Below are 114254 nucleotides of genomic sequence, written 5' to 3'. Positions count from 1 at the left end.
GCCGGCCGCCAGCTTCGACTTCAGCGCGGCGACTTCCTTTTCCAGGACCTTGACCTGATCCTGGACCTGGGCGATGCGGGCCGTCAGCTCGTCCGGGCTGGTCTTGAGCGCGCCGGCCGCTTCGACCAGCTTGCGGTTGATCGACTGCACCAGGGCCAGGGCGCCCTCGCCCGTCACCGCTTCGACGCGGCGGATGCCGGCGGCAACGCCGCCTTCCGACACGATCTTGAACAGGCCGATGTCGCCGGTGCGGGTCACGTGCACGCCGCCGCACAGCTCTTTCGACGAACCGATGTCCAGCACGCGCACGGTGTCGCCGTACTTCTCGCCGAACAGCGCCATCGCGCCATGCTTGACGGCGTCGTCGAACGACATGTGGTGTGACTGGGTCGGATGGTTCTCCAGGATCTCGCGGTTGACGATGGCTTCGACCTTGGCGATCTCGTCGGCGGTCAAGGCTTGCGGGTGGCTGAAGTCGAAGCGGGTCTTGTCCGGATCGACCAGCGAACCCTTCTGCTGCACGTGGCTGCCCAGCACTTCGCGCAAGGCCTTGTGCATCAGGTGGGTGGCCGAGTGGTTGCGGATGGTGCGTGCGCGCTTGACGGTATCGACTTGCGCATCGACGGTATCGCCCACTTTCAGGGAACCTTCGCGCAGCACGCCGTGGTGGCCGAACACGTCGGCCTGGATCTTGAGCGTATCTTCCACGTCGAACTGCACGCCGGCAGTACCGATGACACCCTGGTCGCCGACCTGGCCACCGGATTCGGCATAGAACGGGGTCGTGTCGAGCACCACGATGCCGGCCTGGCCGGCCTTCAGCTCGTCGACCTTCACGCCGTCGGCGTACAGCGCCAGCACGTGGGTGTTGTGGGCCAGCGATTCGTAGCCGACGAACTTGGTCTTCTCGCCCGCATACTCGACGTTGGCGGCCATCTTGAACTTGCCGGCGGCGCGCGCGGTCTTCTTCTGCTGTTCCATGGCGGCGGCGAAGCCGGCCTCGTCGAGCGTGATGTTGCGTTCGCGGCAGATGTCGGCGGTCAGGTCGAGCGGGAAACCGTAGGTGTCGTACAGGGTGAAGGCGGTGGCGCCGTCGAGGTTCTTCGGATCCTTGGCCAGCTGGGCTTCCAGGATCTTCATGCCGTTTTCCAGCGTCTCGCCGAAACGCTCTTCCTCGGCCTTCAACACCTGCGCCACGCGGTCTTTCGCGTCGCGCAGTTCCGGATAGGCTTCGCCCATCTCGAGGTCGAGGTCGGCCACCAGCTTGTAGAAGAACGGTTTCGTCTGGCCCAGCTTGTGCCCGTGGCGCAGCGCGCGGCGGATGATGCGGCGCAGGACGTAGCCGTGGCCTTCGCTGCTCGGGATGATGCCGTCGACGATCATGAACGAGGCCGAGCGGATGTGGTCGGCGATGACCTTGAGCGAGTTGTTGCCCAGCTCGTCGATGCCGGTCTCGCGCGCGGCGGCGCGGATCAAATTCTGGAACAGGTCGATCTCGTAGTTGCTGTGCACGTGCTGCAGCACGGCGGCCAGACGCTCCATGCCCATGCCGGTGTCGATCGACGGCTTCGGCAGCGGGGTCAACTTGCCCGCCTCGTCGCGGTTGAACTGCATGAACACCAGGTTCCAGATCTCGATGAAGCGGTCGCCGTCTTCTTCGGGCGAGCCCGGAGGACCGCCCCAGATGTCGGCGCCGTGGTCATAGAAGATCTCGGTGCACGGGCCGCATGGGCCGGTGTCGGCCATCTGCCAGAAGTTGTCCGAGGCGTAGCGCGCGCCCTTGTTGTCGCCGATGCGGATGATGCGCTCTTTCGGCACCCCGATCTCGTTGGCCCAGATATCGTAGGCTTCGTCGTCCTCGAAATAGACGGTGACCGTCAGCTTCTCGGCCGGCAGGCCATAGACCTTCGTCAGCAGTTCCCAGGCATACTGGATCGCATCGCGCTTGAAATAGTCGCCGAAGCTGAAGTTGCCCAGCATTTCAAAGAAGGTGTGGTGGCGCGCGGTGTAGCCGACGTTTTCCAGGTCGTTGTGCTTGCCGCCGGCGCGCACGCAGCGCTGGACCGAGGTCGCGCGCGAATACGGGCGCGAATCCAGGCCCAGGAACACATCCTTGAACTGCACCATTCCGCTATTGGTCAACAGCATGGTCGGGTCATTGCCAGGCACCAGCGGGCTGGAACGCACGATGGAATGGCCTTTGGATTCAAAGAACTTCAGGAACTTTTCGCGAATGTCTGAGGATTTCATGTCTGTTGGAGGGCGGAATGAGGCAGCGTGCCGTATAAAGGAACGATTATAGCCTAGCCGCCGCCGTCAATATCAGTCCCACTAATATTGACAACTTGCCAGCAACAACGGATTCAGCGCAGCAGGTTCGAGATCGCGCGCGTCCTGGGCTCGACCGGGGCCAGCATCGTCATTGCGGCTTGCCGCAGGATGCGGGAGCGCGCCTCGCCATCCGCCTCGATGGCGGACCGGCGCACGCCGGCCATCGCGACCTGGCCGAGCCAGTGGCTGACGGCGGCCTGGGTGTCTTCGCCATGCGAAGTGAACGGGATAATGGTGGTCGAGGGTGCCATGCTAGCTGCTTCAAAGAGATCGTCTGTACTTAACGTCTCCCCGGCCTCCATTCTTGAGGCCGCCTCACAAATATATTGCTGAGCCGAAAGTATCTCAGGCGAAGTCCGGCCCGATCAGGTCGATGCGGTCGGTGCAGAAGGCGTCCACGCCCCAGTCCAGCAAGGTGCGTGCACGGCCGGGATCGTTGACCGTATAGCAGAACAGGCCCAAACCCGTTTCCTTCACCGCCCGCGCCATCTGCGGCCCCAGGTGCTGGTGATTGGTGTGGATGGCAACCGCGTCCAGCGCCCGGGCGCGCAGCTCCCAATCCGGCCCCAGCGCGCTGATCAGGCAGGCGCGTGGGAGTTGCGGCGCGGCCAGGCGCGCGCTGGCCAGCGCCACGTCGCTGAACGAGGACAGCAGCGGAACCCGGGCCATGTCTCCGGCCGCGAGTTCGGCGGCGAACAGGTCGGCGGCAAGCGCGGCCACGACCGCGCCGGTTTCCGCTTCGAACCCGGGCGCCGGCTTGATCTCGATATTCATCCACACGCCCTGCTCCCTGCAGCGGCGCGCGAACTCGGTAAACAGCGGCACCGGTTCACCGACGAACGCCGGGCCGAACCAGGCGCCGGCATCCATCGCCACGAGATCGCCGGCATCGTGCTCGAACACGCTGCCGCTGCCCTTCACCGTGCGGCCCAGGCCGGGATCGTGCATCAACACCGGCACGCCGTCGCGCGCCAGCATGACGTCGAACTCGATCGCGCGAAAGCCGGCCTGCATCCCGCAGCGCAGTCCGGCATAGGTATTCTCGGGCGCCAGGGTGCCGCCGCCGCGGTGGGCCAGGATACGGGGGTAAGGCCACATGCGATCCTCCTTTCGACGATCAGGCCGGCACGCCGAAGCGCCAGGCCAGCCAGGCGAAGGCGCCCAGGTTCAGCGCCACCGTCAGCTGGAACTTGCGCTGGAACGATGGCTTGCTGCTTTTGTGGCGCAACCATTGTTGGGCCAGCAAGGCGCCGGGCCAGCCGCCGACCAGGCCCAGGATCAGCAAGGTGCTTTCCGGCGTGCGCCAGGACTGCGCACGCGCCGCCGACTTGTCGATGGCGTAGGCGACGAAGCAGGTCAGGCTGGTCGTCAGGTAGGCCGCGCCGACCAGCTGGGACATATCCCAGGCCAGGCTGGCGAACAGGTAGACGGCGAGGAAGATGACGAGCGGCAGGTAGGGCATGGCGACAGCTTACCGCTCCCGGCTTGCAAATGTCCACTGGGCAAATATGGGCCGATCGTCGATGAATACCCTTCCTGGGTTCGTCATCGAACAGAGCCGGCGATACCAAACGCCTACGCTGAGCAATCACAGGTATCACATCACGTAGGAGATGACATGGCTTTCGATTTAGGAAACTTATTGCAGCAGTATATTGGCGGCGCCGTCGCCAATAATGGCAAGGCTGCCGACGACTTCGACCAGGTGGCGCAAAACGCGCCCCGCGCCAGCATCGCCCAGGGCATCGCCAGCGCCTTGCGCTCGGACCAGACCCCGCCCTTCCCCCAGATGGTCAGCCAGCTGTTCGGCCAGAGCAATCCCGACCAGCGCGCCGGCATGCTCAACAACCTGATCGGCGGCGCCGGCGGCGGCCTGCTGTCCTCGGTGGCTGGCGGTGCGCTCGGCAAGATCTTCGGTGGCAACACCTCCCAGGTGACACCGGAACAGGCGGCCCAGGTCTCGCCTGAGCAAGTGCAAGAACTGGCTGAAAAGGCGCAACAACAGAACCCTGGCATTGTCGATCGCATGAGCGACTTCTATGCCGAGCATCCGACCTTGATCAAGGCTGCCGGCGGCGCCGCGCTGGCGGTCGCGCTCGGCTATATGGCAAACAATATCCGTAAACAATCACCAGAAAAGGAGGGTCCCGTGGGTATCCTGAGCAATATTTTCCACAAAATTTTCCCAGGTAAGAAAGATGCGGCGCCTGCCGCAACGACCGCCGCGCCAGCGGCCGCACCGGCAGCCCCGAGCGCCGCGCCGCAGCCGCAAGCCGCGCCCGCGCCAGGCGCACCGGCTGCCGCTCCCGCCGCTTCCGCCGCTCCGGCCGCCGCCCCGATGCAGCAAGTCGACGTCGAGCAGATCCTGAACGATATGCAGAAGTCGTCCGGCCAGCAGCTGAACTGGCGCACCTCGATCGTCGACCTGCTCAAGCTGCTCGGCCTGGACAGCAGCCTGCAGTCGCGCAAGGAACTGGCCGCCGAGCTGAACTACACCGGCGACACGGGCGACTCGGCCAAGATGAACATCTGGCTGCACCGCCAGGTGATGAACAAGCTGGCCGCCAACGGCGGCAAGGTGCCGGCCGACCTGCGCGACTGACCCTGTCGCACGGCGCTGGCCGCCTAATCGGCCAGCGTGGTGTTGGCCGCCGTCCCGCAGGCGAAGCAAAAGCGCGCGAACGCATTCTTGCGGGTCGTGCAAGCGCCGCATCGGTTGAACAGGCCGATGCCGCAGTGCGGGCAGAAGTCGGTCTTGCCATCCTTGAGGTCGACGGCGCGCTCGCAACCGGGGCACACGCTTTTCGTCAGGCGCGCCTGGACGAGGTCGTAACGCATCCCCTGGCGCCGCTCGGCGTCGGGCAATGCCTCGGCCAGCTTCTGGCGCGCCAAGTAGCCCTGCAGCCATGCGACGGCGTAGCGCCCCGCGACCACGGTGAGGATGATGCCGACGATGTAGCGCACATAGCCGCCATAGCTCGGCAGGTAGGGCACCAGCTCGAAGAAAAAGGTGAACAGGGCAAAGATGATGAAGCCCCAGGCGAACGGCCAGTCCGGCGTCTTGCGCTTGTGCCGGAACAGCCAGCCGGCCGCCAGCAGCAGCGGCAAGGTCAACGCCAGGCGATACAGAAAGACGCGCAGCTCGCGCGCCTCGACTTCGTCGGCGAAGGCCTGCTGCGCCGGTTCCTGCAGGGCGTTCCAGCGCAGGTTGGCGCGCTCGTAGGCCTGGGTGGCGTCCAGCATCGTCTGCTGTTCGCCTTCCACCGCCGCCAGGGCGGCGCGTTCAGCGCGCTCCAGGGCCTCCAGGCCCTGGGTACGCTTGATCAGTTCGGGGTCTTGCTCGGGCCGCGCGGTGGCCTGCCGGGTCGCGAGCCAGTTGTCGAAGGTCGAGCGCGCCGAGCGCGTGTTCGACTGCGCCACGGCATGCTTCTGGCTGGCCTGCTCGAGGCGCGTGCGTGCGCCTTCGATGCGCGCGCGCTCGCTGTCCATCTCGGCGCGCAGCTTGCCGACCAGGGCCGGGTTCATGAACTGCTCGACCGTCAGCGGCTCTTCGACGTCGCGCAGCTGCTGCACGACCAGGCCGCCCAGGCCGATCAGGAAGCCGGCGAAGACGAAGGCGACGAGCCACAAGGCCCGCTGCATCCATTGTTCGGTCAGGCGCAAGCCTTTGCTCATGAAGCGCTCCTCGGCGATGGACAAGCCCGCAGCTTGCCATCGTCGCCGGCTCCGTGCTACTGATAGTTATCAGAGGCACGGGTTGCGCTACCGCAGGTATCGCGCAGCGATACCCGTGCCCTCATCAGAAGTAGGACAGGCCCAGCGCCTTCTTGACCTCGTCGGTGGTCGCGGCCGCCACTTCGCGCGCCTTGAGGGTGCCTTCCTGCAGCATCTTCATCACCTGGGCCGGATCCTTGGCGAACTCTTCGCGGCGAGCGCGGATCGGCGCCAGCAGGTCTTGCAGGATGCCTTCGAGGCGCTTCTTGACGATGCTGTCGCCCAGGCCGCCGCGCTGGTAGTGCGCCTTCATCTCGGCCAGGCCTTCCTTGTCGGTGTCGAAAGCGTCCAGGTAGCTGAAGGCGACGTTGCCCTCGATATGCCCTGGATCCGACACCTTCAGGTGCAGCGGGTCGGTGTACACGTTCTTGACCGCGGCGCGGATCTCGTCGGCGCTGGCGCCCAGGTTGATGGTGTTGCCGAGCGACTTGCTCATCTTGGCCTTGCCGTCGATACCCGGCAGGCGGCCGACTTCCGGCACGAAGGCCTTGGCCTCGACCAGGATGTCGCGGCCGACGATGCGGTTGAAGCGGCGCACGATCTCGTTGCACTGCTCGATCATCGGGATCTGGTCTTCGCCCACCGGCACCACGCCGGCCTTGAAGGCGGTGATGTCGGCGGCCTGGCTGGCCGGATAGGTCAGGAAGCCGGCCGGGATGTCGCGCTCGAAGCCGCGCAGGACGATTTCCGCCTTCACGGTCGGGTTGCGCTCGAGGCGCGCGACGGTCACCAGGTTCAGGTAATAGAAGGTCAGCTCGGTCAGTTCCGGAATCTGCGACTGGATGAAGATCGTGGTCTTGGCCGGGTCGATCCCTACGGCAAGGTAATCGAGCGCCACCTCCAGCACGTTCCGGTGTACCTTACTCAGGTCATCCATATTGTCGGTCAGGGCCTGCGAATCGGCCAGCATGACGAATTGGCGGTACTGGTGCTGGTAGGTCACGCGATCGCGCAGGCTGCCCACGAAGTGGCCGAGGTGCAGCGGACCGGTCGGACGGTCGCCGGTCAGGATGATCTGGCTTCCAGGAGCGGAAGCAGAAGCAGGAGCGGTAGTTTGTTGCAGGGTCATCGAGATTCCTTGGTAGATGCCTCGATTGTCCTGCGTCAAAGAAAAAACGCCACCCAAATCGAGGCGGCGTTAGCTGAAATGCACATCATTTCCGGGGCCGCGCGCTAGGAGCGGCGCCACCAGGCAAGAATGAGATGTGCTTTCGGAAAGATCATGGACCGCATGGTTGCAGGTTGGCGCTCCGCTGTCAACCGCTACCCGCACCGTGACTCGGCAGGCAGGGCTCTCCCCACGCAGTTTGAACGTCGGTAGCGCCGCATTGTCGAAACTTTGTTGTCATAAAATTAAGGATTCAAGACCACCATGAACAAGAGCACGAACAGCCCAGCACACCCCCTCGAACTCTGGGGCGGCCTCGAATGCACGGTCAACCGCGTGCAGGACACCTACTTCAGCCAGCTGGACCGCAACGGCCATAGCGGACGCGCCTGCGACATCGAGCGCTTCGCCGCGCTCGGCATCCGCGCCATCCGCTACCCCATCCTGTGGGAACGCACCGCCCCCGACGGCGTCGACGGCGCCGACTGGCGCTGGCCGGACGAGCGCCTGGCCGCCCTGCGAGAGGCTGGCGTCACCCCGATCGCCGGACTGATCCACCATGGCAGCGGCCCGCGCCACACGAGCCTGGTCGATCCCGGTTTCGCGCAAGAGCTGGCCGACTACGCCGGCGCCGTCGCCGCGCGCTACCCCTGGCTCGAGTTCTATACCCCGGTCAACGAGATCTGCACCACGGCGCGCTTCGCCGGCCTGTATGGCGTGTGGTATCCGCACGGCCGCGACGACCGCACCTTCATCGACGCCCTGCTCAACCAGTGCCGCGCCACCGTGCTGTCGATGCGCGCCATCCGCGCCGTCAACCCGAACGCGAAACTGGTGCAGACCGACGACCTCGGCAAGACCTACAGCACGCCGGAGCTCAGCCACGTGGCCGAGTTCTACAACGAGCGCCGCTGGCTGGGCTGGGACCTGCTGTGCGGCATGGTCGGGCCCGAGCACAAGCTGTGGAACTACCTGCTCAAGAGCGGCGCCAGGCCAGAGGACATCCTGTGGTTCCGCGACAACCCCTGCCCGCCCGACCTCATCGGCGTCAATTACTATGTCACCAGCGAGCGCTGGCTGGACCACCGCCCCGAGCGCTATCCGGCGCACCACCGCGGCGTGGCCGACGGCATTCCCTGCGCCGACATCGAAGCCTCGCGCGTGCTGGCCACGCCGACGCCCGGCATCGCCCCGCTGCTGTCCGAGATCTGGGAGCGCTATCGCATCCCGCTGGCCATCACCGAAGCCCACATCGACGCCAACCGCGAAGACCAGATGCGCTGGCTGCTCGAGATCTGGGAAGCGGCCCAGCAGTCGCGCGACAACGGCGTCGACGTGCGCGCCGTCACGGTGTGGGCCCTGCTCGGCTCCTTCGACTGGAACAGCCTGGTGACGGTCGACCGCGGCTACTACGAACCGGGCCCGCTCGACGTGCGCTCGCCGCTGCCGCGGCCGACCGCGCTGGCGAACATGATGCGCGAACTGTCGAGCGGCGCGCCGCTGTCGCACCCGGTGCTGCGCGCCCAGGGCTGGTGGCGCCGGCCGGGCCGCTTCCTGTGCCAGCAGCCGGTGGCCACGCCGGCCGCCCTCACCTCGATCGCGGCCGACGGCCACCGCCTGGTGGGCAGCGACGCCGCGCCGATCCTGATCCTGGGCGCGACCGGCACCCTGGGCCGCGCCTTCGCCCGCATCTGCGACAAGCGCAACCTGGCCTACAAGCTGCTGTCGCGCCAGGACATGGACATCGCCGACGCCGACTCGGTCGAGCGCGCGCTGGCGCGGCACAAGCCGTGGGCGGTGGTCAATACCTGCGGCTATGTGCGGGTCGACGACGCCGAGCACGACATGGAACGCTGCCAGCGCGAGAACACGCACGGCGCCGCCATCCTGGCCGCCGCCTGCGCGCGCCACGCCATCCACCTGACCACCTTCTCGAGCGACCTGGTGTTCGACGGGCGCAACGAGCGTCCCTACGTCGAATCGGATACGCCGAATCCCCTCAACGTCTACGGCCGCAGCAAGCTCGACGCCGAACGCGCGGTGCTGGCCAATCACCCGGGCGCGCTGGTGGTGCGCACCAGCGCCTTCTTCGGGCCGTGGGACCAGCACAACTTCGTGACCCAGGCGCTCGATGCCCTGGAGCGCGGCGACGCCTTCGTGGCGGCCGGCGACATGACCATCACGCCGACCTATGTGCCCGACCTGGTGCACGCCTGCCTGGACCTGGCCGTGGACCGCGAAGCCGGCATCTGGCACCTCGCCAACAAGGGAGAATTGACCTGGGCCGAGCTGGCGCGGCGCGCGGCCGGGCTGGCCGGCGTCGATGCATCGACGCTGGAAGCGAAGCCGGCGGAGGAATTCGGCTTCACTGCGGCGCGGCCGGCCTACTCGTCGCTGCACAGCGAACGCGGCGCGCTGTTGCCAGCGCTGGACGATGCGCTGCGGCGTTATGTCGAGTTGCGCAATGCCGAGAAGGCCGAGCGCTGCGCGCTGCTGGCCGAGGCCGAAGGGCGCCAGGCGGTGGCGGGTGGCGATAGCCAGGGGGAGGCCGATTCGGTTGCGGTAGTGCGAGCCTGTCAGAATTTCTGTGTGGAACGGGGTCATGAAATAATCCCGAAAGGACTGTTCCATGACCGAAGTGATGACCACCAAGAAGCCCAAAAAACAGAAAGCAGCGTACCCGTTTCCCGTTGAGCTGATCGACCAGTTGCTGGCCCAGGTTGAGAACAAGGACGCCGAGTCGATCCTTGGCGAATCGGGCCTCGCCGGGCAGCTCAAAAAAATGCTGGCCGAGCGTATGTTGTCGGCCGAGTTGAACCACCACCTGGCCAACGAGGAAGACGGCAGCAGAAACCACCGCAACGGTAGCAGCCCGAAGAAGGTCTTGACGCCAGGCGGGGAGCTCCACCTGGACATTCCGCGCGATCGTCTGTCGAGCTTCGAGCCCAAACTGGTGGCCAAACATCAGCGCCGGATGTCGGGCTTCGACGATCACGTTATCAGCATGTACGCTCGTGGTATGAGCGTGCGCGAGATTCAGGCGCATTTGCTGGAGTTGTACGGCGCCGAGGTGTCGCCAGACCTGATTTCGACCATCACCGACGAAGTGCTCGAGGAGGTCGCGCAGTGGCAGCAGCGGCCGCTCGAGGCGATGTATCCGATCGTGTATTTCGACGCGTTGCGCCTGAAGATCCGGGACGAAGGCACGGTCAAGAACAAGGCCGTATATCTGGCCTTGGGCATTCGTGCCGACGGCCGCAAGGAAGTGCTGGGTCTGTGGATCGAACAGACCGAAGGCGCCAAATTCTGGCTGAAGGTTTTCAACGAACTCAAGAACCGCGGACTGGACGATATCCTGATCGCCGTCGTCGATGGCCTGCGCGGCTTCCCGGAGGCCATCGAGGCCGTTTATCCGCAAGCGCAGATCCAGACGTGCATCGTGCACCTGATCCGCAATTCGACGACGCTTGCGGCCTGGAAGGACCGGAAGGAACTGGCAGCGGCGCTCAAGCCGATCTACCACGCTGCCAACGCCGAGCTGGCCGAAGCGGCGCTGGATGCCTTTGCAGAAGGCCCATGGGGCACCAAGTTTCCGACCGTGGCCGCGATGTGGCGGCGCCAGTGGCAGCAGGTGATTCCGTTCTTTGCCTACCCACCTGAAGTGCGCACGATCATCTACACGACCAACGCTATTGAAAGCCTGCATATGCGTCTGCGGAAGATCGTCAAGAACCGTGGTCACTTCCCCAGCGACGAAGCCGCGACCAAGTTATTGTTCCTGGCCTTGCGCAATATCGAGAAAGATTGGAAGATGCCACAGCGTACCTGGAAGCAGGCTGCCAACCAGTTCGCCATCATGTTCGGCGAGCGCTTCACGAACGCGATTATCTAACTACGAATTCTGGCCCCGCACACAGAATTTCTGACAGGTCCGGTAGTGCAGTCCGGGACGTAAGCAACTGCAATTAACGGAGAGCGCTACGGCGCTTTCTCCTAAGAAGGGCCTATTTCATTATTAGCAAAAAAGCCACGAAGATCGTGGCTTTTTATCAATGCTCAGCAGTACGAGGCTTGGAGAAGGTGACAATTGTCCCAGCTCGCCGTCTGCGGTAAACATCTGCCTGAAAGGCAACTGCTCCATGCTGGGGAGTATCACGCTCCCTACGCTGTGCACGTACCTCTTCAAGCGAAGTCGATTTGAGCTGCGATAGCGCTTGCAAAAATTTTCTTGTCATATTGAAATCCCCCTCGCCTTGGCGTACTCATGCAGAAGTTTCCAACTCACACTATCATCGTCAAGTTCGAACGTCAATTCGAGTCCTACCCCGTTATAGTACCACCAATCAGGCCCTCCATCTGCCTGCATCAAATCAGATACCCGCGCGCACCACTGAAGCTCGTCAGGAAGCTTGCTCAATATCACGCTTGGCAAATCTGCATCGAAACCCAAAGATGGCCAGACGTGATAACCGAAAAACATGCTTCGATTGCTTGCACTGCCGGCAGCTTCCAAGCCAACTGAATGAAAACCCAATTCTTTTGCCTGGTCGATACTGATCATTACCGACCTGACGCCAATGCCTTTGTCCTGATCTTCTTTACGAACATAGATTGAATCGACGATCAGCTGAAACCTGAGTTCTCCACCGTTGTTAATGATGAAATATTCTGACGGATACTGAAACACCTCATTGTGCACTTTGAGGTTGAGCGTATCAACTGCCCCTATACCCCGCGAAACAAGGATGGTGCTTCGATCGGGTGCACCAGTGAGACGAGCAAGTAAATCCACATTGTTAAATGTATCAAACTCGTCGTCAGTAATTGACGATCCGATCTCCAACGTGATGCAATGCTGATTGAAGTACTTTTGAGAGGTAATATCGCGAACCATCCAGCATCTTAGCACTCACCAATCCTCCCCGTCCCTTGAGCTCTCAAAAGGTGACGAACGATGAAGGCAGGTCTGAATCATCAGTGAAGCGATACAGACTGCGCCTACGAGCCAAGCGCTCGTCCACTCACAATGCCGTTTCGTTCCTGCCAGCTATAATCAGCCTTCCTTGTTGCCGCGCAAAGAACGTCATGACGCTATCCACCTCTCCCCCCTCAGCGCTGCCGAAAGCCCTCGGCCACATCCGCGTGCTCGACCTGTCGCGCGTGCTGGCCGGCCCCTGGTGCTCGCAGAACCTGGCCGACCTCGGCGCCGACGTGATCAAGATCGAGCGCCCCGGCGCCGGCGACGACACCCGCGCCTGGGGTCCGCCATATGCCAGGGATGCGCAGGGCAACGATACGCAGGAAGCGGCCTATTACCTGTCGGCCAACCGCGGCAAGCGCTCGCTCACGGTCGACATCGCGAGCAGCGAAGGCCAGGCCCTGCTGCGCGAGCTGGTGCTGCATTGCGACGTGGTGCTCGAGAACTTCAAGGTCGGCCACCTGAAGCGCTATGGCCTCGACTATGACTCACTCAAGGCAATCAAGCCCGACCTGGTGTACTGCTCGATCACCGGCTTCGGCCAGGACGGTCCCTACGCCCACCGCGCGGGTTACGACTTCCTGATCCAGGGCATGGGCGGCCTGATGTCGGTCACCGGCGAGCGCGACGACCTGCCCGGCGGCGGTCCGCAAAAGGCCGGCGTCGCGCTGACCGACCTCATGACCGGCATGTACGCGACGGTGGCCGTGCTGGCCGCCCTCACCCACCGCGACCGCACGGGCGAGGGCCAGCACATCGACATGGCGCTGTTAGACACGCAGGTGGCGATGCTGGCCAATGTCGGCAGCAATTACCTCAACAGCGGCAAGCCGCCCAAGCGCTGGGGCAATGCCCACGCCAACATCGTGCCCTACCAGACCTTTGCCTGCGCGGATGGCCACATCATCGTCGCCACCGGCAACGACGGCCAGTACCAGAAGTTCGTCGAGGCCGGCGGCCGGCCCGAGCTGGCCGGCGATCCGCGCTTCGCCACCAATCCGCTGCGCGTACAGAACCGCGATGTGCTGGTGCCGCTGCTGGCCGAGATGGTCAGGACGAAACCGCGCGACGCATGGATCGCCCTGCTGGAAGAAAAAGGCGTGCCCTGCGGGCCGATCAACGACGTCGGCGAAGTGTTCGCCAACGAGCAGGTGCAGGCGCGTGCGATGGCGATCGACCTGCCGCATCCGAGCGCGGGTCAGGTCAAGCTGGTGCGCAATCCGATCCGGATGTCGGCCACTCCTGCGACCAGCGGGATGGCCCCGCCCCTGCTGGGCCAGCACACGACGGAAGTATTGCGCGAGATGCTGGGCAGGAGCGAGGAAGAGATCGCGGCCTTGCGCGAGCGGGGTGTGGTTTAAAGGCTCAGTGCAGCTGGTGCTTCAGGTTCGACAGCTCGTCGTGCACGCGCACGACGACGGATTGCACTTGCGGTGAAGGCCTGGTCGAGGTGCAGACGCGCTTGGCCTCGTCGCCCATGGCTTCCAGGTCGTCGATGCACTGGATCATGCTCGACTGGTCGTTCGACTGCATGACGCTTTGCGCGCGCCCGGCTTCCTCGGCGATCTTGTGGATGCAGTCGCGGATTTCGCTGGGGACGCTCTGGTCGCTCTGGCAGACTTGCTCGGCCTGGTTCACGACCTGCTGGACGTTCATGAAACGTTGCTGGATTTCGGCGGTTTGCAGCATGATGTTCTCCTGAAAAAGATGTGGAAAAAACCACTGGAGCCTTCCAGCTTAGGATGGATTCGTGGTTTATCAAGCATCGATTTCGCCCGTTCCGCGGGACAATCGCGGTGCACTCCAGATGGCAGTGTTACGCCGCCGGCTCCGACAGCGCCGCGCGCAAGACGTCGACCAGCTCGCGCACGCGCGGCACGTCCTGTTTCGCCTTCGGCCACACCACGTGCATTGTCAGGCCGGGCGTCGCATAGTCCGGCAGCACCTCGACCAGGCTGCCGTCCGCCAGGTGGCGCTCGATCAGCCAGGTCGACAGCTGGGCGATGCCGAGCCCCGCCACGGTCAGCTCGGCCTGGGCTTCGGCGTCGCCGGCGACGATCCGCGCATCGAAAGCGCGCTGCTCGACCAGGGCGTTGCCGCGCCGGATCAGCAAGGGACTGACGCGGCTGTCGGCCTTGCCGTACATGATCACCGCGTGTTCCACCAGGTCTTCGACCGAGGCCGGTGCGCCGTGCGCCGCGAGGTAGGAAGGCGCCGCGCAGAACACCTTGCGGTCCTGGCCCAGCAGGCAGTGGCCGAGCGCGGGCGACCAGGCTTCCGGACTGCCGATGCGCACCGTCACGTCAATGCCTTCGTCCTCGAGGTCGACATAGCGGTCGGTGAAGGACAGCACCGGCTTGATACGCGGATAACGCTGCAGGAAAGCCGTCAGCACCGGCAATACGATCAGGCGTCCATAGGTGGCCGGCAGGTCGACCCGCAGCCGCCCGGCCAGCAGGTCGCCCTCGGCGTGCAATGCATGCTCGGCTTCCTCGAGTTCGCCGAGCACCCGGGTGCAGGCGGCCAGGAAACGGGCGCCGGCGTCGGTCAGCGCCAGCCGGCGCGTGCTGCGCTCGAACAGGCGCGCGTTCAGGCGCGCCTCGAGGCGGGCGATGGCCTTGCCGACGGCCGATCCGGTCAGGTGCAGGCGCTGGGCCGCGCGGACGAAGCTGCCGGCCTGGGCCACGGCCACGAAGACATCGACCCCCTTCAGGCGTTCACTGGTTTGCATAGGCTATTGCGGAAAAATATTCCGCCAAGTATAGAAAAAATGCCCGAGATAGGAAATGGTATTTCAAATAGGATGGCGACCCTGCTTAATCCTTATAAGAAATCCATGTCCCGTTCAAGCTCTGCGCTCGCACAGGCGGCCCCGGCGTCATCGTCGTCCGGCGCGCTGCCCATCCTGATCCTGGCGGTCGCCGCCTTCATCATCGTCACCACCGAATTCCTGATCGTCGGCCTGCTGCCGGCCTTGTCGCGCGACCTCGGCATCTCGATCTCGCTCGCCGGGCAGCTGGTGACCCTGTTCGCCTTCACCGTGATGTTGTTCGGTCCGCCGCTGACGGCCTGGCTGTCGCACCTGGACCGCAAGGCGCTGTTCATCGGCGTGCTGGTCGTGTTCGCGCTGTCCAATGCCCTGGCCGCGCTGGCGCCGAACGTCTGGGTGCTGGCGCTGGCGCGCTTCATTCCTGCGCTGGCGCTGCCGGTGTTCTGGGGCACCGCGAGCGAGACCGCGGCCGAACTGGCCGGTCCCGACAAGGCCGGGCAAGGCGTGGCGCGGGTCTACCTCGGCATCTCGGCCGCCCTGCTGTTCGGCATCCCGCTCGGCACCATCGCCGCCAACAGCATCGGCTGGCGCAATGCATTCTGGATCCTCGCCGCCCTGTCGCTGGCGATGGCGCTCGCGCTGCTGTTCCTGATGCCGGCCGTGGCGCGCGCCAAGCGTGTGGACTTCCGTTCCCAGGCGCGCCTGTTCCGTGAGCCCTACTTCCTGGCCAACGTCGGCCTGTCGATCCTGGTGTTCACCGCCATGTTCACCGCCTACACCTACCTGGCCGACATCCTCGAGCGGGTGGCCGGCGTGGCGCCGCTGGACGTCGGCTGGTGGCTGATGGGCTTCGGCGCGATCGGCCTGATCGGCAACTGGGTCGGCGGCAAGGTGGTCGACCGCGCGCCACTGAAAGCCACGGCGCTGTTCTCGGGCCTCTTGGCGCTGGCGATGGCGCTGGCGGCGCCCAGCGCCGGCTCGACGATCCTGTTCTGCGCGGTGCTGGCGCTGTGGGGCATCGCGTACACGGCGCTGTTCCCTATCTGCCAGGTGCGGGTGATGAAATCGGTCACCCACTCGCAGGCGCTGGCCGGCACCACCAATGTATCGGCCGCGAATGCCGGCATCGGCATCGGCGCCATGCTGGGCGGCGCGGCAATCCCGCTGGTCGGCCTGGACAAGATCGGCTACTTCGCGGCCGGCTTCGCAGTGCTGGCCGTGCTGCTGGCGCCCCTGGTGGCGCGCTTGCGCCAGGGCGAGTGACGCCCCGGCGGCCACCGTCGCCATCACTATTCTCTGCACCTTGTGAAAATATTTTTTCACAAGGTGCATCCATTCCTGCATCTGGCGCGTAGTACCAACGCCAACATTGCAGCCGACCCGGCCGCGATGCGCCCCCAATGAATTCAAGCAAGCAATTCTTACTGAGGACACATCATGACCCAACCGCAATTCACCAAGCTCGCTCTCGTCTCGTCGATCGCCCTTGCCCTGGCCGCCTGCGGCAGCAGCAGCGACGACGATCACGCCTCGCCGCCGACCACCACGCCGCCGCCCGCCGCCACCGTCGGCGACGTGGTCGCCCTGACCACCAGCAACCGCCTGGTGTCGTTCGACCGCGCCACGCCGGGCGCCATTCGCACCAACGTGCTGGTGACGGGCCTGCAGAGCGGCGAGAACCTGGTCGGCATCGACGTGCGGCCGGCCGACGGCATGCTGTACGGCGTCGGCTCGACCGGCCGCCTGTACACGCTGGACGCCGCCACCGGCGCCGCCACCAACAAATCGCGCCTTGTCGCCGATGCCGCCGACACCACGGAACCGTTCACCGCATTGGCCGGCACGAGTTTTGGCGTCGACTTCAACCCGATGGCCGACCGCCTGCGCATCGTCGGCAATACCGGCCAGAACCTGCGCATCAACGTCGACACCGGCGCCACCACCACCGACGGCGGCATCAATGGCGGCGCGGCCGGCGCCGCGATCTCGGCCTCGGCCTACACCAACTCGTTCGCCGGCACCGGCTCGACCACGCTGTACGGCATCGATGGCGCCAACTCGACCTTGTACACGCAGAATCCGCCGAACAGCGGCGCCCTGGCCACGCCGGTGCCGCTGGGCGTGACCATCGGCGCCGCCAACGGCTTCGACATCGATGCGCGCACGAATATGGGATACATGGTCGCCACCGTCGGCGGCGCGCGTAACCTGTATGGCGTGAACCTGGCCGCCACCAGCGCCCCCACGACGCTCATCGGCGCGCTCGGCGTCACCGAAGACATCCGCGGCATCGCGCTGCGCGGCGCCGCGGCGCCGGTCGTGCTGGGTCTCTCGAACGACAACCGGCTGATGGGCTTCAAGGTCGGTTCGCCGAATACCATCGACACCAACGTCGCCATCACCGGCCTGGCCGGCGGCGAAACCCTGGTCGGCATCGACGTGCGGCCGAAAGACAGCAGGCTGTACGGCCTGACGAGCAACGCGCGCCTGGTCACCATCGACCCGGCCACCGGCGCCGCCAGCGTCAAGGCGACGCTCGCCGCCGACGGCGCCGACACGAGCGCGCCCTACACCGCCATGCAGGGAACCGCATTTGCGGTCGACTTCAACCCGGTCGCCGACCGCCTGCGCGTGATCAGCGACAGCGGCCAGAGCCTGCGCATCAACGTCGACACCGGCGCCACCACCACCGACGGCAACATCAACCGCGCCGGCGTGGCCCCACGCGTGGTGGCCGCGGCCTACACCAACAGCATCCCGACCCCGGCCTCGACCCAGCTGTTCGACGTCGACGGCGCCAGTTCGGTGCTGGCGCTGCAGAATCCGCCGAACGACGGCACGCTGGTCGACGTCGGACCGCTGGGCGTGACGGTGGCGGGCGCAGGCGCCATGGACATCGGCGGCGGCGAGAACGGCCTGGTGCTGGCGGCGCTGCGCACCACGGCCGGCGGCCCCAGCTCGCTGTACCGGGTGAACCTGAGCAGCGGCGCGGCAACCCTGGTCAATGGCGCGGCGACGCCGGCGACGTCGGTGATCGGCGGCAGTAGTGGCAACAGCGGGCCAGGCGTGCGCGATATCGCGATCTGGCTACGCTGATGATCCGGGCGGCGGCATGCGGGCTGCCGCCTAGGGAAGCACTGATTTATTCTGGCGGGCTGCGATCGGTCACGAAAAATGTGCCCGGCAAGGCCTCGCCGGCCGCGCACAAACCGCAGCGATACCGCGTGGTATCGCGAGGATTTGCAACGCCGCAGGGCGCATTTTCTCGTGGACGAGCGCGCCGCCATGAATAAATCAGTGCTTCCCTATATCCTGACCGCGCGCCCGATGTAGAGAATGGGGCCGGTCGGACGGCCGATCGGTGAGCCGGCGGCCGGTTCCAATGTAATCTCGAACAGCTGGTTCGGCACCACCTTCGGCAGCTTGGCGAGCTTGACCTCGACCGCCTCGCCCGGCTTGACCAGCCCCAGCGAGACCGGACCTTCCCAGTCGTCGGCCTTGGTCCACAGCTGCAGCGCGCGATCGGCCGGGACCTCGGTCGTGACCAGCGGCTCGAGGCGCAGCGTGTCGTCGGCCACCAGCTCCAGCACCCAGCCCGGCCCCGCGTTCTGCGGCGCCGCCAGCACCACCATGTAGCGCGGCTGCGCGACCTCGAACTGGCGCACGCCGACCACGGCCGCCATGATCGCGGCGGCGGCGAAGCCGCCGGCGGCCAGCGCGCGCCACAGGCCCAGGCGTTCCCACCAGCCCGGACGGGCGACGGCGGACACGGACGCCGGCCCGAGGCTGCGCTCGATGCGCGTCCACAGCGCGGGGGGCGGCGCCACCGGCTCGACCAGCGCGCTCAGGGGCAGCAACCGCTCTTCCCAATAGGCGACGGCGGCGCGCAGCGTGGCGTCGTTCGGCAACATGGCGTCGACTTCGCGGCGGCGCTCGCGCGACAGGGTGCCGAGCACGTATTCGCCGGCCAGCTCATAGGGATCGAACCGTTCGCTCATACCATGCACTCCCGCAGCGCGCTCAGGCCGCGCTTGATCCAGGCCTTCACCGTTCCCAGCGGCGACTTGAGGCGATCGGCGATCTCGCTGTGCGACAGCCCATCGACATAGGCGTGCAGGATGCTGTTGCGCTTGGCGACGTCGAGCCGGTTCAGGCAGTCGTGCAGGCGTCCCATGTCCTGGCGCAGTTCGAACGCGTCCTGCATGCCGGGATCGAAGGCATCGGTGCTCAAGGCATCGAAGGCTTCCTCGCCAACGTTGATTTCGCGGGCGCCGTCGCGCACCGCATCGAGCGCCGCGTGGCGCACCACGGTGTACATCCAGCCGCGGCCCGAGCCTCGGGTCGGCTCGAAGCTCGCGGCGCGGGTCCAGATGGCGACGAAAGCGTCATGCAATACGTCCTCGGCCGCCTGGCGCTCGCGCACGATGCGCAGGGCCACGGACAGCAGGCGCGGACTTTCCTGGTCATACAGGCGGCGCAGCGCATGGCGGTCGCCGCGCGCGCAGGCCGCGAGCGCGGCTTCATAGTCGAACGGCGCGGTGGAGTCGCTCATCTTTCTCCTTCGGTCGGTGGAACCATGGCTGGCCGCTGTGATTCGTCGCCGGCGCGCTGGCGCTGCAGCGCCTGACCGACGCTGATCGCCAGCTCGGCCAGCTGGAAGGGCTTGCGCAGCACCGCGCCATCGCCGATCACCTGCTCGATCGCCTTCATGTCGGCGTAGCCGGTGGCGATGATCGTCGGCAGGCCGGGGAACATCGCGCGCGTGCGCTGCACCAGTTCGGCGCCGGTCATGCCCGGCATCAGGTAATCGGTGATGAGCAGGTCGGGCCGCTCGTCGTGCAGCGCGCAGAGGCCGGCCTCGCCGTCGGGCGCCTGGCGCACCGTGTGGCCGAGGGCTTCGAGCGAAGACACCATCGAGGCGCGCACGAAGTCGTCGTCCTCGACGACCAGGATGCGCGCCGCCTGGATGGCGGCCGGGATGCGCGCCAGGGGCGCCGGCTCGGCGTCTTCCGTGCCGCGGGCCGTGCGCAGCCAGATTTCCACCGTGGTGCCGGCGCCCGGCTCGCTCAGGATGCGCGCGGCGCCGCCCGACTGCTGCGCCATGCCGTACACCTGGCTCAGGCCCAGGCCGGTGCCTCCCACGCCCTTGGTCGTGAAGAAGGGCTCGAACACCTTGGCCACCAGCTCCGGCGTCATGCCTTCGCCGCTGTCGGTGACGGCGATGCGCACGTACTCGCCCGGCGGCAGGAAATCGGGCGGTGGTTCGTCGCAGGCGGCGACGAAGACCAGTTCGCCGCCGTCCTGCATCGCGTCGCGCGCATTGATGGCCAGGTTCAGGAGCGCCATCTCCATCTGGTTGGCGTCGGCCAGCACCGGCGGGCAGTCCATGGCGGCGTCGAAGCGCAGCCGGATGCGCGAACCGAGCGAGGTGGCGACCAGTTCGCGCACGCCGTCGAACAGAAAGCCGATATCGGTCTCGCGCAGGTCCAGGCTCTGGTTACGGGCAAAGGCCAGCAACTGGCGGGTCAGCTTGCCGCCGCGCTGGCAGGCCTTGCGCGCGATCTCGGCGCGGCCCTTCGCCACTTCGTCCTTCGACATCAGCAGGATCAGGTCCATGCTGCCCTGGACCACGTTGAGCAGGTTGTTGAAGTCGTGGGCGATGCCGCCGGTCAGGCGCCCCACCGCTTCCATCTTCTGGTACTGCGCCATGGCCTGCTGCACCCGTTCGCGCTCGATAATCTCGCTCATCAGGCGGTCGTTGGCCTGGGCCAGGGCGCGGGTGCGCTCGTCGATGCGCGACTCGAGCGTTTCGTTCAGCGCCACCAGCTGCTGGCGGCTGTGATGCAGGCTGGCGGCGGTGCGCTCGCGGTCGGCCAGCACGTCGCGCGCCTGGTACTGGCGGCGCCGCGCGCGCAGCGCCGACACGCTGGCGCTGCGCAGGGTCTGGACGTTGAGCGGACGCTCGAGCAGGATCACGTTGCCCAGGTCGCCCAGGCGCTCGCGCGCCGCGCCCTGCTGCAGGCCGATCGTCTTGCCAAGCAATACGACGAAGGGAAAGTCGGACCACGGCTTCTGGCGCCCCAGCCAGGCATGCAGCGCCGCGACATCGACGCCGTGCAGGGCCTCCTCGGCCACGATGGCGGCGCCCGCCCCCGCGCCGATGGCGCTCACCAGGGCGCCGAAACCGGCGGCGACCTCGCATCCGAGGCCGTCGCGCGCCAGCATCGAGGCCATGACCTCGGCATCGCGCCCGAGTGGCGCGAAGATCAGTATCCGCTCTTCGTGCAGGCTATTCCGGTGCATGCCCGGCCGGCGCCATCAGCGGCGTTTCTCCGCGGTAGGTTGGCATCCCCGACAGGACGCCCTCGAATCCCACCAAAGGCGCGCCGATGCGCACCCCGCCCTCGCCCAGCAACAGCTCGTGGATGGTGGTGGCATGCTCGGTGGTGCGGCTCTTGATCACGCTGATCGCGCGCCGCACCTTGCCGCCCGCCTCGAAGAAGCGCAGCAGCACCGTGCTGTCGCTCAGGTAGCTCAGGTCGACGTCGGTGCGCGCATCGGCCATCAGGCCATGCTGGCCGAGGATCATCACCGTGGTCACGCCCTGCTGGTTCAGGTAGGACAGCAGTTCGTGCATCTGCAGGATCAGGAAGTGCTCGCCCGGCATCGCCTGCAGATAGGCGTTCAGGCTGTCGATGACGATGAAGCGGCTGCGGCGCTGGTCGACCGCGTCGCGCAGCTTCTGGGCGAATTCGCCGGGCGACAGCTCGGCCGGATCGAAGTGGTCGATGGTCAGCTGGCCATTGTCGAGATAGGGACGCAGGTCGAGACCGAGCTGGATGCTGCGGGCGAAGAAGGTGCCGAGCCCCTCGTCGAACAGGTAGTACGAGGCCTGCTCGCCGCGCTGCAGCGCCGACAGCAGGCAGCGCGTCGACAGCGTCGTCTTGCCGATGCCGGACGGGCCCACCAGCAGGGTGTTCGTGCCGCGCACCAGCCCGCCGCCGAGCAGCGCGTCGAGGCCGTCGGAACCGCTCGAGCCGACCTGCGGCGCGAAGTCGCGCACGTGTTCGGCGGCCACCAGGCGCGGATACATGACGATGCCGCCGGTGTCGAGCGTGTAGTCGTGGAAGCCGCCCCGGAAACGGATGCCGCGCATCTTGAGGATGTTGACCCGGCGCCGCTCCTTGCCGTATTCCCTGGTGATCTGCTCCAGGCTGATGACGCCGTGGGCCAGGCTGTGCAGGTGCTGGTCGGATTCCGCGGTCTTGTCGTCGAGCAGCAGCACGGTGCAGTCGCGCGCCGAGAAGAACTGCTTGAGCGCCAGGATCTGGCGCCGGTAGCGCAGCGGGTTCTGGGCCAGCAGGCGCACCTCGGACAGGCTGTCGAACACGATGCGCATCGGCCGCAGCGCGTCGACCCGGTCCATTACCTTGCGCGTCGTTTCACCCAGCTCGACTTCGGAAGGATGGAACACCGATTGCTGCGAGTGGGGGTCGAGGTCGTCGTCGCCGGCCAGCTCGACGATCGCCAGGGCGCCCAGGTCCCATCCATGGCTGTGACCCACCGCGACCAGCTCGTCGGTGGTCTCGGACAGCGTGATGTACATACCGCTCTCCCCCCGGGCGACGCCGTCGAGCAGGAATTGCAGGCCGAGGGTGGTCTTGCCGGCGCCGGGAGAACCCTCGACCAGGTACAGGCGTTTTGGCGTCAGGCCGCCACCCAGGATGTCGTCGAGACCGGGAATGCCGGTCGAAGTGCGGTCGTTCATGCAATGCAGCCCTGGCTGTAGGCCGGTTCACGCGCGTCCGCGCCTGCGCACGAGGGACGGAACGGGGGATGGCCCGGGATCGGGAGGCGTCGCGCGCGGTACAAGCGCAACGTAACGAATATTGCTGGGATTATATCCTCATCAAGGCCGACCCGGGACAGCAAGGCGCCAACCGTGCTACACTATCGGTTCTGCGGCATCGACCGCCCCTCGCGCGCGTTGCGCGTCATGCAGTGCTGGGGCTGGCGACACGAGATTGCCTCTGGAAATTCCTGATTCCGTCCCCATATCGTGTTCCTGCGGACGAATACTGCGCCAGCAGCGCAGCCCTGAAGCGCGACGCGGAACGCGGGCCGTCGCACCCAACGAAGTAACCGTCATACCTGACATCGAATCGAGGCCTGCAGCATGTGCGGGCTTTTTCATTCCCCGGCACGGCGCCTGCGCCGCGCCGCCACGGTCACCTACACTGCCCGCTTGCGCGGGCCGCTTCACCGCCCGCCCGTGCGCCTTCGCGCCAGGCTGGCCTGATATCGTATTTGCAACTAACAGGAGCCCATCTTGGCAAAAGAAGAACTCATCGAAATGAATGGCGTCGTCGCTGAAGTGCTGCCCGATTCGCGTTATCGCGTCGATTGCGAAAACGGCCACAAGCTGATCGCCTACACCTCCGGCAAAATGCGCAAGAACCACATCCGCATCATCGCCGGCGACCAGGTCAGCCTGGAGCTGTCGCCTTACGACCTGAGCAAGGGCCGGATCACCTTCCGCCACCTCGGCAAGACCGGCAGCGGTCCGCGTCCGCCGGTGAACCGCGCGGCGCGTCGCTGATCGGGGCGCCGCTCATCGGCAAGCAACGCCACGCCCAGCGTGGCGTTTTTCATTGGCGCACACTTTTCGGACCAGGCTGGCAGATCGTCTTCGTCACGGGGTATCATCCCCGGACGCGCGGATGCATACCGAACCATCCGCACTCGACAGTAAATGATGCAAAGGTGTTGTGAGATGCAAATGCGGCAACGACGCAGCGATGAAACCACCGCGAACGCCGTGGCGCGCGGCCTGAACATCCTGGCCGTGCGCGATGCCACCCAGGCGCGGCGCTATATGGAATACAAGAATGTCCCTGCAACCGTGATCGAGCGCGTCCTGCAAAGTCCGCACGCGTGCCGCCGGCTGACGCCCGAACAGGCGGTGTCCGAGGCGATCCTGCCGCTGCCGCGCAACGGCCGCTTTCCGAACTGAGCCGCTCAGCTCAGCAGCGGCACCGGCGCCAGCCTGCGCAGGCGCAGCGCGATCAGCAGGCCGACGCCGAGGATCGCGCCCAGCAGCGCCACCACTCCGGGCCAGGCCCAGTGCTCGTAGACATAGCCGGTAAACCACCCCACCACGCTCGAGCCGAGATAATAGAAGAACAGGTAGATGCCCGAGGCCAGCGCCTGCGGCGGCTGCGCACGCCGTCCGACCCAGCTGCTGGCCACCGAATGGGCGGCGAAGAAGCCGAAGGTGGCCACGCCCACGCCCAGCACCACGGCGACCACCGAATCGACCAGGGTCACCAGCAAGCCCGCGATCATCACCCCCATCAGCAGCCACAGCACGTTGCGCCGGCCCAGGCGGTCGCCCAGCTTGCCGGCCCACATCGAGCTGAAAATGCCCAGCAGGTAGAGCAGCGACAACAGCCCGACCGCGCTCTGGCGCAGCCCGAACGGCGGCGCCAGGAGGCGGTAGCCGATGTAGTTGTACAGGCTGACGAACGCCCCCATCAGCAGGAACGGCAGCGCGAACAGCCACGGCAGGCCCGGGTCGCGCAAATGGATGCGCAGGCCGTCGACGAAGCCGGGGCCGCGCGCCGGCAGCGCGCCGCCATGGCGCGACGGCGGCAGGCTGCGCGAGAATTCCCAGGCCGCGTACAGCCCGGCCGCGCCGAGCAGCCCGACCGCCACGCGCCACGACGCGACGTCGCTGATGAAGGCCGAGATCACCCGCCCGCTCATGCCGCCGAAGGCGCTGCCGCTGATGTACATGCCCATCGACAGGCCGAGCGAGGTCGGCTCGATCTCGTCGCTCAGGTAGGCCATGGCCACGGCCGGCAAGCCGCCCAGCATCAGGCCCATCAGGCCGCGCACGGCGACCAGTTGCGTGTAATTGGCGGCGAAGGCGCAGGCCAGGGTCAGCACCGCCCCGCTGATCATCGAGGCCACCATCACTGTCTTGCGGCCGAAGCGCTCGGCCACGCTGGAAGAGCCCAGCAGCGCCAGCGCCAGGGTGGCGGTGGACACCGACAGCACCAGGCTGCTCTGGGCCGGCGACAGCCGGAAGTCATGGCCCAGGAGCGGCATCAAAGGCTGGACGCAGTACAGCAGGGCGAAGATGGAAAAGCCCCCGAACGCCATCGCGCGGTTGATGCGCCGGAACTCCGGGCTGCCGGAGGCGATGCGCGCGCCGGGGGCGGTCATGCTCAAGGGTATTCCGGATCCAGTTCGGAACCGGCGTAGTTCTCCAGCTCGGCCATCAGCTGGCCCATGGTCGCATTCGTCCCGATCTGCTCCAGCACCGTGCAGTGCTTGCGGTAGATGTCGATGCGCTCGGCCACGACGGCCTGGTGGGCCGGCGGGATGCGCGCCATGAACTCGGCCCAGCCCTGCTCGAAATCGGGCCGGTGCTTGCGCACCGCCTTCACGAAGCGCTCGAACTCCGCCTGGCCGGTGCGCGCCGTGATGCGCGCGCCGCCTTCCGCCGCGAAGATGATCGCCATGGCGATCACGCCCTCGGCGTTCAGGTCCGGGTCCTTGACCGGGCCTTCGTAGTGGTTCTTGCGCAGCCATTCGGCGGCCTTGACGATCGCCTGGACCTGCTGGCGCTGCTGGACCTGGCCCAGGAAGCGCTCGTAGCCCGACCACGATTCGCCCGGGTCGGCGGTGCAGATGTCCACGAACAGCTCCTTCAGGCGCCGCTGGGCATAGACCGGATCGTTGTCGTACTCGCTCACCAGGCTGTCCTCGGGCAGCGCGGCCAGCTCGCGGATCATGCGGAAACCCGCCTGGAAGGCGTGCTCGGCGCCCTCGCCCACCAGGATGTCGAGCGCGTCGAGGTCGCCCTCGTCCTCGCTCTGGATGAGGTGTTCGAGACCCAGCGAAACACAGCCAATGCTCAAGAGCAGCGCGCGCTGGATCCCTTCGGCGGTGCGGTCGTTGGTGAACTTCTCGGCCACCATGGCGGTGATCCCGGACAGCTCGTCGGCCAGGATCGCCGCTTCGTCGGGCGTGGCTTCGCCCGGCAGCAGCTTGATGGCGCGGATCAGGCGCGGCGGTTGTTCGATGACGATGGCTGGCAACATATCAGCGGCGGCTCCCGTCACGAGAAGATGTCCGTGCCCATGCTGCGGCGCGGGCTGCGGCGCGGCATGCTGCGCACCGACGGTACTTGCTTGCGCAGGCGCAGCAGGAGGTCGCGGGTCGAACGCTGCATGAACTCGGACTCTTCGTCCGGATCGTCGGGGAGCTCGATCTCGGCCATCTCGGCGCTGTGGCGGAATTCCGGGAACAGCTCGAGCAGCGAACGCTCCCAGCCGTCCTCGGTGGCCTTGGCCAGGTCGACCGCCAGCGGCACGACGTCGCTGTCGGCGCTGGTCTGGCCGCTGACGTAGCGGCCTTTCGACAGGATCTCGCCCGCCACTTCCAGGATTTCCTTCGGCGCCAGCGACCACAGGATCGCGAACACGGTCGCGCCATGGTCGGTGGCGGACGCCGCCTCGAGCAGCTCGTTGCGGCGTTCCTCGTCGTCCTGGGCGTAGACCACGCCGTGCACGTGGTTGAACAGGTTCTCGGCGATGCGCTCGGGATCGTCTTCGATCAGGTTGTCGGGCCAGGTGGCGGCGATGAAGGCCAGGCTGTCGGCCCAGGCCTTGGGCGGCACCAGCATGGTCGCCAGCGAGGTCTTGGCGCCGTCGAAGCCCGACAGGTGCAGGGCCGTCACTTGCGGCGGCAGCTCGGTCAGGACCTGGGCCACGGCGTAGTCGCCGTGCTCGTCGGCGGCCCTGGAGAACACCTCTTCGGCGTGCTCCAGCGAGCCGGCCAGCACCAGTTCGCCGACCTGGCTGACCAGGGCCGGCAGGTTCGATTTGGTGTCATCGCTCATCGCGCTCTCCTTCGTCGAACAGCTGGGTGAAGTCGTCGGTGGCGGCGCTGTCTTCGTCGTCGTCGTCGTCGCCATCGTCGTCGCGGCCGAGTTGCTCGAGCGACTGGTCTTCGTCGTCCCAGCGGTTCTGGTTCTTGAACAGGAAGGCGGTGATGATGGCCTGGCGCGCCAGTTCCGGATAGTTGGCGGTCATGCCCTCGTACATGGCCTTGCCGTCGTCGCCGCTGCACTCGGCCATCGCGAACACGCGCGCCGGATCGCCGTCGGCGTAGTCGGCCGCTTCGCGCATCAAGCCCTTCGGATCCAGGAAGCGGATCTTGTCGACCAGGGCGAACGCCATCATGTTGACGTCGTCGATGCCGCCGCCGTCGGCGTATTCGGCCACCAGCGCGCCGACCATCATGTCGTAGTTCTTGCGGTTGGGCGGGTCGCCCAGGGTGCCCTCGATCTGGCCTTCCAGTTCACGCGACTGGAAAGAGAATTCGGGATGTACGTTCTTCATGTTCTATCCTGTTGATGGGACGCGGCGCTTCTGGCCGCATCCGTTGCGTTGCCGTCGGATGACGTGCAAGGCCGGGTCAGTTCGCCGGCAGGTTCACGCCGTTGAGCGCGAACAGCGAACGCCACAGCTCGAAAGCCTCGGCCTCGGCGTCCAGCACGATGCGGTGGTTCACGCTCTGGTTGTATTCCTCGCGTTTGGCGCGGTCGGAGAGGATCTCGTAGGCCTTGGTGACTGCCTTGAAACGCGCTTCCGCGCCTGGCGCCTGGTTGCGGTCCGGGTGGTAGCGCATCGCCAGCGAGCGGTAAACTTTCTTGATCTCGTCGTCGCTGGCATTCGGCGCGACGCCGAGGATCGCATATAAATTTTCCAACAGAAATTCTCCGGCAACTATCTTAAAAATGCGGTGGATTGAGACCAAACAGAGATTATCCTATAGAAAACGCCAGACGTGGCGCGAACGCCGATGTCCGCCTTGCGACGCGGGCAACCTCAGGCGCGTCCGGGTACGGTAAAATGCCCCCCAACTTACCCTTCCAGAACTTTTTCATGAGCAACGACAAGAATACCCCGGCGCCGGGCAATGCACCGTCGTCGAACTTCGTCCGTGCGATCGTCGAATCCGACCTGGCCGCCGGCACCCACCAACGGGACGGCCTGCCGCCGGTCATCACGCGCTTCCCGCCGGAGCCGAACGGCTACCTGCACATCGGCCATGCGAAATCGATCTGCCTGAACTTCGGCCTGGCGCGCGACTACGCCGGCCTGTGCCACCTGCGCTTCGACGACACCAATCCGGAGAAGGAAGACCAGGAATACGTCGACACCATCATGGACAGCGTCAAGTGGCTCGGTTTCTCGTGGGAGCGCGAGGGCCAGGAACACCTGTACTACGCCAGCGACTACTTCGAGCAGCTGTACAAGATGGCCGAGTACCTGATCGAGAAGGGTCACGCCTACGTCGACAGCCAGAGCGCCGAAGACATGGCGAAGAACCGCGGCAACTTCGGCACGCCGGGCACCAACTCGCCGTTCCGCGACCGTCCGGCCGCGGAATCGCTGCAACTGTTCCGCGACATGCGGGCCGGCAAGTACAAGGATGGCGAACACATCCTGCGCGCCAAGATGAGCGAGGATGCGATGGCGTCCCCGGTCATGACCAACCGCGACCCGGCCCTGTACCGCATCCGCCATGCGCACCACCACCGCACCGGCGACGCCTGGTGCATCTACCCGATGTACGACTACACGCACCCGATCTCGGATGCGATCGAGAACATCACCCACTCGCTGTGCACCCTGGAATTCCAGGACCACCGCCCGTTCTACGACTGGCTAGTCGAGACGCTGGCCGAAGGCGGCTTCTTCAACAAGCCGGTGCCGCGCCAGTACGAATTCGCGCGGCTGAACCTGACGTACGTTGTCACCTCCAAGCGTAAACTCCGCGCGCTGGTCGACGACGGCACCGTGACCGGCTGGGACGACCCGCGCATGCCGACCATCGTCGGCCTGCGCCGCCGCGGCTACACGCCGGAATCGATCCAGCTGTTCTGCGAGCGCATCGGCGTGTCGAAGGCCGACGGCTGGATCGACATGAGCACCCTCGAAGGCGCGCTGCGCGACGACCTGGACCCGAAGGCGCCGCGCGCCATCGCCGTGCTGCGTCCTTTAAAACTGATCGTCGACAACTTCCCCGAAGGCGAGTCGGTGGAATGCTCGTCGCCGGTCCACCCGCACCACCCGGAACTGGGCAAGCGCACCTTCCCGTTCACGCGCGAGCTGTGGATCGAGCAGGAAGACTTCATGGAAACCCCGACCAAGGGTTACTTCCGCTTCACCCCGCCCGTCGGCGACCAGCCGGGCAGCCGCGTGCGCCTGAAATACGGCTATGTGGTCGAGTGCACCGGCTACGACAAGGATGCCGACGGTAACGTTATCGCCGTGCACGTGAAGTACTTCGAGGATTCGAAGTCGGGCACGCCGGGCGCCGACAACTACAAGGTCAAGGGCAATATCACCTGGGTCAGCGCGGCCAGCGCGCTCGAAGCCGAGGTGCGCCTGTACGACCGCCTGTTCCTCGACCCGCAGCCGGACGCCGGCGGCAAGGACTTCAAGTCGGTGCTCAATCCGAACGCCCTGGAAACCGTGACCGCCTACCTCGAGCCGGGCATGAAGGACGCCGTGGCCGACCAGCGCTTCCAGTTCGAGCGCCATGGCTACTTCGTGGCGGACCGCGTCGATTCGCAACCGGGCAAGCCGGTGTTCAATCGCGTGACCACGCTGAAGGATAGCTGGGGCAAGTAAGCAGCCACCTGCTACCGTCTCCAGGAATCCCGCTACGGCAATGTCGTTGCGGGATTTTTTTGCGCCCAGCCTGGATCGCGCACAAGCGGGGTCACATCTGACATTCGGACACAGCCTCAACAATGGCATGGTTGATACGGCTGAGCTTGTGTGCGAATGACAGACGTGACCCCGTGTTTGCTTTGACGTCTCCGCCCCGCTCTTGTAACAAAGCGGTCATGCAAGAATGTAATCATGCCGGCCATCTTTCTGACCGGAGCCTGCATGACCCGCTTATCCTTGCCCCGCTTGCGCCTGACCGGCGCTGCTCCCTGCGCCGCCGCCCTTTCCCTGGCCCTGCTGGCCGGCTGCAGCCCCAGCGATCCATCCGATCCCGTTGCGATTACGCCGCCTCCAGTACAGACGCCGGACCCGACGCCAACGCCTGCGGCGCCGACGCCGGTCGCCTTCATGAGCGACGTGCACTTCCAGAACGTCTATGGCGACTTCAAGAACAGCCAGTTCGCCGGCATCCCGACCAGGGACGGCAAGCACGCGACCATCCGCACCATGTACGCGCAGCTGACCTCGACCCGCCTGTTCAACGAGAACTACTTCGCCTTCTTTGCCGCGCTCGACGACGCCTACGCCAGGGGCATCCGCGTCGTGGCCCTGCCGGGCGACTACACCGACGACGCCCAGCCGATGAACGTCGACGGCATCGCCGCCATCATGCGCGAATACCAGGCCAAGGGCATGCGCTTCTTCCTGGCGCCGGGCAACCACGATCCGGTCGAGCCCTACGACGACAACGAAGCCGGCAAGAACGACTTCCTGACCAAGGAAGGCAAGGAACAGAAGATCTTCGCCACCGGCAATCCGGCCTGCATCGCCAAGGACCCGACCGTGATCTGCACCGACCAGATCATGGAGCAAGGCACCGAACGCCTGATGACCAGGATGGCCGAATTCGGCTTCATGCCGAACAAGGCCGACCTGCTGTGGGAAACGCCGTTCAGCAAGTACAGCGGCGGCAAGTACAGCTATGACGAAGCGCTGGCCCAGGCCGCGGTGAAGAACCGCCAGTTCGAGATCTGCCTCGAGGGTTCGGGCGGCGCCTACAAGGCGGCCGGCGAAGCCAAGCTTGGCAAGCCGTTCACCAAGTGCACCGAAATGATCGACAGCACCTATCTGGTGGAACCGGTCAAGGGCTTGTGGCTGCTCTCGATCGACGCCAACGTCTTCGTACCGAACGCGAAGTTCGATCCGGCCAAGCCGCACGACTTCAAGGGCTACGACGGCGCCGGCAACGCCGGCTGGAACAAGGTGATCACCCACAAGATGTTCCTGATGGACTACATCAAGTCGGTGGCGGCGCGCGCCAAGGCCGAAGGCAAGCAGTTGATGGCCTTCTCGCACTACCCGACCATGGACTTCTACGCCAACCAGACCGCGGCCATGAAGGCGGTGTTCAAGTCGGGCGCCTTCCAGACCGCGCGCGTGCCGGACCAGACGGTGGCCAACGCGGTGGCCGCGACCGGCCTGCGCCTGCACGTCGGCGGCCACATGCACTTCAACGGCACCAACGACCACCAGGATGCCGGCGGCAACTACCTGGTCAACGTCCAGTCGCCATCGCTGGCGGTGTACGGCGCCGCCTACAAGATCGTCACCTATAAAGACCAGGACACGATCGACGTCCAGACCATGCCCCTGAACACGGTGCCGCGCTTTGCCGAGCTGTTCCCGCACTACGTGGTCGAGAACGACTACCTGAAGGGCAGCTCGGTCCCTGGCGACGCCAGCAAGCGCTGGGACCGCAGCATCCTCGAGACCCGTTCCTACGGCGAGTACACCCATCAGTACTTCGGCGAACTGTCGCGCCTGCGCTTCATGGACGAATACTGGCCATGCGAGATGAAGGAAGCGGCGATGGCCCTGGACGGCAAGCAGATGCTGATCCTGTCGCAGCTGCAGACGAAGGTGACGCTGGCCCAGCTGAAGGATGTGCCCGGCGTCGTGCCCCTCACCGCCTCCTGCGCAGCGGCCGGCACCGCCGCCGGCGCCGCAGTCGCCGCCTCGACCCTGGCCACCGACTGGCTTGACGCCACTGCGCGCGCCGACAAGCTGGCCAGCGCCGCCGGCCTGCGCCTGGACGACTTCGCCACCATCTCTGCCTACGATTTCTACGGCGACTTCCACCGCACCGTGTATGCGGGCGAACTGGCCCTGCGCGACATGGGCCAGCAGCGCGTGAACCAGTACAAGGTCTTGATGGCCGCCTTCCCGGCGACGCCGGCGGCGATCGTCAAGGTCGGCGACAAGCCGTCCGACCAGAACCCGGTGCACGTGCCGTTCCAGAACCAGTTCAAGCAGGTGTTCGCCATCCTCAAGGGCCTGGGCTCGGCCAAGCCGAGCGACCATTTCACGGTCGACCTGAAGGGCAAGAAGGTCAGCAATGCCAGCAATAATGGGCTGAGCTTCAACTAACTGCCGCTCTCACTCACCCGAAGGCGCTGCGCCCCATGGCCGCAGCGCTTTTTTTTCGGGAACAGCGATGCGCACGCCGTCCGACCTGTTTCGCGGCCCCCGCCGCCAGACGTCGTGTTTTTGTAAAACCTAGTAAACCTGATAGCTCCTGTCTGGTCAGACATTGCTTAGCGTATGGACCATAGGTATTGATGTTAAGCATGGCCACGTGCCGTCCCGCCCTTTCGAGATACCGCATGCCTTCAGATCGTCCTCCCGCAATGTTCTCGCCGGCAACCTTGTTGACGGGTTTGCTGCTGTCGCTGGCGTTCGGCGCCGGCGCCTATTTCGCCACCGCGGAGGCGATCGAGAGCGATGCCCACGCGCGGTTTCGCGGCATGGCGCGCGCCGCCCAGAACAATATCGATACCCGTATCAAGGGCTACGGCGCCGTGCTGCGCGGGGTCGCGGGGCTGTTTCGCGTCAACCCCGACACCACCGCATCCGAGTTTCGCCAGTACGTCGAGCAGCTCGACATCAAGCGCAGTTTTCCGGGCATCGTCGTGATCAATTATGCGCGCATGGTGCGCGCTGACGGCCTGCCGGCACTGAACGAGGAATTGCGCGCGCGGCTGGCGCGCCATGGTGTGCGCCATCACACGCCGCTATTGCCTTCATCCGAACGCGACAGCTACACGGTGCTGGTGTACATGGAGCCGCTGTCGCCCGACCTGTACGACAGGCTGGGCCTGGACCTGGAGGCGCGCGGCATCACCCGGCGCGTGATGGCGCATGCGCGCGACAGTGGCCTGCTGAGCGCTTCCGGCACGCGCATCACCCTGCGGCCCGGGCCCAACCAGACCGCGCTGGCGCTGCGCCTGCCGGTCTACCGCGGCGACATGCCCGCTTCCAGTGCGGAACAGCGGCGCCTGGCCTATGTCGGCTCGGCCGGACTGGGGTTCGGCGTCACGCCGCTGGTCAGCGGCGTGCTGGACGAGTTCCCGGTCGAAGGCGTGCGCCTGATGCTGACCGAGCTGACCGAGCCTGGCGAACCGGCGCCGCAGACGGTCCTCTACGACAGCCTGGCCACCGTCGACTACCCCAAGCCGGCGCTGCCGCCGGACGACAGCAGCATGTTCGCAACCAGTCTACCGATCGAATTCAACGAGCGCGTCTGGCGCGCCGACTTCAGCGTCGCCAAGTCGGCGCTGTACACCCGTTTCGACGTGTATTACCCGTGGCTGGCAGCCTTCGCCGCCAGCATGAGCGCGGCCCTGCTTTACGCCCTGTTCCAGACCCTGGCCTCGTCGCGCCGCAACGCCCTGCGCATGGCCGAGGAAATGACGCGCGAGCTGCGCGCCAGCCAGGCCAAGCTGCAGGCCAGCCACGAAAAACTGCGCATGCTGGCGGCGCACGCCGAGCAGATCAAGGAAGGCGAACGCAAGCGCATCGCGCGCGAGATCCACGACGACCTGGCGCAGAACCTGCTGGCCCTGAAGATCGAGGCCGAGCTCCTGGCCAATCGCACCCGCGGCGGCCACCGGCGCCTGCACGCGCGCGCCGACGCCACCGTCCGCCAGATCGACGTCACCATTCGCAGCGTGCGCCAGATCATCAACGACCTGCGTCCCAACGTGCTGGACCTGGGCCTGTCGGCGGCGGTCGACTGGCAGGTGGCCGATTTCGCGCGCCGCACCGGCATCGAGTGCGAACTGGTCGACGACGACGGCGAGCACCGCATCGACGACCATTGCGCGACCGCCTTCTTCCGCATCCTGCAGGAATCGCTCAACAACGTGGCGCGCCATGCACGCGCCACCAAGGTCAGGATCGCCTTGCAGCAGCAGGCCGACATGCTGACCATGACGATCCGCGACAACGGCGTCGGCATGCAGCCGGGCAGCCGCAACCGCCACGGCTCGTTCGGCCTGGTCGGCATCGAAGAGCGGGTCGGCATCCTGGGCGGCTCGTTCTCGATCAGCAGCGGACTCGATTCGGGCACCACGATCGTGGTCACGATTCCCGTCGTCGGCCTGTGCGGGGACGTGGGCATGGACTTCTATCCCGGCAAGGCGTCCCCGATCGCCGTAGCCGCCTAATGCCCGGCAATGTTCGCACGGCTGTTGCCAAAAACTCGCAATGCTACCGGCACTTGAGCAACCTCAACAGTTACTCTGACAGACCGCAGGACAATTCCTATAGCTGTCGCCGGTCAATACACCGGGATTCTTCCTATATCGAGTAGGCGGAGTCCATCACTGACCGTTCAGCAGCGCAAGCGCGGCGAATAAGCGCACGACCTGAACAGGGATGAAGCAACACCAACGTCTACAACACAACACGAGGTGAAACGATGTCGACCAATACCGAATTCTCCGTCTTTGAAGCACTCGACCTGGCCCCTATCAAGATGAAACTGATGCACGTGGAATCAGGTGAAGGCTGGTCCGAGCAGCGTGCCGATGCCGCCGCAGCCGAGTACCGCCGCTTCCTGTTCCTGATGAAAAAATACCCGGAGGCCGGTGCTTCGCCGACCGTTGAAGTCGACACCTTCTGGCACTACCACATCCTGGACACCATGAAGTACGCCCGCGACTGTGAGGCTACCTTCGGATTCTTCCTACACCACTATCCCTACGTCGGCATGGGCGCCGGCGCCAACGATGGCGAACGCCAGCGCGCCGGCGACCGCATGCCTGCGTTGTACGAGGCCGAGTTCGGCGTGGTCGTCAAGGGCGACGCCGCGTTCTGCGCCTACCCGAGCAAGCAAGCCGCCGAAGCCGCGTTCTGCGCCGCCCCGAGCAAGCAGGCCAGCGACACCGCCTTCTGCGCCGCCCCGAGCAAGCAGGCCAGCGACGCCGCCTTCTGCGCCGCCCCGGGCAAGCAAGCCAGCGCCACCGCCTTCTGCGCCGCCCCGGGCAAACAGGCCAGCGACACCGCCTTCTGCGCCGCCCCGGGCAAGCAGGCCAGCGACACCGCCTTCTGCGCCGCCCCGGGCAAGCAAGCCAGCGCCACCGCGTTCTGCGCCGCCCCGGGCAAGCAAGCCAGCGACATCGCGTTCTGCGCCTCCCCGGGCAAACAGGCCAGCGCCACCGCCTTCTGCGCCGCCCCGGGCAAGCTGGCCAGCGACACCGCGTTCTGCGCCGCGCCCGGCAAATCCCTGCAAGCCGCCTGACCTGCCTGTCTGACCCTCGCAGCCGGGAGGCAGCCATGCCGCCATCCCGGCTGTCGCCTATTCGGCGAGCGTCATCTCTGCTTCGCTGCCCTTCCTGATCATCAGCGCCCGCAATTCGCTGATGCTGAAATCGCTCTCCTCGTGCATGCGGATCAGCAGCGTGGCGCCGATCGGCAGGGTAGCGTGGCGGATCTTGCTGATCACGGGCGGCGCCACTTCGAGCAGCTTCCACAGGGCTGCGTCATTCTTCAGGCGCAGTCGGGCAATGATGGCGTCGAGGACCCGGTTGGGGTCGTACTCGGCGCCGGGCGGGAGGCGGCGGATCGGCATGGCTCTTTCAGTAATATTATTAATTTGCTATTTAACACGCTATACCGCGAAAAATTAGCAGAAAGAGGCAAACTATCAGTATTTATACGGCTATTTTCGCGGGACGCGAAATTATACAGATAGTCGATAAATAATGTTTACTATTCCATCATCTGGTCACTACGCCGCGCGCAGGCGCGCCAGCGTCGTGGCGACGTCGGGATGGCGCAGGCGCACGCGCAGTTCGCGCCTCAGGCGGGTGTCGTCCAGCTGCCGCGATTCCGACATGAAGGACAGCAGCATCGGCGACACCGCACCTTCCAGATCGGCGCGCGCCAGGCGCGGCGGGCGGTGCATGCCGAAGGCGTCGGCCACGGCATCGAAATAATCGGCCATCTTCATGCGCGTGCGGTCGACCGCGTGCACCACGCGCCCGGCCCGTCCGCGCTGCAAGGACGCCAGCACGATGCGCGCCAGGTCGTCGGCGTGCACGTGGCTGGTGTAGACGTCGTCCTCGGCACGCAGCGCCGGCGTGCCCTGCTCCAGGCGGCGCAGCGGCAGGCGGTCGTCGGCATAGATGCCGGGCACTCGCAGGATGGACAGCGACGCGCCGCTGGCCAGGGCCCAGGCGCGCAGGATGCGTTCGGCGTCCACGCGCCGCCGCGCGCGCGCGTTGCGCGGCGCCACCGGGCGGTGTTCATGGACCAGCGCGCCGCCGCAATCGCCGTACACGCCGCTGGTGCTCACATACACCATGCGCTCGACCTTTCCCAGCGCCGCCGCCAGGTGGCGCGTGCGCCGGTCGTGCTCGCCGTCCGGCTGCGGCGGCGCCAGGTGCAGCACCCATGGCGCGAGTCGCCGCAGGCGGGTCAGGGTCGCGGGGCGGTCCAGGTCCGCCACCAGCGGCACCGCGCCCAGCGCGCGCAGCTCGGCGCGGCGCTCGGGCTGGCTGGTCAGGGCGAACACCCGGAATTTCCCGGCCAGCAGCGGCAGCAGGCGCATGCCGACGTCGCCGCAACCGACGATGAGCAGGCGGGGACGGGCGAAGGAGGAGCGGTCTGGCATGGGTTCGGGCGATGGAGGCGGACCGCGGCACTGTAGCACAGCGCCGGCGCCGGGCCGGGCCCACCCGCGCCCGGCAAAACCGGGGCCGGTGTAGAATAGCGCCCAGTTGCGACAAAATCGCCATAGGATCAACCACTTGCGCTTAGCTTGCGCGCCAACCACCGAATCGCATGACCTTCCAGATCACCGTCCAGCCCAGCGGCAGCCAGTTCACCTGCGAAGCCGACGAAACCGTCCTTTCCGCGGCCATCCGCGCCGGCATCGGCCTGCCTTATGGCTGCAAGAACGGCGCCTGCGGCTCGTGCAAGGGCAAGGTGCTCGATGGCGCGGTGGAGCACAAGCCGCACCAGCAGCGCGCGCTATCCGACATCGAGAAGACCAGTGGCATGTCGCTGTTCTGCTGCGCCGTGCCGAGCGCCGACCTGGTGATCGAGGCGCGCGAAGTGGGCGGCAGCTCGGACTACCCGCTGCGCAAGATGCCGACCCGGATCGCCGCCATCCGCCGCGCCGCGCCCGACGTCGCGATCGTCAACCTGCAGCTGCCGGCCAACGAGCTGCTGGCCTACCGCGCCGGCCAGTACATCGAATTCCTGCTCAAGGACGGCAAGCGCCGCGCCTACTCGATCGCCAACGCGCCGTCGTTCGAAGGCCCGCTCGAACTGCACATCCGGCACCTGCCGGGCGGCCTGTTCACCGACCACGTGTTCGGCGCCATGAAGGAACGCGACATCCTGCGCTTCGAGGGTCCGCTGGGCACCTTCTTCCTGCGCGAAGAATCCGACAAGCCGATCGTGCTGCTGGCCTCGGGCACCGGCTTCGCCCCGGTCAAGGCCCTGGTCGAGCACCTGATGCACCTGAAGTCGACCCGCCCCGTGCGCCTGTACTGGGGCGGCCGCCGTCCGCAAGACCTGTACATGGACGAGCTGTGCCGGGCCTGGGAAACCACGCTGCCCGACTTCACCTACGTGCCGGTGATCTCGGACGCGCTGCCCGAGGATGCCTGGACCGGCCGCACCGGCTTCGTGCACGCGGCCGTCATGCAGGACGTCATCGACCTGTCGGGGCACCAGGTCTACGCCTGCGGCGCCCCGGTCATGGTCGATTCGGCGCGCCGCGACTACACCGCCCTGTGCGGCCTGCCCGAAGACGAGTTCTTCGCCGATTCGTTCACCACCGAAGCGGACCTGGCGGGCGGCTGACCCGCCGCTGGCGGCGCCGACGCGGCGCCGCATCTTCGGGCACAATGATGGGTTCTCCCGTCGCCCCGAACAATCCATGTCCCTGCTGTCTCCCTCCGGCCGCCTCGGCGTCCTGCGCAACCGCAATCTCGCCTTCTATCTCTCGGCGCGCTTCCTCGCCACCTTCGCCGTCCAGATGCAGAGCGTGGCGATCGGCTGGCAGGTGTACCAGATCACGGGCAGCCTGTTCGACCTCGGCCTGATCGGCCTGGCGCAGTTCGCGCCGTTCCTGCTGTTCATCCTGTGGGCCGGCCACGTGGCCGATCGCTACAACCGGCGCCTGATCGTCATGGCCTGCATGGCGGTGCAGCTGTTGTGCAGCGCGCTGCTGATCGCCTTCACCGCCAGCGGCAGCACGGTCGTGTGGCCGGTGTTCGCGATCCTGGTGGTGTTCGGCAGCGCGCGCGCCTTCATGATGCCGGCCTCGCAGGCGGTGCTCAAGAACCTGGTGCCCGACCGCGAATTCAGCCAGGCGGTGGCGCTCGGCTCCTCGACCATGCACGTGGCGATGATCCTGGGACCGATCGTCGGCGGCCTGCTGTACGTGTTCGGCGCGCAGGTCGTGCACATGACGTCGGCCAGCCTGCTGGCGCTGGCGGTGCTCCTGATGACGAACACGCGCAGCATCCAGCAGATCATCAACAAGGCGCCGGTCAGCTGGCACACCCTGCTCGAGGGCCTGCGCTTCGTGCGCTCGCGCCCGATCGTGCTGGGCGCCATCTCGCTCGACCTGTTCGCGGTGCTGTTCGGCGGCGCCACCGCCCTGCTGCCGGCCTATGCCCACGACATCCTGGGCGCCGGGCCCACCGGCCTCGGCTTCCTGCGCACCGCGCCCGGCGTCGGCGCCGCCCTGTGCTCGATCACGCTCGCGATGTTCCCGATCACGCGCCGGGTCGGGGCCTGGATGTTCGGCGGCGTCGCGCTGTACGGCGTCTGCGTGATCCTGCTCGGCCTGACCGACAGTTTCCCGGTCGCCCTCGCCGCCCTGTTCCTGCTCGGCGTGGGCGACATGGTCAGCGTCTACATCCGCCACCTGCTGGTGCAGTACGAGACCCCGGACGAGATCCGCGGCCGCGTCAGCGCCGTGAACTCGGTGTTCATCGGCGCCTCGAACGAGCTGGGAGAATTCGAATCCGGCGTCACCGCCGGCTGGCTGGGCCTCACGCGCGCCATCCTGCTCGGCGGCGTGGCCACGCTGGTCGTCACCGGACTGTGGGCGGTGCTGTTCCCGGTGCTGTCCAGGATGGACCGCTTCCCGCACCACGAAAAAGAGCGCGGGAACTGACTCCCGCGCCGTCGCCCCTGCCCTGGCTTCAGGCCACCGCCAGCGCGCGCCGGTTCGATGCCGATGCCGACGCCGATGCCGATGCTGCCGGACGGGCCGCGCCGGCGGTGCGCTGGCCAGTCTCCAGCTTGAACACGCTGACCGTCTCGGCCAGGCGCGCCGATTGCTCCTTCAGCGACTGGGCGGCGGCGGCCGCTTCCTCAACCAGGGCCGCGTTCTGCTGGGTCACCGCATCCATCTCGCTGACCGCCTGGTTGATCTGCTCGATGCCGTTTTCCTGCTCGTGGCTGGCGACCGTGATCTCGCCCATGATGTCGGTGACGCGCTTGACGCTCACCACGATCTCGTCCATGGTGGCGCCGGCCTGGGTCACCAGGCGGCTGCCTTCGTCGACCTTGTTCACCGAGTCGTCGATCAGCGTCTTGATTTCCTTGGCCGCGCTGGCCGAACGCTGGGCCAGGTTGCGCACCTCGCTTGCCACCACGGCGAAGCCGCGGCCCTGCTCGCCGGCGCGCGCCGCCTCGACCGCCGCGTTCAGCGCCAGGATGTTGGTCTGGAAGGCGATGCCGTCGATCACCGAGATGATGTCGACGATCTTGCTGGCCGACGCATGGATGGCGCCCATGGTGTCGACCACGCTGGATACCACGACGCCGCCGCGGGTGGCGACGTCGGAGGCCGAGCGCGCCAGGCCGTTGGCCTGGCGGGCGTGTTCGGCGTTCTGCTTGACGGTCGAGGTCAGTTCTTCCATCGACGAGGCGGTTTCTTCCAGCGAGCTGGCCTGCTGCTCGGTGCGGCTCGACAGGTCGAGGTTGCCCACCGCGATCTCGTCCGAAGCGGTGGCGATGGTGTCGGTGCCGCTGCGCACCTGGCTGACGATGTCGCGCAGGTTCGTGTTCATGTCTTTCAGCGCGCGCAGGAGCTGGCCCGTCTCGTCGGTCGAGGTGACCTCGATCTCGCTGCTCAGGTCACCGGCGGCGACGGTGCGCGCCACTTCCACCGCCTGGTTCAGCGGCTTGACGATCGAGCGCGTGATCAGCCAGGCGATCAGCACCGCGGCCAGGAGGGACACGACGCCCACGCCCAGCATCAGGGCCATGGCCTGCGAATAGGCTTCACGGCCGCGCGCCTGGTCTGCGGCATTGCGGGTCGCCTGCAGGACGACCATCTCGTCGATCGCCGCGGTCCACGCGCGCATCGCCGGCGCCATCTTCGCGCTCAGGAATTCACGGCCGCCCTCCAGATCGTTGGCGCGGGCAAATACCTCGCCCTGGGCCACCAGCGGCAGCGCGGCCTTGCGCGCGGCGACGATGTTCGCGTGGAGAGTCGTGCCCTCTTCGCTGATGAGCAGTCCGGCGAGCGTGCTTTCCGCCTTGTCGTAGGCTTCCCGGGCGACGCCGATGGTCCGCGCCAGCTCCTGCATCTGCGCCTCGTCCGAAACGATCGTCATGTCGCGTACCGCGATCGAGATCCGGCGCAGGCTGTCGCGCATATTGCTGGCCGCCTCGATGCGGACGTTGTTGCCCTCGACGATCCTGACCAGCAGCGCGTCCATGGCTTGCAGTTTCTGGATGCCGGTTCCCAGGACCACGACCAGCAAGGCCAGGACCAGGCCGAATCCGAGCGCGAGGCGCTGGCCGATTTTAAGTTGCTTCAACTGCATCATACTCTCCGTTCTGTGAAGGTGCGCCAGCCAGGTTGCTTATCGGTGCTTGCGCATTTTTATCGATTTGTTATTAAAAAATGCTGCCGCCACGTCCGCGCCCAACCTGAATGGGATCGTCCGCTGCAAGAATTCGATAGATTTGCAAATACGTGTTGGATTCTAGTAGGACAAGTCCTACAAAACGAGCACTAAATTGCGATGTGGAAATAATGCAACTAAGATATAAAAAAGGCTTATCAAGAAGATAACGCGAGCGGGCGCGGCGAAAATCGCGGGAGGTGTAAGATGAAGCCGTAATAACTACAGGAGCCATCCATGCAGATCAATGTAAATACCGATAACACCATCAACAAGCATCAGGGCCTGGACGAGCACGTCCAGGAAGTCGTGCGCTCCTCCATCGGTCGTTTCGGCGACCAGGTCAACCGTGTTGACGTTCACCTGAGCAATGAGAACAAGGAGAAGAAAGCGGACGGCGGCAATTCCTGCATGCTGGAAGCACGCCTGGCGGGCATCGCGCCGATCGTCATCCACGAGCACGCCACCGACCTGCACCAGGCCATCAACAACGCCGGCGGCAAGCTGGCGCGCGCCCTCGACAGCGCGATCGGCCGCCTGCAGGACAAGCAGCGCGCCGCCTCGATCACGCACACCGAAGATCCAACCGCCGACAAGCACTTGACGGACATGTGATCGTGACCCAATGAAGCGCAGGCCCGTCCGGGCCTGCCTTCAGCCTACACAGCGCTCCCCTCCAGCATCGCCTTCACTTCGCGCAGATAGCGCAAGCCCGCCAGCGCGCGGCTGCCGTACCACGACATCATCTCGCCATCGACGAGCAGCACCGGAATCCCGATCTGTTTTTCCAGCGCGTCCGCGTGCGCCTCCGTGAAGCGGTAGGGTTCGGTCGACAGCAGCACGGCGTCGAGCCCGTCCACCAGGGCTTCGGACCAGTCGAAACGGGGATAGCGCGCCGCTCCCAGCGCGGGCACCCGCCAGCCCAGTTCGGCCAGCATGGCGGCGATATACGTGTCTTTCGACACGCTCATCCACGGGTCTTGCCAGATGCAGTACAGGACTGTGCGCGCCGGGCCGGCCGGCAAGGCGCGCAGCCGCGCCAGTTCTTCCTCGAAGGCCCCGCACCATGCCCCGGCTTGTTCCGGGGCGCCGAAGATGCCGCCCATCAGCCGCGCCAGCGCCAGGTTGTCGTGCGGGACCAGGGGATGGGTGACCACCACGTGCGGCACGAACTGCGCCAGCGCGTCGACGGTCGGCTTTTCGTTCTCGTCGATGTTGACCACGACGTGGGTCGGCGCCAGCTTGCGGATCTTCTCGAGGTTGACGTCCTTGGTGCCGCCGACCTTGGGGATGTCCGCCACCGCCGCCTTCGGGTGAATGCAGAAACCGGTGCGGCCGACCAGCCGCGGCGCCAGGCCGAGGTCGCACAGCAGCTCGGTGATCGACGGCACCAGCGACACGATGCGGGCGTCCGCGGCCACGGCATGCCGACGGCCCAGCGCGTCGACGAGGAGATTGTCAGAAGTCGTCATGCGATGTTTCACCATTGTTGTTTAAGCCGCGCCGAATACGCATTCCAGGTCCGATAGGCTATCATTTCACCGCTGTAAGGACTCAACCTTACGCGATTCGCTCGAGGCCCCACTTGGAACACATCGGCACCTTCGGTGCTTCCCGTACGCTGCGCGACCTGCACCTGTTTCGCGACGAGACCGACCCGGCCATCGCCGCGATGGTGGCCGGCTGCGCCGTCGTGCGCATGGCGCGCGGCCGCCGCATCGACGATGGCGGCCAGGCGCGCCTGTACATCGTCCTGTCGGGCGTGCTCGAGATCGCACCCGACGCCCATGCCGGCGACGAAGGCAACACCAGCCGCATCCTCCCGGGCGAGAGCGTCGGCGAACAGGCGGTGCTGGACGACGCGGCGAACCTGGCGGCGATGACGGCGCTCGAGGACACCGAACTCCTGGTGATCGAGTCCGACATGGTGTGGACCCTGATCGAACGCTCCAGCGTGCTGGCGCGTAACCTACTGCGCCTGCTGTCCTTCCGCATCCGCGCCACCAACGCCCTGCTGCGCCGGCGCCAGAAGCTGGGCGAATTCTACCGCCAGCTCTCGCTCAACGACCCGCTCACGGGCCTGTACAACCGCGCCTGGCTGGGCGAGATGCTGCCCAAGCTGGCCGCGCGCGCGGCCACCGACGGCAAGGCGCTGTCGCTGGTGATGATCGACCTCGACCACTTCAAGCGCTTCAACGACACCCACGGCCACATCGCCGGCGACGCCGCGCTGGCCGCGGCGGCGAACGTGATCCGCGGCGCGCTGCGCCCGTCCGACTTCGCGGTGCGCTATGGCGGCGAAGAGATGCTGGCCGTACTGCCCGACACCACGCCGGAACTGGCCGCCGGGGTGGCCGAACGCCTGTGCCGGCGCCTGCGCCTGGCCGTCGTGTTCCCCGACATGCGCCTGCCGCTGCCGCACCTGACCGCCTCCTTCGGCGTGGCCAGCCTGGCGCCCGGCGACGACGAGCGCAGCCTGATGGCGGCGGCCGACGCCGCGCTGTACCGCGCCAAGGAGGCGGGACGCGACCGCGTCTGCGCTTGAGGTCGCTTGCCGCCGGCCGTGACTGATCGGCGCGGATGTGCCACCATGCTGGTTGACGCTGTGAAGCAGCACACACAACAACAACACATGAGCACGCATACCTTCCTCTGGCACGACTATGAAACCTTCGGCGCAGTGCCGCGCCGCGACCGCCCGGCCCAGTTCGCCGCGATCCGCACCGACGCCGACCTCAACGAGATCGGCGAGCCGGTCATGCTGTACTGCCAGCCGGCCAACGACTTCCTGCCCGACCCGCAATCCTGCCTGATCACCGGCATCACCCCGCAGCACTGCCTCGAACGCGGCGTGCCCGAACACGAATTCGCGCGCCGCATCGAAGCCGCCTTCAGCGAGCCGGGCACGATCGGCGTCGGCTACAACACGATCCGCTTCGACGACGAGGTCACCCGCTTCCTGTTCTGGCGCAACCTGATCGATCCGTATGCGCGCGAGTGGCAGCACAACTGCGGCCGCTGGGACCTGCTCGACGTGGTGCGCATGGTGTACGCGCTGCGCCCGGAAGGCATCGAATGGCCGACCCGCGAAGACGGCAAGCCGAGCTTCAAGCTGGAACACCTGAGCGCCGCCAACGGGCTGGCCCACGAGGCGGCGCACGATGCGCTGTCCGACGTGCGCGCCACCATCGCGCTGGCGCGCCTGATCCGCGACAGGCAACCGCGCCTGTTCGACTTCTGCCTCGAGCTGCGCCGCAAGGACCGGGTCGCGACCGAGATCGGCCTGCACCTCGATCCGGGCCAGCGCCAGCCTTTCCTGCACGTGTCCGGCATGTTCCCGGTCGAATACGGCTGCCTGGGCCTGGTCTATCCGCTGGCCCAGCATCCGACCAACAAGAACGAGGTGCTGGTCTGGGATTGCCGCCACGACCCGTCCGAACTGTTCGCGCTCGACGCCGACACCATCCGCACCCGCATGTTTACGCGCGCCGGCGACTTGCCCGAAGGCGTGACCCGGCTGCCGATCAAGAGCGTGCACCTGAATAAATCGCCGATGCTGGTCGGGAACCTCAAGACCCTGCGGGCCGACCTGGCCACGCGCTGGGACATCGACCTGGAGCGCGGTCGCGCGCACGCCGCGCTGGCGGCCGGCGGGCCGGACATGCGGGCGATCTGGGCCCAGGTGCTGGCCAAGCCCGGCGCGGGCGAGACGGTGGACGTCGACGAAGACCTGTACGGCGGCTTCGTCAGCCGCGACGACCGCCGCCAGCTCGAGTCCCTGCGCATGCAGAAGCCCGAGGCGCTGGCGCGGCGCGTCAGCTTCGAGGACGAGCGCCTCAACGAACTATTGTTCCGCTACCGCGCGCGCAACTTCCCGCACACGCTTTCGGAAGACGAGATGCAGCTGTGGGAAGCGCACCGGGCGGCGCGGCTGTTCGAGGGTGCGCATGGGGCGCGTACGGTGGACCAGCTGTTTACCGAGATCGATGCCTTGTCGGAGACGGCGGACGAGCGCGCGGAGGAAATCCTCGGCGCCTTGTACGATTACGCCGAGTCGATCGCTCCCGACCGATATTGAACGTGTCGTGGACGGCGGAGGCGTCCACGACCCGGGATCAAGCGTGGCGATATGCGTTGATCGCATCGCGCGTCTCGCGCGCCACGCGCCGCGCCGCTTGGGCGAAATCCTCGCCCTCCTGCGGCGTCGCATACAGGATCGCGCGCGACGAATTGATCATCATGCCCGCGCCCGCCGCCGTGCGGCCGGCCTTGACAGTCGCCTCGACGTCGCCGCCCTGGGCGCCCACGCCCGGGATCAAGAGCGGCATGTCGCCCACCAGCTTGCGCACCTGCGCGATCTCGTCCGGGAAGGTCGCGCCCACCACCAGCGCGCACTGGCCGTTGCGGTTCCATTTGTCGGCGACCAGCTGGGCCACGTGCTGGTACAACGGACGCCCCGCCACGTCCAGGAACTGCAGGTCGGAGCCGCCCGCGTTCGAGGTGCGGCACAGCACGATCACGCCGCGGTCCGGCCATTCCATATAGGGCTCGACCGAGTCGAAGCCCATGTAGGGGCTGACCGTCACCGCGTCGGCGCCATAGCGCTCGAACGCTTCGCGCGCGTACTGGTGGGCGGTGGCGCCGATGTCGCCGCGCTTGGCGTCCAGCACCAGCGGGATGTGCGGGTAGGTGGCGCGCAGGTAGGCGCAGATTTGTTCCAGCTGGTCTTCGGCGCCGAGGGCGGCGAAATAGGCGATCTGCGGCTTGAAGGCGCAGGCCAGGTCGGCGGTCGCGTCGATGATGGCCTTGCAGAACTGGACGATGGCGTCCGGCTGGCCCTGCAAGTGGGCAGGCAGGCGCGCCAGGTCCGGGTCGAGGCCGACGCACAGCAGCGAATCGTTGCGGGCCCATGCGGCGGAAAGTTTGTTGATGAAATTCACCTCTAGCCCCTTGTATCTTTGTAAATGCAAACCCATTATTGTACCCGCCGGCGGTCCATCGCCGCTAATCGGCGCCCGCCCGGACGCCAAACCGTGGCTATTTCAGGTATATTTTGATCATTCGACAACTTGACCACACGAACAACATCATGACCCATTCCTTCTTCTTCCGTTGGACCCGTCTCCTCGGCGGCGCCGTCCTGGCCGGCGCCCTGCTGTCCGGCTGCGGCTACAACGAGTTCCAGACCAAGGACGAGGCCACCAAGGCGGCATGGAGCGAAGTGGTGAACCAGTACCAGCGCCGCGCCGACCTGATCCCGAACCTGGTCAACACCGTCAAGGGCTACGCCTCGCATGAAAGCGCCACGCTCGAAGCGGTGACCCGCGCCCGCGCCCAGGCCACCAGCTTCCAGATCACGCCCGAGGTGCTGAACAACCCGGAAGCCTTCCAGAAGTTCCAGCAGGTGCAGGGCGAGCTGTCGGGCGCGCTGTCGCGCCTGATGATGGTCTCGGAAAAATACCCCGACCTGAAGGCCGACACGAGCTTCCGCGACCTGCAGTCGCAACTGGAAGGCACCGAAAACCGCATCACGGTGGCGCGCCAGCGCTATATCGCCTCGGTCCAGGATTACAACGTGACCGTGCGTCAGTTCCCCAAGAACTTGACGGCGATGGTGTTCGGCTATGACACCAAACCGTCGTTCACCGTCGAGAACGAGAAGGCGATTTCGACCGCGCCGACGGTCGACTTCGGCAAGTAAGCGCGGATGGCTGCGCTCTCACGATTCTTCTGCATCCTGCTGCTCGCGCTGGTTGCCACCGCGCCGGCCTTCGCGCAGCTGCAGCCGGTGCCGACGCTGACCACGCGCGTCACCGACCAGGCCGGCATGCTCGACGCCGCCCAGCGCCAGCGCCTGGAAGCGGTGCTGGCCGACTACGAAGCCAAGACCGGCAGCCAGATCGCCGTGCTGCTGGTGAAGTCGACCGAGCCCGAGGCGATCGAGCAGTACAGCATCCGCGTCACCGACGCCTGGAAGCTGGGCCGCAAGGGCGTCGACGACGGCGTGCTGCTGCTGGTGGCGCGCGATAATCCATCGGCGCTGCGGCGCCTGCGCATCGAGGCCGGGCGCGGCGTGCAGGGCGTGCTGACCGACGCCCAATCCAAGCGCATCCTGCAGGACGTGATCGCGCCACACTTCCGGCAACAACACTATTACGAGGGGCTGGTCGCCGGCGTCGGCGCCATCGCCACCCTGCTTAACCAGGAAGCCTTCCCCGCCCCACCGCCGCAGCAACCGCAGCGCCAGGCGGCGGGCGACGGCGGTTTCCCCTTGTGGGCGATCTTCCTGATCATCATCGGCGCCTCCATGCTGCGCTCGGTGTTCCGGCCGCGCCGCGGCCGCACCATCGCCACCCGCCGCGGCCAGTCGCACTGGGGCAGCGCCACCACCGGCTTCGTCCTCGGCAACATCATCGGCAATATGAGCCGCGGTGGCGGCGGCGGCTTCGGCGGCGGCGGCGGTGGCTTCGGCGGCGGCGGATTTTCGGGCGGCGGCGGCAGCTTCGACGGCGGCGGCGCCTCGGGAGACTGGTAATGGGATCGATGACACACAAGATGCGCCGCGCCTGGCGCCACTGGAAGAGCAGCGCCAGCGAGGCGAAACAGGCTTTCCCCGACGCGACCCTGGACGCGATCGCCGAGGCGATCGACCAGGGCGAACGCACCCACCGCGGCGAGGTGCGCCTGATCGTCGAAAAATCGCTGCCGTTCGAGGCGGCCTGGGAAGGCGTCACCAACCGCCAGCGCGCGATCGCCCTGTTCGCCGACTATGGCGTGTGGGACACCGAAGACAATTGCGGCGTGCTGATCTACGTGAACCTGGCCGAGCACAAGATCGACATCGTGGCCGACCGCGGCATCGACCGCAAGATCGACGCCGCCACCTGGCAGGCCGTGTGCCGCACCATGACCGAGGGTTTCAGGCAGGGCAGCTTCCATGAAGCGACCCTGGCCGCGGTCAACCAGGTCAACGCGCTGCTGCGCCAGCACTTCCCGGCCAGCGGCGAGCGGCCGAACGAGCTGCCGGACCGGCCGGTCATATTGTAGGCGGCTCGTCCAGCCATTCGCGCGCCAGCGCGTCGACGTCGGCGATTTCGGCCGTCATCCGGCGCGTCTTGCGGCGCGCCCAGATCCAGCCGCCGGCCAGCACCAGGGTCACCGCCACCGAAGACCAGGCCGCATTCCAGGCGTCGCGCGCCGTGATCAGGGAGACCACCGGCGCCGGCAGCAGGGCGATGGTGGTCCAGCGCGTCAGTCTCGCCAGCCGCAACCCGAGCAGCGCGCGGCGGCGCCGCAGATCCAGCCAGTCGCGCAGGCTGGCGCCGCTTGGCTCCTGCAAGGCCTGGAGGCGGGTCCAGGTATAGCTGACCATGACGACGCACATCACCAGCACATAGAACAGCGTCCACAGCAACAGGATGCCCTCGGTAGCCGGCAGGGGCCAGCGGGCGACCAGCATGCCGGCAGCCACCGCCGCAAGAGCCCACTCGCCCACGATCGTCCACATGATCAAACGACGCTCGCGGCGCGCGCGCGCGATCATCGCCGTCACGTCCGGCATCGGTGGAGCAGCCGGCGCATCCGCGCCCCAGGCATCCTGCAACCTCGCCCATTCATCCGCATCGTTCATCGTTCCTCCAGCCTTTCCTTGAGCGCAGCCTTGGCGCGATTGAGCCGCACGCCGACGTTATTGACCGAGATGCCGAGCAGCTGCGCGATCTCTTCATAGCGCATTCCCTCCAGCGCCAGCAGCACCAGCTGGCGTTGCCCGACCGGCAGCTGGCGCAATGCCGCCAGCAGGCGTTGCTGCTGCTGGTTCAGGCGCGCCAGGGTTTCCGGCCCCGGTTGTTCGTCGGCCCATTCCTCATCGAGTTCCTCGTGCTGCGGCTGCGCCACCGCGCGCATCACGTGGCTGGCGCAGCGCCGGTGCGCCACGCCGATCACATAGGTCTTGAGACTGGATTCTCCGCGAAAGGCCGGCAAGGCCTGCCACACGGCGAGCATGATGTCCTGCACCAGGTCTTCGCGCGCATGGCGGTTGCGCTCGAAGCTGGCGGCGAAGCGCACCAGCATGCCGCCGTGCTCGGCCATCACGCTGTCGAACTGCGTCCTGTCGCCTGGCGCCATCACAGCCCGAACACGAAACGCTCGCTGCCCAGGCGCCGGCTGCCGAAGGCGATCAGCAGCGCGGCGCCGCCCAGGCAGCCGGCGGCCGACAGGGCCAGCAGCTGTGGCGCCACGGCCTGGCCGGAGAGCAGCGCGCTCAGTTGGGCGTGCTGGCTGAACATCGGCAGCAGGTGGGCGGCGGACGGCGACGTGGGGCCGAGCTTCTCCATCATCAGCAGCATCGGCGCCAGTTGCAGCAGGTTGAGATAGATCTGCCCTTCCTTGTGGGTGCGGGCATGCAGCGCCACCACGCATTGCAGGGCGCCCACCAGCAGCGCCAGCGGCAGCAGGATGATCAGCATCTGCACGAGCATCGCCGCGTCGGGCGCGAAGGCGATGCCCAGTTCGTGCAGCGGCAGGCGTGCGAGCGCCTGCGCCGACAGCAGCAGCGCGGCGGCGCAGCTGGCGTAGCCGAACAGCGAGGCGGTCAGCCATTTGCCGATGAAGAGCGTGCCGGGCGCCACCGGCTGCGCCAGCAAAGCCTCGAGGGAGCGCCGCTCACGCTCGCCGCCGGTGGCGTCCAACGCCACGTGCGAGCCGCCGACGACCAGGCCGAGCAGCCAGAACAGCGGCAATACGCCCAGCACCAGCGCCGCCCGACCGCCCTGGCCGCCCATGTCGCGCAGCTGCAGGTGCAAGGCATTGGCATGGCCGGGCGCCACGCCGGCGCCCAGCAGGCGCTGGCCGGACAGCTGCGCGCCATAGCCGGCCACCAGCGCCTGCACGCGCTGGGCCTGGCGCCTGGCGTCGTCGTCGGACATGTCGGCCCACAGGGCCAGCGTGGCCGCGCGCCCCTGCGCCAGTTCGCGCGGCGCCTGCGCCGGCACTTCGAGCACCACCGCGCCGGGCGAAGCCGCCAGCAGGCCCTGCGGCTTCCCGGCGCTTGCGCGCAGCGTGACGCCCGCGGCCTCCAGGTGCCGCACGAGCCCCGGCGCATGCGCCGCGCCGACCAGGTGCAGCAGCCGCGTGCCGGCGTCAAGCTCGGACGCGATCAGCGCCTTGAGCACGCCCGCCAGCACGAAAGGACCGAGCAGCGCGAACAGCAGGCCGGCCACCATCGAGCGGCGGTCGCGCACGGCGTCCATCACTTCTTTCGAGACCACGATCCACAGGTTCTCCACGAATTTTTCACGTCTCATGCCGCCATCCCCTCATCGCTGCCGATCACGTCGACAAATGCCTGTTCCAGGCTGCTCCCGCCGGTCTGCGCCAGCAGCGCCGGCGTCGTCCCCGCGAAGCGCACCCGGCCCGCGGCCAGCACCACCACCTGGTCGCACAGCTGGGCCGCCTCCTGCATCACGTGGGTCGACAGCAGCACCGCCGCGCCACGCACGCGCGCCCGCATCAGGGCCTCGCGCACGGCGCGCGTGCTCATCACGTCCAGGCCGCGCGTGGGCTCGTCCAGCACCAGCACGGCAGGATCATGCAGCAAGGCGCGCGCCAGCGCCACCTTGATGCGCTGGCCGGCCGAAAATCCCCTGGTCGGGCGCCCGGCCTCGGCCTCCAGCCCCACCTCCCGGACGACGCGCTCGATGGCGCGCTCCAGCATGGCGCCGCGCATGCCGTGCAGGCGGCCGAAGTAGCGCAGGTGGTCGCGCGGCGTGAGCCGTTCATAGAGCCCGAATTCGTCGGTGACGATGCCGAGCCGGCGCCGCGCGGCGAGCGGCGCGCGCGTCACGTCGATGCCGTCGATGGCGACCATGCCGCTGTCCGGCGCCAGCAAGCCATACAGGATGCGCAGGCAGGTCGACTTGCCGGCGCCATTCGGCCCCAGCAGCGCGGTGATGGCGCCGGGGCGGGCCGTGAAGCTGACCTCGTCCAGGGCCTGCAAGGTCTTGAAACGCTTGCCGATATGGTTCACGACGATCATGGCGCGCTCCTCACAGGGTGGGCTGGCCGTCGGCCAGCACGAATGGTGGCCGGCGAATCGCCGCCAGGCAGGCGCCATCCACGGCGGCAGGATCGGCGTGCTCGAGGAAGGCGGCGATCAGGCGCGGCGCGCAACCGGCGCCGCTGAACGTATGGCCGGCGCCGGCGGCCACCAGCACCCGGCTGTGGCGCAGGGTGCGCGCCGCCAGGTGGGCATTTTCCGGCGGCGTGACCGGATCGAGGCCGCCCGCCAGCAGCAGGGTCGGAACGTCGGACACCACGGCGCGCGTCAGTGCGGCATCTGGCCGCGCGGCCGGCCACACCGCGCACCAGTCGCGCCAGCCCCTGGCATAGGCTTCGCCGAAGCGGCTGCCGGCGGCGTCCCGGCGCATGGCGGCGGCGTCGAGGAATGGCGCTTCTTCGGCGCACAGCACTGACAAGGTCTGGCCGAAGGTCATGCCTTCCAGGCTCCAGCCGGCCAGGGCGTCGTACAGGGCGAGCAGCGGCTGCGGCCGGCCATTGGCGGCGGCGTGGATGGCGAACGGCAGCACGCTGGCATGCTGGGCGCTGTACATGGCGCCGCGCAGCAGTTGCGGCACCGCCTCGGCCTGGTGCTGGCCGAGGGCCGGCAGCGCCAGCACGGCGTCGAGCTCGCGCGCCAGGTTCGGGAAGGCCCGGGCGCAGCCCTGGTCGGCGGCGCAGTCGGCCAGCAGGCGCTCGAGCGCAGCCTGGGCGTGACGCGACGACAGCAGGATGCGGGCATTGGGCGGCGCCACCGAATCGAGCACCATGCCGCGCACGCTGCCGGGGTAGCGCCGCGCATACAGCAGCGCGGTGCGGGTGCCGTACGAACCGCCCCACAGGCTGAACTGGCGGTAGCCGAGCGCGCGCCGCAAGTCCTCGAAATCGGCCAGCGCGGCTTCGGTATGGAAGTGGCGCGGGTCGGCGTCGAGTCCTGCCAGGCAGGCGCGCAGGCTGGCCTGGACGGCAGCCGTGTCGCCTCGCGCGATCGCCTCCTCGGGCATCGGGCAGCGCAGCGGGGTTGACCTGCCGGTGCCGCGCTGGTCGACCAGCAGGATGTCGCGGCGCTTCCTCGCTTCACGGAAGGCGCTGGCCAGGAGCGGCCCGTAATCCATGGCGGCCTGGCCCGGACCGCCGGCCAGCACCAGCAGCGGGTCGGACGCCGGCGGTTTCGCGGTGGCCTTGAGGCGGGCGAAGTGAATCGTGATGCTGCGGCCGGCCGGCTTGGCGCGGTCTTCCGGCACCTGCAGCGTGCCGCACTCGACCCGCTCGGGGAAGTGCGGCAGGTGGCACGGTTCCAGCGCGGCGGCCATGCCGGAATACAGCAGCATCGCCAGGAACAGGGTCCAGGCGAGGGCGAGATGCTTGCGGGTCATTTTTATTCTCGTTGTGGTGGAGATACCCGTGTAGTCGTGCCGTGCGTGGAAAACTTACACGCGCAGCGAAGATCATGCATGGCGGGTAGCCACGCCGAGTGGTTAGAATGGCGGCCTTTGCCTCTCTACGAAAGCCCGCCATGAAACTCCATCAGAAGATTGCCATCGTCACCGGCGCCAGCCAGGGCATCGGCCTGGCCTGCGCTCAGCGCCTGGTGCGCGAAGGCGCGCGCGTGATGCTCGTCGACCTCAAGCCGGAAGTCGAGCAGGCCGCCGCCAGCCTGGGCGAAGCCGCCCGGTTCTTCCACGCCGACGTCGGCGTCAAGAAAGAGGTCGATGCGATGGTCCAGGCCACGCTCGACGCGTTCGGGCGCATCGACATCCTGGTCAACAACGCAGGCGTGACCCACGCGGCCGACTTCCTCGACCTGGAAGAAGACGATTTCGACCGCGTGCTGCGCGTCAACCTGAAATCGATGTTCCTGTGCAGCCAGGCGGCGGCGCGCGACATGGTGAAACGGGGCGAAGGCGGCTGCATCATCAATATGTCGAGCGTCAACGCCGAGCTGACCATCCCGAACCAGGTGCCCTATGTGGTGTCGAAAGGCGGCGTCAACCAGTTGACCCGGGTGGCGTCGATCGCCCTGGCCCACTATGGCATCCGCGTCAATGCGATCGGCCCGGGCACCATCCTGACCGAACTGGCCAGGCAGGCCGTGCTGGGCAGCCCGGAGGCGCGTCACACCATCCTGTCGCGCACGCCGCTGGGCCGCTGCGGCGAGCCGGAAGAAGTCGCCTCGATCGCCGCCTTCCTGGCCAGCGACGACGCCTCGTACATGACCGGCCAGACGCTGTACGCCGATGGCGGCCGCATGGCGCTGAACTACACGGTGCCGGTACGCGACTGACAACGACGGAAATGGGGCAGATATTACTTTAACGCATGTCTGGTATCCGAACTCGCAATTGGACACCCGAATGGCCGACCCCGATAATTACACCTGTCTCCACTATTCTCCTCCAAGAAAATAGTTTTGAGCCCGCGCAAGAGCGGGCTTTTTTTTTGCCTGAAACGGACAGAAAGGCTGCTACTACGTAGTTCTACGTATAACCCACGCGCATGACGCGACGGCGTCCGCCGGTCATTTGATACCGCCAGAACTTTGCGCTTGGTCACAATCGCGTCACAAACTCTCCCTATACTAAGAATCACCTGTCATACACGCAACCGATATGCCTGATGACAGCAGGTGTGCAGCGCCCGGGGTGCTACACACCAACCGATTTCGCATCTCTTGGCCCGATCTTGGGTTGTGCCCGCCACCGGCGGGCATTTTTTTGGATGATGCGCATGCTTTGGGAAACCATATCCGTTGCGGATCGGTCCTATTCTCTGCCCCGGCGCAACTCGCAGTAAAAAAATTGTCACAGCGCTTGAAGCCGTCGCTGATTTGACTATCATAAAGTTCGCGCTTCCGATTCGGCCACCGGTCGGAAGACCACGTACAACGAAACGTCCAAGGGAACCCGTCCTATGAACCTACGTGTACCAGCCAGCGCCGCCCCCGACACTTGCCGCCGCCATCATGAAGACGGCGACCTCGTCCTGAGCGAACTCAATCCGTGCACCGTCGTCGACACGCTCGATAGCGACAGTACGCCGCTCAACCTGCTCACCTTCGGCAGCGTCCGCGAAGTCTGCCCCAAGTGCCAGCAAGCCCACCTCAAGCTGGTCCTGCGACAGGGCAGCGTGCGCATGGCCCACCTGTTCTGCGCCGATTGCGAAAGCTGTTTCGACGCCCATTACGCCGACGGCGCGCCGGCCCTGACGATCTGATCTGGCATTAGCGTGCGGGCAATTGGCTGCAAGCGTGGTATGGTTGCCGCTCTACGCATCCACCTATCCCGTTCGCCTCGATGCCCGCCCTGTCGTCCCTGCTGCAGCCCCCACCCACAGTCCGCCGCGCCCTGCATGGCTTCGCCCTGCTCGGGCTGCTGGCCATCCTGGTGGCGGGCTCGATTCCCGGCGCCCGCGCCGAGGTCGGCGCCTATGCGTCCGGCGTGGTGCTGCATGGCATGACCTACGCCTTCCTGGCCGCCCTGTGGTTCCTGGGCGCCACCGGCACGCCGCTGCAGCGCGCCCTGAAGGCGATGCTGGCCATCGCGCTGATGGGCGCGGTCGACGAATGGGTGCAAAGTTTCTTTCCGTATCGCTCGGGCGACGTGCGCGACTGGCTGGTCGACGTCACGGCCGCCACCCTCGCCTCCACCGTGCTGGCGGTGCTGGCCAGCCTCGCGCCGCGGCCGGCGCCGGCGGCGCGTCGGCGCTGACCATCATCCTCCGTTCGGGTTCCGCAAAGAACCCTCCAGCTTGATCCAACCGGCCTCCAAAGGAAGTCAGCTGGAACGCTGCCGCACTTCCCGCCTCTTATCCTCGTGGCGCGCGGCATCGTCACATCCCCACTAAACATCCAAACGAGGAGTTGATCATGAAGCAAACACACCAGAGCGTGGCCATGGCGGGCCTGCTGGCGGTCGCGCTCGCCATTTCGGGGTGCGCCGCCATGCGTGGCGAAGCGTCGCCCGGCGAGTCGTCCAGCGGATCGTCGTCGAGTGGCGCCAGCGGCGCCAGCGGCAGCACCGGAACCAGCGACTACGGCGCGGGCTCCAGCGGCACCTCGGGCACCTCGGGCAGCAGCGGTACCTCGGGCAGCGGCACGACCACCGAGAGCATCCAGGACGGCGCCGGCGTCTCGGGCAGCTCCGACACATCAGGCAGCTCGGGCAGCTCGGGCAGCTCGGGCGCCTCCGGCGCCAGCGGTTCCGGCACCTCCAGCATGCAGGACGACGGCAGCGGCAGCGCCTCGACCGCGGGCGCGGCCGCGGCCAGCGCGGCGCCCAACAGCACCGTGCTGGCGATCGAGGTCCTGCCGGCATCGAGCGGCATCACCGAGGGCGATTCGTCGATGGGCAGCAGCGGCGCCGCCGGCGCTACCGGCAGCAGCCAGTCCTATCGCGTCACGGTGCGCATGGACGACGGCAGCACGCAGGTGGTCACCCACGGCGCCACGCCCGACTTCCGCAGCGGCGACCGTGTCAACGTGACGGGTGGCGCCATCCAGCGCTAGCCGGGCCGCGCCGCCGGGTGGACCGGCCGTCCACCCGTGACAGAAGCAAACGAGGGATTGCCGGGCTCAGGGCGTGCCCGGGTCCTTGCCCTCCTCCACCTCGCGGTGAAACATCGGGATGTTGCGCGTCGCATTGCTGATGACTTCCAGCGGCAGCTTGGGCGTCCGGTCGGCGTTCAGCAAGCCATTGGCCTCCTGGAAGGTGTCGGCGAACTGGGTATAGCAGAAGCCGCTGAACATGAAGGTCTCATTCACCACCTGCAACAGGCGCCGGTACTGCTTGAGATAGCTTTCCGCCGTATGGGCGCGGCTGTAGCCCCAGGTGGTCTCGTCCGGGTTCGGGGTCTGCTTCGGATCGTAGGCAATGCCGCCGAATTCCGTCAGCACGATCGGCTGGCCGCGGTGCGGGAAGCCATCCAGGGTCAGGATGCGCCCGCCGGGACGCCGCTGGTCGAACAGGGTGCGCACCGGATCGGTGACGGCGTAGCGCGCCAGGATTTTCTCCGGATCGCTGTCGTAGTCGTGGATGCCGAGGATGTCGGTGGCCGACGCCTCCCAGCCGTCGTTGCCGATCACCGGACGGGTCGAATCGAGCGTACGCGTCAGGTGGTAGAGCGCTTCGACCGCGTTGCGATGGGCCTGGGTCAGGGTCAGGTTGGGCACGCCCCACGACTCATTGAAGGCCACCCACACGATGATGCAGGGATGGCTGTAGTCGCGCTCGATCGCCTCGGTCCATTCCTTGACCATGCGCGTGATCGCGCGCGGGCTGAAGCGGTAGGCCGAGGGCATCTCTTCCCATACCAGCAGGCCCAGCTTGTCGGCCCAGTACAAAAAGCGCGGGTCTTCGATCTTCTGGTGCTTGCGCACGCCGTTGAAGCCCATCAGCTTGACCAGTTCGACGTCGCGTTTCAGGTGCTGGTCCGACGGCGCCGTCATGAACGATTCCGGCCAGTAACCCTGATCCAGCACCAGGCGCAGCTGGTAGGGGCGGCCGTTGAGCATGAAGCGGTCGCGGTTGATCGATACCGAACGCAGCGCCGTGTACGAGCGGATGCGGTCCAGCACCACGTCGCCGCAGCGCAGGGTCACCTCGGCGTCGAGCAGGGTCGGCCGCTCCGGGCTCCACAGGATCTCGTTGCGCGAATCGTCGATGCCGGGGTCGGACAGCGCGATCTTGCGGTTGGCTTCGCCGGCCAGCAGCTTGTAGTAATCGTCCGCCAGCAGCTGGTCGCCGTGCCAGATCTTGACCTCGACAAACAGCTCCTGCTGGATGTCGCCGGTCGCGAACACTTCGCAGCCGATCTCGTAGGTCTCGAACACCGGCGTCCAGCGCAGCTTCTGGATATAGGTCGGCGCCACCTGCTCGACCCAGACGGTCTGCCAGATGCCGGTCGTGCGCGGATACCAGATCGAGTGCGCGTCGAGCAGCCAGTCCTGCTTGCCGCGCGGCTTGGCCAGGTCGGCCGGATCGTCCTCGACCCACACCGTCACGGTCTGCTTGCCGTCGCCCTGCATGGCGCAGGTGATGTCGGCCGAGAACGGCGTATGGCCGCCCTCGTGCTCGGCCACCAATTGGCCGTTGACCCACACCTTCGCGCTGTAGTCGACCGCGCCGAAGTGCAGTATCGTGCGCCCGTCGTTGGGCATGAGTTCGAAGTCGCGCTGATACCAGACCACGCGGTGGAAGCCGGTGTCCTGGATGCCGCTCATCTCGGTCTCGGGCGCGAACGGCACGGTGATCTCGTGCGTCCACTCCTTGACGTCGGACGGCATGAAGTACTTGCCCTCGTCGTCGAAGCAGAACCGCCACTTGCCGTTCAGGTTCTGCCACTGGTCGCGCACCAGCTGTGGACGGGGATATTCAAACTGGTTCATCGTGGTCCTTTCTGTCAGTCGGCACCGGCACCAGGATCCGGCCTTGGCGTCCATCTTGGTTATAGGCCGCCAGCGCGCTGGCGGCGGCTTGCTGCGCCTGGCCCTTGCGGCACAGCGCCACGCAGGCGCCGCCGAAGCCGGCGCCGGTCAGGCGCGCGCCCAGCACGCCGGGGGCGGCGCGCAGGGCCTCGCACAGCGCGTCGAGTTCCGGGATCGAGACCTCGTAGTCGTCGCGCAGGCTGAAATGCGATGCATTCATCAATTCGCCGAAGCGCTCGGCGCTCACGCCTTGCGCCGCTTCGAGCACGCGCAGGTTTTCCTGCACCACGTGGCGCGCCCGCTCGCGCAGCGGCGGCGGCAGGCTCTCCACCGAGGCCGGGTCGGCGACGTCGCGCAGCGCCTGCACGCCGAGCTTTTTCGCGCCCTCCTCGCATTCGGCGCGGCGCTCGTTGTACTTGCTGGCGGCGAGCTTGCGCGCCACGCCCGAGTCGACCACGATCAGCTCGGTGTCTGGCGGCAGCGGCACCAGGCGATGCTCCAGCGTGCGGGCGTCGATGAACAGCATATTGCTCTCGTCGGCCAGGCTGGACGCCATCTGGTCCATGATCCCGCAATTCACGCGCGCATACTCGATCTCGGCGCGCTGGGCGATGCGCGCCAGCTTGACGTCGTCCAGCGCATCGGGTCCTATTTCCAGCAGCGCGCGCATGGCGCGCAGCATCGCCACCTCGAGCGCGGCCGAGGACGACAGGCCCGAGCCGACCGGCAGGTCGGTCTCGACATACACGCGCAGCGGCGGCACCTCGATTCCTTCCGCCTGCACCAGCCGGATGCAGCCTTCGATATAGCTGCCGAAGCCCTGCGGCGCGCTGCCGTCGCGGGCGAAGGTCACGGTCGCATCGAGGTTCGGCGAATAGAAGTGGAAATGGTCGTCGCCGCTGCGGCTCAGCGCCACCATGGTGCGCTGGGGCGTCGCCACCGGCAGCATGAAGCCGTCGTTGTAGTCGGTGTGCTCGCCCAGCAGGTTGACCCGGCCCGGGGCCGAGGCGTTCACTTCGGGCGCGCCGCCAAAGAAGGTGTCGGGGTTCAAGGTCATGCCTGCGCCTCCAGCCAGAGCGGCCGCTTGCGGCCATGGACGTCCAGCGCCGGCCAGCCCGGATCGCACGTCAGGTTCTCGAGCCCCTGCGGGCCGAGCAGGAAGGTGTCTTCGATCTTCATGCCGCCGAAGCTGGGGTTGAAGGCGAAGGCCATGCCTTCCTCGAGCTGGGTCGCGGTGCTGGCGGTGGCCACGATCTCGCGCGCCAGGTAGCCGGTGATGCCGCCCTGGTGGTGCTCGCGGATCGCGCCTTCGACGTCGGCATGGTGGTAGGCCTGGGCCAGCGCATGATAGACGCTCGACAGCGATTTACCCGGCGCCACGGCGGCCAGGCCGGTGGCCTCGACATCCATCAGCGCGCGCTGCGCCTCGGGCGCCGAGCCGGCGCCGCCGAAGCTCACGAAGCGGGTCAGGTTCGCATACAGGCCGTGGCGGCGCGCGCAGAACACCAGCATGGCGCGCTCGCCGAGCGGCTCGTGCGACGGCGTCGCGTGGCGGTACAGGGGCAGGCGCCGCGCGCCGGCCGCCAGCACCAGGGCCGGATGGATGCCGCGCCGCCACAGCGCCTCGGCGCCGGCGCCGGCCAGCTGCTGCTCGGTCCAGTCGGGCCTGGCCCGGTGCAGCACTTCCGTCATCGCCTCGGCGGCCTCGCGGCCCAGCAGGCGGTAGCGCGCCTGTTCGGCGTCGCCCAGCACCAGCTTGCGTTGGCGCAGCGCCAGCGGCAAGGGAAGTTCCTCGCCCACGGGACGGTCGGACAGGACGGCGCGGCCCTGGGCCGCATTGGCGACGAAGCGCTCGCGCAGCTCCGGCTCGGCCCACGGTTCGATGTGGAAGGTGAAGCCGCCCGGGACTTCCTCGGCGCGCAGACGCTCGCCCTCGATCTCGTCGGTCAGCACGCAGGCGTCGTCCTGCGTGACGAGCACTTCGGCGACGCCGACGCCGGTGGTCAGCAGCACCGCGCTCGAGCCGCCGGCCGTGACCCAGGCGAACCAGTCGGTGCCGCGCAGGCGCACCGCGCCGGCCCCTTCCTGGACCAGTGTCGCGCGCAGCAGCGCCAGTTTGTCGGCCACCTCCGTGGCCCGCATATCCAGCCCCGTCATGCGGCGTCCTCCAGGCTGACTTCGACCTGCTGCAATTCATAGGCCGTGGTTTCGGGCAGCACGTCCATCGCGAACATGCCGGCCGCCAGCTCGGTGCCGGCCAGGTATTTCAGGCGGTCGCGCGTGCGGTAAGGCGGATAGAACTGGGCGTGCAGCTGGGTTTCCGGGTGCTCGGCGCCGTCGGTCGGAGCCTGGTACCAGGCCATCAGGTAGGGGAAAGGCCGGTTCCACAGGGTCTCGTACTTGAGCAGCACGGTCTTGAGCGCGCGCGCCAGGGCTTCGCGCTGCGGCGGCGTGAGCGCGGCGAAATCCTTGCACGGCGCGGTCGGCATCACCCACACTTCGTAGGGATAGCGCGCGCAGGCCGGCACGAAGGCGATCGCGTAGTCGTCCTGGTACAGCACGCGCCGGCCGTCGGCGGCCTCGTCGCGCGCCATGTCGCACAGCAGGCTGGCGCCGTGCTGCAGATAGTATTCGCGCTCCTGCGCCAGCATGCGCGCCGGCACCGCCGGCACGAAGGGATAGGCATAGATCTGGCCGTGCGGATGGTGCAGGGTCACGCCGACTTCGGCGCCGCGGTTCTCGAACGGCAGCACGTAATGGATGTGCTGGTGACTGCCGATGCGGGTGGTGCGATCGCCCCAGACCTGCAGCAGGAGCTCGATGCGCGACAGCGGCAGGTGGGCCAGCGCCGCATGCGGATCCTGCGTGAACACCACCACCTCGCAATGGCCGTTGGCCGGCGCGGTCGGCACCGTCGCCAATGGCGGATCGTGCGACTCCAGCGCCAGCGAAGGAAAGCGGTTGTCGAACACGGCGATCTCGTAGTCGCCGGCCGGCATCTCGGTGGGATGCTCCTGGTCCACGGTCGGCGCCAGCGGGTTGTATTGCGGCGGCGGCTGGTAGGTGCGGTTCTGGCGGAAGGCGGCGTAGGTCACCCATTCGCCGCGCAGCGAATGCCAGCGCAGGTGCGGATTCGCATGCTGCGGATCCGGGAACGGGCTGGGCGCAACGATGCCGTCAGGGATCGGCCCATTGCTGTACAGGGTGAGGTGACGTCCGTCCGGTTTCTTGAGTTCTTTACTATGCATGGCAACAGTTCAGGTTCGGTCGAGCATTCTGTCCTATCGGGCGCGAACGGCCACGCCGCGCGACGGCGCATCGGCGCGCTCGCGGCGCTAATAGCCGATCCTAACATGCTGTTTTCGCCACACTTTCTGCCCAGAATTTACGCATTTTCCACGCGTCAATACTGTCATGTCACAAAGGCGAGACACCCTGTAATCCAAGCCGTGGATTCATAAGGGAGAGCGCCCCGGCAGGCGCTGTCTGGAAGAGCTGCTGTAGGCCCAGGCCTACAGCAGGATGAGAGGTTTTGACACATTTTGGCAAGCAAAACACTGACCTGCCCGACATAGGCAAGAGCGGTGTCTCAACTTCCTGGAACAAGCCGGTTGGCGGTCGCGCCGCCAACCCGCAGGCATTGGCCTGGCCGGCGTTATCGGGCCAGATCGACCAGGACGGCCGTGTACATCTGCAGGTTCAGCAACAGCTGCCTGGTGGTGATGAATTCGTGTTCCGAGTGACCGGTGTACTTCTGGCCCGGCATCGATGGACCGAAGCTGACCGCGTTCGGGAACAGGCGCGAATTGGTGCCGCCGCCGATCGCCACCGGTCTGGCGTCCTTCATGCCGGTGAAATAGGAGAACGTCGACAGCAGGGTCGGCACCTGCGGCGCATTCTCGAGAATCCAGGGGTCGCGCACGCCGACCCTGATGTTCGCCAGCGGCAGGCGGCGCGCCTGCCACTCGGCCAGGGCGGCGTCGATCTCGGACGTCAGCTGCTCGGTCGTCTTGCCGCGCGGCCGGCGCACATTGATCGCGACCTCGATGCCTTCGTCCAGCTGGCGGATCACGGTCGGCTTGAAGGTCATCGGGCCCATGAAGCTGTCGCGGTAGGCGATCTTGCCGAACTTCTCGCCGTGATAACCGGTGCCGACCAGGTCGTTCAGGTAGTTCACCACGCCGCCGGCCACCGTGTTCGGCCAGTCGCGCACCGCCAGCGCGTCGGCCAGCATGCTGACCGCGTTCACGCCTTCCTGCGGCTTGGACGAGTGGGCCGACACGCCTTTCGCGACCACCTTCAGGTTCGCGCCCTGGCGCTCGAAGGTGTAGCGCATGTCGTCCTGCGCCGCGGCGCGCGCGCGGATCTGCCGCTCGATCTCCGGCGTGGCATTGGCCACCAGCGCCTCGGCGTCTTCGGGAATCTGGGTATTGAAGGAGCCGCCCCTGAATTCGGCGATATGGGCGTCGCCGGCCGCAGGGAGCGCGGCGCCCGCCTTCGGGATCGTCACGGCCACGGTGCCGCCGCCCTTCTCCGCCGTCACCACCGGATACTCGGCGTCGAGCGTGATGCTCATTTGCGGCGGCACGTGGGTCTTGAGGAATTCGGTCAAGGGTCCCCAGTCCGACTCCTCGCCCATGTACACGTAGAGTTCAATGCGCTTGTTCAAGGGGATCTGGCGGTCGCGGATCGTCTTCATCGCATACAGCGCGGTGGCGATCGGTCCCTTGTCGTCCTCGGCGCCGCGCGCGATCAGCTTGCCCGGCTCGCTGGTGCGGTCCAGCACGAAGGGCGACTTCTTCCATTTGCCCGGGTCGACCGGCTGCACGTCGCCATGGGTCACGATGCCGACCCGCTCGCTGCCCTTGCCGAGACCGACGATGACGGTCCAGCCATGGTCCTCGTAATCGAGGCCGAGGCGCTCGGCCTCCTCTTTCAACGCGGCCTTGAACGCGATATGGACCGGGTTCCGGTCGGACGGGTAGCGCGCATCGACCACCGTATTGAAGCTGACCAGCCTGGCCAGGGTATCGACCACGTCGTTGCGGTAGGTCTGGACCGCATACTTGGCGGCGCTGACGGCGGCGTCGCTCGGCGCCGTCGCCGGCGCGGAAGATGCGGCAGGCGCTGCTGTTGCAGTGGCGGCGCCGGTGGCGGCGGTCCACGCCAGCACCAGGCTGGCAATCAAGGCTTTCTTGTACATACAACTCCGGGAAACGGCGCAGGAATACGGCGCGGGATTGCAAATGCGCAAGGAGTCTAGCACAGGCATGTGTGCACCCGATCCGCGTTTTCCGCGTATCGTTAGGCGCTTCGCACCAAGAGAAAACGCCCATGACCGACAAGACCATCCGCCGCCTGCACCCCGCCCTGCGCGACGACATCGGCGACCTGCTGACACAGCGCCCCGTGCCCTCGCACCAGCTCGAGCAGATCGACCCGTTCCTGTTCCTGAACCATCACGGCCCGCAGGTCTACGGACCGCACAACCGCGGCCTGCCGTTCGGACCGCATCCGCACCGTGGCTTCGAGACCGTCACCTTCATCGTCGACGGCATGCTGGCGCATCGCGACAGCGCCGGCCACGAGAGCGTGATCCACGCCGGCGGCATCCAGTGGATGACGGCCGGCAGCGGCATCGTGCACGCCGAGGTCTCGCCGCGCGATTTTCTGGAACACGGCGGCCCGCTCGAGATCCTGCAGCTGTGGGTGAATCTGCCGTCGCGCCTGAAGATGAGCGCGCCCGCCTATACCGGCCTGCAGCGCGACCAGATCCCCGCCCTGCCGCTCGATGGCGGCAAGGTGACGCTGCACCTGATCGCCGGCGAATGGGAGACGAGCACGGGACCGGTGCGGTCATTGACCGGCGTGTTCATGAGCACGGTCGCGATGCAGGCCGGAGGACGCTTGAAGGTCGCCGGCCTGCAGGGACGCAACGTGCTGCTGTACGTGGTGCGTGGACGTATCGGCGTGGGCGACCCCGGCGATCTCGTCAACGCTTACCAACTCGTGGAACTGGATGACGACGGCGACGCCCTGCACATCCGGGCCGAGGCCGATTCGCTGCTGCTGTTCGGCCATGCCGAGCCGATCCGCGAACCGGTGGTGGCGCACGGTCCCTTCGTCATGACCACCCGCGAAGAGATCGTGCAGGCGATCGCCGACTACCAGGCCGGGCGCTTCGGTTCGACGCAGGCTTGAGACCACCCGAGGTTCGCGCCGGGTTCAGCGCTGGGTCGACGCCACGGCGCGCCTGTCGCCCTCGCGCACGAAGACGGTTTCCGGAATCCGGTCGCCCTGGAAGCGCAGGCTCAGCTCCCTGTCCACGGCGACAAAGCGCTTGCTGCCGACGTGGACCAGTTCGACCGGCCCGTCGCCCAGGTCGGCATACAGGGCGCGCTGACTGCCATTGAGCTTGCCGCTCACCTGCAGGACGCGGCCGTCCTCGAGCGCATATTCACCCTGCACACGGTCATACATGAACGGCGCCATCCTTACCTGCTTGACGTTGGAGGCGCGGACTTTGACCACTTCGTTGTCGGTCGTTTGCGGCGCCGCGCCGCTGGAGAACGAAACGGCGGCGACGGCGGCGAACAGGGCGATGTGCTTGATGCGCATGATGCTTTTCCTTTCAGGTCGAATGCGAGAGAAGAACCCGTGCGGCAAGCGTTCGGTCGCTCGTGAAGAGGCCGCATGGTCCACGTGTTTCGTCGTCGCCAGGGCTGCTGTTTTTGTCTGGCGATGAAGCCAGTCTAGCCAGACTTCGCGAACGCTCAAGCGGCAGTGGGATGAAGCGCCGAAACGCGCGATGAAACGCTGAAAACGTGAGGTGAATGGGAGGTGCATATGGGCCCCGTTCGGACACGTCTGCACCCCGTCTGCATGCCTGTTTCCTGCTTCGGCGCAAGCGCTGTCAAGCGTGTGTCTGCATTGCGTGCAGATGCCGTACATTAGCGCCATCGACAACGAAACAGACCCAACCCATGCAAGCGATTCCCCTCGTCGCGACCACGCGCGGCTATCCCGACTCCGGCAATGTGATCGAGAACGTCCACTGGGGTTCGGTCGCCGTGGTCGACACCTGCGGCCGGCTGTTGTGGTCGGCGGGCGACCCGGACTATCCGACCTTCACCCGTTCCGCCCTGAAGCCCTTCCAGGCCCTGCCCTTCATCCTGTCCGACGGCCCGGCGCGCTTCGGCCTCACGCAGGACGAAGTGGCGCTGCTGTGCGCCAGCCATTCGGGCGAGGACATCCACCTCGAGGGCGTGCGCGCGATCCTGGACAAGATCGGCCTCGAACCCGGCCATCTCGAATGCGGCTGCGCGCAGCCGCTGCACTACGAGTTCACCGGAACGAAGCCGCCGCAGGATGCGCAGTGGACGCCGCTGCACCACAACTGTTCCGGCAAGCACAGCGGCTTCCTGGCCTGGTGCAGGCTGCACGACGTGCCGACCGCCGACTACGTCGAGCGCGGCCACCCGCTGCAGCAGGCGATCCGCGCCACGCTGGCCGACACGGCCGGCGTGCCGGCGGACGCCATGCCGACCGGGATCGACGGTTGCTCGGCGCCGAACTATGCGCTGCCGCTGTCGCGCCTGGCGCACCTGTATGCGCGCCTGGCGCATGGCCCCAACGATCCGCAGCTGGGCAGCGCGATGGGCGTCCTGTGTGACGCCATGACGGCGCGGCCCGACATGGTCTCGGGCCAAGAGCGCACCGACCTGCACTGGATGACGGCCGGCGGCGGCGACTGGGTGGCCAAGATCGGCGCCGACGCAGTGCAGGCAATCGGCGTGCGCTCGGCCGGGATCGGCATCGCGATCAAGATTGCGGACGGCAACAGCCGCGCGCTGCATCCGGCCGTGTACGCGGTGCTCGACCAGCTCGGCCTGCTCGACGCCGGGCGCAAGGCCGCGCTCGAACGCTACCGCCAGCCCGCCATCAAGAATGCGCGCGGCGCGGTGGCGGGCGACATCCGACCCATCTTCACGCTGGAGGGGCGGCCGGTGAAAGGGTGACTTCACCGAAATAACAGGCGATGCGCCCATACAACAGCCAGCACATCGGGAGATTTCATTTTAGGTTTAAACAGGTGATACTTTCCTGGCGGAATTTTCCGTTTCTACGGGCTACTGACATCGTGTTAAAAAATCTACGCATCGGCTCGCGCCTGACGCTCGCGTTCGCCACGATCCTCGTCCTCTCCCTGGCCGGCACCGCATTTGCGCTGTACACCACACGCAGCAGTGCCGAAGCCACTCACCAAATGATGCAGAAGCCCCTGACCAAGGAACGCCTGGTCTCGGACTGGTATGTCATGACGTATTCGGCGATTGCCCGCACCTCGCTGATCGCGCGCAGCACCGACAGCACCTTGTCGACCGTGTTCGCCAAGCCGATCAAGGACAGCGTCACCGACACCACCGCGATCCTCAAGAAAGTCGAAGCGCTGCTCGACTCGCCCGAAGAAAAGCAGACGCTGCAAGAGATCCTGGGCCTGCGCAAGCAATACCAGGCGGCCAAGGAAGTGGTGATGAACGCCCGCACCGCGGGCGACGCCGCCGGCGCCGAGCAAGCCTATGAGACGGTCTTTTCCCCGGCCGCTGCGGCCTATGGCGCGCGGGTGCTGAGCCTGCTGCAGATCCAGCGCAAGTCGATCGACCAGATCGCGCTCGACATCGAGGTCGCAAACCAGCGCAGCACGCGCCTGGTCATCCTGCTGACCGTGCTGGCCACGGCGCTCGGCTCGGTGGCCGCCGTCATGATCACGCGCAGCATCACCCGGCCGCTCGACACCGCGGTGGACGTCGCCAGGACGGTGGCGGCGGGCAACCTCGGCAATACCTTCGCCACCTACCCGAAAGACGAAGTGGGCGACCTGATGCGGGCCCTGGAAACCATGAACGGCGCCCTGGCCCGGGTCGTGGCCGAAGTCCAGCAAGGCACCACCGCCATCTCCACCGCGTCGAGCGAGATCGCGGCCGGCAACCTCGACCTGTCGAGCCGCACCGAGCAGCAGGCCAGCTCGCTCGAAGAGACGGCGGCCTCGATGGAAGAACTGACGGCGACCGTGCGCCAGAACGCCGACAATGCGGTGCAGGCCAACGGCCTGGCGCAGGCGGCGTCCGAGGTGGCGGCGCGCGGCGGCGCCATCGTCGGCCAGGTGGTCGACACCATGGGCTCGATCGACGCCTCGGCGCGCAAGATCGTCGACATCATCGGCGTGATCGACGGCATCGCCTTCCAGACCAATATCCTGGCGCTCAACGCCGCCGTGGAAGCGGCGCGCGCCGGCGAACAGGGCCGCGGCTTCGCCGTGGTGGCGAGCGAAGTGCGCAACCTGGCGCAGCGCTCGGCCAGCGCGGCCAGGGAAATCAAGGGCCTGATCGGCGACTCGATGACCCAGGTGAATGCCGGCACCGCCCTGGTGCAGCAGGCCGGCACCACCATGCACGACGTGGTGAGCAGCGTGGCGCGCGTGACCGACATGATGTCCGAGATCACCTCGGCTACCCAGGAACAGCGCACCGGCATCCACCAGGTGAACGAGGCGATCACGCAGATGGACCAGGTGACGCAGCAGAACGCGGCGCTGGTGGAACAGGCCGCGGCGGCCGCGGCCAGCATGCAGGAACAGGCGGCGCGCCTGGCCGAGGTGGCGGCCGGCTTCAGGTTGGGCGATGCGGATGTCCGGCCGCGCCTGGCGCTGCGCAAGAGTCCGGCGCTGGCGATGTAAGCGATGCCGGCGGCGGCCGGCCGAAACTCAGGCCGCCAGCCGGCGCAGCATGGCGGCGATCGCGTCCAGCACCGCGGCGTCTTCCCAATAGCTCTCGTGCGACAGCGGGTTCCAGCTGCGCGCCAACAGGCTGCCAATGCCGCCGCTGGCATTGATCGCGCGGTCCTCGACCAGCGCCCGGTAACCGCCCGACAGCGGCTGCAGCGGCCAGCCCAGCACGTCGTCCGGATCATAAAAATTGATCCATTTGAACAGCGAAGTAGGCGGCGCGATCGGGATGATGTCCATCTCCTTGTGCGCGGCGACGAAGATCGGGATATTGCAGCCGGTGGTGACCAGGCCGGCGCAGGTGCCGCCGCCCAGGAACACGCGCTCGCTCGCGGTCAATGGCCGGCCCAGCGCGCTGGAGGCCCAGGCGTCGATATTGCGCCAGACGCCGGCGCCGACCGGCCGCCCGGCGGCCGCCTTCTGGGCGTCGTACAGATAGCTCGACAGCACCTGGCCGCCCAGCGACTGGGCCACGAACACCACCGGCATGTCGGGACGCACCGCATGGGCCGACAACAAGGCGCCCGCGATTTCGCCCTGGGCCAGCTCATAGACCGAGCCGGGGATTTCCTTGCGGTTTTCCAGTCCGGCGGCGTCGCCCAATCCGTACAGCACGAACCGACGCAAGGCGTCGTAGCGCACCTTGCCGGCGGCGGCGGTGCGCTCCCAGACCTGGCGCTGGTTCTCGTGCAGGATGCCCTGATAATAGACCGAGCGCATCGTCACCTGGCCCGCCAGCCCGCCCAGGCGGCTGCGCAGCTGCGCCATCAGGCCGTCCGCATACGCGGGCAGCGTCTCTCCCATGCCGTGCACGGCGATCAATGCAACTTGCGACATGAAAACCTCCGCTCGATCTGGCGCAAAGTGCGTCGTTATCGCTAGCGTATCAGTTCATGCGCACTGACGCATCTCAATGCATTGAGCAGGACATGGTTATATAGGTCAGGCCCGTGTTGGCTCAGCGGGCGGCCCCCCCGGCGGTCAGGAAATCGTCGATCAGCTCGACGGTGGCGTCCGGATTTTCTTCCATCATCCAGTGACCGGCGCCGGGCACGACGGCTTGCCGCACGTCGAGCGCGGCATTGCGCATCACCGTGGCCATCATCGGGCCGAACGATTTTTCGCCGCCCACCGCGAGCACCGGCATCGTGAGCTTGACCTTCGATGCGGCGCGGTTGTCGGCCACGTCGTGGGTGGCGATCGTGTTGAATTGCGCGAACGAGGCCCGCATGGCGCCGGGTTGCGCATACAGCCTGGTGTAGTAGGCCCGGGTGGCCTCGTCGACCTTGGCCGGGTCGGCGGCGAACTGGTTCCACAGGCGGTCCAGGAAGATGCGTTCGCGCCCGGCCACCAGGCGTTCGGCCTCCTTGCCGCCGAAATTGAAGTGCCACAGGCGCGGGTCGAGCACCAGCTCGTCCCACGGCGCCACCCCGGGCACGGGCGCGTCCATCACGACCAGCCGCGTCACCTTGTCCGGATAGCGCACCGCATAGGCATAGGCCACCATGGTGCCGATGTCGTGGCCGACCACGTCGGCCCGGTCCTGGCCGAGTCGCTCGACCACGGCGCGGATGTCGGCGGCCTGCGATTTCTTGTCGTAGCCGCCCGCCGCCTTCGACGACAGGCCCAGGCCGCGCAGGTCGGGCACGATGACGGTATGATTCCGGGCCAGGCGCGCGGCCAGCGGCCCCCACATGTCGCCGGTGTCGCCGAAACCGTGGATCAGCACCACCGCCGGCCCCTTGCCGCCGCTGCGGACGTGGATGGTGGCGCCGTCGGCGGTCTGGACGCTGGCCGTCTTGAAGCCCGCGGGCATCGACGGCTCGGCGGCCTGGGCCGCCAGCGCAAGGAAGCAAACGATGAAGGTGCAGCAGACTGAGCGGTACGTGTTCATGATCGTCTCCTCGTACGCGACACCGCCAGCGTAGCGCATTTATCCCGGCTTCACGCCTCCCGAAAGACTGGCACAATGCCCAGCTCGTCGCATTCGCACAACCTGTCTCATGGAAATTCTTTTCGACCACTACGCCGACGCCATTGCCCGACTGGACCTGGATGCCATCGCCGCGCCAGCCGGCATTCCAGAACACTTCCTGTTGGCACATGAAGGGCGTTACCGCAGCTATTACATCCCGTTCGAGTCGGTGAACCGCGCGGCGCGCGTGTTGGTGGTCGGCATCTCGCCCGGTTTCGTGCAGTGGAAGAATGCGATGCGCGAGGCGCAGCACCAGATGGCCACGGGCGCGTCACGCGACGCGCTGCTGGTGGCGGCGCGCCAGGCCGGCGCCTTCAGCGGCGCGATCCGGCCCAACTTCGTGGCCCTGCTCGATGCGATCGGGGTGCAGCGCTGGCTCGGCATCGCCAGCTGCGCCACGCTGTTCGGCCCGGATGCCGGGTTGGTCCATATCGGCGCCATCCTGCGCCATCCTGTGTTCGTCGACGGCAAGAACTACAGCGGCACGCCCGCCATGCCGCGCCACGCTTTTCTGCACGAGGAAACACTGCGCTACTTCGCGCATGAAGCGGCCATGCTGCCCGACGCCCTGTACATCCCGATGGGGGCCAGCGTCGGCGCAGGTCTGGACTGGCTGGCGGCGCAAGGCATGCTGACGGCGAGCCGCATCCTGCACGGCCTGCCCCACCCTTCCGGCGCGAACGCCGAGCGGGTCGCCTACTTCCTGGGCCGCAAGGAGCGTGTCGCGCTATCGGCCAAGACCAATGGCGCGCAGCTCGACGCGGCGCGCCAGGCCTTGCTGGCGCAGATGGCGGGGTTGATGGAAGGTCAGCGGATCTCGAGTTCGAAGGTGTCGACGCCGTCGACGCCGCCGCGCACGCGGTCGCCGGGCTTGAGCGCCGCCACGCCCGACGGCGTGCCCGAATAAATCAGGTCGCCCGGCGCCAGCGTCACGAAGCGCGACAGGTAGGCGATCACGTCGGCGATCGGCCAGATCAGCTCATTGAGGTTGCCTTCCTGGCGCAGGGCGCCGTTCACCTCCAGCCAGATACGGCCTTCGGCCGGATGGCCCACCGCGCTCACCGGATGCAGGGCGCTGCAGGGCGCCGAGGCGTCGAAACCCTTGGCCATGTCCCAGGGACGGCCGGTGTCCTTGGCTGCCGCCTGCAGGTCGCGCCGGGTCAGGTCCAGGCCCACGCCATAGCCCCATACCAGGTCGAGCGCATTGGCCGGGTCGACGTCGGCGCCGCCCGCGCCGAGCGCCACCACCAGTTCGATCTCGTGGTGCAGGTCACCGGTCGACGGCGGATACGGCACCGCGCCGCCGGCGGGCACCACGGCATCGGCCGGCTTGGAGAAGAAGAACGGCGGTTCGCGGTTCGGATCGCTCCCCATCTCGCGCGCGTGCGAGGCATAGTTGCGGCCGACGCAGAACACGCGGCGCACCGGGAAACGGCTGCTCGAACCGCTGACGGCCACCGAAGGCGTGGCGGGAGCGGTGAAGACGAATTCGGACATGCTCATCCTTTCATTGAGGGAAGCATGATCATACTACCGCCATCGCTGGCCGTGGCCCCAGGAAATACTCAGGCCGGCGCCATCGTCTCTTCGGATTCGGACGCCGAAGCCGGCTTGGGCGTCACCGGAGTCGATGCCGCCTCCGCCACCGCCGCGAGCGCCGCGCTCGATTCCAGGATGCGCACCAGCGCCGTCATGTCGACCGGCTTGACCAGGTGGTGGGCGAAGCCCGCCTGCAGCGCCCGCTCGCGGTCCTTGGCCTGGCCGTAGCCGGTCACCGCGACCGGCACCGTGGCCGCCGTCTCGGGCAGGGACCGCAGCGCCGAGGCCAGCTGGTAGCCGTCGACGTCGGGCAAGCCGATATCGATCAGCATCACGTCGGGCCGCTCGGCGCGCGCGCGGCGCAGGGCCGATTCGGCGTCGTACTCGACCGAGGTGGCGTGGCCCTGCACCTGCAGCAGGTTGGCCAGGCTGTCGGCGGCGTCGCTGTTGTCGTCCACGATCAGCACCCGCAGCTTGCGCTGCAGGACCGCGCGCGCGGCCTCGGGGTCGCCCGGCTGCATGTCGCCGCCGTCGCAGGCGCCCGTCACGCAGGGCAAGGTGAGCGTGAAGGTGCTGCCCAAGCCGACGCCGTCGCTGTGCGCGGCCACCTCGCCCTCGTGCAGGTCGATCAGGCGCTTGACCAGGGTCAGGCCCAGCCCGAGCCCGCCCTGCGAGCGCGCCAGCGTGCGCGCACCTTGCGTGAACAGGTCGAACACGCTCGGCACCAGGTCGGGCGGCATGCCCGAGCCGTTGTCGCGCACGCGCAAGACCATGCTACCGTCGACCGCCTCGAGGGCGAGCACGAGCTGGCCGCCTTTCTGCGTGTACTTGGCGGCGTTATTGACGATATTGGCCACGCTCTGCACCAGGCGCGTGTGGTCGCCGCGCACCCACACCGGGGTCTCGGGCAGCTCCACCCGCACCTGGTGCGCTTTTTCCAGCACCAGCGGGCGGGTCTGGTCGAGCGCCCCGGTCACCACCTCGCGGAAGTCGACCGTCGCCAGCTTGAGCTTGACCAGGCCGCGCGTCACGCGCGAGACGTCCAGCAGGTCGTCGATCAGGCGGCTCATGTGCTTGACCTGGCGGCTGATGATGGAACTGGTCTGGCAGATGCGCGGCTCGGCGGAGAACTGCATGCTCAGCAGGCTGGCCGAGCTGCTGATCGGCGCCAGGGGATTGCGCAGCTCGTGCGCCAGCATGGCCAGGAATTCGTCCTTGGCATTGCTGAGACGCTCGGCCTGCACCCGCGCCAGACGCTCGCTCTGCAGCAGCGCGTCACGCTCCAGCGCCGCATCGCGCAGGGTTTCCTCGAGGCGCGAGCGGCGCACCACCTCGCGCGTGTGGCGCGCCACATCCTCGGCCATCGCGGTTTCTTGCTCGGTCCAGTGGCGCGCGGACGGCTCGTGCAGGTAGAACACGGCAGCCAGGCGCGCTTCCTCGATGATCGGCACGATCACCACCGCGCGCGCGCCGATGCCGGCATAGGCCGCGGCGCACGGCGCCGAGCGGGGGTCGGCCGCGACGTCGTCGATGCGCACGGTGCGGCCCTGGCGCAGCATGGCGGCAATCTCGGGCCCGAAATCGTCCAGCACATGCGACATGCCGCCCAGGCTGGCCATGCGGCCGTCGGTCCAGTCACGGTCGACGTTCACGGTGCGGCCGGTGGGATCGATCTCGCCATAGCCGACGCGCGCCGCGCCCAGGGTCTGCCCGGTCATGGCGCTGGTGGCCTTGATGATGTGGATGGCGTCGTCCAGGCCTTCGAGGGTCTCGCCCAGCTTCTGGTGAAAAGCGTGGCGGTGCTCGGACAATACGTCGGACGTGGTCTCGGTGAGCACGCAATAGACGCCGGCCACCTGCCCCGCATGGCGCACCGGCGACAGCGAGACGGAAAAGAAACGCCGCTCGCGCTTGCCGTTGCGCTCGAACTCCATCAGGGCGTGCTGGAGCTGGGTCGCTTCGCCGGCCAGCACGAGGTCGAAATACGGACGCATGCGCTCCCACAGCTCGGGCCGGACGCTGGCGTACGGCGCGCCATGCGCGCCAGGGTGCTTGTCGCCCAGCAGGTCGGAATAGGCGTCGTTGTAGAACAGGCGCAGGTCGTGGCCCATGGCCAGGAACATCGGAAAGCGCGATGCCAGGATCAGGTCGAAGATGGCGCGCAGGCCTTCGGGCCAGGAGTTTGGCTCCAACTGCGCAGGCTCGGACTGCGCCGGCTCTCCCAGCGCCAGGCCGCCGACGGCCGCCGGCGGGAAACTGCTCAGATTGCTCATCAGGATTGCCCAGTATGGTTCTCGCGAAGCTGGCTGGGCTTAATACACTGGAACGTTTCCCCTCACGTTCTTATTGCCCCGCCGCCAACATTTTCTTATTGTCGGCGATTATAACGAGCAAACAGAATGGGCTGCGCCCGTTACACATCCGTGACTTTTGGTGGTTGTATCTATGGCACAATCAATAGATCTCGGCGGCCGCGGCCCGCACAGCCGTCAAGAGCAGGTCGGCGCCCGGCGACAGCAGGTGGTCTTGCTGGCGGATGATGCCGAAGGCATCCATCTTGCATGGCAGCTCGATCGGCAGGATGCGCATCACGTTCAGCGAGGCATAGTACTGCGCCACCTCCTGCGGCATCACGTGCAGGGCGTCGGTCTGCTGCAGCAGCGCCGTCACTACCAGGATCGCGGTGGTATCGACCACGTTGCCGGGTGGCGGCAACCCAACGCGCCGGAACATCATGTCGAAGCGGTGGCGCAGGATGCTGCCGGGCGACGGCAGGATCCACGGCCGGGCGGCGATGTCCTCGAGCGTCAGGCCGCGCCGCTCCAGCAGCGGATGGCCGGGGCGGACGACGGCGCAGGCCGGCTCCTCGCTCAGCTCTTCGTAGATCAGGCCCGTCGAATCCTCTTTGTCCAGGATGCGGCCGATCATGAAGTCGAGGGCGCCGTGCTTGAGCTTGTCGAGCAATACGTTACTGGATTCGAGCTGCACGCCGATGCGCAGCAGCGGCGCCTGCTCCTTGATGCGCGCGATCGCGCGCGGCAGCAGCGCCATCGCCGGCGCCATGATGACGCCCACCTCCACCTGCCCCGCCAGCCCGGCCTTGAGCGCGACGATGTCGTCGTGCGCCAGCGCCAGGCTGGTGAGCGCCATGCGCGCGTGGCGGATCATGGTCTCGCCGTAGATGGTCGGCTCCATCCCGCGCGGCAGGCGCTCGAACAGGCGCACGTCGAGCATCTCTTCCAGGTCCTTGACCTGCTTGGACGCCGCCGGCTGCGTCATGTGCAGCTCCTCGGCCGCGCGGTGGATGTTGCGGTAGTCGTCCAGCGCGATCAGCAGCAGCAGCTGGCGCGTCTTGAGGCGCGCCTTCAGGAACCAGTTCGGGTTTGTCGTATCCATCAGGAAATCATATCAGCGTGGACGGCGGCCCGGCGGCGAGTCATGTCGATTTGAACGCCATCACGCGTTGCACCACGCAGAACACGAACAGCAGGCCGCCGATCACGATCCTGGTCCACCACGAGCTGAGCGTGCCGTCGAAGGCGATCAGGGTCTGGATCGTGCCCAGCACCAGCACGCCGGACAGCGCGCCGAGGATGTAGCCGTAGCCGCCGGTGAGCAGGGTGCCGCCGATGACGACCGCGGCGATCGCATCGAGCTCCGTGCCCTGCGCATGCAAGCCGTAGCCGGACAGCATGTAGAACGCGAACAGCAGGCCCGCCAGCGAGGCGCAGAAACCGCTGAAGGCATACACCAGGATCTTGGTGCGGGCGACCGCCAGGCCCATCATCGCCGCCGACTGCTCGTTGCCGCCGACTGCGTACACGGCGCGCCCGAAAGCGCTGTAGTGGGCCAGCCAGACCGCGCAGGCCAGCATGGCGAGCGCGATCAGGGCGCCGGGCGAGAGAAAGCCGCCGAAGAACGGGATTTGCGTCTGCGACATCGCCACGAACAGCGGATCCTCGATCGTGATCGACTCGATGCTGATCAGGTAGCACAGGCCGCGCGCCAGGAACATGCCGGCCAGGGTGACGATGAAGGGCTGCAGGCGGAAGTAATGAATGACGGCCCCCATGCCGCCGCCGAACAGGAAGCCCAGCGCCAGCACGGTGGCGATTACCGCCAGCGGCGGCCAATGCGCCACCTGCAGCAGCCAGGCCGCGATCATGGTCGACAGCGCCAGCACGGCGCCGACCGACAGGTCGATCCCGCCCGAGAGGATCACGAAGCCCATGCCGATCGCAATCACCAGGAGGAAGGCGTTGTCGATCAGGAGGTTGAGCATCACCTGCAGCGACAGGAATCCTTCATACAGGGCGCCGCCGATCAGCAGCATCGCGGCCAGCAACACCACCGTGACCAGCGAGGTGAAGGACGGCGCGCTTGACAGCTTGCGTGCGTGCTCGACGACCGCGTTCATGCCGCCCTCCGCTTCCACAGGCGCTTGAACTGGTCCGACTGCGACATACAGACCAGGAACACGACGACCGACTTGACGACCATATTGACCTCGGGCGGCACGCCCAGCGAATAGATGGTGTAGGTGAGCGTCTGGATGATCAGCGCACCGACGATGGAGCCGGCCAGGCTGAACTTGCCGCCGGCGAGCGAGGTGCCGCCCAGGGTCACGGCCAGGATGGCGTCGAGTTCGAGCATCAGGCCGGCGTTGTTGGCGTCGGCGCTCTTGACGTTGGAACTGATCATCAAGCCCGCCATGCCGGCGCAGGCGGCGGCGAACACGTAGACGAACACGATCAGGGCCGCGGTGCGGATGCCGGCCAGGCGCGCCGCAACAGGATTAACCCCAACAGCCTGGATGAACAGCCCGAGCGCGGTGTGGCGCAGCAGCAGCGCGGTGACGCCGGCTACCGCCGCCACCACGAACAGCGCGAACGGCAACCCGAACAGGTAGCCGCTGCCCAGGAAGAAGAACGGCTGATAATAGACGGTGACGATCTGGCCGTCGGTCAGCAACTGGGCCAGGCCGCGTCCCGCCACCATCAGGATCAGGGTGGCGACGATGGGCTGCAGGCCCAGGCCGGCGACGAGCAGACCATTCCACAGGCCGCATAGCAGCGCGACGCCGAAGGCGGCGGCCATCGCCAGCAGCATCGGCGTCTCGGCCACATAGACCGGCACGCCGTCCTGGATCACCATCGTCCCGCCAACCAGCATCGACGCCACGGTGCCGGACAAGGCCACCACGGCGCCGACCGAGATGTCGATGCCGCGCGTGGCGATCACCAAGGTCATGCCGATCGCCGCCAGCATCAGCGGCGCGGCGCGGTTGACGATGTCGACCAGGGAGCCGTACAGGTGGCCGTCCTTGATCTCCAGGCGGAAGAAGCCAGGGATCAGCAGGAAGTCGATCAGCAGCAGCGCGGCCAGCGCGGCCAGGGGGCGGAACAGGTGATGTCCTGTTGCGCGCGCGAGCAACGAGGCGGGTACGGGTGCGTTCGGCTTCGTGGCCGGGGTGGCCGCCGCCACGGGCGCTTGTTCCTTGACGATCATCGGCAGCCCTCCCCTGCGATCACGTGCAGCACCGAGCTGTCGTCCAGCTCACCACGGCGGTACTCGCCGCAGGCCTTGCGGTCGCGCATGACGACGATCCGGTCGGAGACGCGCAGCACCTCGGGCAGTTCGGACGAGATGAACAGGATGGCCATGCCTTTGCGGCACAGCGTGGTGACATAGTCCATGATTTCCTGCTTTGCCCGCACGTCGATGCCGCGTGTGGGTTCGTCGAGGATCATCAGCCTGGGCTCGGTGGCCAGCCAGCGCGCCAGCAGCACTTTTTGCTGGTTGCCGCCCGAGAGCGTGCCGATCGGCGTTTCGATACTCGCCGTCTTGATCCCCAATTGTTTAACGTAGTAATCGGCCAGCGCCTGCTGGCGCCGCAGCGGGATCGCGCGCAGCAATCCCTGGCGCGCCTGCAGGGCCAGGATCAGGTTTTCGCGCACCGACAAGTCGAGGATCGCGCCCTCGTGCTTGCGGTCTTCGGAGCAGAAGCCGATGCCCTCGCGGATCGCATCGCGTGGGGTGGCGAAGGTGGTCGAACGGCCGCCGATCTCGATCGCGCCATCGTCCGCCTTGTCGGCGCCGAACAGCAGGCGCGCGGTCTCGGTGCGGCCGGAACCCAGCAGGCCGGCAAGGCCCAGCAGTTCGCCCTGCTTGATGGTCAGGTCGAGCGGCGCCAGCACGCCGCGGCGTGCGAGTTCTTTTGTGCGCAGCAGGGTCGGGCCGGCCTGGTGGCCCTCTTCCATGCAGGTCTGCGGCTGCTCCCGGGTGTCGGCAGCCACGCCGATCATCTTGTTCACCAGCGCCAGGCGCGACAGCTCGCTGCACAGGTATTCGCCTTCGCGCTCGCCATTGCGCATCACCGTGATGCGGTCCGAGATCGCATAGGTCTGCTCGAGGAAGTGGGTGACGAACAGGATCGCCATGCCCTGCTCGCGCAGGGTTTTCAAGACCGAGAACAGCAGCTGCACCTCGGCCTCGTCGAGACTGGACGTGGGTTCGTCGAGGATCAGCACCTTGGCCGAGATGTTCAGCGCACGGGCGATGGCCACCATCTGCTGGATCGCCAGCGGATAGCTGGCCAGTGGCCGCTTGACGTCGACATTCACCTGCAAACGCGCCAGCAGTTCGGCGGCGTCGCGACGCATCCTGCGCCAGTCGATCATGCCGAAGCGGCGCGGATAGCGGCCGATGAAGATGTTCTCGGCGACCGACAGGTTCGGGCACAGGTTCACTTCCTGGTACACCGTGCTGATGCCGAGTTCCTGGGCGTGCTGGGTCGAGCGCGGCTCGATGCGCTCGCCATCGAGCACGATGCTGCCGCGCTCCGGCTGGTAGACGCCCGTCAGCACCTTGATCAGGGTGGATTTGCCGGCCCCGTTCTGGCCCATCAGGGTATGGACTTCGCCCGGATACAGGCGCAGGCCGGCATCCGACAGCGCTTTCACGCCGGGAAAAAGCTTATGGATGCCGGTGACGTCGAGCACCGGCAGCGCCGTGGTCGAGGCGAGCATGGCCGCCTCAATATTTGCGGTTCGGGAATTCCTTGGCTGCGACTTCGGCCGGGAAGACACCTTCTTGCACCACGATGCGCTTCGGCACCGGCTTGCCGGCCTTGACCGCCTTGGCCGCTTCCATCAGCTGCGGGCCGAGCAGCGGATTGCATTCGACGGTCACGTTCAGCTTACCCTGCAACATCGCCTCGAACGCGCCGCGCACGCCGTCGATCGATACGACCAGGATGTCCTTGCCCGGCTTGAAGCCCGCTTCCTCGATCGCCTGGATGGCGCCGATCGCCATGTCGTCGTTGTGCGCATACAGTACGGTGATGTTCTTGCCCTCGGACTTGAGGAAGGCTTCCATCACCTCCTTGCCCTTGGCGCGGGTGAAGTCGCCGGTCTGGGAACGGATGATCTTCAGTCGCGGTTCAAGCTTCATGACTTCCGCGAAGCCGGCCTTGCGGTCGATGGCCGGGGCCGAGCCGACAGTGCCCTGCAGCTCGACGATGTTATAGGCGCGATTCGGGTTCTTCTTCGCGTGTTCCACCAGCCAGCGCGCGGCGCGGCGGCCCTCTTCCACGAAGTCGGAACCGAGGAAGGTGACGTACAGCGACTCGTCGCTGACCTTGACGCCGCGGTCGGTCAGGATGACGGGGATGTTGGCGCGCTTGGCTTCGCGCAGCACGGTGTCCCAGCCGGATTCCACGACCGGAGAGAAGGCGATGACGTCGACGCGCTGGGCGATGAAGGAGCGGATCGCTTTCACCTGGTTTTCCTGGCGTTGCTGGGCGTCGGCAAACTTGAGGTTGATGCCGGCCTTTTTGGCGGCGTCCTTGATGGAGGCGGTGTTGGCGGTGCGCCATTCGCTTTCGGCGCCGACTTGCGAGAAGCCGATGGTGAGGGGCTTGGCGGCGAAGGCCGCGTTGAGCGGCACAACGGTTGCGGCCACAGGCGCGGCAACTGCGACGCCCAGGAAATTCCTGCGGGTGAGGCTCATCACTTTGTCTCCGGTATTGTTGTTCTGCAATCCTAGGCCAAACTGAGATACTGTTCCAATCACTTTTTTGATAATTGTGATACGGTTTTCGGCATCAACAACTATCGCAACAGCCTAAGCCCGTACAAGCCGCCGGCAATCGATCCGGGCTTGGCCACGAACCGCACGCTGAGCTTTCCGTTCGTCTTCATGCGTACCGCATCAGGGATTGGGTAATCGACCGTATAGATGTATTCCTGCGCATCGGCCGTCAACGTCACGTTCGCCAGCGCCTGCCCGTTGACGAGGATGTCGAACCGCCGCCCCGCGTCCGCCTTCGCGAAGGCCAGGCGCAGCACCCTGGCTTCCTTCTTCGGATCGTTCAGCTCATAGCTGAACCACGCTGTCGCATGGCGCCAGCGCCGCCCATGATTGATCCCGGCATCGATGCCCTCGCCCTTGAAGAAGTGATCCGACTCCGGCTGCTGCTCGCCCGGCGCCACCTGGTCGATGGTCCTCGCATAGAGCGCGATTCGGTCCGCCTCGCGCTCCGCGTTCGCGGCCTGCTGCGCCTCCAGGTCATCCGGCGTGGCATGCTGCCAGTACATCGTGTAGCGCGATTCGTGCAGGCGGAAGAAAGGAATGAACTCGGTGCGCGGCCCATCCGCGCCATGCACCAACCCCGGCGCCGTGAACGTCAGCGGCTTGCCGGCTACCGGTATGAAGCGCGCAATGAAATCGGTCGAATCGCTGACGAACATCGGCGCCGACGCCAAAGGACAGGTCGGCCCCGAGGCGATATGCCCCATGCGCGAGTCATCGGCCAGGTAATTCAGCTTGTCGTCGCCGACCATGCGCGTGCGCGCCGCCAGCACGACCGGCCCGTGCAGCACGGCGTAGTAATTCGACCTGCCCGGCATTTGCTCGAGATGCGTCGTCATCGGCAGCCGCACGTCGACCCGGTCGCCCTTGCGCCAGGCGCGCGCTATCGTCGCATAGCCGCCTGGCCGGGCGTCGATCTTCACCTCTGCGCCGTTGACCCGCACCGCCATCCGGCCCGGCGCTACCCACGCCGGGTAGCGGATCTTCATCGTGAACCGGCCCTCGCCATCGACCGTCAGGCGCGTGGTGTCGGCATCAGGGAACGTCGTCGCCTGAGTGACCCTGACGCCCTTGTCTTTCCAGTCCAGGGTCGAGGCGACGAACAGGTTCACGAACAGCGTGTCCTTGTCGCGGGCGTAGATGAATTCACCGTATTTGGCGTGGCTTTCGATGCCCGAGCCGACGCAGCACCACATGCCCTTGTCCACCTGCGAATACACGCGGTAGTGGTTCGGCCGCATCGGCGTGAAGTAGACGAAGCCGCCTTCCGGCCGCTGCGACGACAGGATATGGTTGTACAGCGCCCGCTCGTAGTAGTCGCTGTACATACCCTTTTGCTCCGACCGGAACAGCATCCCGGTCAGCTTCAGCATGTTATAGGTGTTGCAGGTCTCCGGCCCCTCGACCTCGTGCACCATGGGATCGAAATCGTCGGTGCTGTGGAAATGCTCCTTGACGCTGTTGCCGCCGATGGCGACCGTGCGCTTGTCGACCACGGTCTGCCAGAAGAAGCGCGCAGCTTCTCCCATGTCCTGCCGTCCCGTCATGTCGGCGATGCGCTTGAAGCCGATCACCTTCGGGATCTGGGTATTCGCATGCAGTCCGGTCAGCTGGTCCTGCTTTCGCGCCAGCGGCTGTAACACAGCCTGGTGCGAAAAAGCCAGCGCCAGGTCGAGGTATTTGCGCTCGCCCGTCATCTCGGCCACGTCGACGAATATCTCGTTCATGCCGCCATGCTCGCTGCGCAGCATGGTCTGCATCTGCTCGGGCGACAGCTTCGCGCTCAATGCCAGCGCCCAGTCGGACAGTTGCACCAGCATGGCCTTCGCATCCTCGTTGCCGGCGTAACGATAGGCGTCGCGCAAGCCGGCGTACACCTTGTGCAGGTTATACCAGGGCACCCACTTGCCGTTGACCGAGAAGTTGTCGGCTTCCAGCTTGCCGGCCGCGATGTCGCGCCAGGCCTGGCGTCCGCCGGGAATGCCGCCGAGATAGCCGTCGCCGTTGGCCTGCTGTGCGCGTTTGAGCTCGGCCACGAAATAGTTCAGGCGGCGCAAGGCTTCCTGGTCGCCGGTCGACGCATGCATGAGCGCCAGCGCCGACAGGTAATGGCCGCCCATATGGCCATCCAGTCCGGTCGACTCCCAGTTGCCGTAGCTGGGCTGGCGCGGCTGCAAGCCGGCCTCGCGCAGGAACGGCGCCAGCAGGCGGTCGGGCTCCATCGCCATCAGGTAGTTCAGGTTGGTGGTCTGGGCGTCGAGGAAGGGACCAGGGCCCAGGCGCACGGCGGACAGCGGAAACAGCTCGGCCGCCTGCGCCCAGGCGCCGGCGACCATCAGGCTCAAGGCGGCGAGTTGGATTTTCATTGTTGCAGCACGCTCTGGTAGCGGTTCAGGTCCTTCTGGTCGAGCACGGGCCAGCCGTCCCCGTCCCACGTCATCTCCAGCACCTTCAGCTTCTGCCGGTACTTATCAAAGGTCTCGTAGGCGTGCAGCACCATATAGTCCTTGCCGTCGAAGGTATAGGCGCTGTTGTGGCCGAGCGCCTGCCAGTCGCCGTCGCCCTGGATCACGAGCGAACCGCCGCCCCTGGCCATGTCGACGCCGTTGCGGTCGAGGTAGGGGCCGGTGACGCTCTTCGACCGCCCCACCACCACCTTGTAGGTGCTGTCCTTGCCCTTGCAGCACAGGTCCCAGGACGCGAACAGGTAGTACCAGCCGTTCTTCGGGAAGATGAACGGGGCCTCGATCTGCGCCGGCGCGGCTTCTTCGTCCGGCGTGAAGGCCGGACGCTCGCGGCGGGCGATCGTGCGCCACTCCTGCGGTTCGGCCAGGCGGGTGCGGCTGGCGTCGAGCTTCACCAGTTTGAGACCGCCCCAGAACGAGCCGAACGACATCCACGGCGTGCCCTTGTCGTCGTCGATCACGTGCGAGTCGATCGCATTCCACAGGTCGCGGCCCGGGACCGATTGCACCACCAGTCCCTGGTCTTCCCATTTGTAGCCGGGCGCACGCGGGTCCAGCGTGCTGTTGACGGTCACGCCAATGGCCGAGGTGTTCTTGCCGAAGCCGGACACCGAGTAGTACAGGTAGTACTTGCCGTCATGATGATAAATGTCGGGCGCCCAGACATGGCCGTTGAAGCTCGGCGCGGCCTTCGTCGCCCACGCCGGGCCTTCCGGGAATACGCGTCCTTCCGGCTTCCACGTCTTCATGTCGCCCGAGCTGTAGAAGGTGATGCCGGGGCCGGTGCTGAACAGGTAGTAGCGATCCTTCTCCTTCGCCATCACCGGGTCGTGCACGCCGACCTGGGCGGCGTATGCCGCACCGGTCAGCGCGGCCAGTGCGGAAAATACCGCCATCGCTACAGCCGCGATTGCGCGCGCGGCCTTCACGTCACGCCTCGACGGCGAACACCATCACGGCCTTGGCCGGCACCTTGATGGTCAGCTTGCCGTCGGCCGCCTTCGCGCTGAATGGCGCCGGCTTGACCGCCTGCGGCTGCTCGAAGGTGTTGTGGGCGTCCATCTTCTCGGCCGTCAGCACCTGGCCCGTCACGCTCCCCACGTTCAGGCCGGCCACGTTCAGCGCCACGTCGCTGGCGCGGGTCGGGTGCGTGTTGACCAGGGCGACATAGACCTTGCCGTCCTTGGCGCGCGCCGCGGTGGCGCTGATGCCCGGCACCGCCTTGCCATTGCTCGAGTAGGCCACATCGTTGTCGACCGCCACCGGCAGCTTGGTCGCGTCCTGGAACGGGATGTACATCTTGTAGGCGTGGTAGGTCGGCGTGAGCAGCATCTTGTCCTTGTCGGTGATGATCATCGCCTGCAGCACGTTGACCATCTGCGCGATATTCGTCATGCGCACCCGCTCGGCGTACTCATGGAAGATGTTGAAGTTGAGCGCCGCCACCACCGCATCGCGGATCGTGTTGCGCTGGAACAGGAAGCCCGGATTGGTGCCCGGCTCCACGTCGTACCAGGTGCCCCACTCGTCGACATAGAAGCCGATCTTCTTCTGCGGATCGTTCTTGTCGAGGACGGCGATGTTCTGTTTGATCTGCTGGTCGATGCGCAGGGTCTGCTGGATGGTCGAGAACCATTCGGATTCCGGGAAGCCGGTCGCGGCGCCCTTCTTCTCCCAGACGCCGGTCGGCAAGGTATAGTAGTGGTAGCTGATGCCGTCGGTGCCGCGCGCGGCTTCGCGGCTCAACACGTCGGTCCATTTGGTGTCGTTGTCGTTGCCGCCGCTGGCGATGATCTTCGGACGCGCGCCCGGCGGCGTCTTCAGGAAGGTGGCATAGTGGTTATACAGGTGGGCATAATACTCCGGCTTCATATTGCCGCCGCAGCCCCAGGCCTCGTTGCCGATACCGAAATAGGCGACCTTGTACGGCTCCTTGCGGCCGTTCTTGCGCCGCAGCTCGGCCAGCGACGACTTGGTGTCCGAGGTCATGTACTCGAGCCACTCGGCCATCTCTTGCGGGGTGCCGGAACCCAGATTGCCGTTGACGTAGGCTTCGGTGCCCAGCAGCTCGACCAGGTCGAAGAACTCATGGGTGCCGACCGCATTGTCCTCGGCCACGCCGCCCCAGTGGGTGTTGACCTTGACCGGACGCTTGTTGCGCGCGCCGATGCCGTCGCGCCAGTGGTACTCGTCGGCGAAGCAGCCGCCCGGCCAGCGCACCAGCGGCACCTTCAGCTCCTTCAACGCGCCCACCACGTCGTTGCGCCAGCCGCGCGTGTTCGGAATCCTGGAATCCGGCCCCACCCACAAGCCCTCATAGATGCCGGTGCCGAGGTGTTCTGCGAACTGGCCGTACACGTTCTTGTTGATGACCGGGCCCGGCTTGGTGGTGTCGACCGACACGCTCACCTGGGCGAAGGTGAGAACCGGCAAGGCGGCAAGGCTGCATGCGAGGATGAGGGGCTTGAGTGCTTTCACTGATGTCTCCTGGTTTTAGTCAGTCTTATTTGAATACCGCGACGAAGCCGCCGCGCGCTTTGATGCGGATGCTGGTCTTGCCCGCCTTGATCGGGGCCTGGCTGAATGCGCGTTCGCCATCCCCGTCGGTGGTCAAGGTCCCGCTGCGTCCGGCGATGAACGACAGGTCGAGGTCGACGCTGCGCGCTTCACTGTCGGCATTGAATCCGGCCACATACCAGCTGTCGCCGCTCTTTCTCGCGATGACCGCGTGGCGGCCCGGGTAGCCGTCGATGAAGCGCACGTCGTCCCAGCTGCGCGGCAGGTCGCGCAGCAGCTGTTTCACGTAATCGGGAACGCCGGCCATGCCTTCGGGCCGCTCGGCGACGTGCTGGATTCCGGACAGGAACAGCACCGCCTCGGCCAGCTCGAAGCCGTTGCGCGTGACGCGCTTGATCCTGGGGATGTCGCCGAACACCAGCGGCGTGTAGTCCATCGGGTCGAACAGGTTGCGGCTGAACGGCAGCATGGCGGCGTGTGGCGGCATCGCATCCTGGTCCTTCTGGTCGAAGGTGGTGAATTCGAATCCCTTCACCGCCTCCACCGTCATCAGGTTCGGGAAGGTGCGCGACCAGCCGCGCGGCAAGGTGGCGCCGTGGAAGTTCACCAGCAGGCCGGCGTCGGCCGCGTCCTGGAGCAGGTCGACGTAATAGGCGACCATCGACTTGCCGTCGCCGGCGAAGAAGTCGATCTTGACGCCCTTGACGCCCATGTCGCGCAGGCGTGCGAATTCGCGCACGCGCGCTGCGCGGGTGAGCAGCGCTCCCTTCGGGCTGTATGGCGTCTTGTTCCAGGCGCCGGACGAGTTGTACCAGACCAGGATGCCGATCTTCTTCGCAGACGCATAGGTCACCAGCTCGCGCATGCGTTCGAAGCCGATCTTGCGGTCCCAGTCGGCATCGACCAGCGTGTAGTCCCACCCCATGTCGGCGGCGTAGTCGACGAAGCGCTTCTGGATATCGAGATAGGTGCCGTCGTCCTTGAGCAGCGCCCAGCTCCAGGATGCGTGGCCGGGCTGGACCTTCGCCTTGTCGAAGGCGATCGCAGGCGCCGCGAGATCGGTGCCGAGCGTCGATTCCACCAGCGTGCGCAGGCTGCCCAGTGCGATGATGCGCCACGGCGTGACCAGATCGCCCTTTGACTCGGCCAGCAGCGCGCCGCCCGTGAACACCTCGGGCGCGGCCGGGACGTCGAGACGATAGACGCCGCCGCGCGAGTCGGTGTGCAGGCGCGAGGCATGGAAGCTGCCGTCCAGGTTCGCCTCCGTGAGCGCGACCCAGGTCTCGCCGGTACGGAACAGCGCCGGGAAGACCCAGCCGGCGCCCAGGGTCGACGGGGTGCCGACCGGGATCTCGCGCTGGTAGTGCTCTTCGTAGGAAGGATTCGTGTTCGACCAGCCGGTCTGGGCGACCGACATCGGCTGCAGCCAGGCCTTCGCGGACTGATCGAAGGCGAAGGCCGAGGTTTCGCGGACGAATTTCAGGTTCTTGCCGGCGACGCGGTAACGGAAGGCGACGCCGTCGTTCGAGACGCGGAAGGTCACGTCCATGGCCTGGCCCTGGGCATTGCGCACGGTATGAGTCTGTTCGTTGGCGCGGTAGGTGATGTGGCGCTTCTTGGCGGTGGCCAGTTCGTAGCGGTCTTCGATCGGCTTGACCGGCGAGCTGGCGGCCAGCCTCAAGCCCGTGGTCAGGTCGGCGCCCTGCACCGCCAGGCCGAGGCTTGAGCGCAGGATGACGGGCGTGCCGTCGCGGGCGACGGAGTAGGTCAGCGCGCCGTCCGCCGAGACGCCGACATCGACCGCGATGTGGCGGTCGGGGCTGCTGAGAGGCGCGGCGTGCGCATGGGCGCAGAGTGTTCCAAGGACGAGCAGTGCGGTGGAGCGGGATGCGGTCATGGCGGACTCCAATGGTCCATCGTCGCCACGCAAGCGGCAACGATGGTAACGGGTGGACGACTGGGGCGTGAAGGAATCGTGCGGACGTGCGGATCGATCAGGTCCAGCCGGCATCCACGACAAAATCCTGCGCCGTGCACATCCTGCTGTCGTCGGCGCCGAGGAACAGCACCATGCGCGCGACATCGTCGGGCATCAGCTTGCCCGGCAGGCACTGCGCCTTCCCGATCTCGACTTCCGCCGCCGCATCGACCCACAGCTCGACCTGGCGCTGGGTCATGACCCAGCCCGGCGTGACCGTGTTGACCCGCACGCCGAACGGCCCCAGGTCGCGCGCCAGGCTGCGCGTGAGCCCGATCACGGCCGCCTTGGTGGTGGCGTACACCGGATACCCGGCGCCCTTGGCATGCCACGACATGGAGCTGAAATTGATGATGGAGCCGCCGCCCTTCTTCTTCATCCCGGGCAGGACCGCCTGGCAGGTGAAGAACATCGGACGCTGGTTGATGGCGATGCGCTCGTTCCAGTAGTCGAGCGAGACGTCCTGGATGTCGTGGCGCTGGTCGTTGGCCGCATTGTTGACCAGGACGTCGAAGTCGCCCAGCTGCGCGGCCAGTTCGGCCATCGTGCGCTGCAGCGCCGGGATGTCAGTGATGTCGCAATGGCGGTAGACCGGGGCATGTGGCCCCGCATCGGCCAGCCGCGCGCATAGCGCCTCGCTGGCCTGCTGCGCGATGTCGACGAAGGCGACGGTCGCGCCCTGCTCCACGAAGGCCTGCACGATCGCTTCGCCGATGCCGCTGCCGCCTCCCGTCACGAATACCCGCTTGTCCCGCAGGCTGGGGTAGTTCCCCATCTGTTCCATGCTTGTCTCCATCCTGTTATCGAGCCGAAGCCTCTGCGGGCCGGCTTACTGCATCATAAGCGCTTGACCTTGACGAACGGGGCGTCATGCACGGCGAGGCGGTTGCGCAGGGCCGGACCGAAAGCCGGCGCCTCGATCTCGAAGGTCTCCCCCGCCGCGACCTGGACGCCGTCGGCAAAGCTCAGGGTCGCGGTGCCGAAGAAGTGGACGTGCACGTCGCCCGGGCGTTTGAACAGGCCATATTTGAAGTGATGATGTTCGAGGTTTTCCAGCGTGTGCGACATATTGTCTTCGCCGCTGACGAACGCCTTCTCCCAGCGCACCTGGCCGTCGAGGCCAATGACGCGCGACACGCCCGCCACGTGGGCCGGCAGCTCGCCGACCAGCAGCGCTGGACCGACACCGCAGTTGCGCAGCTTCGAGTGCGCCAGGTAGAGGTAGTTCTGGCGTTCGGTGACGTGGTCCGAGAATTCGTTGCCGATCGCATAGCCCAGGCGGTAGGGCTGTCCATCGTCGCCGATCAGGTACAGGCCGGCGATTTCCGGCTCCTCGCCGCCGTCGAGCGAGAACGCCGGCATGTCGAGGTCCTGGCCGCTGGCGCGCAGGATCGAGCCGTCGCCCTTGTAGAACCATTCCGGCTGCACGCCGGGCGTGCCGGGCGCCGGCTTGCCGCCTTCCACGCCCAGGCGAAACATCTTCATGCTGTCGCTCAGGGCCTCGATGTCGCCGCCGATCTTCTTGTGCATGCTGTCGCGCGTGTCGGCGCTGCCCAGGTGGGTCAGGCCAGTGCCGGTGACGTAGCAGTGGGCGGGGTCGGGATGGTCGACCGGGGGCAGGATACGGCTGGCAGCGGCCAGCTCGTCATAGGCGACCTGCTGCGCACCGGCGGCGCTGTCGGCCAGGTGCGCCAGGCCCCTGCCCTGCGCGATCGCGGCACGCGCGAGGTCGAGCGTGGTGGCATAGCCGTCGATGATGCGGATGGTGGCGTCGTTCAGGATGCCGACGCGGCGTTCATTCGATTCGGTCAGAAATTGGACGAGCAGCATGGTTCGGGTCTCCTTTATATTATGGTGATTGACGCTTTCCATCGACTCAATGGGAATGCTTCGGCACCGCCGACCCGCGACACCCGACGAGAAAATCGAAGTCGCACCCTTCATCGGCCTGCATCACATGGTCCAGGTACAGCCGCTGGTAACCGCTATGCTGCACGGGCGCGGCTTTCTCGGCCCGATCCGCCAGCCGCGCGCGGATCTGTTCATCGCTCAGTTCCACATTGAGCAGGCCGGCATGGCAATCGAGCTGGATCATGTCGCCGTCCTGCACGATGCCCAGCGGGCCGCCGGCCATCGCCTCCGGCGCCACGTGCAGCACCACGGTGCCGTAGGCGGTGCCGCTCATGCGCGCGTCCGAGATGCGCACCATGTCGGTGATGCCCTTGGCCAGCAGCTTGGGCGGCAGTCCCATATTGCCCACTTCGGCCATGCCCGGATAGCCCTTCGGCCCGCAGTTCTTCATCAGCAGCACGCAGTTCTCATCCACGTCCAGGTCGGGATCGAGGATGCGCTCCTTGTAGTGGTCGAAATCCTCGAACACCACCGCGCGGCCGCGGTGCCGCATCAGGTGGGGCGACGCCGCCGACGGCTTCAGCACCGCGCCGCGCGGCGCCAGGTTGCCGCGCAGGATGCAGATGCCGCCGTCCGCGATCAGCGGATTGTCCAGCTGGCGCACCACCTCGTCGTTGTATATCGGCGCGTCGACGCAGTTCTCCCACAGCGACTTGCCGTTGACGGTCAATGCGTCCCGGTGCGGAATCAGGCCGCCTTCTCCCAGGCGCCGGACCACCGCCGGCAGGCCGCCGGCGTAATAGAACTCTTCCATCAGGTAGCGGCCCGACGGCAGCAGGTCGACCACGGTCGGGGTGCCCTTGCCGATGCGGGTCCAGTCCTCGAGTTCGAGCTGCACGCCGACGCGGCCGGCGATCGCCTTCAGGTGGATCACGGCATTGGTCGAACCGCCGATCGCCGCGTTCACGCGAATCGCGTTCTCGAAGTTCTCGCGCTTGAGGATCTTCGAGATGCGCAGGTCTTCGTGCACCATCTCGACGATGCGGATGCCCGACATATGGGCCAGCACGTAGCGCCGCGCATCCACGGCGGGAATCGCCGCATTGTGCGGCAGCGAGGTGCCCAGCGCCTCGGCCATGCAGGCCATCGTAGACGCCGTGCCCATGGTGTTGCAGGTGCCGGCCGAACGCGAGTGCCCCGCTTCGGCCGACAGGAATTCGTGCATCGTGATGGCGCCGGCCTTGGCTTGCTCGTGCAGCTGCCAGACGGCGGTGCCGGAACCGATGTCCTTGCCGTTCAGTTTACCGTTGAGCATCGGGCCGCCGGTGACGACGATGGTCGGCAGGTCGACGCTGGCCGCGCCCATCAGCAGGGCCGGCGTGGTCTTGTCGCAGCCGACCAGCAGCACCACGGCGTCCATCGGATTGCCGCGGATCGACTCCTCGACGTCCATCGACGCCAGGTTACGGGTCAGCATGGCGGTCGGCCGCAGGTTCGATTCGCCGTTCGAAAACACGGGGAATTCGACCGGGAAGCCGCCGGCTTCCAGGATGCCGCGCTTGACGTGTTCGGCCAGCTTGCGGAAATGGGCGTTGCAGGGAGTGAGTTCGGACCAGGTATTGCAGATGCCGATGATGGGTTTGCCCTGGAATTCATGGTCGGGAATGCCCTGGTTCTTCATCCAGCTGCGGTACATGAAACCGTTCTTGTCTTGCGTCCCGAACCACGCCGCCGAGCGCAGCGGCGTCTTTTTCTTTTCCCCGGACATGCAGATCTCCTGTTTATTCTTGGCCGAGCGAGGCGTCGAGCCTGGCCCATGTCTCCTGATGAGAGTAATGGTAAAGACCAGCCAGATAACTTTCCAATCACATTTTTGGCGACGTCGATACCGTTTTCAGTATCGATCAGCGGGTGGATCGGCGGGAGATGGGGCGGCGCTGGCCGCCAGGATGGAAGGTCAGCGGTGCAGGAAGCGTGCTTCGGGCAGGCCGCGCACGTCCAGGGGCAGCTGGAACACCGCGCCCGACAGCGGCGCAGCATCCCGGTCGCGCGCCGTCATGCCCACGTGCGCGCTGGTGACGAACAAGGTCGATAGACCTGGCCCGCCGAAAGCCGGGCAGCTCGGCTGCGGCGCGGCGAGCGGGATCACCCGATCCAGCTTGCCGCTTGGTGCGAAGCGCCTCACCTGCCCCGCGCCCCAGCGCGTGCTCCACAGGTAACCCTCGGCATCGACCGTGGAACCATCCGGTTCGCCCGGCGCGGCATCGGCCGCGACGAAGGTGTGCACCCGCCCGACTTCGGCGCTGCAGGGGTTGTAGTCGGCGTACAGGATGGCCTTCTCTTGCGAGTCGGCGAAATACATGCGCCGGCCGTCGGGGCTGAAGCAGATGCTGTTGGCGATCGCCGCCTTCGGCAGCGGCAGCGATTCCAGCGACAGGTCGAGGTTCAGGCGATAGAAGCCGCCCACCGCGCGTTTGGGGTTCTCGTCCTGGTTGAACATGCCGAACACGAAGCGCCCCTGGCGGTCGCAACGCCCATCGTTCAGGCGCGTCGATGGATTGTCCGCTTCGACGTCGACGATGCGGGTGACCTTGCCGGTCGAGAAAGTGAAGAAGGCCAGGCCGGAGGCAAGCCCCAGCAGCAAGCGATCGTCGCTGCCGGTGAGCGCGAAGCTGCACAGGCGCTCGGGCATGCGCCAGGAGACGGTGCGCCCGCTGGACGGCGAATGCGACCACAGGGTCGCGGCCGGGATGTCGGTCCACAGCAGCCGGCCAGTGCGCTCGCACCACAGCACGCATTCGCCGAGCTCGTGCCCGGCGTCGAGCAGCACTTCCATCATGCGCCCGGCTCCACCAGGAAGCGAAAGCGCGACTCGGTCTGGTATGCCTCGCCCGGACGCAGGATCACGTTCGGGAACAGCGGCTGGTTCGGCGAATCCGGGAAGTGCTGCGGCTCCAGGCAGAAGCCGCTGCGGTGCTGGTAGGTCCTGCCCTTGCCCGCCAGCGAACCGTCGAGGAAGTTCCCGCTGTAGAACTGCACGCCCGGCTCCTCGGTCCACAATTCCAGCACGCGTCCCGATGTCGGTTCGGACACGCGCGCCGCGCGGCTCAATGCCTTGCCCTGCGGCTTGTTGAGCACGAAGTTGTGGTCATAGCCGCCGCCATGGCGCAGCTGCTTGTCCGGCTGGCCGATGCGCTCGCCGATCGCGCGCGGCATGCGGAAGTCGAACGGCGTGCCCGTCACCGGCGTCAGTTCGCCGGTCGGGATCGATTCGGCGTCGATGGCCACGAAAGCGTCGGCCTCGATGCTCAATACGTGGCCGAGGATGTCACCATCGCCGGCCAGGTTGAAGTAGCTGTGCTGGGTCAGGTTGACCGGCGTCGCCTTGTCGGTGACGGCGTGGAAGGACACCACCAGCTCGTTAGTATCCAGGAGCGTGTAGGTGACGGTCGCATCGAGGTTGCCGGGATAGCCCATCTCGCCATCGGCGCTGCGGTACTGCAGGCGCAGACTGGCGCCGTCGATCGTGGCCTCCCACTTGACGCGATCGAAACCATCCGGCCCGCCATGCAGGTGGTTGCTGCCGTTATTGACCGGCAGCTGGACTTCCTGGCCGTCGAGCGTGAAGCGTCCGTGCCGGATGCGGTTGCCGTAGCGGCCGATCAGCGCGCCGAAATATGGGCTATCCGTGCGGTAGGGCTCGAGCGTGTCGAAACCCAGCACCACGTCGGCGAGGTTGCCGTCGCGGTCGGGCGCATGCAGCTCGGTGATGATGCCGCCATAGTCGATGATCTTCGCCACCATGCCCCCGGCATTGGTCAGCGTGAACTGGGTGATGGCCCTGCCGTCGGGCAGCTGGCCGAATGGCGCTTGCGTGATACCGGTTTGCACGTTGTATCGATCTCCAGATGTCATCAATAAGTGGAAGGACGGCCGAACAGCGGCATGCCCTGTTCGTCCCAGCGCAGCGGTTTCACGAAGGTGTGGCGGTCCGGATTCCAGAGCGGATCGCCGACGATCTCGGTATGGGTGCGCGCATGGTAGACCAGCATGACGGTGTCGTCGTCTTCGGCATAGGTAAAGCTGTTGTGGCCCGGGCCATAGACGCCGTGATCGTAGCACGACCGCAAAACGGGCTGCGCCGACTTGGTCCACGCTGCCGGGTCGAGCAGGTCGGCATCCTCGTCGGCCCACACCAGGCCCATCGCGTAATTGTGGTCGGTGGCGCTGGCCGAGTAGCTGATGAAGATCCTGCCGTTGCGGCGTAGCACGGATGGACCCTCGTTGACCCGGAATCCGATGGTTTCCCAGTCGTGCTCCGGCTTGCTGAGCAGGACCGGCTTGCCCTCGATCTGCCACGGCGTCTTCATCGGCGCGATGTACAGGTTCGAATTGCCCTCGATCTCGACATCCTTCTGCGCCCACAGGTAGTACAGCCGGCCCTGGTGGGTGAACGTGGTGGCATCCAGGCAGAAGCTGTCGATGCCGGTGTCGACTTGGCCCATGAATTCCCACTCCCCTTCCAGCGGATTGGCATTCGTGTTGCGGATCGCGTACATGCGATGCTGGAACAGCTGGTGCTTGATCTCGCGGCTCGGGGCGGCGGCGAAATAGACGTACCAGGCGCCCTGGTTGAAGTGCAGCTCGGGCGCCCACACCAGTTCGGAATACGGCCCGGTGTCGGGCTTGATCCAGGCGTCGACCGTCGGCGCGCTCGCCAGGCCGTCGATCGTGGTGGCGCGGCGCAGTTCGATACGGTCGTAGAGCGGGACCGAGGCCGTAAAGTAATAATACCCGTCGCTGTGCTTGTAGATATAGGGATCGGCGCGTTGCTCGATCAGGGGTCTCAGGATCGTTTCTTGCATCTCGTGTCTCGCTTCGTGGTTCAGGTGGTCGCGTAGCCCTGCGCGCGCATGTCTTCCTTGACGCTGCTGTAATAGTCGTCGCTGATCCGGTACTTGAACATCAGAAGCCCCATGAGAAAGTGAAAGAACCCCGGGATCACCGACAGCATCAGCGCGATGCCCTGCAGCGCCAGCGCCGACTGCGCCTGGTTCGGCTGGTATTCGAAGACGTCGAGCAGCACCCCGACCAGGCCGCCGGCGATGGCCATGCCGGCCTTCTGGCACACCGAGATGCCGCCGAAGGCGAAGCCCGAGACGCGCTTGCCGGTCTTGACCTGGCCATAGTCGATGGTCTCGGCGATCGCCGACCAGAACACCGGCGCATGCAGGTCGACCACCAGCGACAGCAGGAAGTACAGCGCGAAGGCCAGCGCCATGTCGCCGGGTTGCACCAGGAAGTAGAGCATCAGGCTGAGCACCGCGACCATGATCTGCGAATTGCGGAACAGCTTGACCTTGCAATAGAACTTGGTGGTCCAGGTGGACACCACCATGGCCAGGATCGCCGCCGCCACGCCGGTCGAGAGGAAGGCCGACACGGTGGCGGTGTCGCCGTTCAAATAGTATTTGGCGTAGTAGATCGCCACCGAGCCGCGGATCACGTAGCCGATGGTGCCGGTCACGCACACGGCGCACAGGATCAGCCACTGGTCGTTCTTGAGCAGCAACCGCACCTGCTCGGTCAAAGGCTGCTTCTCGACCTTGTGCACCACGCGCTCGGTGGTGGTGAAGAAGCAGAACGCGAAGAGCAGGACGCCCACCGCCGCCATCAGCACCATCGCGGCCTGGTAGCCGGCCGCCGGATTCGCGCCGCCCCAGGCGTCGGCCAGGATCGGCACCACGATGGTCACCATGAAGGCGCCGACCTTGGCGAAGAACAGGCGGTAGCCGTTGGCCGACAGGCGCTGCTGCGGGTCGGACGTCAGGCCGCTGATCAGCGAGATGTAGGGGATGCCCACGCCCGCCGTCATCAGGGTCATCAGGATGTAGCTGGCGTAGGCCCAGACCAGCTTGGCGTCATAGTTCCATTCCGGCGTGCTGAATACCAGGAACACCGACAGGCCATAGGGCAGCGCGAGCAGCAGCAGCCAGGGGCGGTAGCGCCCCCAGCGCGTCAGCACCGCATCGTTGACCTGCCCCATCGCCAGGTCGGCCAGCGCCCCCACCACCTTGACCGCGACGAACAGCGCCGCCAGGTCGGCCGTGCGCAGGCCGTAGATGTCGGTATAGAAGAAGGTGATGATCAACATCATCGACGAGATCACGACGTTGAGCGCCATGTCGCCGGCGCCGAAACCGACTTTTTCGAGGGTCGAGAGCTTTTGCGTGTGCACGTTCATCGTCCTCAGTTGCGCCACCTGAGCGCCAGCCCCACCACCCGGTCATAGCGGCGCACGTCGCGCGGCAGCTGCGGCACGCTGTGGTAGTCGTGGTAGGCCTGGTCCAGCAGGTTGCTGCCGTCCAGGGTCAGGGTCAGGCTGTCGGTCAGCTTGTACGACACCGAAGCGTCCAGGGTCTTGAGCGGGTCGACGACGATGTTGTACGGCAGCGCGCGGTAGTTGTACTCGGCGGTGAACTTGTCGCGCCAGCTGTAGGCCAGGCGCGCCGACCACTTGCCGTACTCGTACAGGGCGACCACGTTGGCCGACAGCTTCGACATGCCGGCGAAGGTGTTGATGGTGCCGTCCGCCTCGGCCAGGCCGCCATCCATCCAGGTGACGTTGGCCTGCATGCCCAGCCCGCCCAGCCAGCCCGGGAGCTGCGTGTAGAACTGCTGGTATGCCAGTTCGGCGCCCTTCAGCTTGCCCTCGACCGCGTTATACGGACGGCTGACGTTATAGATGTCGCCATCGTGCACCTCGGGCCGCGCGCTGCGGCGCAGGTAGTTGTCGTAGTCGTGCTGGAACAGCGTGCCGGTGATCGAGCCGGCCGGCGCGAAATACCATTCCAGGGCCAGGTCGACGTTGCGCGCCTCTTGCGGCTTGAGGTCCGGGTTGCCGGCGGTGCCGGTGGCCAGGGTGGTCGTGGTCGACGGGAACAGCGCCAGGCCCGGGTTGAAGTCGGCGAACGGCGCGCGCTCGATCGCCTTGCTGGCCGACAGGCGGCCGATCAGGTCCTGGCGAAAGTGAGCCCGCAGCGACAGGCTCGGGAGCACGTCGCTGGTGGTGGACGAGACCGTGGTCGGCGACACCACGCCCTCGCGCGCCGAGAAGCCTTCGACACGCTGCTTCGTCTTCACGTAGCGCAGGCCGGCGGTGCCGTCGATCGGCAGCGACCAGGCGTCGAAGCCGAAATTGGCCTTCAGGTAGATGGCGCTGGTCTGTTCGCGGTCGGCATAGAACGATTGCGGATTGTCCGGCCGCGGATCGCGGTCGCCACGGATCGCCTGGCGGATGTCGCCGGTGTGGTCCAGCAGGTAATCCATGCAGGGCGCGTAGAACTGGTTCATGCCATAGTTGCCGCCGGTCTCGGGGCTGGTGCAGTTCAGGCCCGGGAAGTCGGTGACGCGGATGGCGTTCGGCGACCACAGATTGGGAGCCGGCGAGTGGCCATTGAGCTCGTGGACGAAAGTGGCGTCGCGTTCCGCGTAGCGCACCCCGGCGCTGAGTTCCCTGAAGAAGCCGTCATTCTCAGGCGTCCAGGCCACGTCGCCGCGCCAGTCGTTGGCGGCGCCGCGCGAGCGGTTGTGGTTGTCGAACAGGGCGAACATGGTCCAGTTGGCGGGGTCCGTCATATCGGTGCCCGGGTACGCGAGGTAGCCGCCGCCGTCGCGCACCTCGGCGTGGATGGCCTTGGAGCGGTCCATCACGGTGTCCAGGATCGGGTTCTTCATGCCGTGCTTGCTGATCGTGCGAACCAGCTCGGTGCTCACGCGCACGCCGGGCATCGCCTTCCAGATCGCGCCGACCGCCGCCTGGTGGGTCTCGGCGACCTCGCGCCGCGCCTGGGTCGAGCTCAGGGTGAAGGTATTCACGTCCGGGTGGCTGATCGAGCCCAGGTAGTTCGAGCCGGGCATGGTGGTGACCGTCGCTCCCGGGTTGTTGATCGGCAGGTCGCCAACAAAAAAGATGCTCTGCGAGTCGTGCTCGATCCTGGTCGAGAAGCTCTCGGCATAGACCTCGAGGTCTCTCGTCGGCCGCCACTGGACCGACAGGTTGCCGGCCAGGCGTTCGCGGTCGCCGCCGGTCATCACCCGCCCCATCGACGGCGCGCCGATCACGCCGCTGTCGAGGGTGCGCGGCTCGCCGACGAAGGCAGTTTCGTCGTGGTAGCGTCCGCGCTGGTAGGACAGGCCGCCCAGCACCCCGATCTCGCCGATGCCGGTCTTCCAGCGGTTCGACAGCAGGCCGGAGACGTTGGGGTCGACCTTGTCGGCCTTGTCGCGGTGTTCGCCGCGCAAGTTGAAGGCGGCCTGGGCCCCCTTGAAGTCGAACGGACGGTTGGTGCGCACGTCGATCACGCCCGAGGTGCCGCCTTCGACCATGTCGGCGCCCTGCGATTTATAGACGTCGACCCGCTGCAGCATCGCCACCGGCACGTCGGCCAGGAACAGGCTGCGGCCGGCCGCGGTGAACATCTCGCGGCCGTTGTACAGGGTGACGATGCCGCCCAGGCCACGAATGACGACGTTGCCGGCTTCGCCATTCTGGCGGATCACCTGCACGCCCGGCACCCGGCCCAGGATCTCGGCCACGTTCTTGTCGGGGAACTTGCCGATGTCGTCGGCGACGATGGAGTCGAGCAGCTGCTCGGCGTCGCGCTTGATGGCCTGGGCGCTCTGGGCAGCCTGGCGGGTGCCGGTGACGGTCACCACGGCGTCGGGCGGGACGGCTTCTTGGGCGCCCGCGGTGGCGCACGTCAGGCCGAGGCCGGCGCCGGCCAGGGCGGCGACGGTGGCGCGCAGGGCGAAGCGGCGGGAAGAAGGACGAGAAGCAGGACGAGAAGCAGGACGAGAAGCAGGCCGAGAAGCAGGCCGAGAGGCAGGGGAAAGTACGGGCGTGACGAAGCCCGGTGCATACCGTTTCATATGTCTCCTTTGTCGTTATATGCCGGTATCCGGCTGTATTTATGTACTACTCGACAATGATGGTAGGCGGCCCATCGAGAACGTTCCAATCAATTTTTCTGGCGCTCCGATACCGATTTAAGTATCGAGGCTTCTGTCAAGCTCCTCGTGAAAGATGACGCTGGAACGGCAAATCGCGATGCACTACCGCGGTGCAAAAAGCGCATAAGCATAGTGCGATGACAACGATGTGAACTGCCATTTGATCTTGAGCAATAGCGTGAGCCGCTATATATGCACGCTTCGGCGGCGGCTGCCGCTTACCGCTCCGCATCGAGCCCGCACCGTTATTGCGCACTGCAACAGATGTCAAGGGCGAAAATGTGGCGTTATTGCAACGCAATAAGTTGATTATTGGCAATTATTTGAAAGTGCGCGGCGCGCCTGCGCTAGGCTCACAGAAAGCCCGCCAATACAGGGTTCTCCTATGAAAAGCGGTGTCGAACAAGGGCAATTTTCGCTTGTCAATGAGGGGTTTCGACCCTGTTCCGATTGGACCGTGCCCGATGACAAATGTCCACTTGGCATGTCATGATGGATAGGCTATTTCACAAACAAACACTGGAGAGACATCCATGAAGCACAAAATTCTTGCCATCGCCATCGTGTCGGCACTGCCGCTGGTCGCCCAAGCACAAACCAGCGTCACCATGTACGGCTTGATCGACGCTTCGATCGGCGTCGAGAACAACGATGCGCCAGGCGAAAGCAGCCGCACCGTCGTGTCGTCGGGCACCCAGTCGGCAAGCCGTCTCGGCTTCCGTGGCACCGAAGACCTGGGCAATGGCCTGAAAGCCCTGTTCAACATCGAAGCCGCGATCGCCGCCGACACCGGCGCGACCAACTCGCGCATGTTCGACCGCCGCGCCGTGGTCGGCCTGCAAGGCGCCTTCGGCACCGTGACCGTCGGCCGTGAATACGGTCCGATCGCCGCCGTCGCCAGCGCTTCGGACACCCTGGGCCAGGGCTTCTACGGCTCGAACCTGGCATCGTTCGGCACCAACCGCCTGACCCGCCGCCTGGACAACTCGGTCAACTACCAGAGCAATGCCCTGAACGGCTTCACCCTGCGCGCAGCCTACGGCGCGGGCGAGCGTAACGAGACCGACCTGCAGGATACCGGCGACATCACCGGTGTGGCGCTGGAATACGCGAACGCGGGCTTCTACGTCGGCGCCGGCTACCAGAATCGTGAAGACCTGCCGAGCGGCGACAGCAAGGAATACGGCGTCGGCCTGGGCTACAAGTTCGGCAACTTCGAACTGCGCGGCGGCTACCTGGCGGCCGATCCTGAATTCGCCAACGGCATCGACAACAAGTACGAGCAGATGAACGCCGGCGTGTCGTACGGCTTCGGCGCCAGCCGCGTCTACCTGAACTACCAGCAGCAAGAGCAGGAACTGGGCGATGCGGAAGGCAAGGCAATCACCCTGGCCTACACCTACACCCTGTCGAAGCGCACCAACGTGTACGCTTCGTACGCCAAACTGCGCAACAACGGCACCGGCGTGTTCACGCTGGCTGGCTCGGGCAACGCGATCGCCCTGCCTGCAACCGCCTTCGGCGCGGACCCACAGGTCTACAACATCGGCGTGCGTCACTCGTTCTAAGCGACTCTGCCTCAAGCCGGGTGCCCGTCACCCGGTGCGGGTTGCAAAGAAATACGCCAACAAAAACGGCAAGCCTTGCGGCTTGCCGTTTTTGTTTGGCCTGTCGATTTCTTTGTCGTTCGATTTCTTCAGAACGCCGGCGCCGCCGCAGGACCGGCAACCGCAGGGCGCCTGGACGCCGGCGCCCGGACGACGGGCCGTGGCGCTTCCACGGCCGGGCCGGCAGCGATCCGGAACACCGCCACCGCCTGCGCCAGCCGCGCCGCCTGCTCCTGCATCGCATTCGATGCGGCGGCGGTTTCCTCGACCAGGGCCGCGTTCTGCTGCGTGCCTTCGTCCATCTGCGCCACCGCCCCGTTGATCTGCTCGATGCCGGCGGTCTGCTCCAGGCTGGCCGCGCTGATCTCGGCCATGATGTCGGTCACCCGGCGCACGCTGTCGACGATCTCCTCCATCGTGGCGCCGGCCTGGGCCACCAGCCGGCTGCCGTTGGCCACCTTGTCGCTCGAGTCGCCGATGAGCTCCTTGATTTCCCTGGCTGCCGCCGCCGAGCGCTGGGCCAGGTTGCGCACCTCGGTCGCCACCACCGCGAAGCCGCGCCCCTGCTCGCCGGCCCTCGCCGCTTCCACCGCCGCGTTCAGCGCCAGGATATTGGTCTGGAAAGCGATGCCGTCGATGACGCCGATGATGTCGCCGATCTTGCTGGAAGACGCCTGGATCTCGTCCATCGTGCCGACCACCTGGTGGATGACTTCGCCGCCGCGCGCGGCCACGCCGGACGCCGATTCGGCCAGCTTGTTGGCCTGGCGCGCATTGTCGGCGTTCTGGCGCACGGTCGAGGTCAGCTCTTCCATCGACGACGCGGTTTCTTCCAGCGCGCCGGCCTGCTGCTCGGTGCGGCTCGACAGATCGAGGCTGCCGGCGGCGACCTGCTCGGCCGCGACCGCGATGGTGTCGGTGCCGGCGCGCACGGCGCCGACGGTGCGCGCCAGGCTGTCGTTCATGGTCTTCAGGGCCTGCAGCAGCTGGCCCGTTTCGTCGCGGGTGGTGACCTCGATGCGGCTGGTGAGGTCGCCCGCGGCCACGGTGTTGGCCACTTCCAGCGCGCGCGCCACCGGTCGCGTGATCGAGCGCGTGATCCACAAGGCGATGCCCGCGGCCAGCGCCAGCGCGAACAGGCCCAGGCCCCAGGTCTGGCGGATGGTGCTGCCGTAGGTCGTGGCCGCGTCCTGCGCCGCCGCCGCGCTGAACTGCTTTTGCAGCGCCAGCTCGGCGCCGGTGGCTTCCTTCAGGATGCCCAGGCGCGGACGCAGCTCATTGAGAAGATAAGCCCTGGCCTGCGCGTCCTCGCCCGCCTGGATCAGCTTGACCAGCTGGTCGGCGCCGGCCAGGTAGCTGGCGCTGGCCGTTTCCATGCGGCGCAGGATGCCGATCGATTCGGCGTGCGCCATCAGGGTCGGCTCGATCTCGACCAGGGTCGTGGTCATCACCTTGCGCGCGTCCTCGATCGCCTGGACCTGCCGCTGGCGGTCGGCCGGATCATCGTTGAGCATCATATTGCGCACGGCGATGGCGATGATGCTGATCTGGGCCTCGACCCGGTTGCTCATCTCGATGGCCGGGATGCGGTGCTCGACGATCTCCCTGGTGTCGTTGTTCAGGCGCAGGATCGAGGCGTTGCTCAGGGCGCTGATCAGCACCAGCATCAGGCTGACGGCGCCGAACCCCAGCGCCAGGCGCTTGCCGATACTCAGGTTTGCTAACTTCATGGTCGTACTCCTCATTTCCAGTCTAACAATAGATATTGCCAATCGGAAATTAGAGTAAGTTCCAGTTCGTACTATGACGATGTGTGCACGCTAACAAATCGGGAATACTGGACTGATAGCCAGGTTTTTCGGACGATATGCAAAGTTTCTGACAATGTTTGATGTCAAGAATTACAAAAAAAACGGCAAGCCTGGGCTTGCCGTTTTTCGTCGGATGTCCTGGAATCAGAACTCTTCCCACTCTCCCGCAGTAACGGGCGTCCTGGCCCTGGCAGTTGCCGGCTGCACGGCCGTCCGTGCCGGCGCCACCCGTGGCGCCGGCTTCGTCTGCGTCGTCACCAGGACACGCTGCGGGGTTGCCGCCACGTCAGGCGCCATGTCCGCCGCCGCCCGCGCCTGCTCGCCATCGATCCGGAACACCGCCACCGCCTGCGCCAGCCTGGCCGCCTGCTCCTGCATCGAGGCCGACGCCGCAGCGGCTTCTTCGACCAGGGCGGCGTTCTGCTGCGTGCCTTCGTCCATCTGCGCCACCGCGCCGTTGATCTGTTCGATGCCGGCCGTCTGTTCCTGGCTGGCCGCGCTGATCTCGGCCATGATGTCGGTGACGCGGCGCACGCTCTCGACGATCTCCTGCATCGTCGCGCCCGCCTCGGCCACCAGGCGGCTGCCGTCGGCCACCTTGCCGCTCGAGTCGCCGATGAGCCCCTTGATTTCCTTGGCCGCCGCCGCCGAGCGCTGGGCCAGGTTGCGCACCTCGGTCGCCACCACGGCGAAGCCCCTGCCCTGCTCGCCGGCGCGCGCCGCCTCCACCGCCGCGTTCAGCGCCAGGATATTGGTCTGGAAGGCGATGCCGTCGATGACGCCGATGATGTCGTTGATCTTGCTGGACGATGCATTGATCGCATCCATCGTATTGACGACCTGGTGAATGACTTCACCGCCGCGCGCGGCGACGTTCGACGCCGACTCGGCCAGCTTGTTGGCCTGGCGCGCATTGTCGGCGTTCTGCTTGACGGTCGAGGTCAGCTCTTCCATCGACGATGCCGTCTCTTCCAACGCCGACGCCTGCTGTTCGGTGCGGCTGGAAAGGTCCCGGCTGCCCGCCGCCACCTGGCCCGCAGCGACAGCGATAGTGTCGGTGCCCACGCGCACGGTGCCCACGGTGCGCGCCAGGCTTTCGTTCATGCTCTTGAGAGCCTGCAGCAATTGGCCGGTCTCGTCACGGCTGGTGACGTCGATACGGCTGGTCAGGTCGCCCGCGGCCACGGTATTGGCCACATCCAGCGCGCGCACCAGGGGACGCGTGATCGAGCGCGTGATCCACCACGCGACCACGGCGGCCAGCACCAGCGCCAGCGCGCCCACGATCGACATCAGCCAGGTCGTGCTGCGATAGGTCGCCTCGGCCTCATTCCCGGCGCGCACGCTGAGCTCCTTCTGCAGCTTGGTCTGCTCGGCGGTGGCGCCCTTGAGTTGCGCCAGGCGCGGACGCAGTTCGCGCACCAGGTAGTCCCGCGCCCCCTCGTCGTCGCCGGCGGCGATCAGCTTGAGCAGCCCATCCTGGCCCGCCAGGTAGCCGGTGTTCGCCGCCGCCATCCGTTCCAGGATCTCGCGTCCTTGCGGCGTGGTGATGGTCGTGCGCAGCGCGGCCAGCATCTCGTCCATGATCTTGCGCGAGGCCATGATCTGGTCGACCTGCTTCTGGCGGTCGGCCGCATCGGCGTTGAGCATCATGTTGCGCAGGGCGATCGCGATATTGTTGTTTTCGGACTCGAGACGCGCGGTCGCGTCGATCGTGGGAATGCGGTTGGTGACGAGCATGCGGGTGCCGTCGTTGACGCGGGCGAGCATGACGTTGCTCAGGCCGAGCATGACGACCAGCATCAGGCCGACGGCGCCGAATCCAAGGCCCAGGCGCTTCCGATATGGAGGTTCTGCAGTTTCATGTAGGTGTTCAGTCCTTCTAAAGTTGAATAAATATTTTCCAGTTCAAAAAAGAGTGGGTGACGTGTGGATCGCCACCGCCAGGCGAAAACAAGGCAGGCCGCGGCCTGCCTCCTCGTGGGCCGGTGACGACGTCAGAATTCTTCCCACGCTCCCGCGTCCGCCGTCGCTTTTCCTCGCGTGGAGACCGGCCTCGGGGCTGGCTTCCGTACGGTCAGCGCTGGACGGACCGGAGCCGGCGATGCGTCCACCGCGGCGGTCGACGCCGCCAGCATCTGCTCGCCATCGATCCGGAACACCGACACCGCCTGTGCCAGCCGGGTCGACTGCTCGCGCAGCGCCGCCGCCGCGGCCGCCGCTTCCTCGACCAGGGCCGCGTTCTGCTGCGTGCCCTCGTCCATTTGCGCCACCGCCCCGTTGATCTGCTCGATGCCCTCGGTCTGCTCCAGGCTGGCGGAACTGATCTCGCCCATGATGTCGGTCACGCGGCGCACGCTGTCGACGATCTCCGCCATCGTGGCGCCGGCTTCGGCCACCAGGCGGCTGCCGTCGGCCACCTTGCCGCTCGAGTCGCCGATGAGCCCCTTGATCTCCTTGGCCGCCGCCGCCGAACGCTGGGCCAGGTTGCGCACCTCGCTCGCCACCACGGCGAAGCCGCGGCCCTGCTCGCCCGCACGCGCCGCTTCGACCGCCGCGTTCAGCGCCAGGATATTGGTCTGGAAGGCGATGCCGTCGATGACGCCGATGATGTCGTTGATCCTGGCCGAGGAAGCATTGATGGCGTCCATGGTGCCCACTACCTGTTCGATCACGGCGCCGCCACGGGCCGCCACGTTCGATGCGGCGTCGGCCAGCACATTGGCCTGGCGCGCATTGTCGGCGTTCTGGCGCACGGTCGAGGTCAGCTCTTCCATCGAGGACGCCGCTTCTTCCAGCGCCGATGCCTGCTGCTCGGTGCGGCTCGACAGGTCCTGGCTGCCCACCGCCACCTGGCCGGCGGCCACCGCGATGGTGTCGGTGCCCACGCGCACGGTGCCGACGGTGCGCGCCAGGCTCTCGTTCATGGTCTTGAGGGCCTGCAGCAGCTGGCCGGTCTCGTCGCGCGTGGTGACCTCGATGCGGCTGGTCAGGTCCCCCGCGGCCACGGTATTGGCCACTTCCAGCGCGCGGCCGAGCGGGCGCGTGATCGAGCGGGTGATCCACCAGGCCACCAGCGCCGCCAGGACCAGCGCCGCGGCGCCGAGGCCCCACATCAGCGCGCTGGTGTTGCGGTAGGTGGCTTCGGCATCGCGCGCCGCGGCGTCGGCGATCTCGTTCTGCAGGGCGGTCTGCTCCCTGGTCGCCCCCTTCAGCCGCACCAGCAGCGGACGCAGTTCTTCGCTCAGCAGCGTGCGCGCCGCCTCCACGTCGCCGGCGGCGACGTGCCGGATGATGGCGTCCTGCCCCGTCTTGTATTGGGCGGTCTCGTTGCGCATCTGGTCGAGCAGCGCCAGCGCCTGCGGGTTGTGCAGCGCGTCCTTCAGCTTGGCCAGGATGTCGTCCATCGCCGCGCGCGACGCCATGATGTCGCGCACCTGGCGCTCGTGGTCGGCCGCATCGGTGCTCAGCAGCATATTGCGCAGCGCGATCGCGATGTCGTTGATCTCGGCCTGCATCTGGTTGGTCAGCGCGATGCGCGGCATGCGGCCGTGGACGATCTCGTCGGTGCCGGCATTGATCCGGCCCAGCATCGCATTGCTCATCACGATCATCACCACCAGCATGGCGCAGATCACGCCATAGCCCAGCGCCAGGCGCTTGCCGATGTTCAGGTTTGCCAGTTTCATGTTGGTGGCGTCCTCAAGCCGCGCGCGGCAGCGCCGCCACCAGTCCAAGCTCGTCGGACTGCATCAGTTTGTCGATATCGAGCAGGATCAGCATCCGCTCGTCCACGGTGCCCAGGCCGAGCAGGCAGTTGCCGTCCAGCGTGGCCTGCATCTCGGGGGCGGGCCGCACCTGCTCCGGGGTCAGGGTCACCACGTCCGAAACGCTGTCGACCACCATGCCGATCACGTGATGCTCGATGTTCAGGATGATCACCACGGTAAAAGCGTCATACACCGCCTCGCCGATGCCGAACTTCAGGCGCATGTCGACGATCGGAACAATGGCGCCGCGCAGATTGATGATGCCCTTCAGGTAGTCGGGAGCGCTGGCCAGGCGGGTAGGCGCTTCGTAACCCCGAATTTCCTGTACCTTGAGGATACTAATTGCGTACTCTTCCTTCCCTAGCCGGAAAGACAGCACTTCGTTCTCGTTGCCTGTTTCCATCGTACCCCCTTGTATCGGACTGACCGGATTGTTTGAATTTCCAAGAGGAAATACAGTACAAGCAGCAATTCGTGGTGTCGATGGTCAATTGTTAAGATCTGTAAATTTTTCCCCGTTTCGGCCGTAAGTATGGCGCCATTGCAACGGGTTTGAACCGCTTATTACCTACGATGAAATTGCATTGGCACGAATTGTGCTAGAGAAATAACATCACTTATCCAGCACCCGGGAGCCCCCATGATCATCCGCCGACTCGACCCGCGCGCCATCGCCGAACGCAAGCCGCAACTGGCCACGCTGCTGCTCGATGCCGTCGCCGATGGCCATTCGCTCGGCTTTCTCAACGGCCTCGACCAGGACGGACTCGACGCCTATTGGCAGGGCGTGGCGGACGAGGTCGGCGTCGGCCGGCGCGTGCTGCTGGCGGCCGAGCGCGACGGCAACCTGGTCGGTAGCGCCCAGCTCGACCTGTGCCTGAAACCCAACGGCAACAACCGCGCCGAGGTGCAGAAGGTGCTGGTGCATTGCACCGAGCGCCGCAAGGGCATCGGCACCGCCCTGATGCAGGCGCTCGAGATCGAGGCGCTGGCGCTGCGCCGCGGCCTGCTGTACCTCGACACGGCGGCCGGCTCCGAGGCCGAGCAGCTGTACCGCAAGGCCGGCTACCAGCGGGTCGGCGAACTGCCCGAGTACGCCTGCACCCCGAACGGCCGCTGGCACGCGACGGCGATCTACTACAAGACGCTGTTCACCCGCAGCCGCGCCTGAGCCGCGGCAGCCGCGCGCCGCGATGTCGCGCCATCGTGGCGTCTGCCACACGCTACCGCGCGCCCAGTGTGCGGCGGCACGATTGCGCGTAGAATCGCCGGTTCAAATGTTCTGGAAAGCAATGTGACTGGCGCCTCCTCCACCATGACCCGCAGGCCGCTGCGGGCCTACCTGCTCTGGCTCGTCCTGGCGACCTTGCTGCCGGGCATGGTCGGCGCCTCGCTATTGTTCATCGATCAATACCGCAAGAGCCGCGCCCAGTACGAACGCAACACCATGCAGACCGTGCGCGCGCTGGTGCACACGGTCGACAGCAAGCTGCTGCAGGCGCAGGCGATCGCCCAGACGCTGTCGACCTTCGACGCGCTGCAAAGCGCCGACTTCGCGCGCGCGCACCGCCAGGCGCGCGAAGCCCTGCAGCTGGCCGACTCCGGCATGAGCGCCGTCCTGCGCGACCGCAGCGGACAGCAGATCTTCAATACCAGCCGTCCGTATGGCGCCACGCTCCCGCTCGAACACACGGTGCAGCTCGAGAGCGTGTTCGCCACCGGCAAACCCTCGATCTCCGAGGTGTTCACCAGCGCCGTGCTCAAGCGTCCCACCGTCAGCATCAACGTCCCGGTGCGGGTCGACGGCCGCATCGCCTATGTGCTGAGCATCGGCGTGCGGCCCGACTACTTCGACGACATGCTGTCGCCCAAGGCGGTGTCGGACGGCGCGCGCGCCTCGGTGGTCGACGCCGCCGGCACCATCTTCGCGCGCAACCTCAGCCCCGAGCTGTTCGTCGGCAAGCGCGTCACCGATCCCCTGTACCGCGCCATCCTGCGCGCGCGCGAAGGCATCGTGCCCTCGGTCTCGCAGGAGGGCACGACGCTGCTGACCTTCTACTCGCGCTCGCCCATCACCGGCTGGCACGTGGCGATCGGCGTGCCGCGCGCGAACCTGAACCAGGCCATGTTCGAGCCGCTGGCGGCGCTCCTGATCGGCATCACCCTGCTGTTCGGGATCGGCCTGTGGCTGGCATGGCAGATCGGCGGCCGGCTGGCCAGCTCGGTCCAGGGCCTGACGGCGCCGGCGGTGGCGCTGGGCAAGGGCGAGGACCCACCGCGCTTCACCCAGGCCTACGTCAAGGAGACCGCCGAGGTGGCCGAAGCGATCAGCGCCGCTTCGCGCCTGCTGGGCGAACGCGCCCAGGCGCTGGCGGTCAAGGAAGCCGAGCTGCGCGACGCGCACCGCATGGCGCGCTTCGGCACCTGGCACCTGACGCTGGCGACCGGCGTGGTCGAGACCTCGGAATCGGTGCCATACATCTACGGGCGCGCGCTGCCGCCGTTCACGCAGCAGCGCGGCACCCTGCTGCCCGAGGAATCATGGGAACGCGTCGACGCCCTGCTGCGCGAGCTCGAACGCGACGGCGGCAGCGGCCGCCTGCAGCTGCAGGTGCTGCACGGCGAGGGCCACCGCATCTGGATCGACCTGCACTGCGAAGCCGTGCACGATGCCGAGGGCCGGGTGACGGCGGTGCGCGGCACCATCCAGGACGTCACCGACCGCGTCAACGCCGAGGAAGGCTTGCGCGAAGCCGACCGCCGCAAGAACGAGTTCCTGGCCATGCTGGCGCACGAACTGAGGAATCCCCTGGCCCCGATCGCCTCGGGCGCCCAGTTGCTGGGCCAGGACGGCCTGGATCCGGGCCGCACGCGCCAGATCAGCGGCATCATCGCGCGCCAGGCGCGCCACATGGCCGGCCTGGTCGACGACCTGCTGGACGTCTCGCGCGTGACGCGCGGCCTGGTGGCGCTGTCGAAGGCCCGCATCGACGTCAACGAGGTGGTGCTCGAGGCGCTGGAACAGGTGGGCGAACCGCTGCGCCAGAAGCGGCACCGCCTGGAGACCGCGCTGCTGCCGGCGCCGGCCTGGGTGATGGGCGACCGCAAGCGGCTGGTGCAGGTGGTCGGCAACCTGCTGCACAACGCGGTCAAGTTCACCGCCTCGGGCGGCCATATCACGGTCGCGCTCGAACTCGAGGAAAAGACGCTGCGCATTGTGGTGGCCGACAACGGCATCGGCATGCTGCCGCACGAGCTGGAGCGCGCCTTCGAGATGTTCGTGCAGGGCGAGCGCACGCCGGACCGCACCCAGGGCGGCCTGGGCATCGGACTGGCGCTGGTGCGCAGCCTGGTCCAGCTGCACGGCGGCAGCGTGGCGGTGGAGAGCCCCGGGCAGGGCCAGGGCAGCACCTTCACGGTGACCCTGCCGCGCTGCGCCGAGCGCAGCACGGGCGCGCCCGGCGCCGGGCACGGCGTGGCGCAGGCGCCCTCCGCGCGCGCCCTGAGGGTGATGGTGGTGGACGACAACGTCGACGCGGCCCAGGTGCTGGCGATGTATTTCGGCGCCGCCGGCCACGAAGTCGCGGTCGAGCACGACCCGTTCGCGGCGCTGGCGCGCGCCGGGGCGTTCGCGCCCGACGCCTGCCTGCTCGACATCGGCCTGCCCGGCATGGACGGACACGAACTGGCGCGCCGCCTGCGCGCGCACCCTGCCACCTCTGGTGCGCTGCTGGTGGCGGTCACCGGTTACGGCCAGGCCCAGGACCGCGAGGCCAGCCGCCGCGCCGGTTTCGACCATCACCTGGTGAAACCGGTCGACATGGGCGAGCTGGAACGGATCCTGGCGGCAGCCTAGATCAGCGCTTCACGCTGCCGAAGGCTTCGCCCTTCTTCCAGGTCGGCATGGTCGGCGCGTTGGCGACCGCGTAGCCGAGGTTGAGCGTGAACTGGGCCTGCTGCACCATGCCCGACAGATCCCATTCCGATTGATACTCGTCGCTGACCTGGTGGTAGTGGTCCTTGAAGCCCTTGATGTTGGCGCTCGATTCGTGCTGGTGGTGCTCGAACTCGAAGTGGCCGTCGCCCGAGAACACGGCCGAGCCGACGTTGAAGGCCGGGACGCCCGCCTTGGCGAAGGCGAAGTGGTCGGCGCGGAAGTAGGCGCCCGACAGGTCGGGAACGGCCGGCGCGATCTTCAGGCCCATCGATTTCGCCACCTGCTGCGAGGTCTCGTACAGCGAGCTGCGCTCGGCGCCGGCCACGCCGATGTCCCTGGTGCGGCCCACGAAGTTCAGGCTGTCCAGGTTCAGGTCGGCGGCGGTCTGCGCCAGCGGCCACACCGGCTTGGCGACGTAGGCGGCGGCGCCCAGCAGCCCCTGCTCTTCGGCCGCCGGCCACAGGAAGATCTGGGTGCGCTTGGCCGGCTTCTTGACGGCTTCGGCCGCCATCGCCAGCAGCGCGGCGGTGCCCGAGGCGTTGTCGATCGCGCCGTTGTAGATGCGGTCGGCCTTCGGATCGTCACCCGGTTTCGCTTCCGCCATGCCCATGTGATCCCAGTGCGAGGAATAGACCACGGCCTGCTCCTTCAGCTTCGGGTCGCTGCCGGGCACGATGCCGACCACGTTGAACTGTTCGACCGGGCGGATGGTCGAGCGCAGCGCGACCTTGGCGGCCACCTTCAGGTCGACCGGACGGAAATCGCGCCGCTCGGCCTGGGCGCGCAACTGGTCCAGGTCATGGCCGCCGGCGGCGAACAGTTCGCGCGCGGTGTCTTCGTGCAGCCAGCCTTCCATCGGATTGCCGTTGCCCTTGAGGCCGAAGCGCTCGTTGCCGAAGCCGTTGGCCGGCACGCTCCACGGGTACGAGGCGGAGCGCGTGGTGTGGATCAGGAGCACGCCGGCGGCGCCGCGGCGCGCGGCTTCCTCGAATTTATAGACCCAGCGGCCGTACCAGGTGTAGGCCTTGCCGGCGAAGCGGTTCGGTTCCTCGGCAGTGGGCTGCGGATCGTCGACCATCATGACCAGGATCTTGCCCTTGGCGTCCAGGCCCTTGTAGTCGTCCCAGTTTTCCTCGGGCGCGGCGGCGCCGTAGCCGACGAAGACCAGCGGCGCATCGAAGGCCACGTTCTGCTTGCCGCTCTTGGTGCCCATCACGATATCCTTGCCGAGTTCCGGCTTGATGGTCTTGCCGCCAGCCGTGAAGGTGGCGCTGCCCTCGACCAGCTTGCTGCCCTCGATCTCGACCTTCTGGCGATAGCCGCCGCCGGGGATCGGCTGCAGGCCGATCAGGGCGGCCTGGGTCTCGAGGTAGCGCACCGTCAGGTCGCCGCCGCGCTGGCCGGTGCCGCGGCCTTCGAGCAGGTCATCGGCCAGGAAGGACAGATGCGCGCGCAGCGCGGTTTCCGAAATGGCGGACGGCTGCTGGGCGTGCGCTGCCTGTGACAGGGTGAGGACGACGGCGCTGGCGGCCAGGGCAAGGGGATGAAGTCGCATCGATGTTCCGTGACAGTGTGGTGAAAAAGACCATCTTAAACCAACAGGGCCTTATACTGCCGGTAACCCAGGAATGACGCCAGAAGGAAGCAAGCATGCCCATATCACGACGCACCGCCATCGGCTTTCTCTCCGCCATGCCCCTGGCCGGCGCACACGCCTCACCTGCCACCACGACCACCACGACCACCACGACCACCATGGAGAAACCCCGGATGTACGGCTTGATCGGAAAAATGCGCGCCCAGCCAGGCCAGCGCGACGCACTCATCGCCATCCTGCTGGATGGCACCGCCGGCATGCCCGGCTGCCTGGCCTACGTGATCGCGAAGGACGCGCAGGATGCCGACGCCATCTGGATCACCGAGACCTGGACAGACCAGGCCAGCCACAAGGCTTCGCTGTCACTGCCCTCGGTGCAGGCTGCGATCGCGAAAGGCCGGCCGCTGATCGCCGGCTTCGGCGAGCGCTTCGAAACCGAACCGGTCGGCGGCCACGGCCTGTTGAAGAAGTAGACATACTTACCAGGGGCAACAGGAATCTTTCAGGCTGCAATGCGCTCGATATGTGGACGCTCAACCTTGCTGGCAACGTCGAGGTCATATTGCGCCTGCATGCCATACCACATTTCCGCGCTCGTTCCGAACGCTGCGCCAAGCCGAAAGGCCATGTCCGGTGAAACTCCAGCCGAACCGCTCACGACGCGCTGGAGCGTGACACGACTCACACCCATCTTGGCTGCCGCCTCGGTCACGGTGACATCACCGAGGTACTCCTTGATCACCTCGCCGGGATGCGGCGGATTAAACATACGCATTTTTATCCTCCCTGATCCTTAATGATAGTCCTGGTAGTCAACCACAATCGCGTCCGTACCTTCGAACTTGAAGGTCATTCGCCAGTTACCGTTGACCTTAATTGCCCAATGGCCTTTCAGGCTCCCTTGTAGCCACCTCGTTATACACAAGTCCGCCAGCCTCACCACGCCGGCTGAAAATCCCGTTTACTTTCAATGACTTGCCAGCGCCCTTGTAAACCTTTGCAAAATCGCGTTTACTCTCGTCTTTTGCGTGGCGCAATTGGCGAGCAAATCGAAGGGATGGACCGATTCGGAGTTTGAGCAACTCGACCTGGGCGACGCGCGCCTGAACCGGCGAGCGAGGACACTGATGGAAACAATGGCGGGGGCACCGACGGCGAGCGTGCCAAAGGCCTGTAACGGCTGGGGTGAGACGATGGCCGCGTATCGCTTCTTCGACAATGACGGCGTCGACTGGCGGGCAATCCTGGAGCCGCACTGGCAGCAAACGGAACAGCGAATGGCCGAGCAGTCGGTGGTGCTGTGTCTGCAGGACACGACCGAACTGGACTTTAACGGACAGCAGGCGCGCGGCCTCGGACCGCTCAGCTATGAAGCGCAGCGCGGCATGTACGTCCACCCCACCTACGCGGTGACGACGGCGCGCGAGCCGCTGGGGATCCTGGACGTGTGGATGTGGGCGCGCGCGCTGCGCGACACCAACGGCCAGCGCGGCGGCCCCAAGGAAAGCCTGCGCTGGATCGAAGGCTACGAAAGACTGGCGGAACTGGCACCGCGCCTGCCCGCCACGCGCTTGGTGTATGTGGCCGACCGCGAGGCGGACATGCTGCCCTTGATGGCGCGGGCGCAGCAGCTCGACTGCCCGGTGGACTGGCTGGTGCGCGCCGCGCACAACCGCTGCTTGCCCAACAGCGAGAAGCTGTGGCCGCATGCCACGGAAGGCGCGCCGCTGGGGGAAATCGAGTTCGCGCTGGCCGCGCGGCCGGGCGCCAAGGCGCGCATCGTGCGCCAGCAGCTGTGGGCACGCCGGGTCGAACTGAACGCGGGCAAGGGCAAGGTGGTGACCGCCACATGCATCGTGGCGCGTGAACACGGCGCTCCGGCCGGCGTCAAGCCGATCGAATGGCGCCTGCTGACGAACCGGGTCGCCACCAGCGCGGCCGAGGTGGCCGAATTGATCGACTGGTATCGCGCCCGCTGGGAAATTGAAATGCTGTTCAATGTGCTCAAGAACGGCTGCAAGGTCGAGGAACTTCAGCTGGGCACGATCGAGCGCATCGAGCGCGCACTGGCGCTGTACTTGGTCGTAGCCTGGCGCATTGCCTATCTGGTACGCATGGGCCGTACCTGCCCGAACCTGGATGCCCACTTGTTCTTTGATCCCGATGAGATACGCGGCGCCTACTTGCTCAACAAATTACGCCCCCAGCCCAACCCGGCGTTAAACGAAGTAATACGCTTGATCGCCCGCGCGGGCGGCTTCTTGGGCCGAAAAGGTGATGGCGAACCTGGTGCCAAGACCCTCTGGGAAGGGCTGCGCGACGTGCGCGCCTCAGCTCTCACCCTTCAAGCACTACGCGAACTTGGAGACTGACGAGTTGTGTATAACGAGGTGCCTTGTAGCGGGTGCAATGCCCACGCTGGCGCCCCCATATCCTCGGGCTTGGTCGCATTGTGCAAAGCCGCAAGCTGCAATTGCAGCTTGATGGCATGCGCTGCCTGGATACCGGCCTTACTCCCCGTTTCAAAGAAACGTTGCAGCCCTTTGTGCCTGAAATCCTTTATCATGCGATTTATTGTATCGTGTATCGCCACTAGATACAACACGCTATCGCGGATTCACCCGTTCTCAACATCACCGCACGACTCGACGTTGATGGAGGGCAAGGAAGATCGAAAAACCGGTGCCGCTAGCCGAGCCAAAGTCGGTAGCCCACGCCGGTCTCGGTCAGCAGATGACGCGGCTGGGCCGGATCGGCTTCGAGCTTGTGGCGCAGGTGGCCCATGTAGATGCGCAGGTAGTGGCCGCTCTCGACGTGCCCCGGCCCCCACACCGCCCGCAGCAGCTGGGGATTGGTCATCACCCGTCCGGCGTTGGCGGCCAGCACCGACAGCAGGCGGTACTCGGTCGGCGTCAGGTGCACGTGCTCGCCGTTGCGGGTGACCGCGCGCGCCTGCGGGTCGACGGTCACGTCGCCGAAATGGACCGTGCCGTCGCCGCCGGCGCCGGCCTGGCGCTGGCGGCGCAAGGTGGCGCGCACGCGCGCCAGCAGCTCGCCGGTGCCGAACGGCTTGGTCAAGTAGTCGTCGGCGCCGGCGTCGAGCGCGCGGATCTTTTCGCCCTCGGCCACGCGCGCCGACAGCACGATGATCGGCACCGTCGACCATTTGCGCACGTCCTGGATGAACTCGATGCCGTCGCCGTCGGGCAGGCCGAGATCCAGCACCACCAGGTCGGGGCGGCGCGTGCCGGCGTCGATCAGCCCCCGCCCCATGCTCGCCGACTCGTGCACCTGCCAGCCTTCCTGCTCCAGGGCGGCGCGCACGAAGCGGCGGATGTGGGGTTCGTCCTCGACCAGCAAGGCGCAGGGGGCGTCAGTCATCGTCTCTTTCCATCGAAGGCGCGTCAAGCGCGGGCGGCGTGCCGGCCGGCAGCGAGAACACGAAGCCGGCGCCGCCCAGGGGCGACGCGCAGGCCCGGATCGCGCCGCCGTGCGCCTCCACGATCGCGCGGCAGATCGCCAGGCCCAATCCGACGCCGGGCAAGGCCGACTCGCGTTCGCCGCGCGTGAACTTCTCGAAGATCGCTTCTTCGCTGCCCGGACGCAGGCCGGGACCGTCGTCGACCACCGTGACGTCGATCCAGGCGCCGCGCCGGCCGGCCGCGATCTCGATGCGCGAGCCGCCAGGCGTGTATTTTGCGGCATTCTCGACCAGGTTGCACAGCACCCGCTCGATCAGCACCGCATCGAATCTCACCAAGGGCAGGTCGGGCGGCAGCCGCACCGCGACCGTGTGATTGCGCAAGGCGGCGCCGCAGGCGCGCAGCGCGCTGCCGACCACTTCTTCGAGCGCCTGCCATTCGAGGTTGAAGCGCACTTCGCCGCTCTCGATGCGCGCCATGTCGAGCAGGTTGGCGACCAGGGCGCCCATGCGCACCGCTTCGTCGTGCAGCGACTGCGCCAGCGCGCGCGGCGTCTCCGGCAGCGCCTCGCCCCGCAGCAGCGATTCGGACAGCCCGACCAGGGCCGTGAGCGGCGTGCGCAGGTCGTGCGACAGGGCCGCCAGCAGCGAATTGCGCAGGCGTTCGGACGCCATGTCCACCAGGGCCGCCTGGGCCACCTCGACATAGTGCACGCGCTCGAGCGCGATCGCGGCCAGCGCCGCCAGCGCGTCGAGCTGGCGCCGCTGCTCGGGCGCCAGCACCCAGCGCCCGCCTTCCGGCGCGATCGCCAGCACGCCGCGGGTGCGCATCGGCGCCACCAGCGGCAGGTAGAACAGGGGGCTGGCCGGCAAGGTGTCGGTGCCCAGGCCCGCCGGCTGGGCATGGTCGAAGGCCCACTGCGCCACGCCCGGATCGACGTCGGGCGGCAGCGGCGGGCCCAAGCCGCCATCGTCCGCCGGCGGCATGCCGAGCCGCCCTTCGGCATCCGGCACCAGCAGGGTGGCACGGGCGCCGAAGGCATTCTGGATCACGGCGCGGCTCGATTCGAACACCTGCGAGGCCGCCAGCACGCCGGACAGTTCGCGCGCAAACTCGTACAGCGCGCGCACCCGCCGCTCGCGCTCGCCGGCGGCGCGCGCCTGGAAGCGCAGCCCGGCCGTCAGGTGTCCGGTGATCAGCCCCACCGCCAGCATGACGCCGAAAGTGACCACATACTGGAAATCCGATACCGCAAAAGTGAAGCGTGGCGGCACATAGAAAAAATCGAAGCAGGCCACGCCGACGCAGGTGGCGGTGACCGACGGCGCACGGCCGAAGCGCACCGCCACCAGCAGCACCACCAGCAAGAACATCATGGCGATGTTGACCAGGTCGAAGCGGCCGCTCAGCGGCGCGGCCAGCGCCGCCGCCAGCAGGCTGGCCCCGGCCGCCCAGGCGTGCGAGGACAGCGGCTGGCGCCGCGGC

General features: G+C 66.6%; 97 protein-coding genes and 1 pseudogene (1 of these 98 cut by a window edge). 33 read left to right on the top strand and 65 right to left on the bottom strand.

What is annotated here, in order from left to right:
• The 4 genes from alaS to HMPREF9710_RS18595 form a co-directional block, all read right to left on the bottom strand.
• A protein-coding gene (gene alaS, locus HMPREF9710_RS18610) for an alanine--tRNA ligase (protein WP_005668867.1) crosses the window boundary here: on the bottom strand, positions 1-2250 show its 5' portion. It extends 360 nt beyond the left edge of the window; 2250 of the gene's 2610 nt are visible here — the first part of the coding sequence; the start codon lies at positions 2248-2250; the stop codon falls past the left edge of the window.
• 113 nt (positions 2251-2363) lie between these two features.
• Positions 2364-2582 (bottom strand): hypothetical protein, encoded by a 219-nt coding sequence (locus tag HMPREF9710_RS18605; RefSeq protein WP_040777067.1) that lies wholly within the window; start codon positions 2580-2582, stop codon positions 2364-2366.
• 94 nt (positions 2583-2676) lie between these two features.
• Entirely contained in the window at positions 2677-3429 is a 753-nt protein-coding gene (gene ugpQ, locus HMPREF9710_RS18600; protein WP_005668863.1) for a glycerophosphodiester phosphodiesterase, read from the bottom strand.
• A gap of 19 nt (positions 3430-3448) precedes the next feature.
• Complete coding sequence (locus HMPREF9710_RS18595) at positions 3449-3793, bottom strand: DUF1294 domain-containing protein (protein ID WP_005668861.1); 345 nt, start codon at positions 3791-3793, stop codon at positions 3449-3451.
• A 687-nt stretch (positions 3794-4480) separates the two neighbouring features.
• On the opposite strand from HMPREF9710_RS18595, the gene HMPREF9710_RS18585 reads away from it, so the two are divergent.
• Positions 4481-4933 (top strand): DUF3597 domain-containing protein, encoded by a 453-nt coding sequence (locus HMPREF9710_RS18585; protein WP_040777446.1) that lies wholly within the window; start codon positions 4481-4483, stop codon positions 4931-4933.
• 23 nt (positions 4934-4956) lie between these two features.
• On the opposite strand, the gene HMPREF9710_RS18580 is transcribed toward HMPREF9710_RS18585, so the two are convergent.
• Together HMPREF9710_RS18580 and trpS are read right to left on the bottom strand one after the other, a co-directional pair.
• Positions 4957-6006 (bottom strand): zinc ribbon domain-containing protein, encoded by a 1050-nt coding sequence (locus HMPREF9710_RS18580; RefSeq protein ID WP_005668857.1) that lies wholly within the window; start codon positions 6004-6006, stop codon positions 4957-4959.
• Positions 6007-6130: 124 nt separating this feature from the next.
• The gene (gene trpS / locus HMPREF9710_RS18575; RefSeq protein ID WP_005668855.1) at positions 6131-7174 is read right to left on the bottom strand and encodes a tryptophan--tRNA ligase; all 1044 of its coding nucleotides are present in this window, start codon (positions 7172-7174) and stop codon (positions 6131-6133) included.
• Between the two features lie 303 nt (positions 7175-7477).
• Here trpS and HMPREF9710_RS18570 point away from each other — a divergent pair, with 303 nt between their 5' ends.
• A complete protein-coding gene (locus HMPREF9710_RS18570) occupies positions 7478-9907 on the top strand; it encodes a family 1 glycosylhydrolase (RefSeq protein ID WP_005668853.1) in 2430 nt (809 codons plus the stop codon).
• Positions 9855-11105: an IS256 family transposase gene (locus tag HMPREF9710_RS18565; protein WP_005668850.1), complete on the top strand. Its 1251-nt coding sequence runs from the start codon at positions 9855-9857 to the stop codon at positions 11103-11105. Before HMPREF9710_RS18570 ends, HMPREF9710_RS18565 begins: the two co-directional genes overlap by 53 nt.
• Before the next feature lie 339 nt (positions 11106-11444).
• Here HMPREF9710_RS18565 and HMPREF9710_RS18560 read toward each other — a convergent pair whose 3' ends face one another.
• The gene (locus HMPREF9710_RS18560) at positions 11445-12107 is read right to left on the bottom strand and encodes a hypothetical protein (RefSeq protein WP_040777063.1); all 663 of its coding nucleotides are present in this window, start codon (positions 12105-12107) and stop codon (positions 11445-11447) included.
• 191 nt (positions 12108-12298) lie between these two features.
• On the opposite strand from HMPREF9710_RS18560, the gene HMPREF9710_RS18555 reads away from it, so the two are divergent.
• Positions 12299-13552, top strand: a complete 1254-nt coding sequence (locus HMPREF9710_RS18555; protein ID WP_005668845.1) for a CaiB/BaiF CoA transferase family protein — start codon at positions 12299-12301, stop codon at positions 13550-13552.
• 4 nt (positions 13553-13556) lie between these two features.
• Here HMPREF9710_RS18555 and HMPREF9710_RS18550 read toward each other — a convergent pair whose 3' ends face one another.
• Together HMPREF9710_RS18550 and HMPREF9710_RS18545 are read right to left on the bottom strand one after the other, a co-directional pair.
• Positions 13557-13880 carry a hypothetical protein gene (locus tag HMPREF9710_RS18550; protein ID WP_005668842.1) on the bottom strand — a complete coding sequence of 108 codons (324 nt, stop codon included), beginning with the start codon at positions 13878-13880 and terminating at the stop codon, positions 13557-13559.
• 127 nt (positions 13881-14007) lie between these two features.
• Positions 14008-14922 carry a LysR substrate-binding domain-containing protein gene (locus tag HMPREF9710_RS18545; protein ID WP_005668840.1) on the bottom strand — a complete coding sequence of 305 codons (915 nt, stop codon included), beginning with the start codon at positions 14920-14922 and terminating at the stop codon, positions 14008-14010.
• 105 nt (positions 14923-15027) lie between these two features.
• Between HMPREF9710_RS18545 and HMPREF9710_RS18540 the strand changes: the two genes are divergently transcribed.
• Both HMPREF9710_RS18540 and HMPREF9710_RS18535 read left to right on the top strand, forming a co-directional pair.
• Positions 15028-16224 carry an MFS transporter gene (locus HMPREF9710_RS18540; protein WP_040777433.1) on the top strand — a complete coding sequence of 399 codons (1197 nt, stop codon included), beginning with the start codon at positions 15028-15030 and terminating at the stop codon, positions 16222-16224.
• Between the two features lie 174 nt (positions 16225-16398).
• Complete coding sequence (locus tag HMPREF9710_RS18535; RefSeq protein ID WP_005668836.1) at positions 16399-18057, top strand: DUF4394 domain-containing protein; 1659 nt, start codon at positions 16399-16401, stop codon at positions 18055-18057.
• Between the two features lie 209 nt (positions 18058-18266).
• Here HMPREF9710_RS18535 and HMPREF9710_RS18530 read toward each other — a convergent pair whose 3' ends face one another.
• The 4 genes from HMPREF9710_RS18530 to HMPREF9710_RS18515 are packed head-to-tail and all read right to left on the bottom strand — an operon-like array spanning position 18267 to position 22729.
• Positions 18267-18959 carry an anti-sigma factor gene (locus tag HMPREF9710_RS18530; RefSeq protein ID WP_005668834.1) on the bottom strand — a complete coding sequence of 231 codons (693 nt, stop codon included), beginning with the start codon at positions 18957-18959 and terminating at the stop codon, positions 18267-18269.
• Complete coding sequence (locus HMPREF9710_RS18525) at positions 18956-19513, bottom strand: sigma-70 family RNA polymerase sigma factor (protein WP_005668832.1); 558 nt, start codon at positions 19511-19513, stop codon at positions 18956-18958. The genes HMPREF9710_RS18530 and HMPREF9710_RS18525 overlap by 4 nt, the downstream gene beginning before the upstream one ends.
• Positions 19510-21264, bottom strand: coding sequence for a response regulator (locus tag HMPREF9710_RS18520; RefSeq protein WP_005668830.1), 1755 nt, complete (start codon positions 21262-21264; stop codon positions 19510-19512). Before HMPREF9710_RS18520 ends, HMPREF9710_RS18525 begins: the two co-directional genes overlap by 4 nt.
• Positions 21251-22729 carry an ATPase domain-containing protein gene (locus HMPREF9710_RS18515; RefSeq protein WP_005668828.1) on the bottom strand — a complete coding sequence of 493 codons (1479 nt, stop codon included), beginning with the start codon at positions 22727-22729 and terminating at the stop codon, positions 21251-21253. The genes HMPREF9710_RS18520 and HMPREF9710_RS18515 overlap by 14 nt, the downstream gene beginning before the upstream one ends.
• 561 nt (positions 22730-23290) lie before the next feature.
• Here HMPREF9710_RS18515 and infA point away from each other — a divergent pair.
• Entirely contained in the window at positions 23291-23560 is a 270-nt protein-coding gene (gene infA / locus HMPREF9710_RS18510; protein ID WP_005668826.1) for a translation initiation factor IF-1, read from the top strand.
• 180 nt (positions 23561-23740) lie between these two features.
• A complete protein-coding gene (locus HMPREF9710_RS18505) occupies positions 23741-23974 on the top strand; it encodes a hypothetical protein (RefSeq protein WP_040777052.1) in 234 nt (77 codons plus the stop codon).
• Positions 23975-23979: 5 nt separating this feature from the next.
• On the opposite strand, the gene HMPREF9710_RS18500 is transcribed toward HMPREF9710_RS18505, so the two are convergent.
• The 5 genes from HMPREF9710_RS18500 to HMPREF9710_RS18480 all read right to left on the bottom strand — a co-directional run bounded on the left by HMPREF9710_RS18500 (position 23980) and on the right by HMPREF9710_RS18480 (position 27741).
• Complete coding sequence (locus tag HMPREF9710_RS18500; RefSeq protein WP_005668822.1) at positions 23980-25188, bottom strand: MFS transporter; 1209 nt, start codon at positions 25186-25188, stop codon at positions 23980-23982.
• Between the two features lie 2 nt (positions 25189-25190).
• A complete protein-coding gene (locus HMPREF9710_RS18495) occupies positions 25191-26069 on the bottom strand; it encodes a hypothetical protein (protein WP_005668820.1) in 879 nt (292 codons plus the stop codon).
• A gap of 17 nt (positions 26070-26086) precedes the next feature.
• On the bottom strand, positions 26087-26869 hold the full coding sequence (locus HMPREF9710_RS18490) for a hypothetical protein (protein WP_005668818.1): 783 nt from the start codon (positions 26867-26869) through the stop codon (positions 26087-26089).
• On the bottom strand, positions 26859-27371 hold the full coding sequence (locus tag HMPREF9710_RS18485; protein WP_005668816.1) for a hypothetical protein: 513 nt from the start codon (positions 27369-27371) through the stop codon (positions 26859-26861). Before HMPREF9710_RS18485 ends, HMPREF9710_RS18490 begins: the two co-directional genes overlap by 11 nt.
• A 76-nt stretch (positions 27372-27447) precedes the next feature.
• Positions 27448-27741 (bottom strand): DnaJ domain-containing protein, encoded by a 294-nt coding sequence (locus tag HMPREF9710_RS18480; protein ID WP_005668814.1) that lies wholly within the window; start codon positions 27739-27741, stop codon positions 27448-27450.
• Between the two features lie 176 nt (positions 27742-27917).
• Here HMPREF9710_RS18480 and HMPREF9710_RS18475 point away from each other — a divergent pair, with 176 nt between their 5' ends.
• The 4 genes from HMPREF9710_RS18475 to HMPREF9710_RS18460 all read left to right on the top strand — a co-directional run bounded on the left by HMPREF9710_RS18475 (position 27918) and on the right by HMPREF9710_RS18460 (position 35295).
• Positions 27918-29672, top strand: a complete 1755-nt coding sequence (locus HMPREF9710_RS18475) for a glutamine--tRNA ligase/YqeY domain fusion protein (protein WP_040777049.1) — start codon at positions 27918-27920, stop codon at positions 29670-29672.
• Between the two features lie 264 nt (positions 29673-29936).
• The gene (locus tag HMPREF9710_RS18470; RefSeq protein ID WP_005668810.1) at positions 29937-32141 is read left to right on the top strand and encodes a metallophosphoesterase family protein; all 2205 of its coding nucleotides are present in this window, start codon (positions 29937-29939) and stop codon (positions 32139-32141) included.
• 236 nt (positions 32142-32377) lie between these two features.
• A complete protein-coding gene (locus HMPREF9710_RS18465) occupies positions 32378-34219 on the top strand; it encodes a sensor histidine kinase (RefSeq protein ID WP_229409858.1) in 1842 nt (613 codons plus the stop codon).
• A gap of 254 nt (positions 34220-34473) precedes the next feature.
• A complete protein-coding gene (locus tag HMPREF9710_RS18460; RefSeq protein ID WP_005668806.1) occupies positions 34474-35295 on the top strand; it encodes a UCP032817 domain-containing protein in 822 nt (273 codons plus the stop codon).
• A gap of 57 nt (positions 35296-35352) precedes the next feature.
• Here the strand turns inward: HMPREF9710_RS18460 and HMPREF9710_RS18455 are convergent, their stop codons facing one another.
• Positions 35353-35625: a hypothetical protein gene (locus HMPREF9710_RS18455; RefSeq protein WP_005668804.1), complete on the bottom strand. Its 273-nt coding sequence runs from the start codon at positions 35623-35625 to the stop codon at positions 35353-35355.
• Positions 35626-35784: 159 nt separating this feature from the next.
• On the bottom strand, positions 35785-36669 hold the full coding sequence (locus HMPREF9710_RS18450; RefSeq protein ID WP_005668801.1) for an NAD(P)H-binding protein: 885 nt from the start codon (positions 36667-36669) through the stop codon (positions 35785-35787).
• A gap of 170 nt (positions 36670-36839) precedes the next feature.
• Here HMPREF9710_RS18450 and HMPREF9710_RS18445 point away from each other — a divergent pair, with 170 nt between their 5' ends.
• On the top strand, positions 36840-37868 hold the full coding sequence (locus tag HMPREF9710_RS18445) for a CDP-6-deoxy-delta-3,4-glucoseen reductase (RefSeq protein WP_005668799.1): 1029 nt from the start codon (positions 36840-36842) through the stop codon (positions 37866-37868).
• A gap of 76 nt (positions 37869-37944) precedes the next feature.
• Entirely contained in the window at positions 37945-39192 is a 1248-nt protein-coding gene (locus HMPREF9710_RS18440) for an MFS transporter (RefSeq protein ID WP_005668797.1), read from the top strand.
• Between the two features lie 28 nt (positions 39193-39220).
• Here the strand turns inward: HMPREF9710_RS18440 and HMPREF9710_RS18435 are convergent, their stop codons facing one another.
• On the bottom strand, positions 39221-40855 hold the full coding sequence (locus HMPREF9710_RS18435; RefSeq protein ID WP_005668795.1) for a methyl-accepting chemotaxis protein: 1635 nt from the start codon (positions 40853-40855) through the stop codon (positions 39221-39223).
• 318 nt (positions 40856-41173) lie between these two features.
• Between HMPREF9710_RS18435 and HMPREF9710_RS18430 the strand changes: the two genes are divergently transcribed.
• Complete coding sequence (locus HMPREF9710_RS18430) at positions 41174-41551, top strand: HPF/RaiA family ribosome-associated protein (protein WP_005668793.1); 378 nt, start codon at positions 41174-41176, stop codon at positions 41549-41551.
• A gap of 44 nt (positions 41552-41595) precedes the next feature.
• On the opposite strand, the gene HMPREF9710_RS18425 is transcribed toward HMPREF9710_RS18430, so the two are convergent.
• The gene (locus HMPREF9710_RS18425) at positions 41596-42408 is read right to left on the bottom strand and encodes a helical backbone metal receptor (RefSeq protein WP_005668792.1); all 813 of its coding nucleotides are present in this window, start codon (positions 42406-42408) and stop codon (positions 41596-41598) included.
• 113 nt (positions 42409-42521) lie between these two features.
• Here HMPREF9710_RS18425 and HMPREF9710_RS18420 point away from each other — a divergent pair, with 113 nt between their 5' ends.
• Both HMPREF9710_RS18420 and sbcB read left to right on the top strand, forming a co-directional pair.
• Positions 42522-43481: a GGDEF domain-containing protein gene (locus HMPREF9710_RS18420; protein ID WP_005668791.1), complete on the top strand. Its 960-nt coding sequence runs from the start codon at positions 42522-42524 to the stop codon at positions 43479-43481.
• 87 nt (positions 43482-43568) lie between these two features.
• Positions 43569-45014, top strand: coding sequence for an exodeoxyribonuclease I (gene sbcB, locus HMPREF9710_RS18415; protein ID WP_040777047.1), 1446 nt, complete (start codon positions 43569-43571; stop codon positions 45012-45014).
• 37 nt (positions 45015-45051) lie between these two features.
• On the opposite strand, the gene pyrF is transcribed toward sbcB, so the two are convergent.
• Positions 45052-45876: an orotidine-5'-phosphate decarboxylase gene (gene pyrF / locus HMPREF9710_RS18410; protein ID WP_040777044.1), complete on the bottom strand. Its 825-nt coding sequence runs from the start codon at positions 45874-45876 to the stop codon at positions 45052-45054.
• Positions 45877-46025: 149 nt separating this feature from the next.
• Here pyrF and HMPREF9710_RS18405 point away from each other — a divergent pair, with 149 nt between their 5' ends.
• The 3 genes from HMPREF9710_RS18405 to HMPREF9710_RS18395 are packed head-to-tail and all read left to right on the top strand — an operon-like array spanning position 46026 to position 47983.
• Positions 46026-46637 carry a LemA family protein gene (locus HMPREF9710_RS18405; protein ID WP_005668788.1) on the top strand — a complete coding sequence of 204 codons (612 nt, stop codon included), beginning with the start codon at positions 46026-46028 and terminating at the stop codon, positions 46635-46637.
• Between the two features lie 6 nt (positions 46638-46643).
• A complete protein-coding gene (locus HMPREF9710_RS18400; RefSeq protein ID WP_005668787.1) occupies positions 46644-47471 on the top strand; it encodes a TPM domain-containing protein in 828 nt (275 codons plus the stop codon).
• Positions 47471-47983, top strand: coding sequence for a TPM domain-containing protein (locus HMPREF9710_RS18395; RefSeq protein WP_005668786.1), 513 nt, complete (start codon positions 47471-47473; stop codon positions 47981-47983). Before HMPREF9710_RS18400 ends, HMPREF9710_RS18395 begins: the two co-directional genes overlap by 1 nt.
• On the opposite strand, the gene HMPREF9710_RS18390 is transcribed toward HMPREF9710_RS18395, so the two are convergent.
• Genes HMPREF9710_RS18390 through HMPREF9710_RS18370 form a run of 5 tightly spaced genes read right to left on the bottom strand, consistent with a single transcriptional unit; the run spans position 47973 to position 52368 of the window.
• Positions 47973-48566, bottom strand: a complete 594-nt coding sequence (locus tag HMPREF9710_RS18390) for a hypothetical protein (RefSeq protein ID WP_005668784.1) — start codon at positions 48564-48566, stop codon at positions 47973-47975. The two genes, HMPREF9710_RS18395 and HMPREF9710_RS18390, sit on opposite strands and share 11 nt — an antisense overlap.
• Positions 48563-49063: an RNA polymerase sigma factor gene (locus HMPREF9710_RS28005; RefSeq protein WP_005668783.1), complete on the bottom strand. Its 501-nt coding sequence runs from the start codon at positions 49061-49063 to the stop codon at positions 48563-48565. Before HMPREF9710_RS28005 ends, HMPREF9710_RS18390 begins: the two co-directional genes overlap by 4 nt.
• Positions 49063-50241 carry an ABC transporter permease gene (locus tag HMPREF9710_RS18380; protein ID WP_005668781.1) on the bottom strand — a complete coding sequence of 393 codons (1179 nt, stop codon included), beginning with the start codon at positions 50239-50241 and terminating at the stop codon, positions 49063-49065. The genes HMPREF9710_RS28005 and HMPREF9710_RS18380 overlap by 1 nt, the downstream gene beginning before the upstream one ends.
• Positions 50238-50972, bottom strand: coding sequence for an ABC transporter ATP-binding protein (locus tag HMPREF9710_RS18375; protein WP_005668777.1), 735 nt, complete (start codon positions 50970-50972; stop codon positions 50238-50240). Before HMPREF9710_RS18375 ends, HMPREF9710_RS18380 begins: the two co-directional genes overlap by 4 nt.
• A 10-nt stretch (positions 50973-50982) precedes the next feature.
• Entirely contained in the window at positions 50983-52368 is a 1386-nt protein-coding gene (locus HMPREF9710_RS18370; RefSeq protein WP_005668775.1) for an alpha/beta hydrolase, read from the bottom strand.
• Between the two features lie 140 nt (positions 52369-52508).
• On the opposite strand from HMPREF9710_RS18370, the gene HMPREF9710_RS18365 reads away from it, so the two are divergent.
• From HMPREF9710_RS18365 to HMPREF9710_RS26680, 4 genes are all read left to right on the top strand, one after another.
• Positions 52509-53276, top strand: a complete 768-nt coding sequence (locus tag HMPREF9710_RS18365) for an SDR family NAD(P)-dependent oxidoreductase (protein ID WP_005668773.1) — start codon at positions 52509-52511, stop codon at positions 53274-53276.
• 626 nt (positions 53277-53902) lie between these two features.
• Positions 53903-54205: a hypothetical protein gene (locus HMPREF9710_RS18360; protein ID WP_005668771.1), complete on the top strand. Its 303-nt coding sequence runs from the start codon at positions 53903-53905 to the stop codon at positions 54203-54205.
• 80 nt (positions 54206-54285) lie between these two features.
• Entirely contained in the window at positions 54286-54699 is a 414-nt protein-coding gene (locus HMPREF9710_RS18355) for a VanZ family protein (protein ID WP_005668770.1), read from the top strand.
• 158 nt (positions 54700-54857) lie between these two features.
• Positions 54858-55496, top strand: a complete 639-nt coding sequence (locus HMPREF9710_RS26680) for a hypothetical protein (RefSeq protein ID WP_005668769.1) — start codon at positions 54858-54860, stop codon at positions 55494-55496.
• A 66-nt stretch (positions 55497-55562) separates the two neighbouring features.
• Here the strand turns inward: HMPREF9710_RS26680 and HMPREF9710_RS18345 are convergent, their stop codons facing one another.
• From HMPREF9710_RS18345 to HMPREF9710_RS18325, 5 genes are all read right to left on the bottom strand, one after another.
• Entirely contained in the window at positions 55563-57374 is a 1812-nt protein-coding gene (locus HMPREF9710_RS18345) for a glycoside hydrolase family 2 protein (protein ID WP_005668767.1), read from the bottom strand.
• Positions 57361-58470, bottom strand: a complete 1110-nt coding sequence (gene galK / locus HMPREF9710_RS18340) for a galactokinase (protein WP_005668765.1) — start codon at positions 58468-58470, stop codon at positions 57361-57363. Before galK ends, HMPREF9710_RS18345 begins: the two co-directional genes overlap by 14 nt.
• Positions 58467-59570, bottom strand: a complete 1104-nt coding sequence (locus HMPREF9710_RS18335) for a M24 family metallopeptidase (RefSeq protein ID WP_005668764.1) — start codon at positions 59568-59570, stop codon at positions 58467-58469. Before HMPREF9710_RS18335 ends, galK begins: the two co-directional genes overlap by 4 nt.
• Positions 59567-60661, bottom strand: a complete 1095-nt coding sequence (gene galT, locus HMPREF9710_RS18330) for a galactose-1-phosphate uridylyltransferase (RefSeq protein WP_005668762.1) — start codon at positions 60659-60661, stop codon at positions 59567-59569. Before galT ends, HMPREF9710_RS18335 begins: the two co-directional genes overlap by 4 nt.
• A 407-nt stretch (positions 60662-61068) precedes the next feature.
• Positions 61069-62616: a dipeptidase gene (locus HMPREF9710_RS18325; protein ID WP_005668760.1), complete on the bottom strand. Its 1548-nt coding sequence runs from the start codon at positions 62614-62616 to the stop codon at positions 61069-61071.
• 131 nt (positions 62617-62747) lie between these two features.
• Between HMPREF9710_RS18325 and HMPREF9710_RS18320 the strand changes: the two genes are divergently transcribed.
• The gene (locus tag HMPREF9710_RS18320; protein ID WP_005668757.1) at positions 62748-63614 is read left to right on the top strand and encodes a pirin family protein; all 867 of its coding nucleotides are present in this window, start codon (positions 62748-62750) and stop codon (positions 63612-63614) included.
• Between the two features lie 24 nt (positions 63615-63638).
• Here HMPREF9710_RS18320 and HMPREF9710_RS18315 read toward each other — a convergent pair whose 3' ends face one another.
• Positions 63639-64031, bottom strand: coding sequence for a hypothetical protein (locus tag HMPREF9710_RS18315; protein WP_005668755.1), 393 nt, complete (start codon positions 64029-64031; stop codon positions 63639-63641).
• A gap of 365 nt (positions 64032-64396) precedes the next feature.
• On the opposite strand from HMPREF9710_RS18315, the gene HMPREF9710_RS18310 reads away from it, so the two are divergent.
• A complete protein-coding gene (locus HMPREF9710_RS18310; RefSeq protein ID WP_005668753.1) occupies positions 64397-65431 on the top strand; it encodes an asparaginase in 1035 nt (344 codons plus the stop codon).
• 122 nt (positions 65432-65553) lie between these two features.
• The gene (locus HMPREF9710_RS18305) at positions 65554-67149 is read left to right on the top strand and encodes a methyl-accepting chemotaxis protein (RefSeq protein ID WP_307160791.1); all 1596 of its coding nucleotides are present in this window, start codon (positions 65554-65556) and stop codon (positions 67147-67149) included.
• 27 nt (positions 67150-67176) lie between these two features.
• On the opposite strand, the gene HMPREF9710_RS18300 is transcribed toward HMPREF9710_RS18305, so the two are convergent.
• Positions 67177-68034: a hypothetical protein gene (locus HMPREF9710_RS18300; RefSeq protein WP_005668751.1), complete on the bottom strand. Its 858-nt coding sequence runs from the start codon at positions 68032-68034 to the stop codon at positions 67177-67179.
• A 121-nt stretch (positions 68035-68155) separates the two neighbouring features.
• Positions 68156-69091: an alpha/beta fold hydrolase gene (locus HMPREF9710_RS18295; RefSeq protein WP_005668750.1), complete on the bottom strand. Its 936-nt coding sequence runs from the start codon at positions 69089-69091 to the stop codon at positions 68156-68158.
• A gap of 109 nt (positions 69092-69200) precedes the next feature.
• Between HMPREF9710_RS18295 and HMPREF9710_RS18290 the strand changes: the two genes are divergently transcribed.
• Positions 69201-70079, top strand: a complete 879-nt coding sequence (locus HMPREF9710_RS18290; protein ID WP_005668749.1) for a hypothetical protein — start codon at positions 69201-69203, stop codon at positions 70077-70079.
• Here HMPREF9710_RS18290 and HMPREF9710_RS18285 read toward each other — a convergent pair.
• The 19 genes from HMPREF9710_RS18285 to HMPREF9710_RS18195 form a co-directional block, all read right to left on the bottom strand.
• Positions 69980-70669 carry a fumarylacetoacetate hydrolase family protein gene (locus tag HMPREF9710_RS18285; RefSeq protein WP_005668748.1) on the bottom strand — a complete coding sequence of 230 codons (690 nt, stop codon included), beginning with the start codon at positions 70667-70669 and terminating at the stop codon, positions 69980-69982. The two genes, HMPREF9710_RS18290 and HMPREF9710_RS18285, sit on opposite strands and share 100 nt — an antisense overlap.
• A 68-nt stretch (positions 70670-70737) precedes the next feature.
• The gene (locus tag HMPREF9710_RS18280; protein ID WP_005668747.1) at positions 70738-72984 is read right to left on the bottom strand and encodes a hybrid sensor histidine kinase/response regulator; all 2247 of its coding nucleotides are present in this window, start codon (positions 72982-72984) and stop codon (positions 70738-70740) included.
• A gap of 181 nt (positions 72985-73165) precedes the next feature.
• A complete protein-coding gene (locus HMPREF9710_RS18275) occupies positions 73166-74107 on the bottom strand; it encodes a LysR family transcriptional regulator (protein WP_005668746.1) in 942 nt (313 codons plus the stop codon).
• A gap of 40 nt (positions 74108-74147) precedes the next feature.
• On the bottom strand, positions 74148-75128 hold the full coding sequence (gene yjfF / locus HMPREF9710_RS18270) for a galactofuranose ABC transporter, permease protein YjfF (RefSeq protein WP_005668745.1): 981 nt from the start codon (positions 75126-75128) through the stop codon (positions 74148-74150).
• On the bottom strand, positions 75125-76219 hold the full coding sequence (locus HMPREF9710_RS18265) for an ABC transporter permease (protein WP_005668744.1): 1095 nt from the start codon (positions 76217-76219) through the stop codon (positions 75125-75127). Before HMPREF9710_RS18265 ends, yjfF begins: the two co-directional genes overlap by 4 nt.
• Positions 76216-77739, bottom strand: coding sequence for a sugar ABC transporter ATP-binding protein (locus tag HMPREF9710_RS18260; RefSeq protein WP_005668743.1), 1524 nt, complete (start codon positions 77737-77739; stop codon positions 76216-76218). The genes HMPREF9710_RS18265 and HMPREF9710_RS18260 overlap by 4 nt, the downstream gene beginning before the upstream one ends.
• Positions 77740-77746: 7 nt before the next feature.
• Positions 77747-78721 (bottom strand): ABC transporter substrate-binding protein, encoded by a 975-nt coding sequence (locus tag HMPREF9710_RS18255; RefSeq protein ID WP_005668742.1) that lies wholly within the window; start codon positions 78719-78721, stop codon positions 77747-77749.
• Between the two features lie 101 nt (positions 78722-78822).
• Entirely contained in the window at positions 78823-81168 is a 2346-nt protein-coding gene (locus HMPREF9710_RS18250; RefSeq protein ID WP_005668741.1) for a glycoside hydrolase family 127 protein, read from the bottom strand.
• The gene (locus HMPREF9710_RS18245; RefSeq protein WP_040777041.1) at positions 81165-82163 is read right to left on the bottom strand and encodes an arabinan endo-1,5-alpha-L-arabinosidase; all 999 of its coding nucleotides are present in this window, start codon (positions 82161-82163) and stop codon (positions 81165-81167) included. The genes HMPREF9710_RS18250 and HMPREF9710_RS18245 overlap by 4 nt, the downstream gene beginning before the upstream one ends.
• Before the next feature lie 34 nt (positions 82164-82197).
• The gene (locus HMPREF9710_RS18240; RefSeq protein ID WP_005668737.1) at positions 82198-83745 is read right to left on the bottom strand and encodes an alpha-N-arabinofuranosidase; all 1548 of its coding nucleotides are present in this window, start codon (positions 83743-83745) and stop codon (positions 82198-82200) included.
• 25 nt (positions 83746-83770) lie between these two features.
• Positions 83771-85681 (bottom strand): glycoside hydrolase family 97 protein, encoded by a 1911-nt coding sequence (locus tag HMPREF9710_RS18235; RefSeq protein WP_005668735.1) that lies wholly within the window; start codon positions 85679-85681, stop codon positions 83771-83773.
• Positions 85682-85778: 97 nt separating this feature from the next.
• Positions 85779-86546: an SDR family NAD(P)-dependent oxidoreductase gene (locus HMPREF9710_RS18230; RefSeq protein WP_005668734.1), complete on the bottom strand. Its 768-nt coding sequence runs from the start codon at positions 86544-86546 to the stop codon at positions 85779-85781.
• Positions 86547-86599: 53 nt separating this feature from the next.
• Positions 86600-87592: an AraD1 family protein gene (gene araD1 / locus HMPREF9710_RS18225; RefSeq protein WP_005668732.1), complete on the bottom strand. Its 993-nt coding sequence runs from the start codon at positions 87590-87592 to the stop codon at positions 86600-86602.
• 46 nt (positions 87593-87638) lie between these two features.
• Positions 87639-89381 carry an IlvD/Edd family dehydratase gene (locus HMPREF9710_RS18220; protein WP_005668729.1) on the bottom strand — a complete coding sequence of 581 codons (1743 nt, stop codon included), beginning with the start codon at positions 89379-89381 and terminating at the stop codon, positions 87639-87641.
• A 189-nt stretch (positions 89382-89570) separates the two neighbouring features.
• The gene (locus tag HMPREF9710_RS18215) at positions 89571-90452 is read right to left on the bottom strand and encodes an SMP-30/gluconolactonase/LRE family protein (protein WP_005668728.1); all 882 of its coding nucleotides are present in this window, start codon (positions 90450-90452) and stop codon (positions 89571-89573) included.
• Positions 90449-91504 (bottom strand): aldose epimerase family protein, encoded by a 1056-nt coding sequence (locus HMPREF9710_RS18210; protein ID WP_040777038.1) that lies wholly within the window; start codon positions 91502-91504, stop codon positions 90449-90451. Before HMPREF9710_RS18210 ends, HMPREF9710_RS18215 begins: the two co-directional genes overlap by 4 nt.
• A 23-nt stretch (positions 91505-91527) precedes the next feature.
• Positions 91528-92478, bottom strand: coding sequence for a glycoside hydrolase family 43 protein (locus HMPREF9710_RS18205; protein ID WP_005668726.1), 951 nt, complete (start codon positions 92476-92478; stop codon positions 91528-91530).
• A 20-nt stretch (positions 92479-92498) separates the two neighbouring features.
• Complete coding sequence (locus HMPREF9710_RS18200) at positions 92499-93857, bottom strand: MFS transporter (RefSeq protein WP_005668725.1); 1359 nt, start codon at positions 93855-93857, stop codon at positions 92499-92501.
• Between the two features lie 5 nt (positions 93858-93862).
• Complete coding sequence (locus HMPREF9710_RS18195) at positions 93863-96544, bottom strand: TonB-dependent receptor (protein WP_005668724.1); 2682 nt, start codon at positions 96542-96544, stop codon at positions 93863-93865.
• Between the two features lie 614 nt (positions 96545-97158).
• Between HMPREF9710_RS18195 and HMPREF9710_RS18190 the strand changes: the two genes are divergently transcribed.
• The gene (locus tag HMPREF9710_RS18190; protein WP_005668723.1) at positions 97159-98193 is read left to right on the top strand and encodes a porin; all 1035 of its coding nucleotides are present in this window, start codon (positions 97159-97161) and stop codon (positions 98191-98193) included.
• Positions 98194-98321: 128 nt separating this feature from the next.
• On the opposite strand, the gene HMPREF9710_RS18185 is transcribed toward HMPREF9710_RS18190, so the two are convergent.
• From HMPREF9710_RS18185 to HMPREF9710_RS18170, 4 genes are all read right to left on the bottom strand, one after another.
• Positions 98322-99962, bottom strand: a complete 1641-nt coding sequence (locus HMPREF9710_RS18185) for a methyl-accepting chemotaxis protein (RefSeq protein WP_005668721.1) — start codon at positions 99960-99962, stop codon at positions 98322-98324.
• Between the two features lie 225 nt (positions 99963-100187).
• Positions 100188-101846: a methyl-accepting chemotaxis protein gene (locus HMPREF9710_RS18180; RefSeq protein WP_005668719.1), complete on the bottom strand. Its 1659-nt coding sequence runs from the start codon at positions 101844-101846 to the stop codon at positions 100188-100190.
• Between the two features lie 194 nt (positions 101847-102040).
• Entirely contained in the window at positions 102041-103732 is a 1692-nt protein-coding gene (locus tag HMPREF9710_RS18175) for a methyl-accepting chemotaxis protein (protein WP_005668717.1), read from the bottom strand.
• 13 nt (positions 103733-103745) lie between these two features.
• The gene (locus tag HMPREF9710_RS18170; RefSeq protein ID WP_005668716.1) at positions 103746-104216 is read right to left on the bottom strand and encodes a chemotaxis protein CheW; all 471 of its coding nucleotides are present in this window, start codon (positions 104214-104216) and stop codon (positions 103746-103748) included.
• Positions 104217-104453: 237 nt separating this feature from the next.
• Between HMPREF9710_RS18170 and HMPREF9710_RS18165 the strand changes: the two genes are divergently transcribed.
• Both HMPREF9710_RS18165 and HMPREF9710_RS18160 read left to right on the top strand, forming a co-directional pair.
• Positions 104454-104984, top strand: coding sequence for a GNAT family N-acetyltransferase (locus HMPREF9710_RS18165; protein WP_005668714.1), 531 nt, complete (start codon positions 104454-104456; stop codon positions 104982-104984).
• Between the two features lie 123 nt (positions 104985-105107).
• Complete coding sequence (locus HMPREF9710_RS18160) at positions 105108-107669, top strand: hybrid sensor histidine kinase/response regulator (protein WP_229409857.1); 2562 nt, start codon at positions 105108-105110, stop codon at positions 107667-107669.
• Position 107670: 1 nt separating this feature from the next.
• Here HMPREF9710_RS18160 and HMPREF9710_RS18155 read toward each other — a convergent pair whose 3' ends face one another.
• Positions 107671-109305 (bottom strand): M28 family peptidase, encoded by a 1635-nt coding sequence (locus HMPREF9710_RS18155; protein WP_005668711.1) that lies wholly within the window; start codon positions 109303-109305, stop codon positions 107671-107673.
• A 95-nt stretch (positions 109306-109400) separates the two neighbouring features.
• On the opposite strand from HMPREF9710_RS18155, the gene HMPREF9710_RS18150 reads away from it, so the two are divergent.
• On the top strand, positions 109401-109820 hold the full coding sequence (locus tag HMPREF9710_RS18150; RefSeq protein ID WP_005668710.1) for a putative quinol monooxygenase: 420 nt from the start codon (positions 109401-109403) through the stop codon (positions 109818-109820).
• 29 nt (positions 109821-109849) lie between these two features.
• Here HMPREF9710_RS18150 and HMPREF9710_RS18145 read toward each other — a convergent pair whose 3' ends face one another.
• Together HMPREF9710_RS18145 and HMPREF9710_RS27285 are read right to left on the bottom strand one after the other, a co-directional pair.
• Entirely contained in the window at positions 109850-110122 is a 273-nt protein-coding gene (locus tag HMPREF9710_RS18145) for a HigA family addiction module antitoxin (protein ID WP_005668709.1), read from the bottom strand.
• An 18-nt stretch (positions 110123-110140) separates the two neighbouring features.
• Positions 110141-110254 (bottom strand): annotated as a pseudogene (locus tag HMPREF9710_RS27285) (type II toxin-antitoxin system RelE/ParE family toxin); the annotation flags it as partial.
• Between the two features lie 130 nt (positions 110255-110384).
• On the opposite strand from HMPREF9710_RS27285, the gene HMPREF9710_RS18140 reads away from it, so the two are divergent.
• Positions 110385-111719 (top strand): IS4 family transposase, encoded by a 1335-nt coding sequence (locus tag HMPREF9710_RS18140; protein ID WP_040775003.1) that lies wholly within the window; start codon positions 110385-110387, stop codon positions 111717-111719.
• On the opposite strand, the gene HMPREF9710_RS27280 is transcribed toward HMPREF9710_RS18140, so the two are convergent.
• From HMPREF9710_RS27280 to HMPREF9710_RS18130, 3 genes are all read right to left on the bottom strand, one after another.
• The gene (locus tag HMPREF9710_RS27280; protein WP_081589957.1) at positions 111692-111913 is read right to left on the bottom strand and encodes a type II toxin-antitoxin system RelE/ParE family toxin; all 222 of its coding nucleotides are present in this window, start codon (positions 111911-111913) and stop codon (positions 111692-111694) included. The genes HMPREF9710_RS18140 and HMPREF9710_RS27280 overlap by 28 nt on opposite strands.
• Before the next feature lie 122 nt (positions 111914-112035).
• Positions 112036-112728: a two-component system response regulator KdpE gene (gene kdpE, locus HMPREF9710_RS18135; RefSeq protein WP_005668708.1), complete on the bottom strand. Its 693-nt coding sequence runs from the start codon at positions 112726-112728 to the stop codon at positions 112036-112038.
• A partial coding sequence (locus HMPREF9710_RS18130; RefSeq protein WP_005668706.1) for a DUF4118 domain-containing protein occupies positions 112721-114254 on the bottom strand: 1534 nt, incomplete at its 5' end. The genes kdpE and HMPREF9710_RS18130, both read right to left, overlap by 8 nt.

The sequence above is a fragment of the Massilia timonae CCUG 45783 genome (genome assembly GCF_000315425.1).
GTDB classification, from domain to species: Bacteria; Pseudomonadota; Gammaproteobacteria; order Burkholderiales; family Burkholderiaceae_D; genus Telluria; species Telluria timonae.
Note: the sequence above shows the minus strand (reverse complement) of the source record. Positions and strands in the feature narration are given on the sequence as shown.

Bases quoted from the DNA above. Each gene is read 5' to 3' on its own strand.
- HMPREF9710_RS18605 (WP_040777067.1), bottom strand. From the start codon at position 2,582: ATGGCACCCTCGACCACCATTATCCCGTTCACTTCGCATGGCGAAGAC.
- ugpQ (WP_005668863.1), bottom strand. From the start codon at position 3,429: ATGTGGCCTTACCCCCGTATCCTGGCCCACCGCGGCGGCGGCACCCTG.
- HMPREF9710_RS18595 (WP_005668861.1), bottom strand. From the start codon at position 3,793: ATGCCCTACCTGCCGCTCGTCATCTTCCTCGCCGTCTACCTGTTCGCC.
- HMPREF9710_RS18580 (WP_005668857.1), bottom strand. From the start codon at position 6,006: ATGAGCAAAGGCTTGCGCCTGACCGAACAATGGATGCAGCGGGCCTTG.
- trpS (WP_005668855.1), bottom strand. From the start codon at position 7,174: ATGACCCTGCAACAAACTACCGCTCCTGCTTCTGCTTCCGCTCCTGGA.
- HMPREF9710_RS18570 (WP_005668853.1), top strand. From the start codon at position 7,478: ATGAACAAGAGCACGAACAGCCCAGCACACCCCCTCGAACTCTGGGGC.
- HMPREF9710_RS18565 (WP_005668850.1), top strand. From the start codon at position 9,855: ATGACCACCAAGAAGCCCAAAAAACAGAAAGCAGCGTACCCGTTTCCC.
- HMPREF9710_RS18560 (WP_040777063.1), bottom strand. From the start codon at position 12,107: ATGGTTCGCGATATTACCTCTCAAAAGTACTTCAATCAGCATTGCATC.
- HMPREF9710_RS18555 (WP_005668845.1), top strand. From the start codon at position 12,299: ATGACGCTATCCACCTCTCCCCCCTCAGCGCTGCCGAAAGCCCTCGGC.
- HMPREF9710_RS18550 (WP_005668842.1), bottom strand. From the start codon at position 13,880: ATGCTGCAAACCGCCGAAATCCAGCAACGTTTCATGAACGTCCAGCAG.
- HMPREF9710_RS18545 (WP_005668840.1), bottom strand. From the start codon at position 14,922: ATGCAAACCAGTGAACGCCTGAAGGGGGTCGATGTCTTCGTGGCCGTG.
- HMPREF9710_RS18540 (WP_040777433.1), top strand. From the start codon at position 15,028: ATGTCCCGTTCAAGCTCTGCGCTCGCACAGGCGGCCCCGGCGTCATCG.
- HMPREF9710_RS18535 (WP_005668836.1), top strand. From the start codon at position 16,399: ATGACCCAACCGCAATTCACCAAGCTCGCTCTCGTCTCGTCGATCGCC.
- HMPREF9710_RS18530 (WP_005668834.1), bottom strand. From the start codon at position 18,959: ATGAGCGAACGGTTCGATCCCTATGAGCTGGCCGGCGAATACGTGCTC.
- HMPREF9710_RS18525 (WP_005668832.1), bottom strand. From the start codon at position 19,513: ATGAGCGACTCCACCGCGCCGTTCGACTATGAAGCCGCGCTCGCGGCC.
- HMPREF9710_RS18520 (WP_005668830.1), bottom strand. From the start codon at position 21,264: ATGCACCGGAATAGCCTGCACGAAGAGCGGATACTGATCTTCGCGCCA.
- HMPREF9710_RS18515 (WP_005668828.1), bottom strand. From the start codon at position 22,729: ATGAACGACCGCACTTCGACCGGCATTCCCGGTCTCGACGACATCCTG.
- HMPREF9710_RS18505 (WP_040777052.1), top strand. From the start codon at position 23,741: ATGCGGCAACGACGCAGCGATGAAACCACCGCGAACGCCGTGGCGCGC.
- HMPREF9710_RS18500 (WP_005668822.1), bottom strand. From the start codon at position 25,188: ATGACCGCCCCCGGCGCGCGCATCGCCTCCGGCAGCCCGGAGTTCCGG.
- HMPREF9710_RS18495 (WP_005668820.1), bottom strand. From the start codon at position 26,069: ATGTTGCCAGCCATCGTCATCGAACAACCGCCGCGCCTGATCCGCGCC.
- HMPREF9710_RS18490 (WP_005668818.1), bottom strand. From the start codon at position 26,869: ATGAGCGATGACACCAAATCGAACCTGCCGGCCCTGGTCAGCCAGGTC.
- HMPREF9710_RS18485 (WP_005668816.1), bottom strand. From the start codon at position 27,371: ATGAAGAACGTACATCCCGAATTCTCTTTCCAGTCGCGTGAACTGGAA.
- HMPREF9710_RS18475 (WP_040777049.1), top strand. From the start codon at position 27,918: ATGAGCAACGACAAGAATACCCCGGCGCCGGGCAATGCACCGTCGTCG.
- HMPREF9710_RS18470 (WP_005668810.1), top strand. From the start codon at position 29,937: ATGACCCGCTTATCCTTGCCCCGCTTGCGCCTGACCGGCGCTGCTCCC.
- HMPREF9710_RS18465 (WP_229409858.1), top strand. From the start codon at position 32,378: ATGCCTTCAGATCGTCCTCCCGCAATGTTCTCGCCGGCAACCTTGTTG.
- HMPREF9710_RS18460 (WP_005668806.1), top strand. From the start codon at position 34,474: ATGTCGACCAATACCGAATTCTCCGTCTTTGAAGCACTCGACCTGGCC.
- HMPREF9710_RS18455 (WP_005668804.1), bottom strand. From the start codon at position 35,625: ATGCCGATCCGCCGCCTCCCGCCCGGCGCCGAGTACGACCCCAACCGG.
- HMPREF9710_RS18450 (WP_005668801.1), bottom strand. From the start codon at position 36,669: ATGCCAGACCGCTCCTCCTTCGCCCGTCCCCGCCTGCTCATCGTCGGT.
- HMPREF9710_RS18445 (WP_005668799.1), top strand. From the start codon at position 36,840: ATGACCTTCCAGATCACCGTCCAGCCCAGCGGCAGCCAGTTCACCTGC.
- HMPREF9710_RS18440 (WP_005668797.1), top strand. From the start codon at position 37,945: ATGTCCCTGCTGTCTCCCTCCGGCCGCCTCGGCGTCCTGCGCAACCGC.
- HMPREF9710_RS18435 (WP_005668795.1), bottom strand. From the start codon at position 40,855: ATGCAGTTGAAGCAACTTAAAATCGGCCAGCGCCTCGCGCTCGGATTC.
- HMPREF9710_RS18430 (WP_005668793.1), top strand. From the start codon at position 41,174: ATGCAGATCAATGTAAATACCGATAACACCATCAACAAGCATCAGGGC.
- HMPREF9710_RS18425 (WP_005668792.1), bottom strand. From the start codon at position 42,408: ATGACGACTTCTGACAATCTCCTCGTCGACGCGCTGGGCCGTCGGCAT.
- sbcB (WP_040777047.1), top strand. From the start codon at position 43,569: ATGAGCACGCATACCTTCCTCTGGCACGACTATGAAACCTTCGGCGCA.
- HMPREF9710_RS18405 (WP_005668788.1), top strand. From the start codon at position 46,026: ATGACCCATTCCTTCTTCTTCCGTTGGACCCGTCTCCTCGGCGGCGCC.
- HMPREF9710_RS18400 (WP_005668787.1), top strand. From the start codon at position 46,644: ATGGCTGCGCTCTCACGATTCTTCTGCATCCTGCTGCTCGCGCTGGTT.
- HMPREF9710_RS18395 (WP_005668786.1), top strand. From the start codon at position 47,471: ATGGGATCGATGACACACAAGATGCGCCGCGCCTGGCGCCACTGGAAG.
- HMPREF9710_RS18390 (WP_005668784.1), bottom strand. From the start codon at position 48,566: ATGAACGATGCGGATGAATGGGCGAGGTTGCAGGATGCCTGGGGCGCG.
- HMPREF9710_RS28005 (WP_005668783.1), bottom strand. From the start codon at position 49,063: ATGGCGCCAGGCGACAGGACGCAGTTCGACAGCGTGATGGCCGAGCAC.
- HMPREF9710_RS18380 (WP_005668781.1), bottom strand. From the start codon at position 50,241: ATGAGACGTGAAAAATTCGTGGAGAACCTGTGGATCGTGGTCTCGAAA.
- HMPREF9710_RS18375 (WP_005668777.1), bottom strand. From the start codon at position 50,972: ATGATCGTCGTGAACCATATCGGCAAGCGTTTCAAGACCTTGCAGGCC.
- HMPREF9710_RS18370 (WP_005668775.1), bottom strand. From the start codon at position 52,368: ATGACCCGCAAGCATCTCGCCCTCGCCTGGACCCTGTTCCTGGCGATG.
- HMPREF9710_RS18365 (WP_005668773.1), top strand. From the start codon at position 52,509: ATGAAACTCCATCAGAAGATTGCCATCGTCACCGGCGCCAGCCAGGGC.
- HMPREF9710_RS18360 (WP_005668771.1), top strand. From the start codon at position 53,903: ATGAACCTACGTGTACCAGCCAGCGCCGCCCCCGACACTTGCCGCCGC.
- HMPREF9710_RS18355 (WP_005668770.1), top strand. From the start codon at position 54,286: ATGCCCGCCCTGTCGTCCCTGCTGCAGCCCCCACCCACAGTCCGCCGC.
- HMPREF9710_RS26680 (WP_005668769.1), top strand. From the start codon at position 54,858: ATGAAGCAAACACACCAGAGCGTGGCCATGGCGGGCCTGCTGGCGGTC.
- HMPREF9710_RS18345 (WP_005668767.1), bottom strand. From the start codon at position 57,374: ATGAACCAGTTTGAATATCCCCGTCCACAGCTGGTGCGCGACCAGTGG.
- galK (WP_005668765.1), bottom strand. From the start codon at position 58,470: ATGACCTTGAACCCCGACACCTTCTTTGGCGGCGCGCCCGAAGTGAAC.
- HMPREF9710_RS18335 (WP_005668764.1), bottom strand. From the start codon at position 59,570: ATGACGGGGCTGGATATGCGGGCCACGGAGGTGGCCGACAAACTGGCG.
- galT (WP_005668762.1), bottom strand. From the start codon at position 60,661: ATGCATAGTAAAGAACTCAAGAAACCGGACGGACGTCACCTCACCCTG.
- HMPREF9710_RS18325 (WP_005668760.1), bottom strand. From the start codon at position 62,616: ATGTACAAGAAAGCCTTGATTGCCAGCCTGGTGCTGGCGTGGACCGCC.
- HMPREF9710_RS18320 (WP_005668757.1), top strand. From the start codon at position 62,748: ATGACCGACAAGACCATCCGCCGCCTGCACCCCGCCCTGCGCGACGAC.
- HMPREF9710_RS18315 (WP_005668755.1), bottom strand. From the start codon at position 64,031: ATGCGCATCAAGCACATCGCCCTGTTCGCCGCCGTCGCCGCCGTTTCG.
- HMPREF9710_RS18310 (WP_005668753.1), top strand. From the start codon at position 64,397: ATGCAAGCGATTCCCCTCGTCGCGACCACGCGCGGCTATCCCGACTCC.
- HMPREF9710_RS18300 (WP_005668751.1), bottom strand. From the start codon at position 68,034: ATGTCGCAAGTTGCATTGATCGCCGTGCACGGCATGGGAGAGACGCTG.
- HMPREF9710_RS18295 (WP_005668750.1), bottom strand. From the start codon at position 69,091: ATGAACACGTACCGCTCAGTCTGCTGCACCTTCATCGTTTGCTTCCTT.
- HMPREF9710_RS18290 (WP_005668749.1), top strand. From the start codon at position 69,201: ATGGAAATTCTTTTCGACCACTACGCCGACGCCATTGCCCGACTGGAC.
- HMPREF9710_RS18285 (WP_005668748.1), bottom strand. From the start codon at position 70,669: ATGTCCGAATTCGTCTTCACCGCTCCCGCCACGCCTTCGGTGGCCGTC.
- HMPREF9710_RS18280 (WP_005668747.1), bottom strand. From the start codon at position 72,984: ATGAGCAATCTGAGCAGTTTCCCGCCGGCGGCCGTCGGCGGCCTGGCG.
- HMPREF9710_RS18275 (WP_005668746.1), bottom strand. From the start codon at position 74,107: ATGGATACGACAAACCCGAACTGGTTCCTGAAGGCGCGCCTCAAGACG.
- yjfF (WP_005668745.1), bottom strand. From the start codon at position 75,128: ATGAACGCGGTCGTCGAGCACGCACGCAAGCTGTCAAGCGCGCCGTCC.
- HMPREF9710_RS18265 (WP_005668744.1), bottom strand. From the start codon at position 76,219: ATGATCGTCAAGGAACAAGCGCCCGTGGCGGCGGCCACCCCGGCCACG.
- HMPREF9710_RS18260 (WP_005668743.1), bottom strand. From the start codon at position 77,739: ATGCTCGCCTCGACCACGGCGCTGCCGGTGCTCGACGTCACCGGCATC.
- HMPREF9710_RS18255 (WP_005668742.1), bottom strand. From the start codon at position 78,721: ATGAGCCTCACCCGCAGGAATTTCCTGGGCGTCGCAGTTGCCGCGCCT.
- HMPREF9710_RS18250 (WP_005668741.1), bottom strand. From the start codon at position 81,168: ATGAAAATCCAACTCGCCGCCTTGAGCCTGATGGTCGCCGGCGCCTGG.
- HMPREF9710_RS18245 (WP_040777041.1), bottom strand. From the start codon at position 82,163: ATGGCGGTATTTTCCGCACTGGCCGCGCTGACCGGTGCGGCATACGCC.
- HMPREF9710_RS18235 (WP_005668735.1), bottom strand. From the start codon at position 85,681: ATGACCGCATCCCGCTCCACCGCACTGCTCGTCCTTGGAACACTCTGC.
- HMPREF9710_RS18230 (WP_005668734.1), bottom strand. From the start codon at position 86,546: ATGGAACAGATGGGGAACTACCCCAGCCTGCGGGACAAGCGGGTATTC.
- araD1 (WP_005668732.1), bottom strand. From the start codon at position 87,592: ATGCTGCTCGTCCAATTTCTGACCGAATCGAATGAACGCCGCGTCGGC.
- HMPREF9710_RS18220 (WP_005668729.1), bottom strand. From the start codon at position 89,381: ATGTCCGGGGAAAAGAAAAAGACGCCGCTGCGCTCGGCGGCGTGGTTC.
- HMPREF9710_RS18215 (WP_005668728.1), bottom strand. From the start codon at position 90,452: ATGATGGAAGTGCTGCTCGACGCCGGGCACGAGCTCGGCGAATGCGTG.
- HMPREF9710_RS18205 (WP_005668726.1), bottom strand. From the start codon at position 92,478: ATGCAAGAAACGATCCTGAGACCCCTGATCGAGCAACGCGCCGATCCC.
- HMPREF9710_RS18200 (WP_005668725.1), bottom strand. From the start codon at position 93,857: ATGAACGTGCACACGCAAAAGCTCTCGACCCTCGAAAAAGTCGGTTTC.
- HMPREF9710_RS18195 (WP_005668724.1), bottom strand. From the start codon at position 96,544: ATGAAACGGTATGCACCGGGCTTCGTCACGCCCGTACTTTCCCCTGCC.
- HMPREF9710_RS18190 (WP_005668723.1), top strand. From the start codon at position 97,159: ATGAAGCACAAAATTCTTGCCATCGCCATCGTGTCGGCACTGCCGCTG.
- HMPREF9710_RS18185 (WP_005668721.1), bottom strand. From the start codon at position 99,962: ATGAAGTTAGCAAACCTGAGTATCGGCAAGCGCCTGGCGCTGGGGTTC.
- HMPREF9710_RS18180 (WP_005668719.1), bottom strand. From the start codon at position 101,846: ATGCTGGTCGTCATGCTCGGCCTGAGCAACGTCATGCTCGCCCGCGTC.
- HMPREF9710_RS18175 (WP_005668717.1), bottom strand. From the start codon at position 103,732: ATGAAACTGGCAAACCTGAACATCGGCAAGCGCCTGGCGCTGGGCTAT.
- HMPREF9710_RS18170 (WP_005668716.1), bottom strand. From the start codon at position 104,216: ATGGAAACAGGCAACGAGAACGAAGTGCTGTCTTTCCGGCTAGGGAAG.
- HMPREF9710_RS18165 (WP_005668714.1), top strand. From the start codon at position 104,454: ATGATCATCCGCCGACTCGACCCGCGCGCCATCGCCGAACGCAAGCCG.
- HMPREF9710_RS18155 (WP_005668711.1), bottom strand. From the start codon at position 109,305: ATGCGACTTCATCCCCTTGCCCTGGCCGCCAGCGCCGTCGTCCTCACC.
- HMPREF9710_RS18150 (WP_005668710.1), top strand. From the start codon at position 109,401: ATGCCCATATCACGACGCACCGCCATCGGCTTTCTCTCCGCCATGCCC.
- HMPREF9710_RS18145 (WP_005668709.1), bottom strand. From the start codon at position 110,122: ATGCGTATGTTTAATCCGCCGCATCCCGGCGAGGTGATCAAGGAGTAC.
- HMPREF9710_RS27280 (WP_081589957.1), bottom strand. From the start codon at position 111,913: ATGATAAAGGATTTCAGGCACAAAGGGCTGCAACGTTTCTTTGAAACG.
- kdpE (WP_005668708.1), bottom strand. From the start codon at position 112,728: ATGACTGACGCCCCCTGCGCCTTGCTGGTCGAGGACGAACCCCACATC.